The sequence below is a fragment of the Providencia lanzhouensis genome, assembly GCF_050469745.1.
Taxonomy (GTDB): Bacteria; Pseudomonadota; Gammaproteobacteria; order Enterobacterales; family Enterobacteriaceae; genus Providencia; species Providencia lanzhouensis.
The window spans coordinates 3,632,259-3,747,601 of record NZ_CP174123.1; the positions used below are offsets into that span (position 1 = coordinate 3,632,259).

General features: G+C 42.5%; 87 protein-coding genes and 3 pseudogenes (2 of these 90 cut by a window edge). 45 read left to right on the top strand and 45 right to left on the bottom strand.

The features are described from left to right. Positions 1-154 carry the 5' portion of a TetR/AcrR family transcriptional regulator gene (locus tag ACIH2S_RS17035; RefSeq protein WP_036949239.1) on the bottom strand. Its footprint begins 419 nt before the window's first position, so the window shows 154 of its 573 coding nt (coding positions 1-154); it begins with the start codon at positions 152-154; its stop codon lies off the left edge, out of view. Positions 155-470: 316 nt separating this feature from the next. Here ACIH2S_RS17035 and ACIH2S_RS17040 point away from each other — a divergent pair, with 316 nt between their 5' ends. Continuing rightward, positions 471-1,028: an NADPH-dependent FMN reductase gene (locus ACIH2S_RS17040; RefSeq protein WP_036949238.1), complete on the top strand. Its 558-nt coding sequence runs from the start codon at positions 471-473 to the stop codon at positions 1,026-1,028. 70 nt (positions 1,029-1,098) lie between these two features. Here the strand turns inward: ACIH2S_RS17040 and potD are convergent, their stop codons facing one another. From potD to potA, 4 genes are all read right to left on the bottom strand, one after another. Continuing rightward, a complete protein-coding gene (potD, locus tag ACIH2S_RS17045; protein ID WP_036949237.1) occupies positions 1,099-2,148 on the bottom strand; it encodes a spermidine/putrescine ABC transporter substrate-binding protein PotD in 1,050 nt (349 codons plus the stop codon). 119 nt (positions 2,149-2,267) lie between these two features. Further along, a complete protein-coding gene (gene potC, locus ACIH2S_RS17050; RefSeq protein ID WP_036949236.1) occupies positions 2,268-3,071 on the bottom strand; it encodes a spermidine/putrescine ABC transporter permease PotC in 804 nt (267 codons plus the stop codon). Then, positions 3,068-3,931, bottom strand: a complete 864-nt coding sequence (gene potB, locus ACIH2S_RS17055; RefSeq protein ID WP_036949234.1) for a spermidine/putrescine ABC transporter permease PotB — start codon at positions 3,929-3,931, stop codon at positions 3,068-3,070. Before potB ends, potC begins: the two co-directional genes overlap by 4 nt. Continuing rightward, positions 3,918-5,027: a spermidine/putrescine ABC transporter ATP-binding protein PotA gene (gene potA, locus ACIH2S_RS17060; protein ID WP_108479516.1), complete on the bottom strand. Its 1,110-nt coding sequence runs from the start codon at positions 5,025-5,027 to the stop codon at positions 3,918-3,920. The genes potB and potA overlap by 14 nt, the downstream gene beginning before the upstream one ends. Positions 5,028-5,843: 816 nt before the next feature. Here potA and ACIH2S_RS17065 point away from each other — a divergent pair. Then, a complete protein-coding gene (locus ACIH2S_RS17065) occupies positions 5,844-7,490 on the top strand; it encodes a fumarate hydratase (protein ID WP_036949231.1) in 1,647 nt (548 codons plus the stop codon). Between the two features lie 78 nt (positions 7,491-7,568). Here the strand turns inward: ACIH2S_RS17065 and ACIH2S_RS17070 are convergent, their stop codons facing one another. Next, positions 7,569-8,705 (bottom strand): agmatine deiminase family protein, encoded by a 1,137-nt coding sequence (locus tag ACIH2S_RS17070; RefSeq protein WP_036949230.1) that lies wholly within the window; start codon positions 8,703-8,705, stop codon positions 7,569-7,571. Positions 8,706-8,838: 133 nt separating this feature from the next. Between ACIH2S_RS17070 and ACIH2S_RS17075 the strand changes: the two genes are divergently transcribed. Then, positions 8,839-9,708, top strand: coding sequence for a LysR substrate-binding domain-containing protein (locus tag ACIH2S_RS17075; RefSeq protein ID WP_036949228.1), 870 nt, complete (start codon positions 8,839-8,841; stop codon positions 9,706-9,708). A gap of 42 nt (positions 9,709-9,750) precedes the next feature. On the opposite strand, the gene ACIH2S_RS17080 is transcribed toward ACIH2S_RS17075, so the two are convergent. Beyond that, entirely contained in the window at positions 9,751-11,103 is a 1,353-nt protein-coding gene (locus ACIH2S_RS17080) for a polysaccharide deacetylase family protein (RefSeq protein ID WP_108479518.1), read from the bottom strand. Between the two features lie 286 nt (positions 11,104-11,389). Next, positions 11,390-12,088: an L-ribulose-5-phosphate 4-epimerase gene (gene araD, locus ACIH2S_RS17085; protein ID WP_108479519.1), complete on the bottom strand. Its 699-nt coding sequence runs from the start codon at positions 12,086-12,088 to the stop codon at positions 11,390-11,392. Between the two features lie 573 nt (positions 12,089-12,661). Between araD and ACIH2S_RS17090 the strand changes: the two genes are divergently transcribed. The 10 genes and pseudogenes from ACIH2S_RS17090 (at position 12,662) to ACIH2S_RS17135 (ending at position 25,412) form a co-directional block, all read left to right on the top strand. Next, positions 12,662-13,474: a DeoR/GlpR family DNA-binding transcription regulator gene (locus ACIH2S_RS17090; protein ID WP_272535956.1), complete on the top strand. Its 813-nt coding sequence runs from the start codon at positions 12,662-12,664 to the stop codon at positions 13,472-13,474. A 239-nt stretch (positions 13,475-13,713) separates the two neighbouring features. Beyond that, positions 13,714-14,706, top strand: coding sequence for a substrate-binding domain-containing protein (locus ACIH2S_RS17095; protein ID WP_036949290.1), 993 nt, complete (start codon positions 13,714-13,716; stop codon positions 14,704-14,706). Between the two features lie 142 nt (positions 14,707-14,848). Next, positions 14,849-16,353, top strand: a pseudogene (locus tag ACIH2S_RS17100) (sugar ABC transporter ATP-binding protein). Beyond that, the gene (locus tag ACIH2S_RS17105) at positions 16,346-17,335 is read left to right on the top strand and encodes an ABC transporter permease (protein WP_036949223.1); all 990 of its coding nucleotides are present in this window, start codon (positions 16,346-16,348) and stop codon (positions 17,333-17,335) included. Before ACIH2S_RS17100 ends, ACIH2S_RS17105 begins: the two are co-directional and overlap by 8 nt. Positions 17,336-17,348: 13 nt before the next feature. Beyond that, positions 17,349-18,383 (top strand): ABC transporter permease, encoded by a 1,035-nt coding sequence (locus tag ACIH2S_RS17110; protein WP_036949222.1) that lies wholly within the window; start codon positions 17,349-17,351, stop codon positions 18,381-18,383. A gap of 16 nt (positions 18,384-18,399) precedes the next feature. Continuing rightward, positions 18,400-19,269 carry an L-ribulose-5-phosphate 3-epimerase gene (locus tag ACIH2S_RS17115; RefSeq protein WP_108479520.1) on the top strand — a complete coding sequence of 290 codons (870 nt, stop codon included), beginning with the start codon at positions 18,400-18,402 and terminating at the stop codon, positions 19,267-19,269. Between the two features lie 10 nt (positions 19,270-19,279). Next, entirely contained in the window at positions 19,280-20,752 is a 1,473-nt protein-coding gene (locus tag ACIH2S_RS17120; RefSeq protein WP_036949220.1) for an FGGY-family carbohydrate kinase, read from the top strand. A 980-nt stretch (positions 20,753-21,732) separates the two neighbouring features. Then, entirely contained in the window at positions 21,733-23,151 is a 1,419-nt protein-coding gene (locus tag ACIH2S_RS17125; protein ID WP_036949218.1) for an NAD(P)/FAD-dependent oxidoreductase, read from the top strand. Positions 23,152-23,235: 84 nt separating this feature from the next. Beyond that, a complete protein-coding gene (locus ACIH2S_RS17130) occupies positions 23,236-23,739 on the top strand; it encodes a RidA family protein (protein ID WP_036949217.1) in 504 nt (167 codons plus the stop codon). A 206-nt stretch (positions 23,740-23,945) separates the two neighbouring features. Beyond that, positions 23,946-25,412, top strand: coding sequence for a hypothetical protein (locus ACIH2S_RS17135; protein WP_108479521.1), 1,467 nt, complete (start codon positions 23,946-23,948; stop codon positions 25,410-25,412). A 38-nt stretch (positions 25,413-25,450) separates the two neighbouring features. On the opposite strand, the gene ACIH2S_RS17140 is transcribed toward ACIH2S_RS17135, so the two are convergent. The 4 genes from ACIH2S_RS17140 to ACIH2S_RS17155 are packed head-to-tail and all read right to left on the bottom strand — an operon-like array spanning position 25,451 to position 29,139. Beyond that, positions 25,451-26,206, bottom strand: a complete 756-nt coding sequence (locus ACIH2S_RS17140; protein ID WP_108479522.1) for an ABC transporter ATP-binding protein — start codon at positions 26,204-26,206, stop codon at positions 25,451-25,453. Between the two features lies 1 nt (position 26,207). Beyond that, entirely contained in the window at positions 26,208-27,191 is a 984-nt protein-coding gene (locus ACIH2S_RS17145) for an iron chelate uptake ABC transporter family permease subunit (protein WP_108479523.1), read from the bottom strand. Continuing rightward, on the bottom strand, positions 27,178-28,140 hold the full coding sequence (locus ACIH2S_RS17150) for an ABC transporter permease (protein ID WP_036949213.1): 963 nt from the start codon (positions 28,138-28,140) through the stop codon (positions 27,178-27,180). The genes ACIH2S_RS17145 and ACIH2S_RS17150 overlap by 14 nt, the downstream gene beginning before the upstream one ends. Positions 28,141-28,143: 3 nt before the next feature. Further along, on the bottom strand, positions 28,144-29,139 hold the full coding sequence (locus ACIH2S_RS17155; RefSeq protein ID WP_036949212.1) for a siderophore ABC transporter substrate-binding protein: 996 nt from the start codon (positions 29,137-29,139) through the stop codon (positions 28,144-28,146). A 204-nt stretch (positions 29,140-29,343) separates the two neighbouring features. On the opposite strand from ACIH2S_RS17155, the gene ACIH2S_RS17160 reads away from it, so the two are divergent. The 6 genes and pseudogenes from ACIH2S_RS17160 (at position 29,344) to glgP (ending at position 40,506) form a co-directional block, all read left to right on the top strand. Further along, complete coding sequence (locus tag ACIH2S_RS17160) at positions 29,344-31,032, top strand: alpha-glucosidase (RefSeq protein WP_321146335.1); 1,689 nt, start codon at positions 29,344-29,346, stop codon at positions 31,030-31,032. A 380-nt stretch (positions 31,033-31,412) separates the two neighbouring features. After that, positions 31,413-33,317: pseudogene (glgB, locus tag ACIH2S_RS17165) on the top strand (1,4-alpha-glucan branching protein GlgB); the annotation flags it as partial. Next, the gene (glgX, locus tag ACIH2S_RS17170) at positions 33,304-35,250 is read left to right on the top strand and encodes a glycogen debranching protein GlgX (protein WP_108479526.1); all 1,947 of its coding nucleotides are present in this window, start codon (positions 33,304-33,306) and stop codon (positions 35,248-35,250) included. The pseudogene glgB and the gene glgX, both read left to right, overlap by 14 nt. 9 nt (positions 35,251-35,259) lie before the next feature. Beyond that, the gene (glgC, locus tag ACIH2S_RS17175; protein WP_108479527.1) at positions 35,260-36,570 is read left to right on the top strand and encodes a glucose-1-phosphate adenylyltransferase; all 1,311 of its coding nucleotides are present in this window, start codon (positions 35,260-35,262) and stop codon (positions 36,568-36,570) included. Between the two features lie 11 nt (positions 36,571-36,581). After that, positions 36,582-38,069 (top strand): glycogen synthase GlgA, encoded by a 1,488-nt coding sequence (gene glgA, locus ACIH2S_RS17180; protein ID WP_349488092.1) that lies wholly within the window; start codon positions 36,582-36,584, stop codon positions 38,067-38,069. Next, positions 38,062-40,506 (top strand): glycogen/starch/alpha-glucan family phosphorylase, encoded by a 2,445-nt coding sequence (gene glgP, locus ACIH2S_RS17185; protein WP_430247780.1) that lies wholly within the window; start codon positions 38,062-38,064, stop codon positions 40,504-40,506. Before glgA ends, glgP begins: the two co-directional genes overlap by 8 nt. 478 nt (positions 40,507-40,984) lie before the next feature. Here glgP and ACIH2S_RS17190 read toward each other — a convergent pair whose 3' ends face one another. The 5 genes from ACIH2S_RS17190 to ACIH2S_RS17210 form a co-directional block, all read right to left on the bottom strand. Continuing rightward, on the bottom strand, positions 40,985-43,318 hold the full coding sequence (locus tag ACIH2S_RS17190; RefSeq protein WP_430247782.1) for a DEAD/DEAH box helicase family protein: 2,334 nt from the start codon (positions 43,316-43,318) through the stop codon (positions 40,985-40,987). Beyond that, positions 43,285-44,184, bottom strand: a complete 900-nt coding sequence (locus ACIH2S_RS17195) for a HamA C-terminal domain-containing protein (RefSeq protein WP_430247783.1) — start codon at positions 44,182-44,184, stop codon at positions 43,285-43,287. The genes ACIH2S_RS17190 and ACIH2S_RS17195 overlap by 34 nt, the downstream gene beginning before the upstream one ends. Positions 44,185-44,410: 226 nt before the next feature. After that, complete coding sequence (locus tag ACIH2S_RS17200) at positions 44,411-44,980, bottom strand: DUF6630 family protein (protein ID WP_430247785.1); 570 nt, start codon at positions 44,978-44,980, stop codon at positions 44,411-44,413. An 88-nt stretch (positions 44,981-45,068) separates the two neighbouring features. Further along, complete coding sequence (locus ACIH2S_RS17205; protein ID WP_349488088.1) at positions 45,069-45,452, bottom strand: VOC family protein; 384 nt, start codon at positions 45,450-45,452, stop codon at positions 45,069-45,071. A gap of 40 nt (positions 45,453-45,492) precedes the next feature. Continuing rightward, entirely contained in the window at positions 45,493-45,978 is a 486-nt protein-coding gene (locus ACIH2S_RS17210; protein ID WP_036949201.1) for a MarR family winged helix-turn-helix transcriptional regulator, read from the bottom strand. Between the two features lie 58 nt (positions 45,979-46,036). Between ACIH2S_RS17210 and ACIH2S_RS17215 the strand changes: the two genes are divergently transcribed. Then, positions 46,037-46,513 (top strand): carboxymuconolactone decarboxylase family protein, encoded by a 477-nt coding sequence (locus tag ACIH2S_RS17215; protein WP_272535623.1) that lies wholly within the window; start codon positions 46,037-46,039, stop codon positions 46,511-46,513. A 42-nt stretch (positions 46,514-46,555) separates the two neighbouring features. Here the strand turns inward: ACIH2S_RS17215 and ACIH2S_RS17220 are convergent, their stop codons facing one another. The 4 genes from ACIH2S_RS17220 to ACIH2S_RS17235 all read right to left on the bottom strand — a co-directional run bounded on the left by ACIH2S_RS17220 (position 46,556) and on the right by ACIH2S_RS17235 (position 51,908). Next, entirely contained in the window at positions 46,556-48,208 is a 1,653-nt protein-coding gene (locus ACIH2S_RS17220; RefSeq protein WP_154599980.1) for an ABC transporter permease, read from the bottom strand. A gap of 62 nt (positions 48,209-48,270) precedes the next feature. After that, a complete protein-coding gene (locus ACIH2S_RS17225; protein WP_410431431.1) occupies positions 48,271-49,218 on the bottom strand; it encodes an ABC transporter substrate-binding protein in 948 nt (315 codons plus the stop codon). A gap of 47 nt (positions 49,219-49,265) precedes the next feature. Next, entirely contained in the window at positions 49,266-50,018 is a 753-nt protein-coding gene (locus ACIH2S_RS17230) for an ABC transporter ATP-binding protein (RefSeq protein ID WP_036949197.1), read from the bottom strand. A gap of 171 nt (positions 50,019-50,189) precedes the next feature. Next, on the bottom strand, positions 50,190-51,908 hold the full coding sequence (locus tag ACIH2S_RS17235; RefSeq protein WP_036949195.1) for a lysophospholipid acyltransferase family protein: 1,719 nt from the start codon (positions 51,906-51,908) through the stop codon (positions 50,190-50,192). A gap of 305 nt (positions 51,909-52,213) precedes the next feature. Here ACIH2S_RS17235 and fdhF point away from each other — a divergent pair, with 305 nt between their 5' ends. After that, entirely contained in the window at positions 52,214-54,361 is a 2,148-nt protein-coding gene (gene fdhF / locus ACIH2S_RS17240) for a formate dehydrogenase subunit alpha (RefSeq protein WP_080675601.1), read from the top strand. 391 nt (positions 54,362-54,752) lie between these two features. Here fdhF and ACIH2S_RS17245 read toward each other — a convergent pair whose 3' ends face one another. Next, complete coding sequence (locus ACIH2S_RS17245) at positions 54,753-56,348, bottom strand: sigma 54-interacting transcriptional regulator (protein ID WP_108479534.1); 1,596 nt, start codon at positions 56,346-56,348, stop codon at positions 54,753-54,755. A 510-nt stretch (positions 56,349-56,858) separates the two neighbouring features. On the opposite strand from ACIH2S_RS17245, the gene hydN reads away from it, so the two are divergent. The 3 genes from hydN to hybG are packed head-to-tail and all read left to right on the top strand — an operon-like array spanning position 56,859 to position 58,050. Next, on the top strand, positions 56,859-57,407 hold the full coding sequence (gene hydN / locus ACIH2S_RS17250) for an electron transport protein HydN (protein ID WP_036949191.1): 549 nt from the start codon (positions 56,859-56,861) through the stop codon (positions 57,405-57,407). A 10-nt stretch (positions 57,408-57,417) separates the two neighbouring features. Further along, positions 57,418-57,759, top strand: a complete 342-nt coding sequence (gene hypA / locus ACIH2S_RS17255; RefSeq protein ID WP_036949189.1) for a hydrogenase maturation nickel metallochaperone HypA — start codon at positions 57,418-57,420, stop codon at positions 57,757-57,759. Positions 57,760-57,777: 18 nt separating this feature from the next. Then, positions 57,778-58,050 carry a hydrogenase maturation factor HybG gene (gene hybG / locus ACIH2S_RS17260; RefSeq protein WP_036949187.1) on the top strand — a complete coding sequence of 91 codons (273 nt, stop codon included), beginning with the start codon at positions 57,778-57,780 and terminating at the stop codon, positions 58,048-58,050. Between the two features lie 134 nt (positions 58,051-58,184). Here the strand turns inward: hybG and ACIH2S_RS17265 are convergent, their stop codons facing one another. The 13 genes and pseudogenes from ACIH2S_RS17265 to ACIH2S_RS17325 form a co-directional block, all read right to left on the bottom strand. Next, on the bottom strand, positions 58,185-59,978 hold the full coding sequence (locus ACIH2S_RS17265; protein WP_036949186.1) for an NAD-dependent malic enzyme: 1,794 nt from the start codon (positions 59,976-59,978) through the stop codon (positions 58,185-58,187). Positions 59,979-60,019: 41 nt separating this feature from the next. Further along, entirely contained in the window at positions 60,020-61,468 is a 1,449-nt protein-coding gene (gene fumC, locus ACIH2S_RS17270) for a class II fumarate hydratase (RefSeq protein WP_036949184.1), read from the bottom strand. An 881-nt stretch (positions 61,469-62,349) separates the two neighbouring features. Next, complete coding sequence (gene hycI, locus ACIH2S_RS17275) at positions 62,350-62,802, bottom strand: hydrogenase maturation peptidase HycI (protein WP_154634725.1); 453 nt, start codon at positions 62,800-62,802, stop codon at positions 62,350-62,352. Between the two features lie 183 nt (positions 62,803-62,985). Next, a pseudogene (locus ACIH2S_RS17280) lies at positions 62,986-63,342 on the bottom strand (formate hydrogenlyase maturation HycH family protein); the annotation flags it as partial. Further along, positions 63,335-64,117, bottom strand: coding sequence for an NADH-quinone oxidoreductase subunit B family protein (locus ACIH2S_RS17285; RefSeq protein ID WP_108479537.1), 783 nt, complete (start codon positions 64,115-64,117; stop codon positions 63,335-63,337). The gene ACIH2S_RS17285 and the pseudogene ACIH2S_RS17280, both read right to left, overlap by 8 nt. Continuing rightward, on the bottom strand, positions 64,114-64,665 hold the full coding sequence (gene hyfH / locus ACIH2S_RS17290; protein ID WP_036949180.1) for a hydrogenase 4 subunit H: 552 nt from the start codon (positions 64,663-64,665) through the stop codon (positions 64,114-64,116). Before hyfH ends, ACIH2S_RS17285 begins: the two co-directional genes overlap by 4 nt. A 12-nt stretch (positions 64,666-64,677) precedes the next feature. Further along, the gene (locus ACIH2S_RS17295) at positions 64,678-66,411 is read right to left on the bottom strand and encodes an NADH-quinone oxidoreductase subunit C (protein ID WP_036949178.1); all 1,734 of its coding nucleotides are present in this window, start codon (positions 66,409-66,411) and stop codon (positions 64,678-64,680) included. Position 66,412: 1 nt separating this feature from the next. Further along, the gene (locus ACIH2S_RS17300) at positions 66,413-67,993 is read right to left on the bottom strand and encodes a hydrogenase 4 subunit F (protein ID WP_154599974.1); all 1,581 of its coding nucleotides are present in this window, start codon (positions 67,991-67,993) and stop codon (positions 66,413-66,415) included. 4 nt (positions 67,994-67,997) lie between these two features. Continuing rightward, positions 67,998-68,648 carry a hydrogenase 4 membrane subunit gene (gene hyfE, locus ACIH2S_RS17305; protein WP_154599975.1) on the bottom strand — a complete coding sequence of 217 codons (651 nt, stop codon included), beginning with the start codon at positions 68,646-68,648 and terminating at the stop codon, positions 67,998-68,000. Between the two features lie 12 nt (positions 68,649-68,660). After that, the gene (locus tag ACIH2S_RS17310; RefSeq protein ID WP_036949173.1) at positions 68,661-70,103 is read right to left on the bottom strand and encodes a hydrogenase 4 subunit D; all 1,443 of its coding nucleotides are present in this window, start codon (positions 70,101-70,103) and stop codon (positions 68,661-68,663) included. 13 nt (positions 70,104-70,116) lie between these two features. Next, positions 70,117-71,067, bottom strand: a complete 951-nt coding sequence (locus tag ACIH2S_RS17315; protein WP_036949172.1) for a respiratory chain complex I subunit 1 family protein — start codon at positions 71,065-71,067, stop codon at positions 70,117-70,119. An 11-nt stretch (positions 71,068-71,078) separates the two neighbouring features. Continuing rightward, positions 71,079-73,094, bottom strand: a complete 2,016-nt coding sequence (gene hyfB / locus ACIH2S_RS17320) for a hydrogenase 4 subunit B (RefSeq protein ID WP_036949171.1) — start codon at positions 73,092-73,094, stop codon at positions 71,079-71,081. Then, entirely contained in the window at positions 73,094-73,711 is a 618-nt protein-coding gene (locus ACIH2S_RS17325; RefSeq protein ID WP_349488086.1) for a 4Fe-4S dicluster domain-containing protein, read from the bottom strand. The genes hyfB and ACIH2S_RS17325 overlap by 1 nt, the downstream gene beginning before the upstream one ends. 442 nt (positions 73,712-74,153) lie before the next feature. Here ACIH2S_RS17325 and ACIH2S_RS17330 point away from each other — a divergent pair, with 442 nt between their 5' ends. From ACIH2S_RS17330 to ACIH2S_RS17350, 5 genes are all read left to right on the top strand, one after another. Beyond that, positions 74,154-76,868: a hypothetical protein gene (locus ACIH2S_RS17330; protein ID WP_430247788.1), complete on the top strand. Its 2,715-nt coding sequence runs from the start codon at positions 74,154-74,156 to the stop codon at positions 76,866-76,868. Between the two features lie 13 nt (positions 76,869-76,881). After that, positions 76,882-79,347 (top strand): hypothetical protein, encoded by a 2,466-nt coding sequence (locus tag ACIH2S_RS17335; RefSeq protein WP_430247790.1) that lies wholly within the window; start codon positions 76,882-76,884, stop codon positions 79,345-79,347. A 149-nt stretch (positions 79,348-79,496) separates the two neighbouring features. Beyond that, on the top strand, positions 79,497-80,273 hold the full coding sequence (locus tag ACIH2S_RS17340) for an MBL fold metallo-hydrolase (RefSeq protein ID WP_430247791.1): 777 nt from the start codon (positions 79,497-79,499) through the stop codon (positions 80,271-80,273). A 51-nt stretch (positions 80,274-80,324) separates the two neighbouring features. Then, on the top strand, positions 80,325-81,275 hold the full coding sequence (locus ACIH2S_RS17345; protein WP_430247792.1) for a GlxA family transcriptional regulator: 951 nt from the start codon (positions 80,325-80,327) through the stop codon (positions 81,273-81,275). Between the two features lie 722 nt (positions 81,276-81,997). Next, positions 81,998-85,450, top strand: coding sequence for an autotransporter outer membrane beta-barrel domain-containing protein (locus tag ACIH2S_RS17350; RefSeq protein WP_430247793.1), 3,453 nt, complete (start codon positions 81,998-82,000; stop codon positions 85,448-85,450). Between the two features lie 88 nt (positions 85,451-85,538). Here ACIH2S_RS17350 and ACIH2S_RS17355 read toward each other — a convergent pair whose 3' ends face one another. Together ACIH2S_RS17355 and ACIH2S_RS17360 are read right to left on the bottom strand one after the other, a co-directional pair. After that, positions 85,539-86,915 (bottom strand): rhodanese-like domain-containing protein, encoded by a 1,377-nt coding sequence (locus ACIH2S_RS17355; protein WP_154637186.1) that lies wholly within the window; start codon positions 86,913-86,915, stop codon positions 85,539-85,541. 8 nt (positions 86,916-86,923) lie between these two features. After that, positions 86,924-87,916 (bottom strand): YeeE/YedE family protein, encoded by a 993-nt coding sequence (locus tag ACIH2S_RS17360; protein WP_349488083.1) that lies wholly within the window; start codon positions 87,914-87,916, stop codon positions 86,924-86,926. Between the two features lie 597 nt (positions 87,917-88,513). Between ACIH2S_RS17360 and ACIH2S_RS17365 the strand changes: the two genes are divergently transcribed. The 6 genes from ACIH2S_RS17365 to ACIH2S_RS17390 all read left to right on the top strand — a co-directional run bounded on the left by ACIH2S_RS17365 (position 88,514) and on the right by ACIH2S_RS17390 (position 93,842). Beyond that, the gene (locus tag ACIH2S_RS17365; protein WP_430247794.1) at positions 88,514-89,350 is read left to right on the top strand and encodes an HNH endonuclease; all 837 of its coding nucleotides are present in this window, start codon (positions 88,514-88,516) and stop codon (positions 89,348-89,350) included. Continuing rightward, a complete protein-coding gene (locus tag ACIH2S_RS17370; protein WP_108478873.1) occupies positions 89,347-89,748 on the top strand; it encodes a (deoxy)nucleoside triphosphate pyrophosphohydrolase in 402 nt (133 codons plus the stop codon). Before ACIH2S_RS17365 ends, ACIH2S_RS17370 begins: the two co-directional genes overlap by 4 nt. A gap of 98 nt (positions 89,749-89,846) precedes the next feature. Further along, positions 89,847-90,761 carry a PAAR domain-containing protein gene (locus tag ACIH2S_RS17375; RefSeq protein ID WP_320205282.1) on the top strand — a complete coding sequence of 305 codons (915 nt, stop codon included), beginning with the start codon at positions 89,847-89,849 and terminating at the stop codon, positions 90,759-90,761. After that, complete coding sequence (locus tag ACIH2S_RS17380) at positions 90,748-91,197, top strand: hypothetical protein (protein WP_108478872.1); 450 nt, start codon at positions 90,748-90,750, stop codon at positions 91,195-91,197. Before ACIH2S_RS17375 ends, ACIH2S_RS17380 begins: the two co-directional genes overlap by 14 nt. A gap of 900 nt (positions 91,198-92,097) precedes the next feature. Next, complete coding sequence (locus ACIH2S_RS17385; RefSeq protein WP_430247796.1) at positions 92,098-92,454, top strand: cell envelope integrity TolA C-terminal domain-containing protein; 357 nt, start codon at positions 92,098-92,100, stop codon at positions 92,452-92,454. A 500-nt stretch (positions 92,455-92,954) separates the two neighbouring features. Beyond that, a complete protein-coding gene (locus tag ACIH2S_RS17390; RefSeq protein ID WP_181468792.1) occupies positions 92,955-93,842 on the top strand; it encodes a PAAR domain-containing protein in 888 nt (295 codons plus the stop codon). Between the two features lie 60 nt (positions 93,843-93,902). Here the strand turns inward: ACIH2S_RS17390 and ACIH2S_RS17395 are convergent, their stop codons facing one another. From ACIH2S_RS17395 to ACIH2S_RS17430, 8 genes are all read right to left on the bottom strand, one after another. Then, entirely contained in the window at positions 93,903-94,727 is an 825-nt protein-coding gene (locus ACIH2S_RS17395) for a DUF932 domain-containing protein (protein ID WP_430247798.1), read from the bottom strand. Between the two features lie 95 nt (positions 94,728-94,822). After that, positions 94,823-95,257, bottom strand: a complete 435-nt coding sequence (locus ACIH2S_RS17400; RefSeq protein ID WP_272685975.1) for an antirestriction protein — start codon at positions 95,255-95,257, stop codon at positions 94,823-94,825. 240 nt (positions 95,258-95,497) lie between these two features. Further along, positions 95,498-95,914, bottom strand: coding sequence for an antirestriction protein (locus tag ACIH2S_RS17405; RefSeq protein ID WP_071547776.1), 417 nt, complete (start codon positions 95,912-95,914; stop codon positions 95,498-95,500). Positions 95,915-96,003: 89 nt separating this feature from the next. Then, the gene (locus tag ACIH2S_RS17410) at positions 96,004-96,222 is read right to left on the bottom strand and encodes a hypothetical protein (protein WP_109912629.1); all 219 of its coding nucleotides are present in this window, start codon (positions 96,220-96,222) and stop codon (positions 96,004-96,006) included. Positions 96,223-96,279: 57 nt separating this feature from the next. Then, a complete protein-coding gene (locus tag ACIH2S_RS17415; protein WP_071547778.1) occupies positions 96,280-97,329 on the bottom strand; it encodes a hypothetical protein in 1,050 nt (349 codons plus the stop codon). A gap of 9 nt (positions 97,330-97,338) precedes the next feature. Further along, positions 97,339-98,016, bottom strand: a complete 678-nt coding sequence (locus tag ACIH2S_RS17420) for a helix-turn-helix transcriptional regulator (protein WP_272685977.1) — start codon at positions 98,014-98,016, stop codon at positions 97,339-97,341. A gap of 56 nt (positions 98,017-98,072) precedes the next feature. Continuing rightward, entirely contained in the window at positions 98,073-98,801 is a 729-nt protein-coding gene (locus tag ACIH2S_RS17425; RefSeq protein WP_071547780.1) for a DUF3944 domain-containing protein, read from the bottom strand. Positions 98,802-99,070: 269 nt separating this feature from the next. After that, positions 99,071-100,048, bottom strand: a complete 978-nt coding sequence (locus tag ACIH2S_RS17430) for a hypothetical protein (protein ID WP_430247799.1) — start codon at positions 100,046-100,048, stop codon at positions 99,071-99,073. Between the two features lie 824 nt (positions 100,049-100,872). Between ACIH2S_RS17430 and ACIH2S_RS17435 the strand changes: the two genes are divergently transcribed. The 10 genes from ACIH2S_RS17435 to pglZ form a co-directional block, all read left to right on the top strand. After that, a complete protein-coding gene (locus ACIH2S_RS17435) occupies positions 100,873-101,913 on the top strand; it encodes a YagK/YfjJ domain-containing protein (RefSeq protein WP_430247801.1) in 1,041 nt (346 codons plus the stop codon). Positions 101,914-102,026: 113 nt separating this feature from the next. Next, complete coding sequence (locus tag ACIH2S_RS17440) at positions 102,027-102,263, top strand: helix-turn-helix transcriptional regulator (RefSeq protein WP_071547783.1); 237 nt, start codon at positions 102,027-102,029, stop codon at positions 102,261-102,263. Between the two features lie 276 nt (positions 102,264-102,539). Continuing rightward, complete coding sequence (locus ACIH2S_RS17445; protein ID WP_430248589.1) at positions 102,540-102,941, top strand: putative zinc ribbon protein; 402 nt, start codon at positions 102,540-102,542, stop codon at positions 102,939-102,941. 304 nt (positions 102,942-103,245) lie between these two features. Next, positions 103,246-104,133 carry a WYL domain-containing protein gene (locus ACIH2S_RS17450; protein WP_021546939.1) on the top strand — a complete coding sequence of 296 codons (888 nt, stop codon included), beginning with the start codon at positions 103,246-103,248 and terminating at the stop codon, positions 104,131-104,133. A gap of 9 nt (positions 104,134-104,142) precedes the next feature. Next, entirely contained in the window at positions 104,143-104,742 is a 600-nt protein-coding gene (locus tag ACIH2S_RS17455; RefSeq protein ID WP_001021938.1) for a DUF1819 family protein, read from the top strand. Then, on the top strand, positions 104,739-105,323 hold the full coding sequence (locus ACIH2S_RS17460) for a DUF1788 domain-containing protein (protein ID WP_000645940.1): 585 nt from the start codon (positions 104,739-104,741) through the stop codon (positions 105,321-105,323). Before ACIH2S_RS17455 ends, ACIH2S_RS17460 begins: the two co-directional genes overlap by 4 nt. A gap of 18 nt (positions 105,324-105,341) precedes the next feature. Beyond that, on the top strand, positions 105,342-109,019 hold the full coding sequence (brxC, locus tag ACIH2S_RS17465) for a BREX system P-loop protein BrxC (RefSeq protein WP_430247803.1): 3,678 nt from the start codon (positions 105,342-105,344) through the stop codon (positions 109,017-109,019). Between the two features lie 76 nt (positions 109,020-109,095). Then, positions 109,096-110,859 carry a DUF262 domain-containing protein gene (locus ACIH2S_RS17470; RefSeq protein WP_111805007.1) on the top strand — a complete coding sequence of 588 codons (1,764 nt, stop codon included), beginning with the start codon at positions 109,096-109,098 and terminating at the stop codon, positions 110,857-110,859. A 15-nt stretch (positions 110,860-110,874) separates the two neighbouring features. Further along, positions 110,875-114,501: a BREX-1 system adenine-specific DNA-methyltransferase PglX gene (pglX, locus tag ACIH2S_RS17475; protein WP_111805006.1), complete on the top strand. Its 3,627-nt coding sequence runs from the start codon at positions 110,875-110,877 to the stop codon at positions 114,499-114,501. Then, a protein-coding gene (gene pglZ / locus ACIH2S_RS17480; RefSeq protein WP_430247804.1) for a BREX-1 system phosphatase PglZ type A crosses the window boundary here: on the top strand, positions 114,501-115,343 show its 5' end (the start). It continues 1,827 nt past the right edge of the window; only the first 843 of its 2,670 coding nucleotides appear in the window; it begins with the start codon at positions 114,501-114,503; the stop codon falls past the right edge of the window. Before pglX ends, pglZ begins: the two co-directional genes overlap by 1 nt.

Here is a 115,343-nt window from a genome sequence, read left to right on the forward strand (position 1 = left end):
TTAATCCCCCTTTGCTCACGCCCGCTTCTCTGGCGACAGCATTCAGCGAAAGTGCCGAAATACCTTCTCGACCAGCGATTATCCTAGCTGCCTTTAGCAACTCTTCTTGTCGTTTGATTGGATCTTTTTTTCTTGGATGCGCGAGTGTGTTCATGGGGATGAATAATACCGACCAGTCGGTATGTTCTATTTTGACTCGTATCAATGAAGATAATATTGAGAGGAATTAAATACGAATAGTGTAATTGAGGTCACAGTATTCTTTTTTAGCCACCCTAAATCACAAAGTTAATTTGAAAATATAAACAAATAACGCAATGAATTTCCTGCAATTTACAATTGGATAAAATTAAATTTAACTTAATTTATTTTTAATGAATTTTATTATGCTAAATTATTAAAGAAATTCCTATTCCAAAGAAAATATACGAACTCGTTGTATTTTCACAACATAAGAAGAGGTTTTGATTATGTCCAATCAGTATAATATCGGTGTGGTTGTTGGTAGTTTACGTGCTGACTCTTATAATCTAAAAGTCGCTAAAGCCATCACTAAATTATTCCCATCTAATTTCACCTTTAAATTTATCAACATTGCCGATTTACCTCTCTATAACCAAGAAGCCGATCAAAATGTACCCGCAGTAGTCGCTAATTTTAAGAGCCAAATCAAAGCCTCAGACGGTATTATCTTCGCAACACCGGAATATAACCGCTCAATGCCAGGTGTATTAAAGAATGCGATTGACCAAGGTTCACGTCCTTGGGGTGATAACTCATGGGATGGTATTCCTGCGGGAGTATTAGGGGTTTCGATTGGTAATATTAGCACCGCAATTGCCCAACAACATTTACGCAATAGCCTTGCATTTCTTAATATGCCGACGATGAATCAACCTGAGTGTTATTTAAAATGGTATGACGGCATGGTGGATGAGCAAGATACTATTTCCCCAAAAAGTAAGGATTTCTTGCAGCCTTGGGCAGATAACTTTGCCAAATTTGTTATCCATAATAGTGTGCGTTAATCACTGATTTTATATATAAAAAAGGCATCACCAAGGTGATGCCTCTGACCATTTCCAAACAGAATCGATATTAACGCCCTGCTTTCAGCTTTTGGAAATACTCTTCATACAGAATATTAGTATTCCCCACATCGCTTTGCCATTCTCCTTTTTTCAATACCTCTTCCGATGGGTAGAGAGATGGGTCATTGGCGATTTCCGTAGGCAGTAATTTTTTCGCTTCTAAGTTTGGTGTCGGATAACCGATAGACTCCGCCACTTGCGCCGCAATTTCAGGGCGTAATAAGAAATCAATAAGCTTGTGCGCCCCTTCCACGTTCTTCGCATTGGCAGGGATAGCTAAGCTGTCCATCCAGAAAATACCGCCCTCTTTTGGCCATACAACTTCAATCGGTAAGCCCGCTTGTCTTGCCACAAATGCCGAGCCGTTCCACAACATACCGACATCCACCTCACCTTCAATATACGGAGTGGCAGGGTTGTCTGAGTTAAATGCCAGAATATTTGGACGCAATTTTTGCAGTTCGTTATAAGCTTCTTCAATCTGCTTTGGATCTGTAGTATTGCCAGAATAACCCAGCTTTGTGAGCGCCACTTGGAACACTTCGCGGGCATCATCCATCATCAGTAAGCTGTTTTTGTATTCCGGCTTCCAAAAATCTGCCCATGAAGTGACGGACTTAGGATCAACCGCGTCACCATTAATTCCAATCCCTGTTGCACCCCAAATATAAGGCACTGAATAATCGTTATTTGGGTCAAATTCTTTATGAATAAGGTTTGGATCGAGGTTTTTAAAGTTAGGCAGTTTTGTCTTATCAATCTTTTGCAGCATGCCTTCTTTGCTCATTTTGTCGATAAAATAAGTCGATGGCACCACTAAATCGTAAGCCCCTTCTTTATAGGTTTTCAATTTAGTGTACATGCTTTCATTGGATTCATAGGTGGAGTAAATCACCTTGATCCCAGTCTCTTTAGTAAATTGCTCTAATAAACCGGGGGGAACATATTCTGTCCAGTTATAGAAATACAGTACGTTTTTGTTATCGTCAGCGGCAGTTGCCGTGCCAATGCTTGCAGCCATTAAACCTGCGGCTAGCAGATAGGACCATTTTTTCATCACTGATTTTCCCTCAACAAAGTGCTTTTTATCTATCTTCATAGGCTCAATTAAAGCCTACCCTCTCGCCTGATGGCATGGAAAGATGGGGTGCCCAAATGACACCCACCAAGTACAACTTAACGTTTTGATGACTTCGCGACAGCATTTTTACCGTGTTTATCGCGCATAACCCACTGGCTTAAACAAACCAAAACCAGCGACATCAGCAACAAGACCGTTGCCAGTGCATTCACTTCTGGGGAGACCCCTACTTTTACCATTGAGTAGATTTTCAATGGTAAGATTTCATAGCTTGGTCCCGTCACAAAGGAAGAAACCACCACATCATCCATTGATAAGGTAAAGCTCAGCAGCCACCCTGCGACAATCGCAGGCAGCGCTAATGGCAGAATGATTTTCCGTAAAATGGTAAATTCCCCCGCCCCGAGATCCCGCGCCGCTTCCAACATTTTCACATCAAAATCTTTCAATCTCGCGTATACCGTCACCACCACAAAAGGCAGGCAGAAGGTGATATGTGAAAATAACAGCGACCAGAAACCTAATGAGACGCCAAGGATCATAAACAGGACGAGCAATGAAATTGCCATCACAATATCGGGAGACATCATCACCACAAACAGCATTCCGCCGACAAATGGCTTGCCTCTAAAACGATAACGAAAGAGAGCAACGGCGGTTAATGTGCCGATAATGGTCGCAAACGTCGCTGAAAGTACCGCCATGGTCAATGAATGCCCTGCCGCTTCAAGCAGGCTGTCATTATTGCTCAGTAACTCATACCATTTGGTCGAAAAACCTTGCCACTGAATACCAAAACGCGATTCATTGAATGAGTTCACAATCAAGATAATGATTGGAATATAAAGATACGCGTAGATGGTGGTCATAAAGCCACCACGCAAAATACGTCCTATCATTCTTCATACGCCTTTTTATTCAAAAGCTTAGCAGCTCGGTAGTACACATACAGCAGCAGCCCCATCATCACCGTGAGGAAAATACTGGTTGCAGCCCCAAACGGCCAATCGCGAATATTCAAGAACTGACTCTTAATGACGTTACCAATCAGCAGGTTTTTCGCCCCGCCCATTAAATCCGCCACGTAGAACAGCCCCATTGCTGGCAGCAACACTAATAAGCAGCCCGCAATAATTCCCGGCATGGTCAATGGAATAATAATCTTCACAAAAGTTTGGCATTTATTGGCGCCCAAATCCCGCGCCGCTTCTAAGTAGGATTTATCCAGCTTTTCAATACTGGAATAGAGCGGCATCACCATAAATGGCAATAAGATATAGATTAAGCCCAATACCACCGCTTCTGGGGTATACATCAATTTCAGCGGCTTATCGATAATGCCAATCCACAGCAAAAAGTCATTCAAATACCCTTTGGTACTTAAAAACACTTTTAAGCCATAAATACGGATCAATGAGTTGGTCCAAAATGGCACAATTAGCAGAAATAGCATCAACGGTTGGATGCGCTTAGGCAACTTCGCCAAAATAAACGCAAAGGGGTAGCCGATCACAAGGCAGAAGAAGGTGGCGATCAACGCCATATTCAACGAATGCAGCATCACTTGGGCATACATCGGGTCTGACAGACGGATGTAGTTGTCCCAAGTAAACACCAGATCCACCAGATTCGTATCACTGCGCGTGAAGAAACTGGTGCCAATGATCATTAAGTTTGGCAGAAAGACGAAGAGTAACAGCCAAGCGACGACGCCCGTGATAATCACATTCTGCAAGATTTTATGCTTACGAATGATCATCCAGAACTACCTCCCAGCTTTCAACCCAAGTCACAGCAACTTTTTGGTTAAGGGAGTGGTCGACATCAGGGTCATCTTCGTTAAAGAACTCGCTGACCATAATAATTTTGCCATCTTCCATCTCAACCACTGAGTCTAACGTCATACCTTTATAGTTACGTTCTCGCACGTAACCGATCAGCCCTGGGTGATTATCGGCGTCATTGACTTCTTCAACGCGTAAATCTTCAGGGCGCAATAAGACGTTTAAATGCTGACCTTCTGTGACCGGTAAATCGGTGAAAATATCGCATTCATGCCCTTCAACGTTGGCACGAATACGTTGTTCATCAATACGATGCAATACTTTTGCATCAAAAATATTGATTTCACCGATAAATTGAGCAACAAACAGGTTTTTCGGCTCTTCGTAAATTTCACGCGGCGTACCATCTTGCTCAATTTTCCCTTCACGCATCACAATGATACGGTCAGACATGGCCAGTGCTTCTTCTTGGTCATGAGTCACAAAAATAAACGTAATCCCCAGCTTGCGCTGTAAGGCTTTCAGCTCATTTTGCATCTGCTTACGCAGCTTATAATCCAGCGCAGATAAAGACTCATCCAACAACAGAACCTTGGGACGATTGACAACCGCACGCGCAATTGCCACACGTTGTTGTTGACCACCTGAAAGCTGGTTCGGCATACGCTCTGCAAAATCTGCCAATTGCACCATATGCAAGGCTTGCTCCACTCGTTTTTGAATGTCCGCTTTGGGTGTTTTTTGCATGCGCAAACCAAATGCCACATTTTCAAATACGGTCATGTGTGGAAATAATGCATAGCTTTGGAAAACAGTATTCACGAAACGTTGTTCCGCAGGAATATCTGTAATGTCCTGACCATCAAGAATAATTTGACCGTCATCCACATCTTCTAATCCAGCAATCAGACGTAAAACCGTCGTTTTACCGCAACCAGAAGGTCCTAAAATGGTGAGAAACTCCCCATTTCGGATCGTGAGGTCAAGCTCAGAAATAATTTGTTTGCCATCAAAACCTTTATTTAAAGATTTTAATTCGACGAGTGGTGTGAGAGAAGTTGTCTCAGTCATTTATAATACACTCTATCCCTAGGAATAATGCAGATAGAACCGCCACCGTTAAAGACTGTTAAGCCCCCAGGAGAACCCCAGCAAAGCCCAAAACCAGTAGCGCCATTTTTAATAAAACAATAAGGGCTGCATAATAAACACTGTTAATGAAAATTGAAAGCCATTTTCAACACTTTGTTTGCCTTTCACTATGAATTTAAAACAAATAAAAGTGATTTATGATAAAAATAAGTGACATAGCCATATTTTTCATAGCTTTGTGCTTATCTATCATTTTTCATTATAGAACCAGAAATAAAAGAAACATTAAAAGAATATTAAATTCAATATGTTAAATAAAAAACCAAACCAAACTATCGATTAAGATAACTTACCCAAGTAATAATAAAAGCCCATTTTCCTTTTATTTTCACTCTGTATTTTATTTATTATTTCTAGAATGCTAACCAACCATAAATGATCAATTAATCCGCTAACCTATTAGAGTATTTATGGAAAAATTGAATGCATAAAATCTAAATTAACTGCCCCTCGATAACATGAATAACAAATAGTTAAACCCAATACCCATAATTAATTTATGTGATTAGCTTCATACTTTGAATTTGAATATTAGTTTCTTGGCAAAGTTTAACCAAAGTCATATTTTCTTTTACATCCCTTTGAATATAATGGGTAATTATTCTAATTGCATTCAGACTATTATCCCTATAAACGATTATCCCGCCTGACAAAACAAGCGGCATTTAGAACAAAAAGCCTATAAATAATTTATTTCTTATATTTTCCGCTAAAATTAATATGTGAGTGAGCAAAATGGCTAATAAAGAGTTTTTTTACCAAGAACCTTATCCGCTATCTGAGGATAAAACCGAATATTACCAAGTCTCTGATAAATATGTTTCTGTAGAACAATTTGCTGGGAAGCAAATGTTAAAAATTGAGCCAGAGGCTTTAACCCTTCTTGCTGAACATGCAATTTACGAATCCCAGTTCTTTTTAAGACCTGCCCACCAAAAACAAGTCGCCGCGATTTTGCACGATCCAGAAGCCAGTGAAAACGACAAGTATGTCGCCCTGCAATTACTGCGTAACGCCGAGATTTCTGCGAAAGGTGTTCTGCCAAACTGTCAGGATACGGGAACCGTTGCCGTCGTCGGGAAAAAAGGCCAACAAGTTTGGACTGGCTGTGATGACGAAGAATACCTCTCTCGAGGCATTTATAACGTTTTCCAACACGAAAACCTGCGTTTTTCGCAAAATGCCCCGCTGGATATGTTCAACGAAGTCAATACAGGCACCAACTTGCCCGCACAATTTGATATTTTTGCCACCACGGGTGATGAATACCATTTCTTGTTTGTTAACAAAGGTGGCGGCTCTGCAAATAAATCTGCCCTTTATCAAGAAACTAAAGCAACACTGACCCCGGCTAAGTTGAAAAACTTCTTAGTTGAGAAAATGAGAAACTTAGGGACAACTGCTTGCCCACCGTATCATATCGCATTCGTTATCGGCGGCACTTCGGCAGAAACCACGCTGAAAACAGCCAAACTGGCTTCGGCAAAATACTATGATAACCTGCCAACGACGGGTAATGAGTATGGCCGTGCGTTCCGTGATATTGAGCTAGAAAATGAGTTATTAGAAGCGTCACGCCATCTCGGCTTTGGTGCGCAATTTGGCGGTAAATACTTTGCCCACGATGTGCGTGTTATTCGCTTACCTCGCCATGGTGCTTCTTGCCCGATCGGTTTAGCCATTTCTTGCTCTGCTGACCGCAATATCAAAGCAAAAATCACCAAAGACGGCTTGTGGCTGGAGAAAATGGAGCATAACCCAGCACAATATATCCCAGAATCGATGCGCCATCAGGCAGAAGGAACCGTAGTTCATATCGACCTCAACCGCCCAATGAAAGATATTTTGGCCGAGTTGAGTAAACACCCTGTATCGACCCGTGTATCCCTCAGTGGTCCACTGATCATCGCTCGTGATATCGCCCATACCAAACTCAAAGAGCGCTTAGATAATGGTGAAGACTTACCACAATACTTTAAAGATCATATGGTCTATTACGCAGGTCCTGCGAAAAAACCTGAAGATATGGTGTCGGGTTCTTTAGGCCCAACAACGGGTAACCGTATGGACCCATACGTTGACCTATTCCAATCCCATGGCGGTAGTATGTTAATGTTGGCAAAAGGTAACCGTACCCAAGCCGTGACTGACGCCTGTAAAAAACACGGCGGTTTCTACCTTGGTAGCATTGGCGGCTCCGCGGCTATTTTGGCTCAAGAATTCGTGAAGAGCTTAAATTGCCTCGAATACCCAGAGTTAGGTATGGAAGCGGTCTGGAAAATGGAAGTGGAAGGGTTGCCTGCCTTTATTCTGGTGGATGATAAAGGTAATAACTTCTTTGATATTGTGCAGAATGACACCTGCAAGAAATGCGTTAAATAATGACCTAGTACGATAAATCTTCCACATCATTGCCTACTTTACTCACATTAAAGTAGGCAATTTTTTGTTTCGCGCTTTTTATCTTCGGTCATTATGCACGGGTAATTGATGAGTGACACAGTGTATCCCACCCCCTCCCGCTGCAATGACATCAATATTAAGCATGATAATGTCTCGGCCTGGGTATAGCATTTCAAGGAGCTGCTTCGCATCATGATCTGCCTGCTTGTCCCCAAATTCAGGCGCAATAACGGCACCATTGATGACAAAGTAATTAATGTAACCCGCAGCGAAATCAGGGTTATGTCGGCTAAAGCGAGTTTGTCGCAGAGTGCTAGGTGGCGACACCGTATAAATTTTCAGTTTTCGTCCGTCAGCATCCGTCGCATTTTCTAAAATCTCCATGTGCTTGCGCGTGACTTCATAGTCAAAAGAGTCCGAATCATTATCGAGATTTATCAAAATAACCCCAGGCTTCACAAAACGAGCGTAGAAATCGACATGCGCATCCGTAATGTCTTTTCCTTTAATACCTGGCAACCAGATGATTTTACGTAATCCTAATGCTTTTTTTAGCTCTTCCTCTATCTGATCTCGGGTTAAATTAGGGTTTCGATTATCATTTATCCAACTACTTTCCGTCATTATCCCTGTACCATGACCATCAACCTCAATCCCTCCACCCTCTCCAGTTAAGCGACTGATAAGTGGGGTAATCACACCAAAATGCTGCGCTTGGAACTTTGCCAATTGGGCATCGTTATCATGTTGCTGCTTATTGCCCCAACCATTGAAATTAAAATCAACGGCATTGAGTCCCCCTTTTGGATTAACCACAAAATTGGCTCCGATATCACGCATCCATATATCATCGAGCTCTGTCGTGATAAAACGCGTATTTTGGCTACCACACATTTCCTCAGCTAACTGACGCTCATTTTCTCGACAAAAAACCACCACAGGCTGGTACTCAGCAATCGCTTTAGCGATACTCCCTAATGTTATTTGCACATCTGTAGTGAATTCACCCCAAATTGCTTTTTGGGCACCGAAGGCAATGAAAGCACACTGCTGTAATTCCCCTTCATCTGGCATCATTCCCCATTTTTCACTCTGCGAACTCCCTATTGCAACTGGTGATATGCCAAAAGAGGCTGCAACGCCTATGGCACTAATGACTGAGGTTTGTCGGATAAACTGACGACGAGTCGGCATACTGGGTTCCTTAATACTCATTATGATAAGCAATACTATTCAGTGATTTTCAATACACCTATCTTAATACCCTTGATAGCCATAAAACTAACGATATAATTAGCACACAACTGATTAGATGAGCTTATCAAGAATGCTAAAATATTGGCCACCATTAAATGCATTACGCGGGTTTGAAGCGGCCGCCCGGTTGGGAAGTTTCCATCAAGCCGCAGCGCAATTGCATGTCACACAATCTGCAATTAGTCAGCAAATTCGTAGTTTAGAAAGCCAGCTCGAGCAGCCACTATTTATTCGACAAGGACGCAGTGTCACGCTCACGGATGCCGGGCAGGATTTTTACACTAGTGTTCAGGATACATTGAAACAATTAGCGATTGGGGTACGCAGGCTCGATCAGTATCGAAAATCTAACCAACTTATTGTGAACACAACACCTGCATTTGCTCGTCACTGGCTATTACCTCGACTTAGACAATTTCAACAACGACACCCTGACATTGATATCTGGTTATTCACTACCTATGACGTGCCAAATATGGAAATGGAAACTATTGATATCGCGATCCGTGATGACCTAGCCATACAAAATGAATGTACTTTTGAAGTGTTATATCAAGATAGTCTCTACCCAGCTTGCCACCCTAGCCTGCTTGGTGCTAAATCGCCTTTAACGCTACACGGCGAGCGAGAAATGGATTGGAGTAACTGGGTTATTGGCGGTGGTGAATCAGTTGGACAATCACAAAAAGGAGTGAACTTTTCAGATCCGAGTCTGTTATTAGATGCCGTCAGCCAAGGATTGGGGATCGGATTAGTCAGTCAATTACTCGCGACACAAGCTCTAAATTCAGGGCAATTAATACCACTCACAGAGCAGCGCGTAACAGGCGCTAAATGGGCATTGTTAATTCATAAAGACGCTGAACTCAACCCATTAACACAATATTTCCGCCAATGGTTAACAGCCGAAATGGCAACATGTTCAGCGCAAAGCGAATAAAACCTTGGGCCTTTTGCGTGCAGCACCCAAGGTTCTTTCAACTTATTTATCAACGACAACGTTCTTATTCACCACATCCTGCTCGCTATTGCCTACCATCAAAGCAAATTTGCTAATCGGGTCAGTGCTGTAGGCATACAGGCGTTTTAGTGCATAAGGGTTATCACCGAGCTTGACCTTACCTTGGATGGTAGACACCGCAATATGTAAGCCCGCTTCTTTTGCCGCATCAATCGCCGTTTGGTTATAGGCACCGAACGGGTAAGCTAAATAGCGCTGATCTCTTTCGAATTTCGCCAATGCTTTCATTGAACGTTTAAAATCCAGCATGATCGTGTGCTCTTTACGGCTAAAAATAATCGGGTTATTACGGTTATCTAAGCGATGTAAAAAGTGCGTATGGGATTGAATGTTGAAAACATCTTGGCTCTCTTTAATTTCTTGCTTACTCATAAATTGCAGAGAATCCGGATCCCATTTTTGCGGCTGAGTTTTGATACGCGAAGAGATGACAAACAGCGTCGCCTGTTGCTGGTTATCTCTTAAAATAGGCAATGCATAGCGATAAACGGATTTAAGCCCGTCATCAAACGTGAGTACCACAGCACGCCCGGGTAAATTCGCACTCTTATTTAAATAACCTTCCACATCTTCGAGCGATAATGTTTGATACCCCATCTCTTTGAGGTAATTCATTTGCTCACGAAAAGCATCAACCGAGGTTGTCGTCGAAGTATGGCGAAAGTTTTTATTTTCACCGTCCTCGAGAATATGGTGATAAGTAAAAATAGGAATGCCTTTATCAATCGCCACATCATTTAAGCGAACATAACCCAGACGATCCCCGAGGCGAATGGTTAACCATGAGGTTTTGTCCCCATCTTCATCCGTTTTGATCATTCGAGCTAACACTGGATAGCGTAGATTTTCCCATAAAGAGGCGATTTGCCGCGAATCTTCATCAGTTGCACTGAATACCGGCGTTTTTTGGCTTGTAATCAAATAATCATAAACTGGGTTTTTAAGATCGTTTAAACGGTCATCTTCAGGGATATTCCGAGGCTTCTTTTTGGATATCTGAGTGCTTTTAACATAGGCGAAATCATTACCAAACTGTAGGGCATTATAGTCACCATTTGGACTATAGGCGTAAAAGCCATTGTCTGGATTGATCTCTCCAACAATACGCATTTGACCGCCTACAATAGCAAAGATGTTTTCTGGCGCTTTTGTCTGAATCAATTTGGGAGGTACATCCACAAGCTCCCAATTATCAAGATTGATCGCTTTTGAACCACTGATAATTAAATTATTATTTTTTATATCCGCAGCATGTGAAACAGAAAAAAGATTAACGAAAAAGGTCAAAAATAGAAAAAGTACTCGATTAGACATGTCCTTTCCACTCAGTATCACCAATACACCGCGCCAGTTTAAACCGACTTACAATTTAACCCTATACCCTGATAAAAATATTTTTGCATGGCAAAGCCACGATAATACGTCCGTGGCTGTTGTTATAGATAATTTGCTATAGGTAATTTGTTATGGATAATTGTATATGGCATTCAATAGACACTGAGCGAGTTAAAACCTTTCAATTAAATGAAAAATAAATTTATCAACTTATTAACAATAAAATGAATAGTCTTAAAATAACGTACTTAAAAAGAAATAAACTCTACTTTTGTCCGTAATATGCATTTTTCCCATGTTTACGTAAATAATGCTTATCCAGTAATTCTTGCTGCATATCGTCAATTTTAGGTGTCAATTGACGCGTAAATAAATTCATATACGCAATCTCTTCTAACACCACTGCATTGTGTACCGCATTATGAGCATCTTTGCCCCAAGCGAATGGACCGTGGCTATGGACTAATACCGCGGGAATATCCTTTGCAGAAATTCCGAGCTGTTTAAATGTTTCAATAATCACATGCCCAGTTTCTCTCTCATATTCACCCGCTATCTCACTTTCTGTCATTTTACGGGTACAAGGTATTTCACCATAAAAATAATCGGCATGTGTGGTGCCTAATGCACTTAGTGGTAAGCCAGCTTGTGCCCAAATGGTTGCATGGCGCGAATGGGTATGAACGATACCACCAATCTCGGGAAAGGCTTGATATAACGCTAAGTGGGTGTCGGTATCTGAAGAAGGCTTATATTTTCCTTCGACGACTTCACCAGTGGTTAATGAAACGACCACCATGTCATCCGCTTTCATGGTTTCATAATCCACCCCGGAAGGCTTAATCACCATCAAACCGGCTTCACGGTCTACTCCACTTACGTTACCCCACGTAAACGTCACTAGCTTATGTTTGGGTAATTCAAGATTCGCCTCAAATACTTGCTGTTTTAATGTTTCCAGCATGATTACCTCCCTAGGTGTAAAAAGATGGCGTGAATACGATATGAAAATAGCGAGTCATATCAACGACAAGGTTCTCTTTTATTCTCTATTTACTGTCGATGAATAGACGTTGTTCTGATTATTAAGGTAAACAGATTTAGCTGAATAAAAAAGTCCGACGCTTTACAAATCATTAACAAAACAACATAAATCAGTCATACTCGGTCATAATCGGTCTAACTAAAACAAAAATACGCCTAATAAAAATGCCCGAATATGTGAAAGTTGATTAATGCTTCGTCTAGTTTCTGTCTATATACCGCCATATTTAGTGATCTAATTAACGATAAAAATGAAAATATAAATGTTTGTTTCATATAAACGTGATCAATAACTCTATAAATAGCTTTGTTTGTTTCTATCCGTTATTACATGAGTCGAATCACGACAAAAAAAATTCAGCGCTGGCACACTGTTTATCGTGGAAAGAATGTTTATCGCGGAAAGAATGTTTATCGCGGAAAGAATGTTTATCGCGGAAAGAATGTTTGTCACAGAAATAATAAATGCCATGGGCTGAATAGGAGTTTTGAGATGCTACAAGCTGAACGCCACCGATTAATTTGCTCCCATGTTTCTCAACATGGCTCAGCGTTAGTGCGCGATTTAGCCCAACTTTGTCACGTCTCTCAAGAAACTATTCGCCGGGATTTAACGGTACTAGAACGTGAAAAACGTTTAATTCGCAGCTTTGGTGGTGCGGTTGCCACTGAACAAGATGAAAGCCCGGTACTGAATGTGTTGCCCTCTTCGGTCAAACTCAGTCAAATGGTCGATGGTGCAGAATCCTTTCGTAAGAGAACGGAAGAGAACCCAGATGCGAAAATGAAAATCGCCAAAGCAGCGTTGAAGTTTATTCAGCCGGGTGACTGCATCATGATGGATAACAGCAGCACATGTTGGTTTCTGGCTAGGCAAATACCCGATATCGATATTACGGTGGTCACCAACTCCGTCAAAATCATTCAAGCATTAGCATGCCGAGATCGCGTTCGCGTCATTGGCATTGGTGGAGAATATTCAGAACGCCATGATGATTTTCATGGTCCTATTTCTGAAAGTATCATCCGTAGCTTTCAAATTAAAACGTTATTTTTATCATGCCAAGGATTCAATATTGAAACTGGCGTTCGAGATGGCAGTGAAGTTAATGCCAAATTAAAAAATATTATGATTCAGGTTTCTGAGAATTGTGTGTTATTAGCGGATAATAATAAATTAGACCAATATGCTTTTAGCCAAGTTTGTACCTTAAATGATATTAACGTGTTAATTACCAATAAACTTAATGATAAAAACTTCAAACAAGTATTTCCGAAGTTAAACATTATTGAATGTGATAAATAGTATTCAGTGTAATAAAGAGTATTTATATCGATGATAGTCGCAGCGTAACTAAATGAGTAAATTAAGCAATTTGTTTTTATTTTAAATAACCGAATTACACCAGGCAGCAAATAAACCTATTAATTAAATTAACGATTAATAGAAATTAATTATATCTATCCGATTAAACAAAACATTAACCCTATGTTGATGAGCATGGCTGTATATGCACATCATCTCTGAGGAATATAACGATGAATATGAAAAAATTAGTTTTACCTTGCTTAATGGGCGCCGCACTGTTTTCCAACATGGCGATGGCTGAATCACAGAAAGCACAAAAGCCATTTACCATGGGTGTTGTGGTGAAAGTGGGGGGGATTCCTTGGTTTAACGTCATGGAGCAAGGGATCACTGAAGAAGGTAAAAAACTCGGCGTTAATGCATTCCAAGTGGGTCCAACCACCGCTGACCCTGCAGAACAAGTTCGTGCAATTGAAGATTTAATCGCGAAGAAAGTCGATGTTATCGGCGTCGTTCCTAACGATGCAAAAGTCCTTGAGCCGGTATTAAAGCGCGCCCAAGAAGCAGGCATCAAAGTGATTACTCACGAATCCCCAGATCAAAAAAATGCGGATTGGGATTTCGAATTACTGGATACCCAAAGCATGGGCGCTAACCATATGAAAGATATGGCAGCATGTATGGGTGAAGAAGGTAAATACGCCATGTTCGTGGGCAGCCTGACGGTACCTTTAGTCAACGAATGGGCTGATGCGGCAATCGCTTACCAAAAAGCACACTATCCAAAAATGCAAATGGTCGATGACCGCTTTGGTGTAGCAGAATCCGTTGATGATTCTATGCGTACTGCAAACGACCTGCTGTCTAAGCATAAAGATCTGAAAGGTATCATGTCATTTGGTTCTCAAGGACCTATCGGTGCGGGTCGCGCTATCGACAAACGCCGTAAAAACGCTGAAACCTGTGTATTCGGTACATTCACGCCGGGTCAAGGTATCAAACTGTTAGAAAAAGGCGCAATTGACGGCGGCTATATCTCTAACCCGAAAGTGGCTGGTCAAGTTTTCGTTCAAGTCGCTACGGCAATGATGAATGGCGAAGAGATCAAAACTGGCGTCAGCATCGGTGATATGGGTGAGATAAAAGTGAGTGGCAACACCATCCTCAGCGACAACCCAGTTAACCTGAATATTGAAAACACCAAAAAGCTGGTTGAAGTCGGTCTGTAAATTCGCGCTACATAATAAAAATACGACAACAGTATTATTTTGTTCCACATAGTTTAAGTGACAACAGCACCCTATTTAGGTCTGATAGCGGTGTCTGTTGTCACTCTGAATCTGACGACACAGTCAACACCAGGACTCCACTATGACAGCCGAAAAAAACTCCCCACTGATTACGTTACGGGATCTTTCCAAAAGCTTTGGTGGTCATCGTGCATTACGCAATATCGACTTGACGCTAAACAAAGGTGAAGTTCATTGTTTAGGGGCACCAATGGCTGCGGAAAAAGTACGTTAATTAAAACCATTAGCGGCGTTTATGCTCCCGATGAAGGTAGCGAAATTGAAATAGATGGCAAACGATACTCTCGCCTGACCCCAGACAAAGCGCGAGAGCTTGGCGTTCAAGTTATCTACCAAGACTTATCCTTATTTCCTAACTTAACCGTGGCAGAAAACATCGCCTTTGAACTGAATTTAAACGGTTATTTTGGTTGGTTTCAAAAAGGGAAAGTGAGGGAAAAAGCGTTACAAATTCTCAAAGAACTTGAGTTCACCATTGACCCTGATACCCCAGTGCAGTTTCTCCCCATTGCCCAGCGTCAGCAAGTAGCCATTTGCCGCGCACTGGTTGCGGATGCACGCTTAGTGATCATGGATGAGCCAACGGCCTCGTTAACTCGCACCGAAGTTAATCAGCTACTTTCTACCGTGAACTACTTAAAAAACAAAGGTATCACCGTTGTTTTTGTCAGCCATCGGTTAGAGGAAGTAAAAGAAATTTCTGACCGCATTACCGTTATTCGTGATGGGCAAAAAATGGGAACATGGCCAGCAGAAGACCTGACAACGCGCAAAATCACTGAGCTGATGACAGGGCTTGATATTGTTCATGAACGCAAATCACCCAATAACGCAGAAGAAACTCACACGGTCTTAGAACTGAAAAACCTCAGCCGTGCTGGGCAATACCAGAATATTTCCCTGTCATTAAAGCGCGGTGAAGTACTGGGACTTTGCGGATTATTAGGCTCTGGTCGTACCGAGCTTGCCCTTTCTCTGTTTGGGATAACCCGCCCTGACAGCGGCGAAATGATCGTCGAAGACAAGCCAATTATCTTCAAAAATAATGCCCAAGCTATCAAACATGGTATTGGTTACGTGTCTGAAGACCGCCTGACACTGGGGGCAATTTTGCAGCAGTCTATCGCCGACAATATGGTGATTTCGATTTTAGATCGCCTGAAAACCCCTCTTCATCTGATTGATGAGCAAAAATGCCAGCAAATCGTCCAAGAGTGGATCGCGGATTTGGATATTAAAGTGACCGACCCAAACAATGCTCTCTCCACCTTATCAGGGGGAAATCAGCAGAAAGTGGTGCTCGCCAAATGGATCCTGACGCGCCCTAAAGTGCTGATCCTTGATGCCCCTACCGTGGGGGTCGATATCGGTGCTAAAGACAGCATTTACAAGCTGATACATCGACTTTCTGGTGTTGGGATCGCCATTTTATTGATCACCGATGAAGCCTCTGAAGCTTTCTACAACTGCGATCGCATTTTACATATGAAGCAAGGATCTATCGTCAAAGAAATTGTGACGGATTCCATGACTGAGCAACAATTGGAGGAAATCATCAATGGCTAATTGGCAAAAACTTCGTCCGCAGTCTGTTGAAGGCTGGCTAATCTGGGTGATCCTCATCATGGTGGTGTTTTTCACCTTAATGAGCCCACAATTTCTCACTATTCAAAACTTGCTCGACTTAAGCGAAAGCTATGCTGTCACCGGTATTTTTGCACTGGGATTATTTGTGGTACTCGTCACTGGTGGTATTGATATCTCTTTCGCCGCCGTTGCCTCGGTTGTCCAATATGTGATTGCCACTTTCTTACTGCAAGGATTACTCGAAAGCCCAACCCTCAGTATCGCCCTTGCGATTGTCATCGGGATCACCTTTGGGTTGATCAACGCAATTTTGATTTACTCCCTCAATGTGGTGTCGATCATTATCACTATTAGTATGCAATCTTTGCTGTTCGGCATGCTGATGTGGCTAACCAACGGACACAGTATCTACGACTTACCGGATTGGTGGGTTGATCCTGTCACCATCCTGCCTTTTGAAGTGGATGGTGAATATTATCAAATTGGTTTGCCATTGATCGTGATGTTAGGGATCGCGTTTTTAACGTGGATCTTAATGAACAAAACCCACATTGGTCGCCAACTGTATGCGGTAGGCGGCAGCCAAGAATCAGCTTCACGTATTGGTATTCGCGTCTGGGTGATTTATCTGTTTGCTTACGGTTATCTCGGTGCGATGGCCGCTATCGGCGGCATGCTGCAAACCTATCGCATGAGTGAAGTGGTGCCTAGCGCCTTAGTGGGTGGCGAGCTTGATGTTCTCGCAGCCGCGGTATTAGGTGGCGCGAGTTTATCCGGCGGTCGCGGTAGCGTTATCGGTACGCTTATGGGGGTTTTCCTCATCGGTATCTTGAAAAACGGTCTGAACTTGATCGGGGTGTCTAACTACTTCGTCAATATCGTCATCGGTATGGTCATTCTTATCGCTATTTGTATTACTCACTACAAAAAGCGTAAAGAAACGGACGTAGGCTTTGTTTAACAGGAATATCACCATGAAAAAACAAGATTTTTTTAAAATTGATGGCTCTGTTATCGGACTGCTTTCAATCTTTTTGGTCGCTATTGCGGCTTTCAGTATCGCCATGCCAGGGCACTTTTTTACCCAGAATACCTTTTTAAGTATTACCTTTCAGTTGCCAGAGCTGGGTCTTCTGACCTTCGCCATGTTTGTTCCGATGTTGAGTGGCGGGTTAAACCTCGCCATTATCAGCACCGCTAACTTGACTGGCTTGTTTATGGCTTGGGTATTTATCAATTACCTGCCTGTTGATGCAGGAACGGGCACGCAGCTAATGTGGTTGGTCTTTGCATTAATCGGTGCCACCGTTATCGCCGTTATTATTGGCTGCTTAACAGGGCTAATGATTTCCCATATTGGCGCTCATCCTATTTTGGTCACACTTGGTTCCATGACTATTATCAGCGGTATTGGTGTTTACCTTACCAAAGGTGCCGCACTCAGTGGGATGCCGCCAGTGGTTCGCGCCATTGGCTCTGACACCGTTTTCGGTATGCCGATCGCCATGATTATTTTCATTGTGACCGCGATTATTTTGGCTCTGTTTTTAGGTCGCACCCGCCTTGGTAAAAATATCTATATGAGCGGCAGCAACATCAATGCTACGTGGTTTAGCGGCGTGCGTACCGACCGAGTTATGATCGCGATTTACACCATTTCAAGCCTGCTGTGTGTGTTGGCAGGGCTGATCATGATGGCGCGCTTTAACTCAGCCCGCATGGGATACGGGGATTCTTACTTACTGCTGACCATTTTAGCCATCGTATTGGGAGGCACAAACCCATTTGGCGGCGTCGGTAAAGTCAGCCGCGTCTTCTGCGCATTGCTCGTTCTGCAAGTCATTGCAACTGGTCTTAGCCTGTTGGGCGTCAGCCTGCACTTCAATCTCGCGGTTTGGGGCATTACGTTGATCCTCGCTCTCGCCTTCAAATTCTTTAAAGAAAAATGGAGCGCTAAGCGTGCAATGACACGCAATCAACGCCTCAATAAAGCATCCGTACAAAATTAACTTACAGGGAATAAAGATGACTATTTCACGAAAAAATCCGATTGGTATCTATGAAAAAGCCCTTCCAAAGCACAGTAGCTGGAGCGAAAAATTAGCTATCGCAAAAGCGGCAGGATTTGATTTTGTCGAGATGTCGGTTGATGAAACGGACGAGCGTTTAGCCCGTCTAGATTGGAGTTTGGAACAACGCTTAGAGTTAGTAGCTGCCATCCAAAAAACCCAGGTACGCATCCCAACGATGTGTCTATCGGGTCACCGTCGTTTTCCATTTGGTAGCCATGATGCAGATACCCGTCAAAAAGCCCGTGAATTAATGACAAAAGCCATTAAATTGGCTCAAGATCTGGGTATCCGTACCATTCAGTTGGCTGGCTACGATGTGTATTACGAAGAGCAAGATGAAGGCACCATTGCGCGCTTTGAAGAAGGCATGAAATGGGTCGCTGAAATTGCCGCAGCTTCTCAGGTGATGTGCGCCGTCGAAATCATGGATACGCCATTTATGAATTCGATCACGAAATGGCAAGCGCTTGCCGATAAAATTCGCTCACCGTGGTTCCAAGTTTATCCTGATGTCGGTAACTTAACCGCTTGGGGTAGTGATGTGGCTGCCGAGTTAACCAAAGGCATTGAAAATATTGTTGCTCTGCATCTGAAAGATACCTACGCCGTAACAGACAGTTGCAAAGGTCAATTCCGTGATGTGCCATTCGGCGAAGGGTGCGTGGATTTTGTGGCACTGTTCAAACAGCTTAAGCAGCTCAATTATCGTGGCACCTTCTTAATTGAAATGTGGACGGAAAAAGCCGATGAACCGCTGATTGAGATCATCAAAGCGCGCCATTGGATTGAAGAAAAAATGCAGCAAGCGGGCTGGGAAAACTAAGGAGCTAACAATGAGCACATTTTTCATGGGTGTCGACCTTGGAGGCACCGTGATCAAAGCTGGGATCTACAGCCCTGAAGGGCAAGAACTGGTGGTTGCTGAGCACCCTTTTCCCACTGAAAGTCCACAAGCTGGGTTTAGTGAGCGTAATATGGAAACCCTGTGGCAAGTCACCTGCGGCGTTATCCGTGAAGCTATCGCCAAAAGCCAGTTGTCTGCATCACAAATCGCAGGCGTCAGCTTTTCCTCCCACGGCAAAGGGCTATATTTACTGGATAAACACGGAAAACCCGTCAGAAACGGCATTGTTTCTTCGGATTCCCGCGCACAAGCGATTGTCGATCAATGGCACCAAAATGGCACCGCAGAGCAAGCATATCCCCTAAGCTTGCAGCAACTTTGGGCATCACACCCCGTTGCCTTGCTAAATTGGTTAAAACAATATGAGCCAGACAGCTATCGCGATGGTCGTTATGTTTTAATGGTTCACGACTATATTCGTTATCGATTAACTGACCAGCTCACTTGCGAAGAGACCAATATTTCAGGCAGCCAACTCTATAACCCAACAACCTCCAGTTACGATCCTAAACTCTGTGAATTGTTTGGTATTGAAGAGGCTAACGACAAACTCGCCCCCGTGATTAACTCCGCACAGTCAGCGGGCTGTGTCACGACTCATGCCGCAAAAGAGTGTGGCCTTAAAGAAGGAACGCCAGTATTTGGTGGGTTCTTCGATGTGGTGGGAGCCGCGCTATCATCAGGTGTCAGCCAGAAAGATAAGCTCAGTGCCGTCGCTGGAACCTGGACTATCTCCACGCGTGTTTTTGATAAAATCATGCCTGCCGATTACCCTTATGTGTGGGGAAAATACTGTATTCCAGGCACCTATTTTGTTCATGAAGGCAGTCCAACCTCAGCCAGTAACCTCGCTTGGTTCACACGACACTTTTTCGATCAACGCTTGCAAGATTACAAAGTACTCAATGCTTGCGTTGCAGAAGGAGCCACACGGCAAAACGATATTCTATTTTTCCCTTGGTTATATGGTTCTAACTACCACAGTAACTTGCATGGCGGGCTACTTGGGTTAAGCTCCCATCATACTGAAGGGGATATTGCCTACGCCATTTATCAGGGAATTGTGTTTTCTCATTTGCTGCATCAAGACCGTATTGTTGGCATTGATGACTGCACTCAGGCTATTCGCTTTACTGGCGGTCCAACCAATTCGGCGTTATGGATGCAAATGTTCTGTGATGCCAGTAATTTGCCTCTTGAAGTGGTGGATGTTCAGCAGTCAGGCTGCCAAGCCGCCGCACTGTGTGCCGCAGTCGGCTCTGGATATTATTCAGGGTTTGATACCGCGATTGCATCAAGCACACCGAAAATCACCGCGTATCAACCTAACCTTATAGCTCATCAGCAGCTACGGGATAAGTTCGTCCGCTTTAAAGCGGTAGCAGATGCGTTGAGTTGCTAACCATAATTGCCTCCCTTAACGTTCATCAAAAGGGAGGCATAACCTATACCCCTCACCAATTATCCCTCTCATTTTAGATATATTTATCTAATAACCAGACTTTAAATATTTATTTTTTAACATTTTATTAACCCAATTTTTGGGCTTAAAAACCAATCAAATGTTAAATTCTAAAATAAATAAAATTTTTCCCAACTAATTAATATGAGCAAATTATCATCAAAATAAAAAAATACATTCGCTCTTTATATGAAAAATGAAAATGCAAAAAATCAGCATAAATAAAATCATTACACTTAGTAGTGTTAATAATTACATTTATACATGGATAATTAACAACCGAATACTCTCAAGAATGATGTGGGATTTATTTAGATTAAGGATTGGAAGCAAAAAAATTATCAAATAAATAATTAACCTATTATGCCAAGAAAATCACAGTAAAAATAAAAAATCATATTTTTCATATTGATATAAATAAAAATGCGTATAGAACAAAAAAGAATCATCTATAAAACTATCAGTAAATATACGGTGCAACTAAACGTAAATTAATTGTATGCAAATCCATCAGGTGATTATAAAATAGCTAAAAAATTTAACTTAACTTTTATTTTTTACGATAAAAACGAAATCAAACTTAATCTAAATTCAGCATAATCAACTGATATTAATTATTTGGCACTTCCTTAATTTGGGCTCTGAAATATTTAACTTATCTGAAATTTAGATATTTACACCTGTACACTTTTACTGACATTCACAATTAAAATTGTCTATTTCTGCTATTGATAAAATAATCCAAATTGCGACAAACCCCCAACAACACTGACCAGTTCAAATAACCCACTCAAACTTTTCACTCAATTTTATTAACAAATACTTTCGATACTTAACAATTTCAAAATATATGATAAGATCATCATCTCAATTTGAAATTATTTACTATATAAAAAACAAGATTGTTATTGAGGTTATAGATGAAAATCTCGAGAAGAAAACTATTATTAGGGGTTGGTGCTGCTGGTGTTATTGCTGGGGGCGCAGCTGTTGTCCCTATGATCCGCAGAGAAGGTCGTTTTGAATCTACGCCATCACGCGTACCTGCAGTCGCGGGTACCGAAGGTAAATTACCAGCATCTGCTGATGCGGTTGTTATCGGTGCTGGTCTGCAAGGCATCATGACTGCGATTAACCTGAAAGAGCGCGGCTTAAACGTTGTTATCTGTGAAAAAGGCGTTGTTGGCGGCGAGCAATCTGGTCGCGCATACAGCCAGATCATCAGCTATAAAACCTCCCCAGCTATTTTCCCATTACACCACTACGGAAAAATTCAATGGCTCGGCATGAACGAAAAAATCGGTGCTGATACCAGCTACCGTGTTCAAGGTCGTGTTGAAGTTCCTTCAAGCGAAGAAGATCTGGAAGTTGCAAGAGCGTGGATCAAATCTGCGTCTGAAAACCCAGGTTTCGATACCCCGCTGAGAACCCGTATGATCGAAGGTCAAGAACTGGCTAATCGTCTGGTTGGTGCTCAATCTCCATGGAAAATTGGTGGTTTTGAAGAAGATTCTGGTAGCCTTGACCCGGAAACTGTTACCCCAGCAATGGCTAACTACGCAAAATCAATTGGTATTCCAATCTACCTGAATTGCGCAGTTCGTGGCTTAGAAACCGCAGGCGGTAAAATTTCTGATGTTGTCACTGAAAAAGGTGCAATCAAAACCTCTCAAGTCGTTCTGACTGGTGGTATCTGGTCACGTCTGTTCATGGGTAACTTAGGTGTTGATGTCCCTACTCTGAACGTTTACCTGTCTCAACAGCGTATTACTGGCGTTCCAGGCGCACCAAAAGGTAACGTCCACCTGCCAAACGGTATCCACTTCCGTGAACAAGCAGACGGTACTTACGCGGTTGCACCACGTATCTTCACCAGCTCTATCGTGAAAGACAGCTTCCTGTTAGGACCTCGCTTCCTGCACGTATTAGGCGGCGGTGAATTACCATTAGAATTCTCTATCGGTAAAGACCTGTTCAACTCATTCACTATGGCAACTTCTTGGAACTTAGACGAGAAGACTCCATTCGAAGAGTTCCGTACAGCAACTAACACGCCAAACAACGACCACTTAGATGGCGTTCTTGAGCGTCTGAGAAAAGAATTCCCAGTATTTAAAGAATCTAAAGTTGTTGAACGTTGGGGCGGCACCGTTTCTCCAACTGATGACGAGATTCCAATCATTTCTAAAGTTGAACAATACCCAGGCCTGGTTATCAATACCGCGACTGGTTGGGGTATGACTGAAAGCCCGGCGGCGGGTCGATTAACTGCTGAATTGTTAATGGACGAGAAGACATTTATCGATCCAACGCCTTATAAACTGTCTCGTTTTAACTAATTAAAACGAAACACAATTAGATGGAACCTATCGAGCCCCTCACGGTCTTAATAGGTTCCTACTTTCATATATAAAGGAGTTATTATGCGCTACAAAACTTTACTGCTTTCCTTACCTTTAGTTTTAGGTGTAGCAACTGCAAACGCAGCAGACGATGTGAAACGTGTTCCAGTTAAAGGTTTCCCAATCGCTGAATCAGTAGAAATCAGCGCGAACAACAGCCTCATCTTCCTGAGCGGGAAAGTTCCTTCTAAAATCTCTAAAGATGCTCCAGAAGGCGTTTTAGAGTCTTACGGTAACACTGAAGTACAAACAATCAACGTTCTGAAACAAATTCAAGCGACTCTGGGTGAAATGGGTCTGACTATGAATGACGTTGTTAAAATGCAAGTTTTCTTAGTTGGTGGTGATGAAACTAAAGGAACTATGGACTTCGCTGGCTTCATGGCTGGCTACAACAAGTTCTATGAAACTGAAAAAGTGACCAATCTACCAGCTCGTTCTACCTTCCAAGTCGCTAAACTGGCTAACCCAGCTTGGAGAGTGGAAATTGAAGTAACCGCAGTTCGCCCAGCAGCTAAAAAATAGTTTTTAACTGACAACGAACGCTTAAAACGGCCGACTATTTATTTCCGCTTTGGCTTGGAAGTAAACATTAGCGGCCGTTTTTGTTTTCCTTCTCTTTGTCTCCCTTCTCTTTTATTGCCATCCACATTACTATTGTTCTTCTTTGATAAATACTTGCATCGTATTCACCCCATATTTGAATACACTGAAACACCGGTAGGAAGGCCATGATTAAAGAATCTCTGAAAATCCACGGTAAAAAGCAGTTTGAAATCAAACAGCAAGTCTTTTTCCCTCGAAAATCAAAAGAGATCCGCTACCAAGTTGAAACCTTCTTTTTTCTTCCGGCATCGATGCAAGTTAACCCCGATCTCTACACCCCTTCAAATCTTCAGCGCAGCTTAAAAAACTATATCCGGCTGCGAGCCCCTACGGTGCAGCTCTCTTCTATTCCCGCGGAAAGTGGGCTAGTCGATGAGTTGAAAAGCTGGTTGGAACGGTTAGATCCTGAATTACCGCCAACATTAGATGAATATGAAAACCATCTAAAACGCTTTGCTCTCACCTTTAAGCGCAGCGTGCGGTTAACCCTGAAGATGGTTGCCCAGAACTCTCAACGGCAAACTGAAGAGTACATAACGGGGATGTTGGCAGACATTGAGCATGGGCTCAAACGCTATCGAGAACTCAGCGCCTATGCAGCACCAATTGAAAAGGTCATTAAATCCAACGCTTTCGCCTATTGCGATGAGTTTATGTCCCATTACACCTTGTTTTACTTACAAGATTTATTAAAAGACAAACAACTTCCTCTACGCGATGAAATTCGCCATCTGTGGTATCAAGAAATGCGTTACTTGAAAAAGCTAGCACCAGATAGCTTTCCACACGATGAAAACGACGCGGAAATGGTCACCTACCGCCGCAATTTACTGAAAAAATATATTAACCGCTACCTCTACTTAGAGATCCGCCACAAACGAGGTCTCCCGCTACTTTTACACTCTATTTATGGTATTGCAGCCGCAATTTCGATGGTTTTCGCTACATTTATTGCCTTTATGTGGCAAGGTAAATACGGTGCGCTCAGCGCTAATTTATTCTTAGCGATGGTGATTGGTTATATCTTTAAAGATCGCTTAAAAGAAATTGGACGAGAACAGCTATATCGGTTATTTCAACGCTGGATCCCTGATCGTCAATTGCGTATTTATCGGGAAGGGGTAAAAGAGCCCGTTGGGGTTTGTAAGGAGTCATTCCGCTTTCTAAAAGAAAGTACCCTATCCCCTGATATTCATGAAATGCGCCAAAAATCCCACTGGGTGAATTTGGTCAATGTGCAGCGCGTGGAAGATATTCTGTATTACCGCAAGGATGTCACCTTGCACAGCAATTCTGCGGCCTTTATGCAGACTCAATCGTCTATTGTGGATATTACGCGGGTTAATATTTCAGACTTTTTGAAATATCTCGATATTAGCTATGAAGAGTTGATGGTTAATGATGATGAACCCGTAATTATCGGTGAAAAGGTTTACCATATTTATCTATGCCGCCGCGTCATCATGAATAAGAAAGCCTACAATGAATTAGCGCGTTTAGTGGTGAATGCTGATGGCATCAAACGCCTTGAAATCCTTCAGCCACTGGATGAGCTAGATAGCGACGAAGATATTACGATCCCACCGCAATAACACACCGCTCCAATATCATCTATTGGAGCGGATAAAAATCAGTAATACAGCGCGATCCGTTGTCCATCCAGCTCTTTGACTTCTAGCGGCGTATCGAAAATTTCCTCTAAAATCTCGGACTTCATGATCTCTTGTGGCTCGCCATGGTAAGATAAACGCCCATTTCGCAGCGCCACGATATAGTCTGAATACACTGAAGCAAAGTTAATATCATGGATAACCAGAATGATGGTTTTGCCTAGCTCATCCGCCGCACGGCGCAGTAATTTCATCATGATCACCGCGTGCTTCATATCCAAGTTATTCAGTGGCTCATCCAGCAGCACATATTCGGTATCTTGGCATAGCACCATTGCCACATACGCACGCTGACGCTGACCACCAGAAAGTTCATCAAGATAACGATGACGAAATTCGGTTAAGTTCAAAAACGCCAAAGACTCATCGATTTTCTGCTTGTCATCCAGTGTTAAGCGCCCTTTGGTATAAGGATAGCGCCCGAAACCAACCAGCTCTTCCACCGTTAAACGGCTAGCAAATTGGTTTTCTTGGCGAAGTACCGATAAGCAGGTTGCGAGCTGGTCGCTTGGTGTCGTCGAGACATCCAAGTTATTCACTTTGACATAACCGTGATCCGCCGATAGTAAGCGACCAATAATCGACAACAGCGTTGATTTCCCTGCACCATTTGGACCGATGATTGAAGTGACACCGCTATTTTTAATATTGGTTGTAACGTTATCTAAGACCTTAGTATCTTGATAACTTTTCGATACCTGATGAATTTCAATCATACTAAAACCTTCTTAACACCATATAAATAAAGAATATTCCACCGACAAACTCGAGTACCACAGATAAGGTACCCGCTTTATTCAATCCATATTCAAGAACCAGCTGCCCGCCCACTAATGCAATCACACCGAGTAGGAAAGAAACTGGCAATAAATAGCGATGCTGGCTGCTTCCTGCGATGTAGTAAGCCAAGTTAGCTACCATCAAGCCGAGGAACGTGAGCGGTCCCACCAGCGCCGTGGAAATAGCCACTAAGACAGAAATCAATAATAAGATTACGGTGACTTGCTGACGGTAGTTAATCCCTAAGTTCACCGCATTGGCTTGTCCCAGTGCTAGCACGTCGAAGCAGTAGCGCATGCGCCAAAGCAGAATGCCCACAATCACGGTGATCACCAACGTGAACAGAATCAGCTCCGGCGTCCCTTTAGTGAAAGTCGCAAACATCCGGCTTTGCAAAATGGAAAACTCATTCGGATCCATCAAGCGTTGCAGCAAGGTCGCCACACTGCGAAACAGTGTTCCGAGGATAATTCCCACCATCAACACTAAATTGATATTCATTTTGACGGAGATAAACAGCCAGCGGTACAGCAGTACGGAGAAAATCACCAGCAGGGAGGATTCCAGCAAAAACTTACCAATATTCAACAACCATGATGCGGGAAAACTATCGGTATAAAACACAAAGATAGTTTGCAGCAGGATGAACAATGCCTCTAACCCCATAATGGATGGCGTCAGAATTTTGTTATTGGCGATAGTTTGAAACAGAACCGTCGATACCCCAGAGCCAAACGCCACAATGATCATCGTCAGCACGATATAACCACGATGGGGAAGAATGTACGCGAGATTACTGCCCAAATTAATGGTCATGTACAAAATGATCGACAGCACTGACAGCGCAGCCAACAGGCCGATGCGCTGGATTGGCGTAAACGTTTTTTTCACTGGCAAACTTAATGAATTAACTTTTTCCATAACGCTGATGCTTTAACAAGAGATAAAGGAAAATAACCGCGCCTACGACACCTAAAATCACACTCGCAGGAATTTCAAACGGATAACGAATTAAGCGACCAATAATGTCACACAGCAGCACTAAGCCACCGCCCGCTAAACAGATCCACGGGATAGTTTTACGAATATTGTCCCCCATCATCAAGCTAATCAGATTCGGGACAATCAATCCTAAGAACGGCAGTGCGCCGACAACGACCACCACCACACCGCTGATTAAGGCGATGATAGATAACCCTATGGTCATCACTTTCTGGTAATTCAAGCCGACGTTAACGGAAAACTCACGCCCCATCCCTGCCACTGTAAAGCTATCAGCAATTAAACAGGCTGCCAGTGTTAAGCCGCCCACCAGCCAAAGTAGCTCATAGCGACCTTGTAAAATGCTAGAGAAATCGCCGCTCATCCAAGCACCGAGTGATTGAAGCAGGTCGAAATAGTAGGCGGTAAAAATGGTAAGCGCACTGATTACGGCCCCTAGCATGATACCGACTAACGGCACTATCAGAGCGGACTTCAAAATGATCCGGCGTAAAATCAGCATAAATAGCGCTGTACCTAGCAGTGCAAATCCGCTCGCCACCACCATTTTGGTCATGATAGAAGCCGTTGGATACAGGATCATCACGAACAGTAAGCCAAGGCTGGCAGATTGCGTGGTACCCGCAAGGGAAGGTTCGATAAAACGGTTTTGGGTGAGTAGCTGCATAATCAGCCCCGCGACGCTCATGGCGCTTCCTGCAAGGATCAGGGCGGCGGTGCGAGGGATACGGCTCACGAAAAAGATATCTTGCATCTCGGGGTCGGTGAAAAGCGAAACGGGTGACACGTCACCCGCTCCAATAAACAAGCTTAATACCGCTAATACCAATAACGCGAGAATACCAAAAGAGAGATAAAGCGTTTTCATTGATTAATTCGTTTTTTTCTTCTCTAAAGCTTTGTTTACATCATCCATTAATTGGGAATAAGTTTGGATACCACCAGCGATATAAACCGCTGAAGAATCTAAATAAGCCACTTGGCCTTTTTCCCATGCAGAGGTTTTTCTGACCAAAGCATTGTCTAACACGTCTGCCGCAGGTTGTGCATCTTTCGCACCAATCGCGCCATCACGGTCGATAACAAATAACCAGTCTGGATTCAGTTTTAATAACAGCTCTGAGTTTACGATATTACCGTGACGACCAGTATCTTCCGTGAAGACATAAGCAGGTTCGAAACCTAATACATCAAAGATAAAGCCAAAACGAGAACCTGGACCGTAAGCAGAAATTTTACCGCCGCTCACTAAGATCACCATCGCTTTGCCCGCATCAGGGGTTTTGCCTTTAATATCATTAATTTTGTTTTTGAAGTCAGAAACGAGTTTATTCGCTTGTTCTTCTTTACCAAATAAAGAACCTAACAGCGCCGTACGCTCCATCAGGCTATCAATGAAACGTTTGTTATCAATGTCTAGAGAAATCGTTGGTGCGATACCGCTTAATTTGTCATAAGCATCGCGAGCACGGCTACCACCTAAAATCACATCCGGTTTTGCACTGCTAATAGTTTCATAAGCCGGCTCAAATAAGCTCCCGCCATTAACATATTCTGAGGTGCTATATTTCTCTAAAAACTGCGGAAAATGGGCGTTAGTTTGTGGAACACCAATCACCGGAATACCCAGCGCATCGATGATGTCTAAGGTTTCCATGTTCATCACAAACGCACGTTGTGGATGGCTAGGAATTTCAGTTTTGCCTTGAGCATGTTCAACGACAATCGTTTGTTTTTCAGCTGCTTTTTCTGTTGCTGGCTGCTCGGTCGTTGGCGCTGCTGTTTGTGTTTGCTTAGCGTCATCACAACCCGCTAACGCAACAACGGATAATAAGGCAAACCCTGAAACTAATGATTTTGCGAACATCTAAATTCCTCCACCTTTCAATGTGATTATCGTTAGTCACGTCATTCATGACCCGAAGATGGCGGTTATCTTACATGAAACATAGCGCTAATGATATTAGTTTGCATTTGCATTTCGCAAAATAATGATACATCGCACAAAAACACACATTGCCTATATTTAAAGCAACTTACTGATATCTGATTTTGATTAAGGAGAAAATAGATGGCTCAAGCCTGGTGGAAATCTGCGGTGGTATACCAAATCTACCCCAAAAGCTTCTATGACCATAATGGCGACGGTATTGGCGATCTCTCTGGTATTACCGCCAAGCTAGACTACATTCAATCTTTGGGTGTAAACGTGATTTGGCTATGTCCAATTTTTGAATCGCCGATGAAAGATAATGGCTATGACATCGCCAACTATGACAGGGTCGATCCAGTTTTTGGTAGCAACGACGATCTTGATATATTGATCAGCCAAGCTTCACAGCGTGGTATTAAAATCTTACTGGACTTAGTGCTTAACCACAGCTCAAACCAGCACCCTTGGTTCGAAGCTGCCCTTGCTGATCCCAATAGCCCTTATGCTGACTATTACCAATTTATTGAATGGGATAAACCCACTCCACCGAACAATTTACGTACCTACTTTGATTGCCCGGTGTGGACTCAGGTTCCAGATAGCACTCGCTGGTACTTCAACTCTTTCGGACCCGAGCAACCGGATCTTAATTGGGAAAACCCACAATTACGCCAAGAAATTATCCAAATGATCAATCGTTGGATAGCCAAAGGCGTTGCAGGATTCCGCATTGATGCTATCGGCAATATTAAAAAATCCCCTGAAGCCCTCTCGCCTTACCAATTCCCTCCCGATCGGGAAGATGGCACCGCGTCTTTAGTTCCTTGGGTGGTTAACCAACCAGGCATCCATGAATTTTTAAAGGAGCTCGCCAGCCAAACCTTCCATCCTGCGAACTCAATGACGGTGGCTGAAATCGATGTTCCACCGCAAGATCTTGCTGACTATATCGGGGAAGATGGGACATTTTCCATGGTGTTTGATTTCAGTATTGCGGATCTCGACATTACCAAACAGCCCCCGTTCGCCATTGATCCAATCACAGGCGAACGTTTGAAGCCTGTTTTTCTAAAAAGCCAACTCACGACCCAGCAAGTGGGTTGGAGTGCACCTTATTTAGAAAATCATGACCAACCGCGCTCACTGAACAAATTCTTACCGAAAGGCGCCATCTCCCCTGTCGCCGAAAAAATGTTGGCAATGTTTTTATTGACTCAGCGCGGTACGCCGTTTATTTATCAAGGGCAAGAAATTGGCATGACGAACTGCCCAATGACGCTCGACGAACATCACGATTTGCATCTTTTTAAACTCTACCAATGGGGTCAAAATCACGGGTACTCTCACACCACCATGATGAACTATTTTACCCAGCGTAGCCGCGACAATGCGCGAACGCCATTTCAATGGAATAGCCAACGCCATGGCGGATTTACAACAGGAACGCCATGGTTGAAAGTTAATCCTAACTACCGAGAAGTTAATGCCGCCACCCAACAGCAGCAACCCGATTCACTTTTCGCGTTTTACCAACAATTGATTACCCTGCGCCGCCATTCTCCAATTAGCGATATCTTGGTTAAAGGCGAATTCTCAGAAATTAGCGCCCCTGAACCTGTTATTGCTTATCGGCGAACATTAGGTTCACGCGCCATCGATATTTACTGTAATTTCAGTGATAAACCGCAAACTATTAACCAACATTATCGCCAAATACATTTAAGCAATATCGCAAATACCCATGACGACAATATCCATAACGACAAGCAGCAAATTGCCCTACATCCTTATCAATCAATAATTTTTGAAGTAGAGAAAAGTGAATAACTCAATTAATCACTCTAAATAAGCGTAATTAAAGATAAATAATCACCCGATATTTCGATATCAATAATAATCGGGTGATATTGATTACATTACGCATTTAATTACGTTAAGTATTATTAATTGATAACTTAATAATACTATTCAAAAACAAACTAACACATTGTTAAATAACGAATTTAATAGATTTTAAAGCTAGATATGTGAAGCCTATCAAATACAAATTAAATAATTTAAGTAAAGTTTAAATTGCTCATTTCACTTTTCTTGAGGTTATTTATTTGCCAAATAAAAATCGCGAAGTTATTTCTCAAATAACTTCAGGGCGTCGTTCTGCTGAAATATCCTCCGCAGAAACCCAAGCAATTAAAAAGCGCACTGATGGCTTTGGCACTCTCATTCGAGACATAGATGGTTGGCTACTGGCAGAAGGCACCCATCTACGTCCCTACGAATGTCTTGGTGCCCACCCCGTCAACTTCGACGGTGTTGATGGGGTGACTTTTTCTTTATGGGCACCCAATGCCCAACAGGTTTCTGTCGTCGGTGAATTTAATCAATGGGATGGGCGCATTCACCCAATGACATTACGCCATGAAGTGGGCATTTGGGAGCGGTTTATTCCTGAGGCAAAAATCGGGCAAGCGTATAAATATGAATTACAAGATAGCCGAGGTTATATGCGGGTCAAAGCTGACCCTTACGCACTCAAAAGCGTGCTATTTCCTCATGTGGAATCAGTGATAACGGCCTTGCCAGACAACCAAACTCCGCCCCCCTCTGCCAACGCAAATTCGCCACTTTCTGCGCCAATCTCAATCTACGAAGTGCATTTAGGCTCTTGGCGCCGTCATCCACACAATAATGGCTGGCTCAGCTACCGACAACTGGCTGAACAGCTTATTCCTTATGTGGCAGAAATGGGGTTTACCCATCTGGAATTGCTCCCTATCAGCGAACACCCGTTTGATGGTTCTTGGGGCTACCAACCTATTGGGCTCTATTCCCCAACCTACCGTTTTGGTGGCGTTGAGGATTTTCTCTACTTGATTCAAACCGCCCACCAGTATCACCTCAAAGTGATCCTCGATTGGGTACCCGCCCATTTTCCTAATGATGAATATGGGTTAATCCAATTTGATGGTACCGCACTGTATGAATATGCGGATCCGCGCGAAGGCATCCATCAAAACTGGCATACCTTGATTTATAACTACAGCCGCTATGAAGTGGCAAACTTTTTGGCAGGTAATGCCCTATATTGGCTAGAACGCTTTGGTATCGATGGGTTACGTGTCGATGCGGTCAGCTCAATGATTTACCGCGATTACAGCCGCGAAGAAGGGGAATGGGTACCCAACAAATGGGGAGGCAAAGAGAACCTAGAAGCCCTCGATTTTCTGCGTTATACCAACCAAATTGTTCAACAGAATTGTCCCCATGCGTTAATGATAGCCGAAGAATCAACCGCCTTTCCCAATGTCACAGGCTCTGTTGAAAATCACGGTTTAGGTTTTGATTTCAAATGGGATTTAGGCTGGATGCACGACACTCTGCGCTATATGTCCCTTGACCCGATTTACCGCCAATATCATCACCAACAAATGACCTTCGGCATGTTTTACGCCCACAGCGAGCACTTCGTTTTACCCCTTTCTCATGATGAGGTGGTGCATGGCAAAGGGTCACTTCTGAGTAAAATGTCCGGCGATACATGGCAAAAATTCGCCAATTTACGGGCTTACTATGGATTCATGTGGGGACATCCCGGTAAAAAATTATTGTTTATGGGGGGAGAATTCGCCCAAGGGCGAGAATGGGATCACGACACAGGGCTAGATTGGCATTTACTGAATCCTGAATATGATGGCTGGCACACGGGTGTACAGCGCCTTGTACGCGATTTAAATCATTGTTATCAGCAGCAGCCCCCGCTGTACCAACTCGATTATTCCCCACAAGGTTTTGAATGGTTGGTGGTTGATGATCACCAAAACTCAGTATTCGCCTTTGTGCGTCGAGATACCCATAACCATGAAATTCTAGTGGTATCCAACTTCACCCCTGTTCCCCGCGAAAACTACCGCATTGGCGTTCACCAATCAGGTTGCTATCAAGAAATCATCAATACCGATTCTCACTATTATCGCGGCAGTAATGTGGGTAATCAGAGCGCAATATCCACCCAGCAAATAGCGGCTCACGGTAAAAATCACTCCCTAAATATTACGCTTCCCCCTTTGGCTACCCTGTATTTGAAACGGGAGCGACCGAATGACACATTTTAATTTTCGGCAAGGTCATGCTCACCCACTTGGTAGCCACATGGACGAACACGGCGTCAATTTTGCTATTTACAGCGAGCGTGCCGAACACATTGACCTGTGCGTGCTGGACTCACTCGGTGCTGAAATTCGTTACCCGCTTTATCGGGGAGATAACCATATTTGGCATGGTTATTTAATGGGCGCAAAAGCGGGTCTACATTATGGTTATCGAGCTAGAGGGAAATGGGAACCAAAAGCAGGATTATATTTTGATGAAACTCACTTACTGATTGACCCTTACAGCCGCGAACTCACTGGTAAACAGCATCCTTATTCGGTCGTCAGCCATGAACCTTATGACTGGCAAGGAGATACCCCTCTTCATACTCCATGGTCAAAAACCGTGATTTATGAAGCTCATGTTCGCGGACTTACCAAGCAACACCCTGAAATTCCACCCGCTTTACGGGGAAGCTATGCTGCTATCGCACACCCTTGCATAACCCAGCATTTAACGCGACTTGGCGTGACGGCACTGGAGTTGCTCCCTGTGCAATTTCATCTGGATGAGCCGCGATTGCAGGCTAAAAATCTCACTAATTATTGGGGCTATAACACGCTGGCACCGTTTGCGATTGAGCCTCAATATTGGTCTGGGCAAGCAGGCTCTACGCCGTTGAGTGAGTTTCGCGATATGGTCAAAGCCCTGCATCGTGCCGGCATTGAAGTTATCCTCGATATTGTGTTTAACCACACTGCCGAATTAGACCGTTCAGGACCTTGCTTATCGTTTAGGGGGTTAGATAACCCCACCTATTACTGGTTAAACGACAATGGCGAATATGCGGATTGGACGGGCTGCGGCAATACGCTGAGGTTGTCTCATTCGGCAGTAAGCCAATGGGTGCTCGACTGCCTGTATTTTTGGGCGATTGAATGCCATGTTGATGGCTTTCGCTTTGATTTAGCCACGATATTGGGAAGAACGCCGGCGTTTAATTCTCAGGCTCCGCTGCTTAAAGCTATCACCCAAGACCCCATTCTTGAACAACTGAAGCTAATTGCTGAACCTTGGGATCTCGCCAACAACAGTTACCAATTAGGGCAATTTCCACCGCCTTTTGCCGAATGGAATGACCAATTTCGTAATGATTGCCGCCGTGCTGTTTTATATCGTGATATTCCTATCGGAACTTTGGCAAACCGCCTAGCTGGCTCACGGGATGACTTTTCACAAACCCGCTTTTCACCGAGTCATCCCTCTTGTTTTGTTTCAATTAACCACATCACCGCACACGATGGCTTTACGCTGAGAGATTTGGTCAGTTTTAATCACAAACATAACCATGCCAACGGTGAAAATAACCAAGATGGTAGTGACAGCAACAACAGCCATAATTATGGTTTCGAAGGGTTAAACGCCCCTGAAAAAATAATATCGGAACGCCAACAGAGTCAGCGCCATTTACTTAGCTTGCTGTTCCTGTCATTAGGCACGCCGATGCTGCGCGCGGGGGATGAGCTAGGGCATAGCCAACAAGGAAATAATAACGCTTATTGCCAAGATAACCCGATAAGCTGGCTTAACTGGCGGGAAGCGGATAGTGCTCTTATGGAATTTACGGCACAACTTACCGCTTTGCGCCAGCAAATCCCGGCTCTGACTTCGGGGCAATGGTGGCATTCACTGCCCCCCCATAAAACCGTTGAGTGGCTAAATGCCCAAGGCTCTCCCATAACCCTTGAACAATGGCAGCAATCATGCTCCATGCAAGTATTACTTTCTGGTCAATGGCTATTACTGATTAATTTCACTGAGCAAGTCCATTCGCTCACGCTTCCCGAGGGGGATTGGCACCCTGTCCCACCTTTTAATTGCCACCTAATTGGTTCTATTCCTCCAAAAACCTTCGTGGTCATGCAGCGCCACGATTTTTCGCCAAGTGCTCATTAAGGAATTGATATGTTAGAAAAAATGCCTTTTTACACCTACCCAAATCCCATTTCGAGGCAGCTATTATCCAAAGAACTTCCGAGCAATACAGTTGCGCTTATTTTGGCGGGTGGTAAAGGTTCTCGTCTCAAAGCCCTGACTCAGAAGCAGCCAAAACCTTCACTCCACTTTGGCGGGAAATTTCGAATTATCGATTTCACTTTATCTAACTGTATTAATTCAGGTATTTATCGCGTCGGTATACTGACCCAATACTATTCTCATCATTTAATCCAACATATTCAGCACAGTTGGTCATTTCTAAACGGGAAAACCAATGAATTCATTGAAATTTTCCCTGCTCAACAGAAACAGGATGCCGAAGATTGGTACCAAGGTACTGCCGATGCCATCTTTCAAAATCTCGATGTTATTAGCCAATATCAAGCCAAATACATCATTGTGTTAGCAGGGGATCATATCTACAAAATGGATTATTCCCGCATGTTGCTAGACCATGTAGAAAAAGGGAGCCAATGTACGGTGGCCTGTATTGAAGTACCCTGTAGCCAAGCATCTGAATTTGGCATTATGGACATTAACGATGACGAACAAATCATTAATTTTATTGAAAAACCTCAATTTCCCCCATCGATGCCCGGGAAACCTTATTCTGCATTAGCCAGCATGGGCGTGTACGTTTTTAATGCCCAATACCTCTATCAATTACTCGCGGAAGAGCAGCAGCAACAGAATACACAACATGATTTTGGCAAGAATTTAATCCCTAAAGCAGTACAGCAAGGTAAGGCTTGGGCGCATCCGTTTAGCCGTTCCTGCGTCTATTCTGATTTTAATATGGGCACATCCCCCTACTGGCGGGATGTGGGCACCATTGATGCTTACTGGAACGCCAATATTGATTTAGTTTCAGCGAAGCCCGCACTGGATATGTATGATCCTCATTGGTCGATTCGGACGGGTCACTCCCCATTGGCACCAGCTCGGTTTATTCAAGGTGAATCGCTGCAATCTCCTCAAATTACCAACACATTAATTAATGCTGGTTCTATCGTTGAAGACGCCAAAATTGCTAACTCCGTGATTTTCCAAAATGTCCGCGTGAATGCCCACAGCCAACTCGATGCCTGCGTGATCCTCCCCGATGTCTCTATTGGATACGCCTGCCGCTTACAACGCTGCATTATCGATAGCGGCTGTGTATTACCCAACAAACTGGTGATTGGTGAAAACCCGCAATGGGATGCACAACATTTCTATCGCTCTGAAGGTGGCATCGTCCTTGTCACTCAAAAAATGCTCGATAATCTTGCGGCTTAAAGGAGATTCAGATGCGCATACTTCATGCTGGCTCAGAACTATTTCCCCTTCTAAAAACAGGCGGCTTAGCGGATGTGCTCGGCGCATTACCCCAAGCTCAAATCGCTGAAGGGGCGGATGTCCGTATCGTATTACCCGGTTTTCCCGCGCTACTGGATGCGATTCACCACACCTTAGTTGGCAACCATATCAATACATTTGCAGGCCCCATCACTCTACGTTTTGGTTATTATGATGGTGTCGGTCTCTATTTAATTGATGCCCCACATCTCTATCAGCGCACAGGCAGCCCTTATCACGACAATCATCAACACGAATACAGAGACAACTATCTGCGCTTTGCCTTACTAGGCTGGATAAGCAGCGAACTAGCCTGTGGTTTTGATGTCGATTGGCGGCCTGACATTGTTCATGCCCACGACTGGCATGCAGGACTCTGCGCCGCCTATCTTGCCGCCAAAAATTACCCTGTTCCTTGCGTGTTTACCGTCCATAATCTGGCTTACCAAGGACTGTTTTCAGCAACCCATTTTCCTGAATTACAATTACCTAATGGCTTTTATTCCCCCGAAGGCTTAGAGTTTTATGGGCAAATTTCCTACCTAAAAGCGGGGCTGTTCTACGCCAATAAAATCACTTTTGTCAGCCCCACTTATGCCAAAGAAGTCACTATTCCCGAATACGGTTATGGACTCGCCAGTTTATTGAAACAGCGCCAATCTCAAGAGGATATTTTAGGGATCTTAAACGGCGTGGATTACCAAGTCTGGGATCCGCAACTTGACCCGTTGATCTCCCACAACTACGGGCGACAAAACATGCTCGGCAAAGCCATCTGTAAAATGACTCACCAGCGAGAAAACAAACTTAATGTCACCGATAAAGTGCCATTGTTCGGCGTTGTCAGCCGCCTCAGTACACAAAAGGGATTAGACCTCTTGCTAGAAGTGATCCCCGATTTGCTACACCAAGGTGGGCAGCTGTCAGTTTTAGGCACTGGCGACGCTGACTTACAACACGCCTTTGAGCAATTGGCTCACCAATTCCCAAAACAGGTTTCTGTCGTTATTGGCTATGACGAACTCCACGCCCATAAACTGATTGCTGCCGCTGACGTCATTGTGGTGCCAAGCCGCTACGAACCTTGTGGTTTGACCCAACTTTATGGTCTGAAATATGGCGCTCTTCCACTGGTTCGCCACACGGGCGGGCTAGCCGATACTGTCACCGATTGCTCCCTCGAAAATTTAGCAGATCGCACGGCAACGGGTTTTGTATTTCATGACTATCACGGCTATCGCTCCCACCATGGAAAAACTACCGAACTCAATGATGCTGTGCGTCGCGCTTTCGCGCTTTGGAATGAACCGACTCGCTGGAAACGCGTACGCCGACAAGGTATGCAGATGAATTTTAGCTGGCAAGCTTCCGCCAAAAAATACCTTGCGCTTTACCGGAACTTAATTGAGCCAACGACGGAAGGTGCTGACCATGAATGATCCATTTACCATCCAAAATCGCGAACAGCGAATCAACACTCTAATCGACTCCATCCAAACCAAATTGAAGTTTATGATTGGCAAAGACCCCATTATTGCCACTCAACATGATTGGCTAAATGCCATCTCCTACGCTATCCGCGACTTAACCGTTGACCGTTGGTTGCGTGCCATTCGCCGTTCTCTGTCTCAATCGGATCGCGCTGTCGCTTACTTATCCATGGAATTTCTGATTGGGCGCACCCTTTCCAATACTTTATTAAATTTGGGCATGTATGAGGATGTGTCTGATGCTTTGAAAAAGATGGGCTTTGAACTGAGTGCGATTTTAGAAGAAGAGGATGATCCTGGTTTAGGCAATGGAGGTCTAGGGCGCCTTGCTGCCTGCTTTTTAGATTCTCTCGCCACCTTAAAAATCCCTTCCGTTGGGTTTGGTATCCGCTACGAATATGGCATGTTTCAGCAAAATATTATTGATGGCCAACAAGTTGAGTCCACCGACCGCTGGCTACAATATGGCAATGCATGGGAATTTCCACGCTATAACCTTAGCTATAAAGTCCGCTTTGCGGGTCGCCTTCAGCAAGAAGGCAAAATCGTTCGCTGGGTGGAAACTGAAGAAGTGCTTGCTCGCGCCTATGACCAAATCATCATGGGCTATGGATGTGATTCCACCAACACTTTGCGCTTGTGGTCTGCCCATGCCACGAATGAGATGAACATCAACAAATTCAATCAAGGGGAATACTCAGCAGCCGTTGAAGAGAAAAATTTCTCTGAGAATGTCTCCCGCGTACTCTACCCTAATGATTCTACGGAATCGGGGAAAATTTTACGTCTTGGGCAAGAGTATTTTCTTGTATCAGCAACCTTGCAGAATATCCTCGATGTCCATTACCGAATCCACGGCACGTTAAGTAACCTTGCCGATAAAGTGGCAATCCATTTGAATGATACCCACCCCGTTTTAGCGATTCCTGAACTGATGCGCTTGCTTATCGATGAGCACGAATATGAGTGGGAAGCCGCATGGCAAATGAGTGAAAAAACCTTTTCTTACACCAATCACACTCTGATGGGAGAAGCATTAGAACGTTGGTCTGTCGACCTTCTTGGGCGATTACTCCCCCGCCACCTACAAATTATCTTTGAAATAAATGACCACTTTCTCACTAAGATCAAACAGCGTTACCCCAACAACCCAGAACTTTTAACTCGCTTATCTCTGATTGATGAATCCCATGGGCGCTATGTTCGCATGGCATGGCTTGCCGTCGTGGGCAGCTACCGAGTCAATGGCGTGTCCAAGCTGCATTCGGAGCTTATGACTCAAGAAATTTTCTCTGATTTTTCCAAAGTATTTCCTGAGCGTTTTAGCAATATCACCAATGGCATTACCCCACGCCGCTGGCTGGCGTTGTGCAATAAACCCCTTGCGAGCTTGATTGATGAAACCATCGGTGAAGGTTGGCGGGAAGATCTCACAGAGCTTTCTCGCCTACAGCAGTACACAGATTTTCCTCTATTTATCGAGCGGTTAAAAACCTGTAAGTTAGAGAACAAAGTTGCCCTCGCCGACTATATCGCTAAAAACGTCAATATCATCGTCGATCCTCACGCCATGTTCGATGTACAAATCAAACGCATTCATGAATATAAACGCCAATTACTCAATATCTTGCAAGTCATTGGGCGCTACCAGCGAATCTTGCAACTTCCCGAAAAGAATTGGGTTCCGCGCGTGGTGATTTTCTCGGGAAAAGCCGCCTCATCCTACGTTAACGCCAAAATGATCATCCGGCTTATCAATGATGTCGCTAACGTGATTAACCACGACGCCCGAATCAAAAATCGTTTAAAAGTGATTTTTATCCCGAATTACAGCGTCAGCTTAGCGGAGTTAATTATTCCCGCCACCGACTTATCCGAACAGATATCCCTTGCAGGAACCGAAGCGTCAGGAACAGGTAATATGAAATTTGCCCTCAATGGTGCATTGACTATCGGTACATTAGACGGCGCCAATATTGAAATTCGCGAACATGTTGGCGAAGAAAATATGTTTATCTTTGGGCATACCGCCGAGCAAGTTGACGCGATTCGTACACAAGGCTATGACCCAAGAAAGATTTACCAAGAACATGAAGACCTACACAATGTCCTCAATTCCCTTGTTTCGGGTATTTTCAGTCCCGATGACCCTAACCGCTATTACCCGCTTTATGATTCTCTGATTAATTTTGGAGACCATTATCAATTACTTGCCGATTACCACTCTTACGTTCAATCCCAAGATGCCGTCGATAAGCTATACCAATACCCAACGTTATGGGCGCAAAAAACACTCAATAATATCGCTAACATGGGCTATTTCTCTTCCGATAGAACTATTAATGAATATGTAGAAAAGATATGGCGAATGAAACCAAGCCCATAAGAAAAGCACTGACGCGTGCAAAATGCGCGGGGATGATGAAACAATCCCCCTTAGCAAGAAGGCTAAAAGTGTTAAATCTACCCACGTTCACGATAAAAAATGCTGAAACCTTAAAACTTGAGAGTACCTATACAGATAATAGAATGAATCGGTTTAGCTAACTTATAAAAATGTTCCAGTTAAAAGGGCATAGTAACCTTTATCTGTAATGGTTCATTCACAATTCGCCAACTTTAAATGGTAATATGAGATACAAAAAGGGAATAAAAATTATACCCCCCAATTTAAAAAATAATTCCTAACTACTTTAGCTAACTAACGACATTGAAAATATAAACAAGAAAATTATATATAATTTCATTCAAAAAAATATTAATCATCATAAATACTTACCTCTTAAAAATAAAAAACCATATCTCACCAATCACCATAAAATTTTATTCTTTAATGGTTTGAATTTAAAAAATGATATTGGTAATTATTTTAAATTCTTATTCAAAATAGAATCTACTAATTTAAATTTTTCATATTCATATTTATCAAAATTCCCAACAAAACCTTCAACTTCACCATCATCATAATATTCAATCACTTTATTTGGTACACCATAGTCACTTGCCAGCCTCCCCTTTTCTGAAACAGCATTGTATTCTAACTTGACAAGTAATTTATCAATCCCAGTTATTTCGCTAAAAACCCCTTTATTTTTAGTAACGCAAAAGTATTTATACATAACATTGAACACCCCTAAATATTTAACCAATTGATATTTTAATGTATTAAAAACAAATTTAGATGTTTCTCTTATTGCATTATCAATCGTATATTTTTCATTACTGACATTTCTTTTTAAGTTATATTCCACACTACCTATAAAGCCATCCTTTAAATAAAAAGATAGTAAATAAATCAATAAAGAATAGCTCTTACCTATATTTGCGCCTTTTTTTATCATGGCTTCATTTTCAATTAAAAAAATCAAATCCTTATTTGAGATAATTGGCTTTATTATTTTAAATATAACTTTCAACCCATCAAAATCAACTGATAGATTATAGTTTAATAATGATATTAATTTATTTATTTTTTTAATCTCATCATTTGAAATATCACATATCCCATCAAAAACCTTTAGTTTATCACTGTAGGATATCACCTTATACATTCCAATTATATCATCTGGAATACCTCTTTTTTCTAGTTCAAGTAAAATCGCATCTCTATTTAACTTATCTGAATCATTTAAGAAAGATTCATCTGTAATAAAATAGTCTATTTCATTTTTATTTGAATTTTGATCGAAATTTTTATGTTTAATTTCATCATCATCACCATTAATTATTTCATTGAATTTCTTATCTAGCACTAAAACACGTCCGCTATAATGGTGTAAAAATCGTCCCGCTCTTCCTGCTACATTTTTAGCATCAAATTTTTTTAATATTTTATTTCCTTTGGTGGAATTTAATACTAAAAGATTTTTTGCCGATGTATTAACACCTTCCGTAATAGTTGTTGTAGAAATTAATATATCTATATCACCATTATTGAATAAGTCAATTATTTCCTTCTGTATATATTTAGGAACTAATCCATGATGAATTCCTATTTTTTCTCTCAAAGATTCAATTACTACCCAGTTCTTATACTTATAACTTTTTACAAGATGCGATATAAATAAACTTAGTCTAGTTGATAATTTATAGTTACTACTTTTACTAATAATACTTTTTGCATAACGTTCAGCCGAACCTGGCCCTCTCGAATATAGTATTACATTCTCATTTACACTTCTTATATCAGATACTATTTTTGTAATTCGTTCTTCAATTCTTTTACCACTATAGCCTTTTAAATCAATGGTTAAGCCTTCATCAATGAATATTTTTCTATTTCCAATTAATGTATTCGATTTATTCACCATCTCATAATTATTAAAATCAACTATTATAAATTCATTATGCGTCAAAAAATTATTAAAAGATTGATTTGCATTAGTATCATCTTTTTTAGGAAACTGAATGTAAGGTCCTACAAGAAGAATATCTTTACATTTGACTAAAATATCCTGCAATGCAACTCTATATGCGGTATCTCTCTCATTTTCTATATTTAAAGAATCAATCATGAATTCGTTATCTATCTTATATATTTCATCTACAAAAACGAAATCAAATTTTAAATCTTTATTTTTATCAATAAAAGAGAGATAACGTTCAGGTGTGAATATAAATATATTCTTATCTTTAATATTAGTTATATCGCTCAGAGTATGTATTGAAAAATTATCATTAAAATATTTATACTCCGATAGTAGCATTAACTTTTCATAATTTTCAGATAACAAAGCTATTGTTGGAAATATTAAAACCACATTTTTATAATCAAAATTCTTTATTATCTCATAAATTAAAAATGTCTTGCCAAAAGATGTTGTTGCAGATAAAAAAAATCTATTTAGGTGATTTTTTTTGAATTTATCTAAAACCTGCTTCTGGTATTTATGTACCTTAATATTTTTATCTATATGCAATGTACTTTCATAAATAGATGCTGACAGTGTATTTAAATCAAAATCAGTAATATTGTCTTCATGACCAAATTTTTTTATTAATAAATCATAATAATGAGGAACACCACAAATATTTGAGAGATATCTAAGAAACTTCATATCAGAGCTAGATAAGTTTAAATCTTTTATTTTATCGAAATAATTACAAACCTTACTAATAAAATATGGCTCATCAATCTTTCCTCCTTGATATTCATTAAGTGTTTTTATAATAATAGCGGCTTCTGTGACTCTATCCATGTAATAACATCCTCTTTAATTTTCTTAACATTATCCACAGGTAAAAATATAAAAAAAACATCAAAATCAATAGATAGACTATATCCTTTAGGTGGATATTTAGCATTTATATAATCTATTGCTTTCTTTACTTTACTATCAAAGTCTGTTGAGTTATCAGGATATATAAGAAATATAGGGTAAATTAATTTGATATTAAATTTCTTAAGTTCATCTATAATTTTAATTGAAGGTTCTTTCTCCCAAGAGCTAATAACTTCCTTAAGTTTACATTCTTTCTTACTAAAACTTTCTTGAAAGTTCACCATTGCTAATATGTTTTCTTCTAAATAACCATCAGAAAAAGCCTTATCTAACCCTTCAACTGCTGATTTAATACAGCTCTCTAATGTTGTTCTAAACTTAACCTCTCCAAACCATAACTCTACCTTATTATCACTTTCGACTAAATGATAAGAGTCATAACCTTTAGTTTCAGAATTTTCTAACGGATTATAAAAATACCCTCTTGAAATAATAGGATTAGATTTATAGAAAAAACATAGCATAACATAAAGTAATACCTCGCCATAAAAACCATATTTTATTTTTGTTTCTGATTTTTGAGATTCTTTATATTTTATTTTTGTTCTTAAAGCAATTTCAAGCTGCTTTCTAAAATCTTTTCCTTCTAAATCAAAATGATTGAATGAATATTCAACAATTGAGTTATAGATTATTTCAGAAAGATCTGAATCATCATTACATTCAAATACATCATCGTTCAATGTACTCATCGTAACCTTAGATAAACTAGGTTCCATATTAGGCAATTTGTAACGCCATAATACTGTTTTTCCAAATAAACCTTTCAGTGATTCTCTCACTCAACACCTCTAGATCATGATACTTATTAGATATACCTAATATTAAAGCGTATCTATTCATGTTCAGAAGTGTTGCAGTAAATTTAGCTTAGTACAAGTCAATAAAATTATTATCAGTGATAATTTAGATACCTAGATCACAAATATAAATAAAAACATTATCTATATTCATAAAATAAAAAGTGAGATTACTTTTTCAATAAATTAGAAATAAAAAAGCCACTAATTAAAATAATTCACTCTGTAATTCTTCAATCTCTTCGTCATTCAGCTCAACCATGACGTCAAAATGTTCCATGATGTCCATAAATGGTTCGAAAATACCGGAAGGAATTAAGATCTCATGGTAAGCATCATTACCGGAAGTCAGGCCCAATAAATAGTAGCCAAGCGCTTGTAGCTGCTGATTAGCACGAACAAAAATTTGGTCTGGTCTTAAATCGTTTTTAGGGTCTTTAACGGCAAAATCTAGCTGAATATCCAATCCTTCGAACTCAACCGCATTTTCCAAAAAGCCTACAGCAGACTCACTGTCTTTCCAGTCTATCCAAAAGCTGTTTCCCATATTCGACCTGACAATAAGATCTGCCATTAAATAGCCAATTTCACCCTCTTCGATACGTTCGACGAACCCCTCTTCGTCTTCACTGATCGACTCTTTTAACTCTTCCTCAAATGAAGAGATATCCGTTTCCATATTCTCGATTGAATCTGGATTTAACAGCTTCGCCAGCTTGTTAACCACCTGCATAATATCATTGAAATGGTCGAGCGCTTCTGGGTTCATGCCCTGCATCGTTGTTCCTTATTTTTAGCGTAATTATCTGTATTCTCACTAAAATAGGTGATTCGGTATATCGACTAATTCCGATATTTACAATGAATTAACCCTGCACTGGCGTGCAAATTTCGATCAAAAAGCCATTTAGATCATGAATATAACCGATGGTTTGTCCCCAAGGCATCTCCTGCGCATCTTGTACCAACTTAGCACCTGCTTTAACCGCTTGAGCCAAAGCGTTTTCCACATTATCAGTCTCAAAAGCAAGTTCAAAAACAGGAGAATGCGGATTGGGAGCAACCGCGCCTTTACCTAGTTGGTTCATTAGTGCCAATGAAGAAAATGAAATCGTTGTGCTGCCAGTATCCAGCTCGCCATAATCACCACTTTCATGGAGAAAGGATTGTTTAAAACCAAAAGCTTGTTGGTAAAAATCGAGGGTTTTCTCTACATTCTCGACATACAAAATAGCATATTTGAATTTCATTATTTTCTCTCACGTCATAGGAAGTATTAGATAGGGAGTATTAGGCTTTGTCGATATCAAATTGCTTGGCAATATCCACCAGCCATTTTCGGATCACTTTTTCATCAGACTCGCTCACTCCACTTAATAATCTATTTTCAGTGGATTTAACAGCACCTTTGCATTGAAGTAATAATGCTTTCCCTAATTGGGTTATTTCAATAATTTGGATCCGCCCATGCTCAGGGTGCGGCAACTTAGAGATCATTCCCGCCTTTTCGAGGTTTTTCACAATCACACTCATGGTCTGCGGCGTTAATAATGATAGCCTCGCTAAATCAGCCCCTGAGGCTTTAGGATATTCTGCAATCATTAGCAACACAGAAAATTGAGGAAGCGTTACACCCACATCCTGCAAAACTTGTTCCATGCGAATACGATGAGCCGCGTGAGCCTGCCGCAGTAAATAGCCAATATGACCTGATTCCCCACGTTTGCCTTCCCCTATTTCAGGGATCATCGATGTATTAACTTTTGACTTGCGCATAATGTAAGAATTCGAATATTATTATCAGAGTTCTTATATTATCTGTTTGGAGCACAGAATGAAACCTGAAATTATTGGAAGAAGTGATTGGAATCAGTTTGAAAAAATCGCCCCTGAAGTCGTTGCTGCGATGGGAGAACTGGGAAAAGCCGTTAGCAATTCAGGGCTTGAAAAACCGCTCACTGAGTTACTGAAAATACGCGTTTCCCAAATCAACGACTGTGCGTTTTGCTTGCAGTATCACTTAAACTTAGCCCGTAAATTAGGGATTGAAGCCGCTAAATTGGATCTTTTACCAACTTGGCGTGATGCCGGTATTTATACTCCCCGCGAACAAGCGGCGCTTTCTTGGGCAGAATCACTAACGCTAATGGCTGCTCAGCATGTTTCTGATGATGTTTATCAAGCACTACAGAATGAATTTACTGAATCCGAAATTGCGTTTCTAACCTCAGCGATTGGGGCGATTAACGCTTGGAACCGCATCGCGGGCGCTCTGCAATTTGCGCCACCAATTCCTAAATCGAGTTTGTAAAATCGTGCATCCCAAGGTGAATATCGCCCTTGGGATGGTTGATTAACGGCTATACCGCTGCTGAATAAATTGCGCGCACAGCATCAAGGTTAAGCTTATCAATACTGCCAGACAGGCCATCGCCATACCGCTGCCGATGGAACCTTGCTCAAACTGGCGCCAAACAAAAATCGACACGGTTTGCATACCCGCAGGCGCCAGTAACAACGAGGAAACCAGCTCTCGTGATGCCACCGCAAACACCAACATCATCGCCGCCACTAAACTCGGTAAAACCAACGGAAATAAAATCAGTCTCAGTGACGTCATTAACCCTGCGCCATGAACCCGTGCCGCATCAGATAAGCTACCGCCAATTTGCGTGAATGCCGCACTGCAATAACGCACGGGATAAGGCAGTAATAAGCAACTATAAGCGAGCAATAAAATTCCCCAAGTATGATAAGGCGTGATGGGCCAAAACGGTTGATTCCACGCCAAAATAAGCCCCACTGCGACCACAATGCCGGGAATGGCAATTGGCAGCAATGAAAGCCCATCCAGTAAGGCTGCTCCACGGATCCGCTGCGCGACGACCAGCCATGCACATAAAAAACCCAATATCCCCGTCAATATCGCTGTTGCCGTTGCGAGAGAAACGCTCGTCAATAAGGCATCGAGGGCTTCCGTATGGCTATTTAATAGCCCAGAAAAATGCCGGAGCGTTAGGTTATCCAGCGTCAATCCGCCAGAAACCGTATTGGAAAATGCCGTGCCAAACATAGCCAGTAACGGCATGCCAACCGCGCAAAGCGCCACGAAAGAAAACAAACACACCACGGGAATACGCCAAATACCCAATGAGCGTGTCACCAATGCCGCGGCTTTGCCCGTATTCGTCGCCACATTGCGCCCAGATACTAACGAACGCTGTAAGGTGTAAGCCAGTAGCGCCAAACTGGCTAATACCAATGACAGCGATGCCGCTCCCGGTAAATCTATCGGCCAATCGGCAAGACGCTGCTCGATATCCGTTGTCAGAACCCGAATACCATTCGGCGAGCCAATCGCTGCGGGGATCCCATACTCTTCAATCGCTAAAGTGAAGACCAGCAATAAACCAGCGGCAATCGAGGGCAAAGAAAGAGGCAATGTCACTCGCATAAATGCCTGCCATGCGGATGCCCCATGAACTTGCGCCACATCCGCCAGCCGGTTGCCATTCGCAGCCATGCTGCGAGAGACCGCAAAGTAAAGAACGGGAAATAAATTCAATGACATAATCACCACCATTCCCCCAAGGGAAAATAGCGCGCTGCCGGGGCTAATACCAAATAATTGCTGAGAATAACCATTCGGTTGCAAGGTTAACATCCATGAAAGCCCTGCAATATACGGTGGAATTAAAAATGGGATCAAAAATAGTAAGTCCCAAATACGGGCAAAAGGCAGGTTAAATAACCCACGTAAAGCCCCTAATGGAATAGCTATCACGGCACTCACCAGCGCCACACCTAAACCCAGTAAAAGCGTATTTTGCAGTAAATTTGCCAGTTCCGGTTCATTAAATAGATGGATAATCGGTTGGAAAATTTGGCTGAAATCCCCTTGTCCAAAATGCGGAAATAGCGCTTGTAACACAATAAAACTCAAGGGAATAATCACTAAAATCGCCAAGGCGATTAAGATCGAGAATGGCAATAAACGACGAGTCATCATCAGAAAATCAGCTCCTGCTGGGTCGCTAATGCCACCCAGCGGCGAGGAAGAGAAAACCGTTAGCGGAAAATCCCACTAAAGCGAGATAACACGCTGCTGCGCTCTGCACTATCAGTGGTCGGTTCTGGCAACAGTGTTAACGTCGAAAAATCAGGGCGCTTACCGGCAACATCCATTCTGGCTGGCATCAACCAGGCATCTGCCACGATTTTCTGACCTTCAGGGGAGAGCACGTAATCAATAAAAGCCTTGGCTTCATTTTGCTGTTTACTGCTATTTAAAATCATCATTGGACGTGGTGCGATGGCCGTTCCGCTGCTTGGGAAAATCACCTCGATGGATTCACCTTCCGCGATGCTACCATAAGCCACATAGTCGACTGCACCAAATACAGCCGCTTTTGCCCCTTGCAACACAGGCGTTAACGCTTGCGCATTCGGACCAGAAATCACCATGCCGTTGGCTTTCAATTCAGAGAATAGTGTCCATGCGGCTTCTGGTTTCGCATTCTGTAATCCCAACAATAAGTCTAACGATGCCCCTGACAATGCCGGGTCTGGCATGGTGACTTTATCCTTAAAGACGGGCTGCGCTAAATCTGCCCAGTCCGTTGGTTTCGGCGTGCCACTTTTACTGTTCCAAACGATCCCCAATGCGGAGATCCCTTGCGCCACATAGTATGGCGTTTTAAATTGCGCAGGCACTTTTTCGGCATTCGGGCTTTCATACGCCAGTAACCAACCTTTTTGTTGAAGGTCTACCGCGGTATCCCATGAAGCAGAGATCAAGACATCCGCACGCGGGTTGGCTTGTTCCGCCTCTAAGCGCGCCATCACTTTACCTGTCGTAGCCTGAAAAACATCCACTTTCACGCCCGTTTGCTTTTCATACCCTGCCGCTAACTGTTTTGCCATCGCCCCTGGACCTGCGGTATAGACGGTCAATGCCTGGGAAGAAACGGAAAATAGTGCACAGGATAATCCTAAACTCATTGCGATACCTTTCATGGAAAAATGGTTTGATAACATTAGCTTTTGCATAACAGAGTCTCTCTTCATAAGGTGGTCAAACTGTCTATTTTGCCGTTTTGGATATGGGCAATTTGATGCGCCAATGCATGGGCTTCAGCCGGATCGTGCGTGACATAAACGGCGGTAATTTCTAGTGAACGAAGTAACTGCGCCATCTCATCACACAGAGCACGGCGCAAGGCAACATCGAGGTTAGAAAGGGGTTCATCAAACAGTAAAATTTCAGGTTCCGCGATAATGGCGCGGGCTAATGCCACCCGTTGCTGCTGTCCGCCTGAAAGGTCGGCAGGTTTACGCTTAGCAAACCCTGCTAATCCAACCCGCTCTAAGGCTTGGTTCACCCTATCCTCTATCGCTTGACTCGCCACTTTGCGCATACGTAAAGGAAATGCCACGTTCTGAAATACGGTCATGTGCGGCCAAAGTGCATAATCTTGAAACACCATACCGAGATTGCGCTGTTCCGGCGGGACAAGTCTCTGGGAACTTGCGACCAGCTTTTTATTCAAGAAAATCTCACCTGAGCTTGGTTGCAATAACCCCGCTAACAGCTTCAATAAGGTACTTTTACCGCAACCAGAGGGACCTAATAGCGCTAAGATAGAGCCTTTTGCAACAGTCAGATCAATCCCATCCAACACCGTTTGATGAGCAAAAATTTGAGAGAGTTTGTGAATAGAAATCATCGGATGCTGCGAAGCAAATTGCGCATTCGCTGCGTTAGCTTTTTGAAAAGCATCCTGACTCCCATTCAATGAAGAGAGTGCGTTTAACATACATTGTTATCCTCTTTGGGACTTAATCGTTATCGAGGATGCTACGAAAGGAATGGGTCAGTGAGATGACAAATTTATGATGGAATAATGACAGGGTGAATAATACTGGCGGAATTATTAATAGTATAAATAAAACAGGAAAGGATGAATCTTTTCACCCTTCCCGTCATTTTATTCAGTCGTCGATTGCGCTTGATGGACTGCAATATAACGCTGATAACGCTGCGGTTTTAAGCGGCTTAAATCCACCAAAACTAAACCGTCGATGCAGTCGTTGAACGCAGGGTCGGTACCAAAATCAATAAACTGCACCCCACCTGGCTCACACAGCTCGGTGTACTGTTTATACAGCGTCGGAATAGAGCAGCCAATATTGCTCAGTAAGCTTTTTAGCTTCACCAAATCTTCTTGGTAATTATTACCATCAAACTGAGCTAAAACCTGTGGTAGTGATGCCGGGTAAGGCTTACGAGATTGCGCCATTGCCAACTCAGAGGAAAAATAGAGGCGATAAAATGCAATCAGTAAATCACGCGCAGCAACGGGCATGCTTCCAGAGATAGACACTGGACCAAATAGATAACGATATTGCGGATACTTCGCTAAATACGCGCCAATACCTAACCAAAGATAATCTAAGCCGCGTTTGCCCCAATAGGCAGGCTGAATAAAACTGCGCCCTAACTCAATCCCTTGAGCCAAAATAGGCATCATGTCTTGGTTATAGTGGAACAGGCTATTACTGTAGATCCCCTCTAACCCTTTTTTCTCTAGCTGCTGCTCCGTCGGCACAAATCGGTATGCGCCCACCACTTCTAAATCCTCTTCATCCCATAAAATAAGATGGTAATAATCGTCATCGAAACTATCGAGATCACGGCGTCGACCGGAGCCTTCCCCCACCGCACGAAATGCGATTTCCCGCAATCGTCCTAGCTCACGTAAAATTGGCGTTCGCTCTTCTTGCTGACGCTGATAAAGGTAAATAATTTTACCATCGGGAGTCACGCCTAGTTGCTCGCAAGCCGCTAAAGCCTTTTTCAGTTCAATACGATCTTCGGGTAACGCGATTGGGGCTTCACAGGTAAACAGCCCCGCTTTTCCTTTACCTAGCAGATACACATGACGACGAAACCGCTCTGCCAGCTCATTATCATTCGTTCGCCCGTCATACCATTGAGAAAACGGGATGCGCCCACCGATACGTAATTTGATGCGATTATTGCGCTGCTTGAACATTTCGTTCACCAGCATCAAAGCCGATAGTGGCTTATACACCAAGGATGTTGTGTAGAACAGCAGGCTGTTACGAGCTTGCACATGCACAGGAACAATCGGTGCGCGAGATTTGGCGGCTAAACGTAAAAAACCCGTGCGCCAATGGCAATCACTAATGCCTTTCGTGCTCCAGCGAGAAACTTCCCCCGCAGGGAAAACAACCAAAGCTCCTTGGTTATCAAGATGAGATTGCATACCGACGACTTGCTGGCGGTTGGTGCGGTTGCCAACATTATCGACAGGAATAAATAAACTTTGAAGTGGCTCAAGGTAACTGAGCATTTGATTCGCAACGATTTTGACATCCGGTCGAACCGTTGCGACTGCGCGTAAAATGGCGAGCCCATCAAGAGAGCCAATCGGATGATTTGCAACAAATAAAACCGGACCTTGGCTTGGGATGTTTTCTAAATCCCCGTCGCCTAATTCGCAACGGACATTCAAATCATTCATAAATTGCTCGACAAGATCGAGCCCTTTTAGATGTGGGTAATCTTCAGCAAGCTGCTGGAAATCTCTTTCATGTAGTAAACGCTTTAATAATTTCCGTTTCCAAGCGGGCAGTGTTTGCTGCGGAAAAGCACTTTCCAGTAAAGCATCAACACTAAACATAATGAAGTCCTCTCACATGCGCGTTATTGGCAAATTTAAGTCATAATAATGACGAATAAATAACCACTTTGTGACAAGATTATGAAATAAATTATGCAAGAACTATACGTCATTGTCCGAGAAACCCTCGACACTTTTGACGATTTCCTCTCCATTTAGCTTTTGTTTACTTTTCACCTAAAAATATTTTCTTTTTATTCAGTTAATTACAAATTCAATCTCCGCTAAAAAAACTGGCACAAACCCTGCATTAGCTCTCTTGAAAGAGCGGGAAACCGCTACACAAAAATAGAGGAGCAATGTTGATGGAAAAAGTCATCACCGTCTGCCCGTATTGCGCCTCAGGCTGTAAAATCAACCTGAAGGTGGAGAACGGGAAGATCATTGGCGCAGAAGGCGCAAATGGTCACACAAATGAAGGGGAACTTTGCCTGAAAGGTTACTATGGCTGGGACTTCATTCATGACACGAAAATTTTAACGCCGCGTTTAAAAAACCCGATGATCCGCCGTCAGCGTGGTGGCAAATTAGAGGTCGTTTCTTGGGAGGAAGCCATTGAATTTGCAAGCTCCCGTTTATTAGCCATCAAAGAAAAATATGGTCCAAAAGCCATCATGACGACAGGTTCTTCCCGCGGTCCGGGTAACGAAGCTAACTTCGTGATGCAAAAATTTGTTCGTGCAGCGGTCGGTAGTAACAATATCGACTGCTGTGCTCGTGTCTGACACGGCCCTTCGGTTGCAGGTCTGCAGCGTTCGGTCGGTAATGGCGCAATGAGTAACTCAATTGTTGAAATTGAGGATACCAAATGTATTTTTGTCTTCGGTTATAACGCCGCGGACTCACACCCTATTGTCGCTCGCCGGATTTTAAAAGCGAAAGAAAAAGGGGCACAAATTATTGTCTGCGACCCGCGTTATATTGAAACCGCGCGTATTGCAGATATTCACTTGCCACTGAAAAACGGTTCAAATATCGCATTATTGAATGCGTTAGCCTACGTTATCATCGAGGAAAATCTGTATGACCATGCCTTTATCGAGGCACATACTGACAAATTCGACGAATATCGTGCATTAGTGGCGCCGTACACCCCTGAGTCGGTTGAAGAGATCACTGGCATCAAAGCTGAAGATATTCGCAGAACCGCACGGATGTACGCTAAAGCTGAAAATGCCACCATTTTATGGGGCATGGGTGTCACTCAGTTCTATCAAGGGGTGGAAACCGTTCAGTCTCTCACCAGCTTGGCATTACTCACTGGCAACCTAGGTAAGCCGCATGTGGGTGTGGGTCCTGTACGTGGTCAAAATAACGTACAAGGTGCCTGCGATATGGGGGCTTTACCGAACACGCTACCGGGCTATCAGTATGTTTCGGATAAAGCGGCTCTCGATAAATTTGCCAAATTCTGGGGCATTGACGCAATGCCGGATGAAAATGGTATTCCGCTGAGTGAAGTCCCTCACTTTATCGATGAAGGCATTCTGAAAGCACACTATGTAATGGGTGAAGATCCACTACAAACTGAGCCGGATTTAGCGACGATTCGCCGCACGTTCGACAAACTTGAGCTGTTAATCGTGCAAGATATCTTTATGACCAAAACCGCGTCGATTGCCGACGTGATTTTCCCAGCGACTTCTTGGGGAGAACATGAAGGTGTCTATACGGCAGCTGACCGTGGTTTCCAACGCTTCTATAAAGCAGTTGAACCTGTGGGTGATGTGAAAACTGACTGGGAAATCATCAGTTTAATGTCAACTGCAATGGGTTACCCAATGCACTACAACAACACCAAAGAAATTTGGGATGAGCTACGTGAGCTTTGCCCGATTTATTTTGGTGCGACTTACGAGAAAATGGCGGGCTTGGCATACATTCAATGGCCATGCCGTACATTAGAAAGTGAAGGCACCGAGTACCTGTATGAAGGTGGTAATTTCGATACACCAAATGGTCGAGGTCAATTCTTTACTTGCGAATGGCGCCCACCAATCGACCAAGTCAGTACTGAGTACCCAATGGTTCTTGCCACCGTGCGTGAAGTGGGTCACTACTCTTGCCGCTCTATGACCGGTAACTGTAAAGCCCTCGCATCTCTTGCTGACGAACCCGGTTTTGTTCAGATCAATACGGCCGATGCGAAAGCCTTAGGCATTAAAGATCAGGAACTGGTTTGGGTCTGTTCACGACAAGGTAAAGTCATCACCCGCGCAAATATCAGCGACCGCCCAAATAAAGGTGCTGTATATATGACGTATCAGTGGTGGATTGGTGCTTGTAATGAACTGGTCGCTGAGAACTTAAGCCCGATAACCAAAACACCGGAATACAAATATTGTGCGGTGCGTGTTGAGCCAATCGCGGATCAACATAAAGCCGAGCATTATGTGGTTCAGGAGTATACGGGTATCAAGCGTCGCTTACGTGAGGCGGCCGAAGGTTTATAGTTTATTTTGACCCTTTGCACTGTAGGAATGCCTATATAAAGCAAACCTACAGTGCAAATTTATATTAAAAACGACATAGATTAAAATCCACATAAAGATAATAAACATCGCCCTTCAACAAACGATTAAAATAAAATATTAATCATCATTAAAAACTATTTAATAAAAAAATAACCTTCCAACAAAATAATCAACATCCTTTATTTTCACTGATTATTTTCTCTTTCCCTTTTCCCTTTTCTTTTTTTTCTGTTTTTTAACACTTATCAATCTCTAAATAATTCGCGTTGTGGCTAGGCGGCAAACGAAGATATCTCGGGGAGCATACATAAGTATGTGACCCGAGTATCACAGTGCGGCCAACAACGCCACAGCGCGAATTATGACGAGATTACTGGAATAAGTCTTGAACACTAATTCCCAGTCTCTGCATTCTTGAAAGCAACGTCGTACGCTTCAAGCCTAAGCGGGCTGCCGCCCCTCTCGCCCCTGCAACCACCCCATTGGTGGCTTTCAGCGCTTCAATAATGCGGTTTCGCTCTTCATCGTCGCTCTCTGGTGCATCCGTCTGCATTTTTCGCTCTAATGAACTGGGCTTATTCAAAGCTTCTTTAATACGAGATGGCTTTGGGATATTTAGCTCATGCAATTGAATATTCAGCGTATTCCCACGGGTTAAAATCACGGCACGTTCAATCACATTTTCCAGTTCTCGTACATTGCCTGGCCATGGGTACAAGGATAGCTGCGCCAATGCATCGCGAGGAATACAATCAATTTTACGGTTCATACGCTGCGCCATTTTCTTGGTGAAATAGGTCGCGAGCAGCGGAATATCTTCAGGTCGGTCACGTAATGGCGGGATAACAATCGGGAACACATTCAAACGATAATAGAGGTCTTCACGAAACTCTCGGCCTTCCGTCATCGCCTTTAAATTGCGATTGGTCGCTGCCACAAGGCGCACATCCACAGGGATAACTTTATTGCCACCAATGCGCTCAATCTCACGCTCTTGCAAAACACGTAATAATTTTGGTTGTAAATCCAATGGCATATCGCCAATTTCATCTAAAAACAGCGTGCTTTTGTCCGCCATTTCAAAGCGACCAATATGGGTGCTCGTCGCACCTGTAAATGCGCCTTTATCATGTCCAAACAGGTCGCTTTCTAATAAACCTGTCGGAATTGCCGCACAATTCATTTTAATCAGTGAACGTTGATGGCGATTGCTAAGCTGATGAACGGCTCTGGCAATTAACTCTTTACCAGTACCCGTTTCACCCAAGATGAGCACAGTGCTATCGCTACGCGCTACTAAATCCACTTGTTCCAGCACTTCACGCATCGCCTGACTTTGAAAGACAATTTCGCTGAAACTATTGGTGTTTTGGATTTGCTCATTGAGCCATAAATTTTCATTTTTCAGGCTATCTTTGAGGCGCGTGATCTCGCCATACGCTGCGGCATTGTCTACGGCTATTGCAAAGCGTGCCGCCACTTGTTTCAACAAAGTGCAGCTATCTTCGGTGAAAATCCGGTCATCTTCATGGGATAATACCAAAACACCCAATGGCTTATGATTGAATGCCAACGGTAACAGCAAAGTTTCCGTCATCCCTTCCGCACACAAATTTTGATACAGAGGATCTTGAGTTTGACTATCAAGCGTTAAGCGCAGCGGTTTGTTGCTCTCCAAGACTTGAGCGAGATCTGCATGCAGTTCATTTAGATGATACTGGCTTTTTTTAACGGGTTTTGAGCGTTGATAATGGCTTGAATAACAAAGATAAACCGCTGAACTGACATTATCACAAAGAGCAACGCTAATTTGGCTAATACCAAAAAATCGGTAAATTTCTCGCGAAACTTCAGCCACTAACCCATCCATTTCAAGATGAGAAAGCACTGAGTTAGTGATGTCCACAAGGATCCTGAATTGGTCACGTTCATGACGAATTTGTTCGGTGGTTTCGGATATGCTCACAAAATCTCCAATCTCGTCCTAATCCGCTGCATTGCTAAGTCATTTATTTATTTTGCTGACTAACAATAATGAGAATTAGTTAGAGTTTTAAATTTTCATTTATAAACGACTTATTTATCAATAATAAAAATAAAAAAGTTTAATACTGTGATTAATGCGATTGCTGTTTTTGATTTAATACTAATATTGTAGTCATTATTTGAAAAAATAATATCAGAGTCTGATTTAAGTTTGATCCATTCACCTATTTTAGATATTGGCTGATTTAACCCAATATCCGCTTAATATCGATTTCATGCCTCTCGTCAATAATGTCGAAAACCGTGTCGAATATGAAATTTCTATTTTTTCGTGATTACCCGATAATATCTAACCGAATGATTTTATTAAATTAATTTATTTAACGAATTTGGCACGATCCATGCTTATCTCTAGGTATTGTCAGGATAAGACGAGGCAACCGAAATAAACCGGATCCCATGCCCGTTTACGATCATTCAGGAGAATATGATGAACCGTTTCATCATTGCAGACCCAAAGAAGTGCATTGGCTGTCACACCTGTGAAGTGGCTTGTGTGGTCTCCCACCAAGAGCAAGAAACAGGGATTGCCACCGTTGTAAAAGATGAGTTTTTTCCACGTATTCATGTACTCAAAGGCTATACCGTCAGCACAGCAGTGGTGTGTCGCCAGTGTGAAGACGCCCCGTGTGCCAATGTTTGCCCTAATGGCGCCATCAGCCGTAAAGATGATTTCGTGTATGTAGACCAATCTAAATGCATTGGTTGCAAAACCTGTGTTATCGCTTGCCCTTACGGCACCATGGAAGTGATTAGCCGCCCAGTTGTACAGCACACCACCGCACTCAATACCATTCCACAGTATCGTGCTGAGGCGCATAAATGCGACTTATGCCATACCCGTGAAGGTGGACCAGCTTGCGTAGAAGTCTGTCCTACAGAAGCCTTAATGGTCGTCGACAGAAATAAAATGGATGAAATTATCAAGGAACGCCGTCGTCGCGCAGCCTTTGAAAATCCAGCGGATATTTTGTCTTAAGGAATGACAAATGCATGAAGTTGCCTTATGCCAAAGCGCATTTGAGATTATTGAACAGCACGCTAAACGCAACCATGCTCGGCGGGTGACGGGTGTGTGGTTAGAACTCAGCGCCGTCTCTTGCGTAGAGGAATCCGCCGTGCATTTTTGTTTCGATATTATCTGCCGTAATACCCTCGCCCAAGGTGCCGAATTACATATCGTGATTTCCCCTGCACAAGCACAATGTCGAGATTGTCAGTATCAGGTACAAATAACCAAATTTGGTGAAGGATGCCCCCATTGCGGCAGCCAAAATTTAATTGTCGACAGTGCTAGCGCCATGCAAGTGAAGCAGATTGAAGTTGAATAACCCGTTTAGGAGCCAGTTATGTGTTTAGGTATTCCCGGTCAAGTGGTTGCCGTTGGTCAAACCCCCATGGATAGCGCCCAAGTGGATGTTTGTGGTGTCCAGCGTGAAGTGAATATTGCCCTCGTATGCGAAGGGGATACCGAGAGCATGGTCGGTAAATGGGTATTAGTTCACGTCGGTTTCGCCATGAGTATTCTTGATGAAAAAGAGGCTAGAGATACCTTAGAAGCGTTAATGGCAATGGAAGAAGTTGAGGAAGATGTAGGATATTTTTTGCGAGGAAACGCGTGATAATACGTGTTTATTCCCCCCACTGCTTTTTGTATTTCGCCCCTTTCTACGCATCAAAAAAACCTGACACACTTTTGTGTCAGGTTTCATTAATTACCGTTTTACTCAATCAAACTATCAATCACACTCTGTAATTAGATAGCCTCAACTGGCACATAAACCGGCCACCAAGATTGTGTTCTCACCATTTCAACTTCAGAATCACTGGCATTAACCCCTGCTACACCTTGGCTCTTCGCCATACGTAAAACAGCAAGAGCAACGATACTTGAAGTGATACGTAAATCTTCATTCGATGGTAATAACGATGCACCTTCTGAGCCTAATGTTGCTTGGCTTGCCACAGCTTGAACTGCGGCAAAAATCATTTCATCGGTAATTTTCGTGGCTTTAGACACGATAGCACCGAAGCCTAGCCCCGGATAAAGCGCAGCGTTATTTGCCTGACCGATTTTGTAGCAAACACCGTTATAAATCACATCATCAAATGGCGCCCCCGTTGCCACAAACACTTTACCTTCAGTCCATTCAATTAAATGCTGTGGTGTTGCTTCATGCAGTAATGTTGGGTTTGATAATGGGAAAATAATTGGGCGTTCAACGTGGCTTGCCATGCTGCGAACGATATCTTGAGTGAAAGCACCCGGAGTGGTTGATGTACCAATTAAAATTGTTGGTTTTACATTCTCGACAACCGTTGCTAAGTCAATAATACCTTTAGCTTTATTCTGTTTCGCAAGGATATCCGCCATATCCGGCCAGCGGGTTTGTGCTTCAACAGAAACATCAACAATCTTTCTTGGATAATTGGCAACATCTTGGCTGTTTTTCGCATAATCTTTTTGGAAATACAGTAAGCTGTCGACCATGTCAGTTGTCAGTAGTCCCGGCAAGTCAATTAACCAAATGCGAGAAATGGCTTCTTCACGAGATAGGCCACTACGGATCATTTGGTCACGAATTTGGTCTGCAATACCACAACCCGCAGTTCCTGCACCAAAGATAACCACTTTTTGCTCCGTCCAAGGCGTTTTACTTAATTTCACCGCATTCAATAAGCCCGACAATACAATGGCACCCGTGCCTTGCACATCATCGTTAAATGTCGCGAAATTCGCTCTGTATTTATCCAAAATGCGACGCGCATTTGTTGAACCAAAATCTTCCCAGTGCATCACTGCATTTGGAAATAGCTTTCTTGCCGCTTTGACATAAGCATCAACAAAATCGTCATAGACTTTGCCTTGAATACGCTCATGACGATTACCCACATACGATGGATCATTTAACAGTTTTTCATTGTTAGTCCCGACATCGAGAACAACAGGAATAACACTGTGAGGATCTACGCCCGCAGCGGCAGTATAAACAGCCAGCTTACCGACTGAAATATCGATACCATTAGAACCCCAGTCTCCGATACCTAAGATTTCTTCTGCGTCAGTGGTCACGATCAATCGAATATCACCACCTTCAGCACCGAATGCACGCAGCTTTTCTTCGATTAATTCAGGTTCATTAATACTGAGGAAGATCCCGCGAGGACGAGTAATAATCTCGCTATAGTTTTCAATAGCATCGCCGACAACTGGGTCATAAACAACTGGCAGCATTTCCAGCATATGACGTTGTAATAATGCATAGAACAATGTCACGTTATTATCGTGCAAACGCCACATGTAAATATGTTTATCTAAATCAGAATGGCATCCACGGTAAGCGTGATAAGCACGGTTTAATTGTGTTTCCATATCCTCAGTTACAACAGGAGGAAGAATACCATTTAAGTCCAGCGCTTTTCGTTCTTCTTCAGTAAAAGCCGTTCCTTTATTTAATGATGGATCGCGTAATACTTCATATCCTCTTGCAGTGGTTTTAATTTTACGAATGTTATTTTCCACAACAACTTTAGCTTGTCGATTATACATAATTAATACCTTTTAATTTAAATATTATAATTCAGAGAAAACTACGCGCCAGATAGACCATTTCCTGTCATATCAATCGGATTAACATATTTATTAAAATCTTCTTCACTTATTTTTCCAGAAGCGATTGCAGATTCTTTCAATGTGATATTTTTCGCTATTGCATTTTCAGCAATATGCGCTGCATTTTGATAACCAATAATTGGGGATAATGCCGTCACTAACATGACACTATTGTCCACATACTCGGTTATTTTCGTATTATTTAATTCAGTGCCTTCTACTGAATATTCCATAAATTTACGACAACCATCAGAAATAATACGAATGGAATGCAGGAGGTTATTAATAATTACCGGTCTCATCGCATTTAATTCAAAATTACCTTGGCTACCTGATATCGCAATCGCAGCATCATTCCCCATAACTTGAATACCAATCATGACCATCGCTTCACATTGGGTTGGGTTGACCTTGCCGGGCATGATAGATGAACCAGGTTCATTAGATGGCAATATTAATTCGCTGAAACCACAACGAGGACCCGACGCTAGCCAGCGCATATCATTCGCAATTTTGATCAGTGCCACTGCCAGTCCGCGAATAGCCGCATGTGTGCGAACTAATGCATCAAGAGAGCCTTGAGCCGTAAATTTGTTGGGTGCTGTAATAAACGGTTTTTGAGTTAATTCCGCTATCTTATCTGCGACATCTTTTGAAAAGCCTTTTGGCGCGTTTAATCCTGTACCAACAGCCGTGCCGCCAACAGCAAGTTTATAAAGATCTTGCTGACTACGTTTAATGTCATCTAGCGCATCGCGTAATTGACCCGCCCAACCGTGCCACTCTTGTCCCACGGTTAAAGGCACTGCATCTTCGAGGTGGGTACGACCGATCTTAACGACAGTCATCCACGAATCAGCTTTCTTTTCAATAAGTTGAATTAAATCTTCAATGCTCGGAATTAATTGTTCATCAAGCGCAAAAATAGCGGCGATGTGCATTGCAGTAGGGAATGTATCATTGGAAGACTGACCCATGTTGACATCATCATTGGGTCCAACGGGCAATTGTGTTCCTAATGAGCCACCGAGTAATTGAATAGCTCGGTTAGAAATGACCTCATTCACATTCATATTAGATTGTGTGCCAGAGCCTGTCTGCCATACATAAAGCGGATAATGCTCATCCAATTGACCATGAATAGTTTCATCAGCAGCGATAACGATCGCTTCTTTTTTCCATTCAGCTAATCGACCTGCTTCGCAGTTAACCAATGCACAAGCTTTTTTTACATAGCCATACGCGTGGTAAACCGATTTTGGCATTAAATCATCGCCAATATTAAAGTGCTGTAATGAACGTTGAGTCTGTGCCCCCCAATAACGATTTGCAGGAACATTTACTTTTCCCATGCTATCGAATTCTTCACGGGTGCCTGTTTCATTAATACCAATAGGGATGCTCTTATTTAGAATATAATCTGTCATTACAATAACTCCATTTTAAATATAAAACATATGAGCAATTCCTATACTAAGTTAAAAGAATTAATTAAACATCAAATACCAAACATACGTTTAAATAAGATATTAAAGGTATCAAGATAACAAAAATGTAGTTTAAAATATAAAAAATAAATTACCTGCCAATTTTTTATAAAAAATAATTATCGCAAACAGACTGTCTATTTCATCCAAAAATCATATAAAGACTAAAGTTTCAAAATAGCATTAAAAACAATATAATGTATTATCAATCTTATCTTTTAATGATAATTAAAATAAATTGAATAATTTAATTATATTAAGAATATCGTTAAATCACTGACATAAAAATAAATAACTCATTTATTGAGTTAAATATTTAAATTAAATAAACTTGAATTAAAAAATAAACCAACAGAACAAAAATAACTACTGAAATATAAATTAAATAATATAATTTAATATAAATTAAATTATAGAAAAGAGCTAAAAAAATGTTATTCATTTAAAATACAAGGTGATATACCCAAAGAGTTTCTCTGTAGCTTAATACGTATTAATTCAAAAAGAAATCATCTTTAATTATGCTTATGCAAAAATAAAGGTCATCACAACTCAACAATACTGAAGAGAAGCACTTTACAATAGTGATAATACCCGCCTTAGTTAGTCATTGAATCGAGATTCACGCACAAAACGAGTGACGAGTTTAATATTCATATCGATTCCATATTAAACACTGGATTTACGCAATTTTGGAGTAATGGACAAGCTTGCAGGATGAAAAGTTGTGGTTTTCAGTAAAAACCGCACTGCATCCCTGTAGCGCGGTCTATTTATTCCCTTAACATTCTATCCTTTAATTAAAGGCTTCCAGTTTATCGTTACTCACCCTCAAATAACCGGAATCCCCCTACCCCTTCCCATGTTGGTAAGGCTTGATAAACTTGCTCGACGGCGGCAACCACTTTGTCATTCATCGGCATATAAAAACCTACTAAATCGGGCTGAATGCCTAAGAAAATGATTTCTCCGACATCCTCTTTTAACTGGTCGATAAGAAAATTCAGCGGCAGGTTATGAGTGCTCATAATAAACATTTCAGCGATATCATCGGGGTCGATAACCCGGATTTCACCAGGTGCTAAACCAATATCCGCAGCATCCACAATTAATAAACGCTGAGGTTTTAACGCTCGCACTTGGTGAGAAACACTTTCAGGACTACTGCCACCGTTAATTGCCACCCAGCCATCAATCGGGGCTTGCTGCATGAGGTCGAATAGCATTGGGCCTGCGCCATCATCCCCCATCATGCTATTGCCCACCGCCAGCATCAGGTTTTGCACGGGTGATGGGTTTTCTGAAAGAGGCTGATTTTCCGCTGAAGATTCGGTTGCCATTGAAAAAGAAGGCTGAGTTTGTCTGGCGACATCGCTCATCGGCTGCCTTTTCGCTATCTGCCTTTTCACTATCAAATAAATGGCTGGCTCACGCTCAATTTCACCGAGCAATCGAATCAGTGTGGCGCTCCATGCCTGATAGGGCGAGTTACTGTCTTTAGCGAAACTATCTAATGCTAACGCCAGCATATTAGTGTGGGTAGAATCGATATTAATCTCGCCGAAGGTGATCAAGCCCTGTAATTTGCGACGCGCCTCCCCTTCAGGAAGCGCATTCACCCATGCTTGGAAGCCATCTAACGGGCACTCTAACTCGGTTTTAAGGCAGTCAATCATCCCAACATGGTGACCAATCGCCAGTGAGTAATACATGACTTGCTGCGCATCTTCTGGCACGTCATCGTCACTGTCGACAAACTTCTGGCGCAGTGACCAGAAAATCACTTTCCCCGTTTCAGTCGCTGACTCACTCATTGATGCCCCCTTGTTGCAACACGGTCACGAGTCGGTTCACAATCTCACGCAGGCGTGGGTCTTGCTCCTCGTCCATCCATGTTTGCATCGTAGCTTTCACTTGGCTTGGTGTCGCCCCATCTAGCAGGGTCAGGAAGCGATCACTGATTTCTCGACCTTGGTAATACCCTGCTTGGCGGCGCGCTTCACGCTCGATCATCACGCGAGTGGCTAGAGGAATTGATGGCAGTAAAAGCTCCACTTTTTCCCCGTTGGCTTCACGGTGATCTTGCCCAACCAATTTTTGATTCAATAACCCTAATGCCACTGCGAAACCGTAAATTGTGGCAGCTGGCGTTGGCGGGCAACCTGGGATCCACACATCAATCGGCACGATGTGTTCGCTGCCGCCCCAGACACAATACAGATCGTGGAAGATCCCCCCACCACAACCACAAGCCCCATAAGAGATACAGATTTTTGGATCCGGTGCAGATTCATACGCGCGCAGTGCAGGCATGCGCATCGCACGGGTAACTGCCCCTGTGAACAGTAAAATATCTGCATGGCGCGGAGACGCCACCACTTTGATCCCGAAACGTTCCGCATCGAAAACGGGGGTGATTGCCGAGAAAATTTCGATTTCACATCCGTTGCAACCGCCACAGTCCACGCGATACACATAGGCTGAACGCTTAATATCTTTCAGCAGCGTGCTTTTCAGTTTTGCCACCTGCTCATCGAGAACGATAGGCTGGCTAACGTGATGGTTTACGGGGATATTTGGCAGACTCATGATTTATCTCCCTGAATATGCAAACGGAAGTTCTGACGATCATTATTCAATAAGTTGTTTTTTTGCTTACAGGATGGACAGGTTTCATACATTGGGCGCAGGGCTTCAATGCCGCCTTCCTCAATCCCCGATGCCACCATCAGCGCCATGGCATACTCCACGGATTTTTTCGGGGCGAATGCTTCGCCACACTGGCGACAATGTTGCAGGCGGAACGTCCCTTTCATGTACAAATCCGCTTTGTTCATTACCGCGGTTTCAAACTCTTCCGTTAAGTGAATGGCGCGAGTCGGACAAACTTCTTCACAGCGCGCACAATAAATACAGCGACCTAAAAACAGCTGCCAGCGGCGTTCACCACTTTCTAAGTCGGTTTCCATGGTTAATGCATTGGCTGGGCAAGCGGAAATACACGCGCCACACGCAATACACTGCTGCGGGTCGTATTCCGGTTTGCCTCTAAATCCGTGAGCCACTTCCAGCGGTTTGAACGGGTATTTCACCGTTGCGGTACCCGCATTACGAAGGGTTTTGAAAAGTTTAAACATGGTGTCCCTCCGTTATTTCATAATCGAATGTTTGCGCTCGATACTGTGCTGTTCGAGCTCTTTGTATGCCACGGTTTTCGCTTTTCGTTTTTTCACATCCACCAGCGTCACGCGGTCAGTACAGGAGTAGCAAGGGTCGAGGCTACCGATAATCAATGGCGCATCAGAAACGGTATTGCCTTGCAGCATATAGCGCAGCACTGGCCAGTTCGCGTAAGTAGCCGCACGGCAACGCCAGCGATACAGTTTTTGGTTATCGCCGAGCATGCTCCAGTGAACATCTTCACCTCGCGGCGCTTCGGTATAGCCCAGTGCAAATTTATGAGGCTGATAGGTAAAGCCTTCGGTCAGAATTGGACCTTCCGGCATATTGTCGAGGGCATATTCAATCATCGACAGAGAGTCCAATGTCTCTTTAATGCGTACCATCACGCGGGAATAGACATCGCAACCATCTAAGGTGAATAAGGTTTTTGGTAAATTGCCATAGTCGGCAAATGGGTGGTCAAAACGTACATCGCGTTTAAAACCGCTGGCACGGATCATCGGTCCTACTGGGCTGTAATCACGGGCAACTTGTGGGTCAAGACGACCGACACCAACGGTACGCTGCTCCATATTTGGTGTGCTCAGCAACATATCCACCAGCTGAGTCACATCTTGGCGCATCTCTTTGACCAACTGAATGGTTTTCACGCGCTGCTCTTTTAAGAAGTCACGACGAACCCCACCAATTAAGTTGGTACCGTAAGTTTTACGGGCGCCTGTCAGTAATTCCGCCATGGTCATGGATTTTTCACGGACACGGAAAAATTGCATGAAACCAGTATCAAAACCGGTGAAGTGGCTCGCTAAACCTATATTCAGCAAGTGGCTGTGTAAACGTTCCACTTCCAGTAACACACTACGAATAGTATGAGCACGCTGAGGGACATAAATACCTAATGCGTTCTCAACTGAGGTGGTGTAAGCCACGCTGTGGGTGAAGCCGCAAATACCGCATACGCGATCAGATAAGAAAGTGACTTCGTTGTAGCCCATACGGGTTTCAGCCAGTTTTTCCATTCCGCGATGCACGTAGAACATACGGTAATCCGCATCCACAATACGTTCGCCATCCACAAACAGACGGAAGTGCCCCGGTTCATCGGAAGTGATATGCAGCGGGCCAATTGGTACGATGCGGCTTTGAGTTTTGCTGTCGTTGATAAACTCGTAGGTTTCAGTGTCAGTGGTTGGCGCAGGGCGCTGACGATAATCCATGGTGTCTTTGCGCAGCGGATACAGGTCTTCCGGCCAATCATCCGGTAGCACTAAACGACGCTCATCCGGCAAGCCCACTGGGCGTAAGCCGTACATATCACGAATTTCACGTTCTCCCCACACCGCCGCAGGCACGCGCGGCGTTACGGATGGAAATTCTTGAGTGATTGGGCTGACATAGGCTTTTACCGTCACCCAACATTTTTCCCCCTCTTCCATCGACAGCGCGTAATAAACCGCAAACTGCCCATTTAGAGGGCGCTCATCGTTCCCCCATAACACCGGCAACCAACCGCCGCAGCCGTAATAGAGGAATTCCACCACTTCTGGCAGCATCTCAGTTTTGACGGTAATGGTGACTTGGTTGGCAGTTTGCCACTCCTCTTCCAGCATGGCATGAGGAAATTTCTCGCGCACTTTTGCCAGATAGCCCGCGCCTTTGCGAACGCCCTGAAGGGTATCTGTATAATTCTGATAGCTCACGTTATTTCTCCTGCGATGAAGGTTCGGAGGTGCTTGCACCCCACGGCCATTGGTAATTTAAGGTGGTAATTTGGTGGTCGACTGTCGCGCTGTCTTTGAGCACGATCGTCGCGGCATTTTCCAGTAAGCGACTGACAGGCTGAGGAATATACGTCCCCATCACCAGCATCAGTACAATCAAAATCGCCATCGGTAATGTGGTTAAAATGCCCAGCTCACCACGCGCTACGCACTCTGGTTGTTCGCCAAATAGGGTTTTGGAGATCATGCGGATCAACCCACCCAGCACCACCGTAATTAAGATCAGCACCAGCAAGGTTAGCCAGAAATGGTTAGCGACTAGCCCCGCCACCACAATCATAAATTCACTTAAAAAGACGTTGAATGGCGGCATACCGCCCAGTGCTAATGCGCCACCCGCAAACACCACCGCGGTAAATGGCATAGTGCGCAGTAACCCTTTCACCACCGTAATATCGCGAGTGCCATATTTCAGTAAAACGTTACCGGAGCCGCAGAACAGCAAGGTTTTACCCAAACTGTGGTTTAAGGTATGCAGCAACGCAGCCAGTACACCCAAAGGTCCACCAATACCTAATGCCACCGCGATCAATCCCATGTTTTCCACACTGGAGTACGCCAGCAAACGTTTCATATCTTTTTGTACCAAGATAAAGAACGCCGCCACCGCCACGGACATTAATCCAAATACCAGCAGTAAGGTTTGCGTAAATTCGCCACCAATTGATGAGGTCACAATGATGTAGTAACGGATGATAATCAGCAGTGCGCAATTCAGCAGCACCGCAGACAGCAGCGCCGACGTTGGGCTTGGTGCTTCACTGTGCGCATCCGGCAACCATGCGTGCATTGGGAACAGACCCGTTTTGGTACCAAAACCGATTAACACAAATACAAAGGCAAGGTGCATCAGGGTTGGATCGAGAAGGTCGGTATATTTCAGGACTTCCGTCCAGAAGATAGCCATTTCAGGATCCGGCATGACGTTCACCGCATTGGCATACACTAAAATGGTACCGAACAGACCGAACGCCACACCCACGCTACAGATAATGATGTATTTCCACGCGGCTTCCAGCGAAGAGCGTTGACCGTAAATGCCCACTAAAAACGCGGAGCTTAAAGTGGTCGCTTCGACCGCTGCCCACATTAAAATCAGGTTATTACTGGTGATCACCAACAGCATTGTGAACAGGAACAAGTGGAAGAAACCGTAATAGTTACATAAGGTTCCAACACTGATTTCCCCTTCATGCACTTCATGGTTCATATAACCGATAGAGTACAAGCCAGTCAGGAAACCGACGATCCCCAAGATAGCGAGGAATAACCCTGCGAGGCTATCAAGGTGGATCCAGTGACCTGCCATCAGCAAGTCACCGACTTTATCTATCGTGCCAACCATCCAGAGCGATAACACCAGTAATACCGTGATCCCAATAGCATGGATCAAGGTGACGGGGATTTTTGCCCCGTTACCCATTAAGCGGCAGGCGAACGCCAGCAGTGAAATCACCAGCGGAGTTGCCATCAATAAGGTTAATAACATTGTTTGACTCATCTCATCACCCCTTCAGCGCGGTCAGTTGATCCACGTTCAGTGTGTTGAGCGTGCGATAAATTTTACGAGCCAATACCGCCATAATGATCACCGCAAATATGGCGTCTGTGGCGATACCAATTTCCACCAGCTCAGGGGCTTTATACGCCAGTAACGCGAGGGTTAGGTGGGAGCCATTTTCCATGAGGCAGTAACCAAAGGCTTGCTTGAGAATATTGCGTTGAGTCACGATACACAGCAGCCCCAACATAAAGTGCCCAAGAGAAACCGCTAATGCAGGTTTTAAATCCGCCGCCAACGGCAATTTAATTGGCTCGACCACAAACCAGCACAGCACCACAATCACCGCTGCTGCTAACATCAACCAAGCTGGGCTAATCACCCCGCCGTTCGCGGTTGGGTCAGACAATTTTCGGAAGGCGTAGCCCATAATCAGCGGAACCAAAACCACTTTGGTGGCAAACGCGGTACCTGCCCACATTGCCAATTCAGGTGCATTTAAGGTGTAGGAAAGCGTGCCGAAAATCGCCACTAACACCAGCGACTGCAACGCATAAAACCAACAAGAGATCACCGGCTTTTTCGCGCCGATCACCAGCAGAGACGTGATCATCATCAGCCCTGCTAAATTATTTACAATCATTGAACCAGTCATACTTTCTCTCCCTTAACCGAGCCAGATGACGGCAATAACACTAGAACAGAAGGACATCACGATCAGTAAGCCGATAACCCACTGCATTGCCCAAGGAACTGCGCTGCCGTTTGCCACTTCTTCGCTAGGTTCACCCGGAACCACTTTGCCGAACCAGTACAGTAACCATGCAAAGCTCGCGACAGATTCAATCAGTACCAACACCATAATTGGCGTTAATACCCAGAACTGTTCCGACAGCGCGAAGCCCGCTGCAAAGATAGGGAATTTACTGAAGAAGCCATTCAGTGGAGGAACACCTGCGATGGCGAGTGCCGCCACACAGAAGCCCACACCGAGTAATGGATAGCGTTTTGCTAAACCACGTAAGCGCGGCAGCATACGTGTACCACAGCTATAACTCAGCGCACCTGCCACTAAGAAGAACAGGCTTTTCGCAAAAGCGTGGTTGAAGATATACGCGATACCGCCATCGAAGGCTTCTTTGGAACCGAAAACGGATAAGGATAAAGCGAGGAAAATATACGCCAGCTGCGTGATGGTTGACCACGCCAGCAGACGTTTCATGTCTTTCTGCGGCAGGTACATCATAAAGCCATACACCAACGTAATGACCGCCATCACGACACCCACCCAACCAATGATTTCTGGCACATGGGTAGAAGACATCAAGCCACGGGCAAAGATATATACACCCACTTTCACCATGGAGGCGGCGTGTAAGTAAGCACTAACTGGGGTTGGTGCTTCCATCGCATCGGGTAGCCAGGCTTGCAGTGGTAACTGGGCTGATTTACCCCATGCTGCAAACAGAATACCGCCAAACACGATCAGGCTTTGGGATTCACTCAAACGGTCAATGGCGCTCAGAGCAAAGGTACCCGTGCTGATAAACAGGGTTGCCGCCGCCATGTATAAGCCGAGTGAGCCAACATGGGTGATCAGCAAAGCTTTCATCGCTGAACGCTGGGATTTTTCAGTTTGGTAGTAACCAATTAGCGCCCAAGAACATCCACCGGTAATTTCGAAGAACACTAACTGCCCTAAGATAGTGGAAGAGAGCACAACCCCTGCCATCGCACCGATAAAGATCAGTAAGAAAGCGTAATAGCGACGAGTGGGTCCATGAGCGTGCTCACGGTTTCCTTCAGTGAGATACCCCGTTGAGTAGAGGCAAATCAAGAAGCCGAGGAACACGACCGCAAACGCAATCAGCGTGCTCACGCCATCCACAGTAAAACCGAACAGCGCGACATCACCCGTCTGAATTAACTCCAGTGTGGTGGCGACCTTACCGCCGTCTAAATAGAGCCAACCCAGTGCTGCTGTTCCCAAAGAGGCTAGCAACGCCACTAAGGTACTTAGCCACGGTGCTAGACGGGTGGGTAGCACACTGACCAGCAACGCCCCGATGAACGGGATTATCAAGGTTGCTAGTGCAATATTTTCTAACATGCTTCGTCGCTCCTTATAGACCGGTGAGGTAGAAGACGAATCCGAGTGCCGCAACACCGAATCCTAACCAAGTCACATGGTGCGTTAATAAGAAACGACCACGAGCCAGACTGTTTTCGACCAGCGACGCCAGCACGAAAATCACCAGTAATTTCACTAGCAGTAATCCCATCGCTAACAATACGCTGCCAACGGTAAAGGTACTGGCATTGCCGAATGGGAAGAAAATCGACAGGAACAGAACCGCAACGACCACTTGTTTCAGACCAATGCCCAGTTTCACCATCGCGAATCCTGAACCGGAGTATTCGGTTAATGGACCTTCTTGCAGCTCTTGCTCCGCTTCTGCCACGTCGAATGGGATTTTGCCCATCTCAATAAATGTCGCGAATCCGCAAGCGAGTAGCGCTAATAACGTAGCAGTTGGAGACACCCAGCCTTCACTCATCGTGGCGCTGATGGTGCCAATATTGGTGGAACCAGCAATCAGCGCAACAACCAGCAAACCGAGGAATAACGTCGGTTCCACCAGTACGCCAAGTGTCAGCTCACGGCTCGCACCGATACCCGCAAATGGGCTACCGGTATCGAGACCGGAGAGTGAGAAGAAAAAGCGGAATAACGCGAAGATATACAGCACGATAATGATGTCAGCTGCGCCACTAAACAGTGACGTGTTCGTGACCACTGGCAATGCCATCGCTAGCAGCAACATGCTGCTCAGCAGCACATACGGCATGATGCGAAAGATAATGCCTGAATCACGCGGCGCCACAGATTGGCGAGTCATCAATTTGATGATGTCGCGATAATCTTGCCAAATTCCGGGACCTTGGCGAGAGTGCATTTTGGCGCGAATTTGACGAGAGATCCCCGTGAACAGCGGCGTCAGCAGCAGTAAAACCACGGCTTGAACGACGGCGAAGATCCCTGTCATCAATGTGGGTGTTTCTTGAATCGACATGGTTTCTCTCCTTACGCCGCAATCACAACAAGCAGCACGATCAAGGCCGCGACCACATACAGGCAATAGAGCCTGAAGTCCCCGCCTTGTAGGCATTGCATGCGTTTTGCTATTCGGTTAATCACACGAACCAGCGGGTAGATAATTTTTTCATCCCAGAACGGTTCTACCTTCCCTGCCCCCTCTTTCGTCACTTCTAAGGTTTGCGCTAAACGCGCTGAAGGGTCGAGCTGAGTACGCAGGCGATACAGCGGCGCAAACATAGAACGCAGCGGCTGGGTAAAGCCCCCCGCTGATACCGACATCTCTTTTTCCCACGCATAACCACACGCCCATGCGTCCCCTTTACGGCGCGCGTCGAGCTGTTTGCCTTTAAATACCATGTAGATAATCAGTGGAATGATTGGCAGCGCTAGCAACAGGATCAAGGTCATGGCTGGTGAAATCATCGCTTGAGATGCGCTGTTTGGTACCAGCATCGCCCCTTGCGCCACAGTGATATCGGTGGCGTGTGTCAGGGACATTGCCACGTTGGCTAAGACCGGAGCGATATAGGTCGCGCCTACACCTAAAATCACACAGATAGCGGCTAAAATCAGCATCGCGGCGGTCATTGTCCATGGCACTTCGCGAGCATGAGTGGCTTGCTCACTGCGAGCACCACCGCAAAAACTGACGCCGTACACTTTCACAAAACACATTGCCGCCAACGCCCCGGTGATGGCTAACATCACAATGGCGATTGGACCGCTGATGCGCATAATAAAAGTGCCTTCGTGACTCATGGAGAATAGCGATTGGTAGGTGTACCACTCACTGACAAAGCCGTTGAGTGGTGGCAGCGCGGAAATCGCCATACAGCCGATTAAAAACGCGGTTGCGGTCAGTGGCATTAATTTGGCTAAGCCACCCATTTTTTCCATATCGCGGGTATGCACACGGTAGATCACGGCGCCCGCACCAAGGAACAGTAATCCTTTGAAGACGGCGTGGTTAAGCAAGTGGTAAATCGCACCGAGCAAACCAATGGTCGCAAGCACTGGCATATTGTTTGCCATGCCGACCATCGCCACACCAACCCCCATCAAGATAATCCCGATATTTTCGACGGTGTGCCATGCGAGTAAGCGTTTGATGTCGTGCTCAGCCAGTGCGTACATAACCCCAAGAACCGAGGAGACTGCACCGAATGCTAGTACCACAATACCCCACCAGCCTTGAGTGGCACCGAGTAAGTCGATACCTACTTTGATAATCCCGAAGATACCGATTTTTACCATTACACCAGACATTAATGCTGACGCATGAGACGGTGCTGCGGGATGAGCTTGCGGTAACCAACTGTGAAGTGGGAGCATCCCTGCTTTGGCGCCAAAGCCAAAAAATCCCAATAAAAAAACGATGGATGCCATCGCTGGTGAAAGTGAAAGCTGGCGGAAGGAATCGAAATCTAAGCTGCCACTTTCACGCCACATTAAGAAGAAGGCGATCATAATTAAAATCGAACCGGCGTGGGCAATAAAGAAGTACAGCAGACCCGCGCGGATGGATTTGTCATCTTGGTCGGCAATCACTAAGAACCAGGAAGCCAGTGACATCATTTCAAACAGGATGATGAAGTAAAAGGCGTTGTCCATCACCACCAAGGCCACCATCGAAGCGATAAACAGGTTCAGGAAGAACCCCATGCTCCACGCGCCGCGACCGCAATATTCCTGAACATAGTTTAAGGAGTATAAGGCGCTGACGGTCACCAGCAGCGAAATCACCATCACCATAAAGGCGGCGAGGCTATCGAGCCTCACGACAAAATTGGCGAACGGGAATGGACCTTGGGACAGGTAAGTAAGCACTTCCCCGCTCATTAGCACCGGAATTGAGCTGCATAAGCCCAGCACGCCGCCGATCATGGCAGCAATTCCCGCGACATAAATGGCGAGCTTTTCTTGGCGTTTAAAGAGCAACGAAACAAAGCCACCTACCGCGTAGAAAATCACCGACCATAAAAGTAACTGAAGAGGTGTCATTATGGGTTCTCCCGATCAGCAACAAAAATGTCGAACTCTGGCGGCATGGCATCGACAGATGCGCTGCGGCGTTTGGCACTTTCGTTTTCGAGTTGGTGTTCTTCCACCAGATGGAGGGCATCGGTTGGGCAGACTTTGACACAAGCTGGCCCTTCGTCACTGAAATCACACAGGTCACATTTCACGGCGACATTGCGGATCCCTGCGTTCCACGCAAGGAAAGGGTTCATGGTTGGGAGGCTATCTGGCACATCTAATAGCATCTCTTTTGGGACATATTGTTCAAAGAAATCAGGTGTATCTACTGGTTTGCTGCCTGACGGTATGATTGCCCCAAATGGGCACACCAAACCACACAGTTTGCAGCCAATGCACAGGCTTTCATTTAGCACAATCATGTCATTTTCGTGGGTGATGGCATTGACCGGACACACACGCGCACACGGGGCATCGTCACATTGACGACAGAGCATCGGTGCGGTTAGCTCGCCAACTTTGACCACCTTTAGTCGCGGATGTGTTTGTAATCCTTGGGCTTTATGCGTTTCTGAGCACGCCGCCATGCAAGTGTTACATCCGATACACAGTTGTGGGTCTGCAATTACAAAGCGATTCATTCGCTTTCCCCTCCAATAAAATCAGTCGGATCTTAAGTTTGTTGCAGACACCTAAGCATTTTTTGTGCCAGAAATAATAGTGTTGTTTATCAGTTAGTTATGGTTTTCGGGGTGAGAGTTCGACAGTAATGACGAAGGGGGGTGATTGAAAGAATAATTTGCAACACTAAGTGATAATTCATAATTGAAATATTGACACTTAAAACTAACATCTATTCTTGCTTAATTCTGTAATAAATCAGAATATAAATCCAAATAAAATTATTAACATTCAGTTCTTAAAGTTAATCACTGAAAAATCGAAAATAACAGATTTAAATAATTATTGTGAGATAAGTCTAACAATATAATATTACTCAGATTTTTATTATACTATTCATATTTATTTTAATAAGTGTTAGCGTAAAATAAAGAAAACTAATATTTATTAATGGAATAAAAAATGAGCAGTAATAATAGTGAAATTATTTTAGATCTTTCTTCAGCATTAAATGATCAACACATTGATAGCTCTCAAAATTTACAAATTGATAGTTTGGAACAAGTCAAAAAAATACTTAATTCATTTCAATCGTTAGCCAATGAATATAAAAATAGAGATCCAAATAAAAATTTATTTGACCTAATGAGAGGTAATAATACAATTTTTATTCACGGAGAAAGAGGAGGTGGGAAAACAACCTTTCTTCGTTCAATATTAGATGAATATAAATTCAAAAATACTAATAAAAAATTCATACCGCTTCCCTTGATTGATCCAACATTATTCGAAACTAATCAACATGTTCTAATCGATATTGTTGCTAAACTATCTCTGTTAATTAATGACTCTCTAACCTGCTGCAAAGATGAAGATAAGCACCTGAAGTTTAGAATAAGTCTTGAAGAAATGGCTGAAGGACTAAAGCTACTATCATCTAATAGTCAAGTACATCAATATGACGCAGCTTGGTTTTTGAATAAAGCCCTCAGTAAATCTTCTAGTGGGCAATCCCTCGAACGACACTTTCATCAATTTATTGACACTATTTCATCAATTCTTAGTTGTGATTTATTTATCATTGCTATCGATGATGTAGATACAAAAACTAATAAAGCAAATGAAATTCTAGAGGTGATACGTTGTTACTTAACTCATCCAAAGCTAGTTATCTTACTTTCAGGTGATTTAAAGCTATATAGTCATATAATTCGAAATAATAAAATTGTAGAAGTTTCAGCCGATAAAAATTCAATTGATGATCTCACATTAGTGAGCCACTTAGAACAACAGTACTTATTGAAAGTTTTACCCATTGAACAACGAATAAACTTAAAAAAACTAGATGAAATAATTAGAAAAAATGAAGTTTTAATAAAATATAGAAGTAATATTAACAATGAAATAGTTCATAGTAGAATAAAAGAATTACTTGAGAAAATATTGTCAAATTCGTTGTACATTAATAGCTCTGATTTAAGTTCTCACATTGATTTTTTAATTAATCAACCAGTTAGAACAACAGTTCAATTAATTAAAACAATGATTGACGAAACTAAATCCGAAAACGATAACTATCATAATTACCCACAGAAATTTAAGAAAATACTTTACCATAGTTTCATAGGCTCTTTAGTTAAAGAAAAAATACAATTAGATAACATCGCACAATCCATGTCGCATATTAATTCTATTTGCTTTGAACTGGTAAATTTACTTTATCGCCATGGTGATTTGGAAACTGGCTATTATTCAAGACCTGATAGTAATTACGAACTATCTAGTTACAACGCAGCTAAATTATACATATCATCAACAATTTCAAGTATGTTTGAAACTAAAGATAATGGTAATTCAAATATAAGTAATGCTATAAAATTCATGCTAGCTGGAGGAGCAGTTTCTAGTATCTATCTTACTTACGTTGCAGGAAACTTAAAAGAAAAAAATGATTTCCATGACTACCTAGATTATATTGGACTTAACAGAAATGAAAAAATCACTAGTTTAGCTGCGCATTTCAGCCCAATAATATTAGACCAATATGATGTATTACGAAGCAAAGCTATTATAGCTGGTGTAATTAGAGTTCCTAAAAGAAAACTACCATCTTTTAATGAAAATGAGTTTTTATATTTAATTGAAAGCCTCAATATAATTGACTCCACAAGCGATAAATCAGAGAAAAAATATTATTCATTAGAATCTTTATCTAACACACATAATGATACTACTTGGGATTTTGTAGATTATCTAGCTGCGAAAACAATTCTCATTTCATCCCACTCTGCTGCAACAACGACTGAAAGCCGTGACTATATTTCTGTACATGGATTATTAGCATCCCTATCTGAAATACTTAATGATAATGAACATATTAATGTTGAAAATTTGACGCTGATTCAAACATATAGTTACCCTGAATTTCTTTCAGGGAAAACAACTGGTAGTAAGGAATTTATTGATGATATAGACTTAGATAGTAATAACACCAGTGATTTAGATGATGCCAAATTTTCTTCCAGTAATCATGCTGAAAAACTAGAAAATTTAATAGATGCTTGGAAGGAAATAACAGTTGATTTCAAACCCTCTTCTATTCTCATAGGGAAAATATGGGTAAGACTTAATTATACACTTAGGCAAATATCAGAAAAAACATCAGAAAGACGAATGTATCAAACAGAAAGGAATGATGTGTTATATAGTGATATTCTGATAAGTGAGTTATTCTCAAGATTTATTATTGGACTAATAAACTCTACTCTAATTGAGGAGTATCGACATAGCAAAGCAATTAAAAAGAGTAATAATAACATTCTATCCAAAGCAAGAAATACTAATAAGTCATCAATACATCTAATTAATAACATTAATGAAATATTAAATGAGAATATTAGTTTCATCGATGATTTACCATTAACATTTAAACTTATCACATGCCCACTACTATGGCCGTTTATAGATGTACCATCAGAAAGAAATAGTTTTGTATTCCTGTCAGATATTTTAGAAAGCGTTTTCAAGCAAGAAATAGAAAATACAAAACATAATGAGAACTTAGCCAAACCTATAGCTATTTTAAAAAGCGAATTTACATCCATAACTAATAAACTTAACCCCTTAAAGTTACAGATATCTAAACTCCCTATCATGGGCTGCTTTAGAAAAAAATAAGATAGGGGAAAATATGTTCATTAATACTCATTTACTTTCAGAGCCAGAACTTTACAAAATGCTTTGTAGCATACTACCTGATCTTATGCGTGGTAGGTCATTGCTCAAAGAGCATACTCAACATATAAAGCAAATTGCTTATGCCAGTTGGCATAAAAGTAACTCGCTGCATATCGACCAAGTGTTTCATCAGCATTGGGAAAACCTTTGGAGCAGAAAAGAGGAAGAGAAATCTCTTAGCCGAGCATTGCTTAACCAAGTTGCGCGTTATCACTTCGTCACAGATCCTCGATACTTGGCGATACGGCTTGATCGTTTTTCTGAATGGCAAAATTGGCTCGCGAACCAATCTGGCTTACCCGTCATCGCTGCAAAAATGGAAGGATTTAATTTATTTAATAAAGAGGAAATTGATATCCCCGCGGCTCGTCACCTTAAACTCAAAGGCCTATTTGGTTTTCGAACACTTATTTCCCCTACCCATCCTTTGGTTGAAGATTATATTGAGCAACATGGCTTAAATGAAAGCCATATGCATTTGAACGGAACCACTCCCTTGGAATCTATGTGGCATTTTTCGTTATGCCACCCAAACGTCATTCTTCAAGACTTAGAGTCTGAATATAAAAAACCTAGAGTTCAATTACTTTACGCTGTTAACAATGTTTTAAATCACCCTAAAGATTATGAACGGTTACTCAAAATTGCTCGAAGGCTACGTCAGTTGCTACTGGTATGGGTGAAATCACACAGTAATATTGATTCATATAAAGATTCTGTTTATCACATACTCAAAAATGAGAATACTAATTTTAATGAAGGTGCCGTTTCTTTTTCATTAGACAGTGATTTTTTTCATCAAGATAATCATTGGGCTCACATCACAGAAATTGACTTTCATATTTCTGTTTTGGCCAAGTTAAAAGAAAAACCTTCTGATGCTTTTGATATTTGCTATTTACTCTATCTTTTATGCTTAAATAATTTTCAACACATATTAGTCCAACGCAATGACCAGTATGGATTTGATCAATTTCAAAAATTTGCCGATGCCGGAATACGTGAAACATACGAAAAAGATTACGAGGCCAGATTCCATCAGTTACATGGTGCCAAATCAAATGGGCGCCCAGATTTAGCAACACTGGAAGGGCGGTTTGCACCTAAAAACAAATCAGAAAAAAATGAACACCTCATCAGTGCTATACTTCGGGGATTTTTATCTTATGCCCAAGGTAAAAGTCCAATCAATAATAATTGCGACTTAAACCGACTTGCTGAAGAAGTGCTTCAATATAAAAGGCCAAACTTCAAACTGGTGGCTCATTTCATCAAATTACCATGGAAAAGAAACGAAGGACCACACCACTATAATGTTAGAAAAGTGGTCATGGAAAATGCATTTTTACTGTTCGAATTATTAAATAATAATCCTAAACTAAGAAATATTATTACTGGAATTGACGCTGCAGCCAATGAGCTAGAAGCACCTCCGGAAGTATTTGCAGAATTATATCGCTATTGTCGACGTAACGATATTCGCCATTTTACCTACCATGTAGGGGAAGATTTCGAACATCTGTTAAATGGTATTCGTGCTGTTTATGAGGCCATAACATTTTTGGATCTCAAAAATGGAGATCGCTTAGGACACGCAACGGCTATCGGTATTTCCCCTAAATTCTGGATAAACCAGATGCCCGATAGCTTATTCCTAACACAAGGTAGTTGGCTAGAAAACTTACTTTTCCTTCGTCATATTTCTTTAAATGACCCATCAGTGAGTTTTTCACTTTCCCATTTAGAATCGCAAATCAATCAGTTATCGTACTTAATATTCAATGAAAATATTGAACTAGATAATTTACAGCTGTTTTTTAATTACAGAGGCCTTTCACCAACAATAGTCCAAGATAAATTACAAGATCCCAACAAGCTCCATTTGGGGTCTAAAAATGAAGAATACAATTTACTCAAAGGTATTGATGACAGAGTATTATCTATTTTAGAAAAGCGCTGGTTCAATAGAAAAATTATTGAACAGTATGAGAAAAAAAAAGAATTCGACCTCGATGCGGTTACCTATGAAATGTTACTTAAGGCGCAACAATTTGTGCAAGGTATTGTGGCTAAGAAACAAATCATCATTGAGACCCTACCGACCAGTAATGTGCGTATTAGCCTTTATAGTTCGATGAAAGAACACCATGTTTTCCGCTGGATACAAGTTCCAGAACGCATTATTGAAGGGGATAGGAAAATGCTGGTTTCTTTGGGTTCTGACGACCCTGGTATTTTTGTGACTGATATGAGAAATGAGTTTTACCATATTTTTTCCACTTTAACTGAGGTATACGGATATACCGAAAGAGATGCACTAAATGAAACTGCAAAAATAAACGAAAATGGCCGAATTTATCAATTTAAAGGGCCTCATGAGGCCTATTCCCCCTCATTGTCACCGCGGGCAGAAAAGTAAGAATCTTTTTTTAGATCATTTAAATACTTAACTAACCTGACCCAATCTCATCGCTAATTGTCCTAATGGTTGCGGTGATTTTGCCCAAAAACATCATAATCGCCTTATTGAGCCACGCGCTTATCAACTCACTTAATAAGGCGGTTTTTATGAAAATTACCCAAATTCGCAATGCTACACAAATCATCGACTATGCGGGCAAAAGATTTCTTATCGACCCCATGTTAGGGGAAAAGGGAAGCTATCCCGGATTTGAAGGGACAGCCAACGCGCACATTCGTATTCCTATGGTTGACCTACCTTGCAACATTAATAGCCTATTGGATGTCGATGCGATTATTGTTACGCACACCCATTTAGACCATTGGGATGAGGCCGCTGTAAAAGCTATTCCGAAAGATAAACTCATCTTTGTTCAGAATGAGCACGATAAACAGCTATTATCTTCCCAAGGATTCACTAATCTCTGCATTTTGTCTGAGTCCACTGAGTTTGCAGGGATCCATTTAATTAAAACCCAATGCCAACATGGTTCTGACCTTGCTTATGAAAACCCCGTTTTAAGTGAACGATTGGGAGATGCTTCCGGTGTGATATTTAAACATCCTTCGGAACAAGTGCTGTATTTAATGGGGGATTCCATTTGGTTTTCCGCTATTGAACATAACTTAGCGGCTCATGCGCCCGATGTGGTGATCATGAACACTGGTTGGGCGCATATCTTGGGATACGGCTCGATTATTTTTGGGCAAGAAGATATGCTGAAAGTACGGCAGATAAGACCAAATGCAAAGATTATTGGTACCCATATGGAAGCCATTAATCACTGCTTAGTCACTCGGCAACAGTTGCTCGATTATGCCGCTGTAAACGGTTTGGCTGACGCGGTTTTTGCCCCGAAAGACGGTGAAACTGTCTCTATATAGAATTACTACTACCGTTGTTTCCCATAACTTACTGCCATAAAGGAACGTTCAATGAAAACAACCACCGTTGCAATTGTGGTCACAGAAGGGTTTAGCACCTTCCATTTGTCGGTTCCTTTGATTTTCTTTGGCAATATGATGACAGACATCCCCCTGTTTTCACGAAAAATATGTGCTGAAACAACGGGGTTAGTCTGGTCAAAAGAGGGAACTGCGGTCAATGCAGAATACAGCTTCGAAGCCCTCAAAACCGCAGATATTGTGGTGATCCCATTTTGGGAGAAGATCCATGAGCGCCCTAGTGAGCCCTTACTTACTGCAATTAATGAGGCAAAACAAAATGGCGCCTTATTGGTAGGTTTATGCCTGGGCGCTTTTGTGCTCGCCTATGCTGGTGTACTCGATGGTCATAAAGCCGCCACCCATTGGAAATTTGAACAAGAATTTCAGCAGTTATTTCCAAAGGCCAAATTAGATGTCAATGTGCTGTATACCGAAGATGATGGCGTAATAACGTCCGCAGGAACCGCCGCCGCCCTAGACTGTTGTTTGCATATTGTCCGACAACGTTTTGGTGCCAAGATAGCCAATGAAATGGCGCGCAGAATGGTAACACCACCCCATCGAGATGGTGGTCAAACACAATATATTGAACAGCTTATTCCCCGTAACACCAGTGACCAACGCATTAATCAGCTTCTCGATTACCTGCTAAATCACCTACAACTCCCCCACTCTATTGATGAGCTCGCCAGTAAAATGTCCATGAGCCGTCGTACCCTCACTCGTCATTTTCAAAAAGCGACAGGCATTAGCATCGGCGAATGGTTAACCGTTGCACGCTTGAATCGCAGCCAAGAACTTCTGGAAAGCTCAGCCTTCTCTATTGAACGCGTGGCTGAATTAGCGGGTTTTCAATCCTCCGTGACATTTAGACAAGTATTTAAAGATAAATTTGGAGTTAGCCCGATGCAATGGCGAAAAGTATTTGGGAACGATTAGATATTTTTTAAGCCATAAAAGAATTTATTTTTCATATAAAAAATATAGCCAAGAAATTATTTTTCATATCAATTCATTAATATTTAAATCTATCAAAAAACCCATTAAAAAAATAAAAAATATATCCCTCATTATTTTTAAAAAATAAAACTGGTAATACCAGAACAGATGAAAACAAATTACTTAATTAAAAAATCACGTAGATAAAACAAATCTTAATTAAGAATTATCTTAATGCAAATCAATGACAAAGAATCATTCTCACTCTTAACATTAGGATTAAAAACCGTTTTAATTCCACTTTCAAAATTAAAAACCATTTATTTTATTAATTTAGATAAAAGGATCACGAGTGTTAATCCTTGAATAAAACACTTGGAAAATAATAACTAGCTTGATTATAGTTCTCGAAATTATAGTTCTAATACAAAATAAGTATTCTTTATACCTATTATAGTTATTCGAATTATAAATTAGACATACAGTTCCAAACGATAACATTGTCATTAACTTTCTCACTTAATCAGTCCAATTTAGACAACTTTATTAAAGGCTAAAAAATTCACCAATAAATTCAATGCTCATTAATTTAATTATAAGAGCTTAAAAATAATTTAAATATTCCCGTAACTGCATCAGTAGCCTAACAGCTCGCTGGGCATCATTACATTGCTAATAACTTGATTTAATTTATAAAAATTAAACGTCAAGGATGGTTTCACATGAAAAATAAAAAACGCTACTACCCCGTAAATTATCTTCTTTTACTTATCATGGCTTCAACAGGTCATGCTGCCACCATTACAAATGGTGAAGTCAAAGAGTTAGATGATAAAAATGAAATTTTAGATCTTGATAATTTATATATAAGAAATGGGAAAGTTCTTATTAAATCTGGAACACTAGAAACCAATAACACAGTGATCACTGATTATTTCGGGGAGTCAGGAAGTGTGACGGTTTCTGGTAGCGATTCTATCTGGAATAACAAAAATACCTTGAATCTTGGTGTTATCAGCGTTCATAACCGATACACAAAAACCCCCTCAAAGTCAGGTATTGATATTATTAATGGTGCTCAAGTTTATACCGATAAATTTTCTATGGGTAATTATCGGGGCACCAATCTAGACGAAGAAGCGCAATATACCTTAAATGTCGATGGCAAAGGTTCCATCTTAAAGGTTAATCAAGACTTAACAGCCTCCTCATTTGATAGTAATCGATTCCCAATTGGCGTTGTTACAATCAATATTGATAATGACGGTGTTATTGAAGCTGAAAATGTCGTCATGCATGATATGAGAGCAAATTATGACGAAGCATCCCTAAAAACCGTTTTAAATATCAAAAATAACGGATTATTAAACGTTAAAGAAGACGTTTACTTTGCCAAAAACTTTGGAAATGCCGATCCTGATACACCCAGTGAACTGAATATTTTGTCTGGCGGTAAAATTAAAGCGAAAAACTTTCATGCCGGTGTACATAAAATGTGGAGTGCTAATTCCCCTGTCTCCTTATTAATTTCAGGTCAAGGCTCCTCCATTGATGTGGCTGAAGATTTTACCACCGGAGGAAATTTACGCAGCTTATTAACTGTCGAAGATGGCGCTGAAATAAACGCTAAAAATATCACTTTGGGTACAGGAGAGTCCGCAACGGTTGACCCTTACGACATCAACACGCCGCATCCAACCGTAATCGTGACTGGTGAGCAATCAAAAATCACCGCTCAAAACCACCTCATCTTAGGGGATAACGTCAACCATGAAATCACCATTGCAGACGGTGGCTTGGTCTCTGCCGAAGAGATAACCCTCGGCAAAACAAAGCTTCTCCCAAATATTTTAGGAAAAAGTACTCTGAACCTGCTGGCTGGCGGGAATGTCACCACCCACAAAATCAACTTAAACAAAGACAGTAATTACTTTAATGCCGTTATTTATCATGGTGATGGTGGTTTAGCAGGTGAATTAAATACCGAGAGTATCGAAGGCTTCACAGGCAAAAATAACTACCGGTTTAATGACGATATACGTCCTATGCAGGCGGGGTTAGTATTCAATTATCAAAATGATAATGATTTTGCCCCGAATCTGATTAATACCATCAATGTGGTAAAAAACAATACCAACACTATTACGTTTGCAGGAGATAACAACCTGCATAGTGGCATTGTGGTTATCAACAATGGCGCGTTAAAAGCAGGTAATCAAAACGCCTTTGGAAGCCGTGTCGATGTTAAAAACTTCAGCCAGTTTGACCTCAATGGATTTGGCCAAACAATTTCATCACTGGATAACCGAGGAGTCGTTAAGCTTTCAAGGGACAACCAAACACAAACGCATTTGAATATTCTTAATGGTTATAAAGCTGATAATGGTTCTCTCTATTTCAATACTGAACTGGGTGGCGATGATTCAAAAACAGATAAATTAATCATTAATGGCGATAGCTCCGGCAATACCACGGTTTATGTGAATAATATCCATGGGAAAGGTGCACAAACGGAAAAAGGCATTGAGCTGATTACCGTAGCTGGTCGCTCCCTTGGGGAGTTTAAGCAAAGCGGGCGTATTGTTGCGGGCGCTTATGATTACACGCTACTGCGAGGTGGCTATGTTCCAGGTACGAATTATAAAAACTGGTATTTGACCAGTTTGTATGTGGAGCCGCCGGTAGACCCTGTTGACCCTGTCGACCCTGTTGACCCTGTTGACCCTGTTGACCCTGTCGACCCTGTCGACCCTGTTGACCCTGTCGACCCTGTTGACCCTGTTGACCCTGTTGACCCTGTTGACCCTGTTGACCCCGTTGACCCTGTTGACCCTGTTGACCCCGTTGACCCCGTTGACCCCGTTGACCCCGTTGACCCTGTTGACCCTGTTGACCCCGTTGACCCCGTTGACCCTGTCGACCCCGTTGACCCTGTTGACCCTGTCGACCCTGTTGACCCCGTTGACCCCGTTGACCCCGTTGACCCCGTTGACCCCGTTGACCCCGTTGACCCTGTCGACCCTGTTGACCCTGTTGACCCCGTTGACCCCGTTGACCCCGTTGACCCCGTTGACCCCGTTGACCCTGTCGACCCTGTTGACCCTGTTGACCCCGTTGACCCCGTTGACCCCGTTGACCCCGTTGACCCCGTTGACCCCGTTGACCCCGTTAAACCTATCGACCCTGTTAAACCGCCACCTCGACCAGAAGTGGGGACTTACATCAGTAATATGCAAGCTGCCAATACTCTGTTTGATCTGCGACTTCATGACCGCTTGGGGGAGACTCAGTATACAGATGCGTTAACGGGCGAAACCAAAGTGACCTCGATGTGGCTACGCAATGTAGGTGGCTTTAACCGTTCCCAAGTGGCGCAAGGATCGCTAAATACACGGGATAACCGTTACGTTATCCAATTGGGTGGTGATGTTGCCGATTGGTCAACCGATGGGCTTAATCGTTACCATGTGGGTGTGATGGCGGGATACGCTCACCAGAACAGCAAAACCAAAAATCACCGTAATGGCTATGATTCCAAAGGTAATACAAGTGGTTACAGCGTAGGGCTTTACGGTACTTGGTATGCGAATGAAGCCGATAAATCTGGGTTGTATGTCGATACTTGGGCGCAGTATAACTGGTTTGATCATGAGGTTAATGGTCATCAGCTTGCCACCGAAAAATATAAATCCCGAGGCATGACGGCTTCTGTAGAGTCCGGTTATACCTTCAAAATGGGGGAATACACCACCAATGAGATGGTCAACACTTTCTATCTGCAACCTAAAGCGCAAGTGACGTGGCAAGGTGTGAAAGCGAATGACCATACCGAAGTTAATGGCACCCTCGTCAGTAGCAGCGGAGAAAATAATATCCGTACGCGCCTGGGATTACGGGCTTACCTACATGGCCACAATGCCATTGATGAAGGTAAAGGTCGCAACTTTGAGCCTTTTGTCGAAACCAACTGGATTTATAACAGCAAACAGTATGGCGTGAAGATGAATGGCGAGCAGTTTAATGTTGCCGGCACCCGTAATATTGGGGAAGTGAAAATCGGTATTGAAGGCCAGATTAACTCGAACTTGAACCTGTGGGGGAACGTTTCTCAGCAACTCGGCGATTCCGGTTATAGTGATACTCAAGCGGTGTTTGGTATTAAATATATATACTAGTTTAATTTCGTATTTGTAGCATATAAAAAGGCGGCTTGTATCTGTGTGAATGCAAGCCGCTTTCATTTGTGTGTAACCAGAGACCTGATTAGCTTTTACAAGATTGTCCCGGTTTTTTCACGATTTCGCCAAAGTCATTCAATGCGCTTGGCTTGGTGATTTTACTCTGCGCATTATTGAGCACAGGTAATTCAGGATCCATTTGCCACGCATTCCAGCCACCATCATAGATCTGGCTATTCTCCCATCCCGCCATTTGAGTCATAAACCATGAAACACTGGCTCTCCACCCTGTGCCACAATAAAAAGCAACGTGGTCTGATGGCTCAATGCCTTGCGTTTTCCAAAGGGCAAATATCTCTTCTGGGTTACGTAACGTGCCGTCAGGATCATAATAGTCAGACATATCGTTCGCGTTTTTACCGCCGAATCCCCAGATAGCCCCAGCAGGCTCGCCTTTACGTGGAATATAATCATACCCCGTAATTTTCCCAGTATATTCATCCCAAGTACGGTTACTGATTAGCTTTAATCCCGCTTGTTGTGCTTGTATCGCTTCCGCAGGCATAGAAATGTTGACCTGAGGATTTGCTGGAATAGATGTCCCAAAATCTGTAATCGGTACAGGTATATTCATCACGGTTTCTGTTGGTAATTCCGCATCAACCCAGACATTTAAACCGCCATTAAGAAAGCGAACATCTTCCACACCCGCCCATTTTAATGCCCATAATACGCGTAATGCGGCCATCTGGTTTTCAGAATAAACCACCACTGGCGTATCCTTATGAATGCCATTTTTCAATAAGTTATGTTCAATCACATTCGGTTCGGATAGGTTCCATACTGGCCCATTTTCAATCCAGTCAGTATTAAAATGGTAGGCACCTTTAATATGAGTAGAATATGATTTTGACTGCTCCGCATCCCCCCAAGAGACCTCAAAAATGACAGGCTTTTGGTCACTGGTATAGCTTTCTGGTTTTTCGCCCTTCAGCGCCGCATTGACCCAGCTTGGCGAAACACTCATCCAATAATTGGGATATTTATCCATCGGATAATCTGCATTGGCATATTTAATGAACTCTTTAAATGCGAGTACCTTATAACCTTTAGCTGCAAATTCTGCGGTGACGCGTTCTAAATCATCGAGATTGCTATCATAGAAAACCAGTGTTTTTTCTTTGGTAATTCCTTTTTCTTCCACGAAGTGAGTAAACTTATCTTCATCAATAAAGTCCAGCCAGCCCGTCGTAAATTGCATAGCGCCTTGTATATGACCACCACGCGCAGCGTCTTTATCTTTAAAACCAAAAAATAGGCTATCTGGTCGGGTATCGATAATAAGATAATCTGGATTATTTAGATTCTTCGATAACTCATCAATACTAATATCTTTTACTACGGTCTGATCACAGCCCGACAACCAAACCGATAATAATAAAATGGCTAATTTTGCCTTCATTTTTTTTCCTATATTCTGCACTGTGTCGGTCTGATGAAATAACTTGTGAGCCAAACACCGGCCATCACCATAAATGTTGAGATCCACCCCTGCCAAGAGAAATAGGCGGTTGCCACCAGTGAGTTAGTGACGGTGCATCCTCCCGCTAGTGTTGCCCCTATTCCCATCACAACTCCACCCATTAGGCGTTTTACAACCGTTTTCCCGTCAGGGGGCAATGTTAATGCAAACTCACCTCGGAGCTTGGCGCTGATCATGGAGCCTGCCAAAATACCAATCACAAATAAGGTTCCCCAATTAAGGTAACGCTGCTGACCAGTGACAAGATATTGAACCACATTCGCAGAAGGCACTGAGATCCCAAAACCAAAATTACGTCCACTTTCCGCACTCAAATACCAAGCAATAATCCCGAGGATCCCAATAAATACCGCTGTTAAGTTAAGGGGCAATTGCTTATATTTTCCTAATGGCGGAGGTGAATAGCGCGGGTGGCGATGCTGATAAATCAGTAAGCCAATCGTGACGATAATTAATATCGCAACCAGATACCACGGAGAGATGTTCAATGTTTTATCGATGGTATCAATCTGTGCTGGGTGGGTTAATAACGGGTCAATCCAATGCTTTAAACTTCCTTTCCAAGCGGATGCCATCGTGACAATAAACGCAAATAATGCGAGCCATGTTCCTGTTAACCCTTCACCAGAGCGGAACCAAGCCCCGCTGCCGCAGCAACCTGCTAATACCATGCCTACACCAAATAAAAAGCCACCGATAATTGTGGCAGTTACAGGTAATGTGCCTTCTGGAATCGTTATCAATCCCATTGATTGTAAAGCAAAAAAGCCAATCGCTTGAATAGAGATAGCAATCAATAGTGCCGTAAGAAAACGCGTATTTTTCTGATAAACAATATTTCTGAAGCCAGAAACAAAGCAAAATTGTCCTGACTGGAGTAGCGCACCAAAAAGTAGACCAATAAATAAGCCACTAATCATGAACTAGCCCCTGTGGTAACGTAATAAGCTGCATAGGTATTTCTCAATAGTTATTTTAAGTCAGAAGAATCAATAACGAGCTTGGGAGAGTCGTTTTAGCCCGATATTTTAATACTTCACAGATTTTCCTATGATAGCGCTTAATGAATATGGTTGAAGCTTATTAACTTGTTTTGCATCAATTTTAGAAGGGAAAAGTACAGATCGGTTATATTTCAACCCACACGCTTTCAATCAAGGGACTATGTGCTAGGACCTCTATTTATAAATAGAGTATTCGCCTTAATTTAAACCGGATAATGCAGTTACAATAAATTTTAAAGAAAAAAAGCTTTTCATATTCCCAATCGAAGAGGTTGAATCACGATTTTTCATAAAAATTAAATAAAACGTAAATCTCGGGAATCAATATAACTATTATCAGATATCAAAAACCACGCATACATATACCCAAAGGCGTTAAGATATTCTGCAAAATTAAACATACACATTATTCCAATGCTCAACTATCACCTGTAAAGTATAAAAGTTAATTGAGCGAGTAATTATTCAAGATTTGTTAATTCTGAATATGCTAAGAAGGGAGTAAAAAATATTGTGTATAAATATAATGATCTAAAAATAGGCGCAAAACTTAACAACGCAGAGCTCTGTGAAATATTTGGATGTAGCCCCCAAGGTGGTATGCGTCGTGCCCACAAAACAAATACTTTAATTATTATCTCAAATCACATCAAATCTATCTACGATGACCGATGGTCCAACAATGTGCTTCATTATACCGGCATGGGTACTAAAGGTGATCAAAGCCTAAGCTTCCAACAAAATAAAACCTTGGCTGAATCAGGAAATAACGGAGTTTCCATTCACCTATTTGAGGTATTTAAAGACCAAGAGTACACCTATATGGGTGAGGTTATTCTTGACGGCGCTCCGTATCAAGAAACACAACCTGATGAGCAAGGAAAGCTTAGAAAAGTGTATATCTTCCCATTGACATTAATTTCAGGCGAACGGCAAATTCAGCAAAAAGATCGAGATAACATAGATAATATTAGAACTCGTAAAGCAAAAAAATTACCTATCGAGGAACTGCAAAAATTAGCAGCTGGAAGTGGAAAAGTAGCGACTTGTTATCAGCAACAATCGACAAATTATGAGAGAAATATTTGGATCGCTGAGTTGGCTAAAAGATTAGCGAAAGGACAATGTCAACTTTGTCTTCAACCCGCTCCGTTTAAAAATACTAAAGGCGAGCCTTATCTGGAAACACATCATATCGTTTGGCTTTCCAAAGGTGGTGATGATACATGTGAAAATACCGTAGCCCTATGCCCTAACTGCCACAAGAAAATGCATATCGTTAATAATGACGAAGATATTGAGACTCTAAAAAACCGAAATAAAGAATTATTAGAAGCGAACAACCAATGATCAGGAAGCATATTGAAGTCGTCGCTGCTGTGCTGAAAAATAAAGATAAGTTTCTAGCCGTGCAAAGGGGCTTCTCGAAGCTAGATTATATTAGCCATAAATGGGAGTTCCCTGGCGGCAAAGTAGAAGTAGGTGAAACACTTGTTGAAGCAATTACCAGAGAACTAAATGAAGAGTTAAAAATTACAATTACCGACCCAAAGTTTTTATTAACTATCGAACATAGCTACTCTGACTTTGATATTACAATGCATTGCTTTGTCATTGAATTACCAAATAGAACGATAAATCTTACAGAACACATTGATTTTATTTGGCTTTCTAAAGAAGAATTAAGAAAAGTAGATTGGGCATCCGCCGATATTCCTGCGGTAGAAAAAATCCTAACAACATTTTGAGTGTATTTATTCCGAATAATAAAAAATAGCTTGTTAATTGCCTATTGATAATCAACAATCTCATTTCACTTAAGTTAACCAAAGGAATGGTGATAAACATGGCTATAGGCTATTTTTTACGAGTTGGCGATAAAACAACATGTGGCGGTCAAATTTTAACCGGTGACAATACCTTTATATTTCATGGAAGATCCGCTGCACGTCAGGGCGATCTAGTCACCTGTGGAAAGCACTCAGGAACATACAGCATACTTGGTGGCGTTAGCAATGTATGGGGTAATGGTAGAATGATGGCTGGAACACTAGATAGCTTTAGCTCCTGCCCATGCAAAGCAAGGCTAATAAACTCCATCACTGATTGCTACAGTAAAGATGATGAGCCAGCCCAAGCAAGATCTTTCGTTGAAATTGAACAAAAGCAGTTAATAACAACACCTAAGCCATCATCAACTGTTAATAATGTTTTTAATAATACTCACAATGTACCAGTAATCACCTCAAATTCACCTATCAACGAAGCATTTATAAAAGATCCAATTAATATCTATGTGATGATAGCTATAGACTGGGAAGGACATGTCGGGCTTATTATTGGTGATGGAGAAGACGCCATACTTTATGATCCAGGAGGCTCATATACAGGCTGCTATAATCGACGCTGTGAAGATGGCGCACCAACTCATAGGGGATCGAATGACCAATTTCCTTATCCAATGTGGGAGTGGAATGATTATTTATTCTATCACCTTGCAAGTGGGCCAAATGTCTCTATAGTTCAATTTACTATACCGAAAAAACAAGCCGACCATTTAATACAAATCATAGATGAGATGGGAGGTGTTTTTCCTGGTTTCTGTGCTGCAAAAATATCTGAAGCTTTGAGGGCAAGTGGAGGGATATTCAGTAAGCTACCAACTGTTGCATACATGAGATGGCCAAGTACTTTCAAAAGTGAATTGATGGATCTATATTTTCCAAGCCGAGAATGGTGGAAGCTAAATGGCGCTTATTAAAAAGAGAAATATCGCATCCTACATTGCTTACTGTCTAGGCATTATCTTTTTCTATCTTGAATCCGTTAAAGGTATTTTTTTTAAAATATTCCCTAAACCAGGACGATTTTGGCAATATGATGATCATTTAAGCTTACTCACGGATATGCTATGTATTACCTTAATTGTCTTGCTCATTATGCTTTGTATAAGAAAATTTCCGAATAAGCATTTTATATTTATTATTCTGCCCTATTTTCTATCAATCATCTCTTGGTATTACATCAACATTCTACCTGATCCTGATTTGGGAAAGAAACTAGGAACAACAACGGGTGTTTGGGGAGCGCTATTTATTACTCAATATATAATGCATGGTGTTTGGTTAATCCCATTGATTGCATACCCTGCGGATTTTTCTTTCCGTAAACTCATAAAACAATGTAATGAAAACTAAATTTAACTTAATTAATGGCTCTAATAACTATATAGCGTTTTGCTTAGGCATTCTTGTTTTCTACCTAACAATGGTAAAACAAGTTTTTTTTACGTTTTTTCGACAAGTTGATAATTTTGCCTTAATCCATCAGAACTTAGAAATGTTAATGTTTGTATTTATTGGCTTAGTAATTTTCATGTCCATTCTTTTGTTCTTCCATAAAACAATTAATAAACATATTACATTTTTACTGCTGCCATATTTACTATCTGTCATGACATGGCTCTATACAAATTACATTCCCAGTGTTAAATTTTATAGAAAACTCAGTAGTTACGGTGAGTTTGAAGCTATTTTTATAGTATCCTACATAATCTATGGTGTGTGGCTAATACCACTAACAGCTTACACTTTTAGTTTTTTGTTTCGTAAATTAATAAAAAAACGTGAGCTTTGATAATATAATATGCCTACTAAAATATCCTATATCTCATTATCTTTAGGTATTTTATTTTATTACCTTGAAATGGTTCATGAGTTTTTTTTCAGGTTGTATCCGAAAGCAATGAATACAGTGCCTATATTTCAACATCAAATCTTATTGAGTATCATTTTTGCTATTTACCTTTTATCTATAGCCCCCTTATTCTTTTTATGCATCAAAAATAAGATAAATAATGGCTATCGTTTTTTATTTTACATCGTTTTGCCTTACATACTTTCTGTAATTGCTTGGTATATTACTAATCCAAGTCAGTACTCCAGCAATGGTTCAACCACTGGGATACTTGGTCACATGTTCATGACATCTTATGTAATACATGGTGTATTTTTAATTCCTATAGTTGCATATGCAGCTGATTTTTTACTTCGTAAGATGTTGAAGTAAATTATTTTTATTAAATATAGAGCGATTAAATGATCATTAATTTAAAAAATCACATTCTTTTTTTTGTCATTCTTTTTCCTGCTTATTTAAACTCAGCCCCAGCTAATAAGCATCCAATGGATATTTATGCTTCAAATTTAAAAAAATCCATTCAAAGTCGGTTTTATGATGTAGACCTTTATAAGGGAAAAGAGTGCGAAATTAAGATTACCCTCAACGACGATGGAAAATTAATTTCAGCTATCCCTAATGAGAAAAATAATAACAATGATAAAAAGCTTTGCATTAGAGGTATGGAACTAATTGAAAACACTCAATTTCTGCCTACCCCAGAAGATAACTTAACATCAGATAAAAATGTGTTTTTTATTATTCTTCGCCCATAGGAATTATTCTATTGAGTAGGATATTGGTAGCTCGACCTTAACTACTATCGAATATCCGCACATCTATCATCATTAACAATAATTACTTGATTCTTAAATTTGATAGATGAAAAAACAAAGGAAAAAACCAACAATTCACGAATTCCAGACATAAAAAAAGACGCTCTAAGCGTCTGATTTTTGGTGCGAAGGCCGGACTCGTGCTTTACAGATAATGCATTGTTTTTATTCAGTATAAATTTACAGATAATTTTTTGTATACTTAAATGTATACTCAGTAGTTTGGGGTTTGAAAACTAAATTAATTAGCATCACTCCCTCTCTTATATAAGCTTCTGCCATAATACCATTTTATCCTTCTTGTTGGACATTATTAAAATACTAACACCCTATCTCTTATCTATTGTAATCCTTAGTAATTGTTAAAAATAACTTGTCAATGCCTTAACACTGCTCAACAATAACATTTAACTTAAGTGCAATTACGTTTAAGGACAGACATGGCTATAGGCTATTTTTTACGTGTTGGTGATAAAACAACTTGCGGTAGTCAGATTCTGACGGGTGATAATACTTTTATATTTCATGGAAGATCGGCTGCACGTCAGGGCGATCTAGTTACCTGTGGAAAGCATTCTGGGACATACAACATACTTGGTGGCGTTAGCAATGTATGGGGTAATGGCAGAATGATGGCGGGAACACTAGATAGCTTTAGCTCCTGTCCATGCAAAGCAAGACTGATAAACTCGATCACTGATTGCTACAGCAAAGAAGATGAACCGATGTCTCGCGCATATAACCCTGTAGCTACCCAGGCTCCTATTCAGCAAACAATTAGCCAACCAAGTAATCATTATGCTCCTCCTATTATTGCCAATAACAGCAACAAAATTAAAATTGATGCGCAACACCTAATTGATTGTGCTGATGAGCTTTGTGAAAAACACCTCTATTATCCAGACATAAAGAATGCATTCCAAAGTCAAGTAGAAGCTTTTGCTTATCTTATTGTTGATCAAGTTGAATCTGGCCAAAAAAGTTATGAACAAGGTTCTGCCGAGTTAAAGCAGGAAGAGAAAAGCTTACTGGAACAATCACTAAACTGGTTAACTAATGGTCTTTCAATTTTTGGTGGTGCAGGCATGGTGTGGGCTGGTGGTGCATTATGTGGAACAGGGCTTGGCTGTATTATCGGAGCTCCTTTAATTGCACATGGCGCTAATGGTATTTACGAGGGTATAGAAGGTTTAGTAGAAGGACGAGACGATATCGATGGCCCACTAAGAGATACATTATTCAATTGGAGTATACTCGTTTCAGCTGTGATCATTTTATTATTTTATTTAAAAATGATATGGGCATTAGAGTCTTTAGGACGGCGTTAATATAGGGTAGAGCCTTAGTCTCTACCCACATTATACCCACCCTAAGCACTCAATGGAGCTTCATTTGTTAATATACTCATACATCTTTTCAGTCATCACCCACAGCGCCTTATTCAATTTAATATCCCCATCAATACCGTTCACTGAACGCGTGCGAGCGCGTTTACCTTTCGCATTTCTGCCTGATAATCCCCCTTTAATTAAATTTTCTTGCAAACGTTGGTACACCGTCCAAAGATCGTCCTTCTTATCTTCTACACGGCGTGGCTGTAATACTTGCGCTTCGGTCACAGGTTGATGCGCTTCACCATAACGATATGTGAGAGCAGATTGAGCAAAGATGTGTTGGGCTGGTGGCGGTAATATCAAGCTTTGCATTTCTTCGCGTTTATCTGCGATGGCATCGAAGGTGCCTAATACTTCATAAGCCCCTTCAATGACTTTATTTACCACATCGCCCTTGTGCGGTACTCTGACCTCACCAAACGTGTCACCGCAAACGAGGCCATTCTGACAAACGAATCGGAACATCCCCGGTAACATCTGATAACTCGATGAGCCATCATGGCTATTGAGTAAGATGATTTCAGGCACTAGGCTGCCCGTAATTTGGTCATGACGTCTGAGGCGTAACAGATGCTTAGTATGATCACGACGGCTGTCATCTCGTACACGAGTTTGACAGGCAAAGAACGGCTGAAAACCTTCTTTCTGTAAACTTTCTAATAACGTAATCGTAGGGATATAGGCATATCGTTCACTGCGGGATCCGTGTTTGTTTTCACCAAAAACACTGGGTACTGTGCGAAATAACTCTTCGGTAGTTAGCGGGCGGTCACGACGAATAGAGCAAGCATTGCCAAAACGGGAAGCTAAACGAGACATAGGGGTTCTCCTCAATAATTAAACTGATAAATAATTCGATAAATGGATTAAATGAAGATTGCTGGTGGGAGAAAGATAAAACCGTGACTGATAAATCAGTCTATAAGGCGAAAGATTTGTGCTTGCTCGGGATGTTGCATTGCATAGTCACGAAGTTGGTAAAAATACTCTACCAGCACAGAACTCTCGGTTTTAAACGACCAGATGCTATACACCATTAGACAAACTGCGATACCGGCTGCTTCAGGGCTTAACTCAGCTTCATTTCCGTTATGCGGGTTAAACATTTGCAGGGAGGTTTCGAGCATATCAGGCCAGATAAATGCGCCGCCATTAGACAGCATACTGAACTCCCAGAAAGCACCTTGATAGACCTCACACATCTTATCCATCAGATTAAAGATATCGCCTTCAATACGTTGCCAGTCTGGCACAGTACCAAAGTAAAAACGCCAGAAGGTACTACGACCACGGGAATTGACGAGGTTGGTTTTGATAACCGTTGATTCTTGCTCTTGTAAGGTAAACATAGTAGAACTCCAATTTAGTCGATATTGATAGACAGTAATAAACAAAAAAGCCCTACACCTTGCGGTGCAGAGCTTTCTCGAAATGATAGGTATATTGAGTATCATTTTTAGTGACGCATTCTGATGATTGATTCACTAAAATAATATAGATATAAAAATAAATGTAAGTTAATTAATGGGTTAGTCTGATGATGCTTTTATAATGAATCAGATAATACGAAGGCGTAAATAAGGACGTGGTTAATCGATTAGATGGAAAATGGCGGAACGTTCTGGGTGTTGCGCCGCATAATCACGCAATTGATAAAAGCGATCGACGAGGATGTCACTTTCCGTTTGAAATGACCATAAACTGTACATCATCAAACACACAGCAATGCCTGCCGCTTCACAGCTAACGTTCGCCTCATTGCCGTTATGCTGATTGAATAGCGTAAGCTCCTCTTGATTCAAATCGGGATAAATAAAAGCGCCGCCATTAGATAAAGTGCAATATTCCCAATACCCGCCGTGGTAGTCCTCACAAAACTGGCCCATGGTAGTAAAAATCACCACTTCAAAGGTTGAAAAGCCTTTAACGTTGCCAAAATGAGTTTGCCAAAAATGCGTGCGCTGGCGGTTGGAAGCGGGTGTTGAGATGATGGGTTTAAGTGTCATAAAAAAGCCCTTTTGTGGATGTTACGAAATAAAAAAGGCAGACCGATTGGTCTGCCGTTATGTTGAATCTACATTGAAATAGTTGAGTTTTAGTGGTCACTAAATAGCCCGTTGAGTAGTCGTTCAATGGCTCCCCCCAATAAGGTTGTGCAAGCAAGCGTCGCCCCAAGTCGAGCCGCTTGAATTTCCGTGTCGGAATACTTGCCTTCAAGCGCAAGTTGTTCATTGACCGTCTTCTGGGCGTAGTAGGTGATAGACACCAGTGTCACAACACTCACAGAGGTGGCGATAAGTTTAAAAATGGACATAGATTACCTTTTAGTCAGGCGTTCATTGAATATGAACGCCGAATAGTGTGTGAAAACTCAGTATTGATATCGGGCGATATCCGGTTTTTGAAAGGATTGTGTTTGGTAGTAAAATAACGCTTTTGCTATTCCGTTGATAATTTGAGGGGTTTCAAGTTTACCTTGATACGCCCATGCGACGGCATCTGTTCTTGCTAAACGGCTCAATGTTTTTTCCATCATAGGGGTAAAATCCTCCTGCCCTTGTTTATCCTCTAGGTTATACAGAACATGCGTTAGAACAGGCTTTTCAGGGTTAACGAGGCTCCAAATAAAAACTTGGGTGATTGACCAGTCGTGTGCATTTTGTTGTGCACGTTTTAGGTCTGTGATGTATTGCTCCGTGATTTGAATGGCTTCATTTTGCTGGTGTCTAAATTGTGTTAACGCATTGGCATTGTGTTGCTGAAGCTCAGAGACCTTTTTCCGGAGCATTGCCTCGACATTTTCCGTTTGGTTTAACCACGGTAATAAATACAGGCCAACATCAGGGGCGTGGTCATTCAATGTCTCCGTTAACGTATTCCACGCTTTAAGCTGGCGCTCGGCTTCCTCTGACGGAGTATAACCGGCATTAAATGCAATCGGTGTCGTCATTGCATAGGGCTGGTCAACATTGCCTTTGAGCAATGACCAGTCATGTTGGGACAGTGTTGTGATGAGCTGTAAAACCTGTGTAAGTCTCTGCTCCTCAAGGGTTGAATCTGTTTTCGGTGTTTCCGCATTGGCAAAGCGCGGTATGAATTTAGTCATACCGTCTATTGCCGTTTGATACCAGTTATTTAAATCGTGGTTAATGGCGTTTTGTAATGCCCCTTTAGCTAACTGACACTTATAGACCACCAAGGGCCTTTCTTGTTCATCCGTTAAGGTTTCCCATGTTGGCGAAACACAATCTTTACGATGGTTGAGTACCCCACCGAGTGTGACACTGCGGTCGTAATCATAAATCAATCCTTGAACACGCAAAATGTCTTGGGAAACAGTCTTAGCAGTCGTTGAGGTTGCATCATCACATCCCAGCAAGAGTGCGCTGCTGATGCAGACGGTATAAAAAATAGTTTTCATCTTAATACCTTATAATTTAACGAGTGATTGAATATATTGGTAATGGGGCAAGGCTTGAATAAACGCCTCTTCACATAACCGTTGGTTGAGGTCTTCACGATAACGAAAGCCCCGCGCCGTCATGACCACATCTTGCAGTGCCATCACATCAAAGACATGAATGTGCTCCGCGATATCGGCGGCGAGATACCAATGACCGTGGTAATAAATCAACTTATACGGGGCAACGTTCGTGATGTTTTTTCCTTGGTGGGCAAATTGCAGTAAACGCCGTTTCACAATAGCTTGTGTGAGGACATAAAATCCCCCAAACAGCGAAGGCCGCTGCTTAGGTGGTGTATGGTAGACAATGAACGGTGAATCAATCGTCGGGTCGAGCAGAACCGTCAGCAGCTTCCTGTCTAAAGCCGGAAACAGTGAGGTGACATGCGTAATGGCGGCAAAGCGCAATATGTCCTTATCGGTACGAAAGGGACGCTGTGATGCTGCCAATCGATAGCCACCTTGGTGATATTCCAAGTCCAGATATTGAAGGCGCTCATTAAAGTCACGCCGTAGGGTACGAGTCGAGACATTGAGCTCTTCTGACAGCTCGGATAAATAAACGGTTTCTCCTCGAAATAATTGACTGATAATAAACGCCAACCGAGACGCAAGCCGGTCATGGCGAGACACAGATGTCGACATGATGTTGTCCTTATTAAAATAGCTCCGGCAAGCGGATAAAATGGGAGTGGTGGGCCTTATTGCGATAAGGCTTTTTGTCGTAAGTACGCCACAATGATGCAGGCGGGGACGGTGACGCGATAAGCGGGTCCCGCTAAGTCAGCGACAAGCCATGCCGAGCTCACGGCAAGACCAATCGGCCCAGCAATCAAGGAAAGTGCTCGGTGTGCGGCAAAGAGTGTACCAATGGTGGCAACCCCGCCGAGCGCATTAATCACACCAATGGCTGAGAGTGTTGCCACTTCCAGAGCAGCAATGCCTGAGGTACGGATAGCCGCTTGAACCGCAATCAAAATCAATTGTGGCGTGGGGTTGGTGAGGTTAAGTTGCATATCACGAGAGAAGGTTTGTAGCTCTTCTGTGGTCAGCTCATTTAAGCTTTTTTCTAATACTTTCAATAATAAATTTAATTCCAAGGTTTCGGTATTACCCTCCTTTGGATAATTGACATCAAGGTGGTCACAGACATCTTGTAAAATTTCACGGTACAACACGCCTTTATTACCTCGAACGAGACTCATCAAGCTGTTAGCCCCAAAGGCTTGCAGCTCAGCCGCAATCGACATCCAATATTGTTGGTGTTCAGGGTGGTAGAGTTGATATTCAGGTGAGCTGGTCAAGGTTTCAGTCCAGCGTTTTTGCCCGTCTTTGCTGTCGTGAGTTAGGACGGATACAAGTAAGCCCAGTTCTTCGTTACTGCATTCACGTAAAAACGCTAAATCGGTATCTAATCGGTAAGTTGCCATCAGTGTGATTCCCTAGCTTGAAAAAGAGAACACCACGATAACAACCTCACCGGACAGGTTATGTCCGGCTATTTGACTTTTTTTCGGGGGAAAAATGAAGGGAAATGACAGGACGTGTCACAAAAGAGTTATATCATTTTGATATGTATGCTATTTTCATATGTCATAACAGTACTGTATATTTGAAATTTTCTTGAGTTAACACCAACTTAAAAGACTGGGATAAACCAACCATGAGGAAATTCTAAATAACTAGTCTATTATGCTCATCATTTGCGACCGTGATATTCTTTCTCAATCAGCTCCGTAACCATATCAACAATGGACTTATTGTAGGCTTGGGCCAACTCATCCAAGTGATTTTTTACATCAATATCCAACTCACAATTTAATATTTTTATATTGTTTCGTCCTTTACGATATGCACGTTGTCTCCACGCTTTTTTCATATCCAATAACAACATTTTTCTCTCACTATGGTGTCTAAAATGCCAAGAGCGCAGTACGGCATAAATAACTAAGGGTAATTCCCCTTCACCACTTGGATTAAATAATTCAAGAGTATTAATCCCCCCGTAACTACGCTCAGCTCTTTCTTTATCATTATATTTTTTTAAGTATTCCCATGTCCAAATAGCCGCATCTCTTCCTCCATCGCTTAACCAAGTCATCTCTTTGACATTTTGAGACTCCTCATTCCATTGCGCCTTAATTTCGTCCATCAGCATTTTTTTTGTATTGCGCTGAAAAACCGCGCAATTAAAAAAATAGGTAATCGCTTTGAATCTATCTATATGTGATAATTGAACAGGTTCAATGCGAAGTAATTCAAACCAATTTCTTGGGAGATCATCATTATATTTGGATAAATAAAATCCTGATGCCGCTCTATCAATATCGAAAGCATATCGACGATAAAATCCCGAATTATCACCACTATTAAATAACACTCCCCAAATAAAAGCGCATGCATTTTCGTCATTAAAAAACCAAGAGAAATCAGACTCCGGTAATACATTCCTCTCCGTTACATCCATTGCTGAGAAAAGATATTCCTCATCTCGATAATCTCTTCTTTCGAGAAGATAATTTAACGTATCTTTAATTATTGTGAAGTTATTTACATCTAAACCGGGTGTATTCAGATGCTCAAGATATCTATTTCCGAGCAAAACTCTAATAAAGAAAAGTGCCTTTATTCCATTTTTATTTTTTATTAAGTTGTTGATGTATGATTGAATGACCATCTAAAATCCACCTTCTACGTCGTAGTGTATGTGCGTTTATTATGAATCTATTTTTATTTTTTTTATGTGACGTTGTAGGCATATCAGTACAAAAAAGATGAAAAAGGGAAGGTTATTTGTTGTAGGGATGTAGTGAAAAAAGGCGGTGATTTATCATTGAATGGATAAAAAGGAGCCTGTTATCGCGAGAAGTAACGTGAATTTTCGCTTGAAAAAAGGACTAACTTTTCAATTCTACTGACTAAGCCATTGTAGTGTTATTTTATGTATAGGGTATGCTTTTGTATTTAATTGACCTAAAAGTAACCATATCAAAACTAGGATTGTTTATTATTATATTATAACTATATTAACTATGATAATACTCAATTTATCACCTTATAATTATACACTACGTTTTTCATTATAGTAGCAAACACAATGCTTACGATTAATTGTCTACTAAGTATACACCGCTTACTCTTATTGTACAGTCTTTAAACCAATTACTCCGCTGGAATAATAACGTATTCAAATAGTGATTACTGAACCCTATTTTTACATTAAGCGGTAAATAGATGCTCGTATTTAATAAATAACACAAATCATATCAACAACGGGTAATTAGAGTTCTACTGACAGTAATCACCTTTACATACGGCTTCCTCATTATCTGAAAATACTGATTAAGGAGCACCGTAAAATACTAATCTTGTTAAGCGACTGACTCGTTATCATTATCGGCCCTTACTTTTCATTAGCGATTAGGACTGATACCCATTAAAAATTAAAAATAACTCTCTTGCCTGATGATACGAACCTTTATTCGATCACAGGCAAATAAAATGACAAATCGAGCACTACACTTAAATCAAGTTGTTCTCTCAACCACGTTTGAACATGACTGTTTAACGCTCACTCGAGACCACTCACTGCGTGAGCTGGTGTCTCTACTCATGGGTAATATTAAACACCTTTCAAAACATCTAACTCATAAATTAGATTTATATAAAGGCATTCCTTTGTCGCCTGAAAACCCACGCTTAAAACTCACCTCGGCATCCCCCAAAGGTGAGCTCTTTTTAGAAACGCTCAAGTTCACCCGTTACATTCAATCAATGAAAATATCGCAAATACAGTGCTTGCATCCCACTCTTGTGCTCTTGGTCTCTCTTGTTAACAAATACCGTCTGAGTGAGATACTGATAGACAAAGATAAATACTGGCTGGCTGATACCCCTGAACACGTTCAGTGGCTTAACGAGGCCTTTCATGAGTTCCAAAGCACGTTAAAGAGCCCTGACTACAAAAAGCAAGTCCGAATCTTCGAGCAAGGCGCTCAGAAGAACTACCGACGAGCTCAGCAATACATTGACTCGTTGTATCAACGTTACTCCAAACTGCTAGTTGTGCGTGTAGACCTGTCTTACAAAAGTGGTATTTGCCATAGAGTTAAAGCTCATCACCTTCGTCAGCATCGCCAAGCCCTGTACAAAGCCATTAATAGCGACCCACTCTTTTCACACTGTGTCGGGTATATCTTTAAATTGGAATTCGGTATGGAAAAAGGCTTCCACTACCACGCTTTGTTTTTCTTTAACGGTCAAAAAGTGAGGCAGGACATCACGCTGGGTAAACTCATTGGTGAACTCTGGCAAGAACGTATTACAGAGTGGGCGGGTTTGTACTTTAACTGCAATTACCAAAAAGAAAAGTATCGTGAACTGGGTATTGGACTATTACCCCGAGGTAATGCTTATCTGAAGAAAGGATTGTTGAATGCGGTAAGGTATTTATGTAAAGCCGATGCATGGGTCCGTCTGGCTGTGCCTGAACTTAAACGCACCTTTTGGCGAGGCGAAATCAAACCGAGAAAACGCCAGTAGTTAGCAACCAAATTATTTTTTACACATCCGGTTAATGATGTGGAGTGATATCCACATCCCATTTTTCGATATCGCTCCTGCTTTTTATCCACATTAAAAACAGGAGTTTTACCATGAGCACGCAAACTGAAAATATTGCATTACTTGATGACCAATTTATCGACATGAAATTTATCACCGCACTAACGGGGTTAACGGATAAGTGGTTCTACAAATTAATCCAAGAGGGTGAGTTCCCCAAACCCATCAAGTTTGGTCGCATGTCGCGCTGGTTAAAAAGTGAAGTCGTACAGTGGTTACAAGCACGCATTGATGAATCGAGAGGAGCCAACACAACTCTTGAATCCTAAGGCGCTAGAGCTAGTCGCCGTGTATTTTCCATAGCATACCCACCCAATTACCCACCAACTCAATTTCAACCACACCTGGTGCGATTGAATGCGCTCTAGGCAAAGCGACGCCCTAAACATACGAACCTGGCTCGATACGCATGCAGGCACAGCTCAGTGGTCTTCTAAGTTTCAAGGTGGGTTGCCGAGTGTGGATCCTGAATGTTGGGTACTCAGAACGTTTAGTTTAAATTTTACAGAAGGAGCACACCCATGCTTAAATTACATGAAGTCAAAATGTCGCTAGCCTTAACGCAGAACAATCGTTTCGCGGGAGCCACCCAAGAATCGAGTTATTCACGAGAAAACTATTACTGTGCTCACTGCGGTGAGCCCGTCACACTGCACAAGACGCCAACGGAGTCATGGTTTACCCATTCTGATCCTCAGAGCGCAGAGCACTGTCCGCGGGTCATCAGTAAGATCAAGAGCTTAGAAGACAAGGCACGACTGAGCACACAGGTTCGATCAGTGTCCCCTATTTTAAAGGTCACGAATTGGTTTTGCGTGCAGTGTCGTGAGTATTTTACAAACAATCAAAAATGTTGCCCGAAGTGCCATGAGGGGATTTGGTGTATTCCTGCCCAGAATGTAACAGAGGAACATCAGCCTAAAACAGAAAAATCGTTTCCATTATGACCTTTTAATGCTCATGGTGTTAGGTTAATCAATCACGCTTTCGCTAAATGTGATCAGCCCAGGCAGAAGTTGCTAGACGTGTTCGAGAGAATGAATTACGTCAGTTGGCATTCTAGCGTAAGCTTCTAGCAAGGCCAGAAAAGAAACATTCGAACAATATCAAGCCAATTTTTATAGCCAACAAGACGACTTGTTGATACTATGAAACCTAATGAAAAACAGTAGGTTGCTTGATGGCATTCAATCGATGGCTTCCTAGTTTTAGATGATTAGGGCTTGTCCCAAATGGATTGAGAGGTTGACAGTGCAAGACAACACTGGACTTGAAGAGCTTAGCCAAGCACAGAGAGAACGACTCGCTCATATTGATTTCACTTTGTTATTTAAAGGTGAAGCTGGGCGGAGTTATTTAACCGAGCGCTTTAGCGTAGCGCCGTCTGTGGCAACACAAGATTTTGCGCGGTACAAAGCGTTGGCTCCTAACAACGTTATGTATGACGAAAAGCGCAGAGTGCACTTGAAGACGAGCACATTCCAGCCGTTGTTTGATTATGACATTGTTCGAACGCTTGCGACGATAAGCCAAGGGTTCGGTGATGGCTTTCTTGGCAAGGTTAGGCCACCTATGGCTTGTGAAGCACCATTTCATCTCAATAAGCCGAAATTGGAAGTGGTAGCGGCGATTAGTGAAGCCATACATAAACGCGCGGTGATTAATATTGAGTACACCTCATTGTCGAGTGGTCATGGGAGCAGGCAAATAGTTCCTCATACCTTGATTGACAATGGCTTGAGATGGCATGTCCGAGCATTCGATAGAAAGCATAGAGAATTTAGGGATTTTGTGTTAACCAGAATAAGTGAAGTTGAGTTGTTAGAGGATAAGGTTAACGACGAAGTTGAGACTCTTCAGTGGGATAAGCAATGGAACCGAATCGTTGAACTAGAGCTGATACCTCATCCAAAACTAGCACATCCAGAAGCTGTATTGATAGACTACGCAATGGAAAACAATAGGTTGCGTGTAGAGATAAGAGCTGCGTTCGCTGGATATTTACTGCGTTTATGGAATATCGATTGTTCAAAGAATAGCAAGAGCAATGGGCGAGAGTTCCATTTAGCACTTAAAAATCCAGAAGCACTATACGGCGTTGACAATGCTGCACTCGCTCCTGGATATAGCGAATCGTGAGATGAATTTATGAATATAAAAGAATATTTAGGCGATCTTATCGGAAGCAGTTTATTGATAACTGAATCTAGAATAATCGCAGAATCGCTACTGAAAAAACTTCCAGAAGATGAGTGGAAGTCGCTGATCGTTGAGCAAAATGTTCTTCAGAAAAAATCCGGTCAGACGGCTATTCGTTATGCCAGAACAATCCGTTGGCGTATTGAAGGTCTGGGTGATGAGTTTATGACTGATCTTTTAGCCGCGAGTGAACGTGCCTATATCCAAATGCTGATGATGTCATTACTCATTCATTCTCCGGTTGTCGCTGATTTTATGCGACATACCTTAGCCGAGGCTCGTCGCACCTATAAACCCGCTTTAACCGCTGATGCATGGTCTGAGTTTTATGACACGAGAGTGCGGGCATATGCCGAACTTGGCGGTTTTTCTGACTCAACTATCAAAAAAATGGGTAACAACGCAATTAAGGCATTGGTTGATAGTGGCTACCTGAGTGATAGCAGGACAAAGAAAATACAACCTGTTTACCTAATGCCAGAAGTTAAAGACTGGTTAGTTCGTCTGGGCCGGGAAGATTTGATTGAGGTCATGGAGTGCACAATATGAAGGCTCTCCAGACCAGGCTTGATCTTATACAGGAACGAATTGAAAGCCCTAAGTTTTTGAAAAACGATGGCTTGGGCAATGAAATTGGATTTTGGGTATTTGACTATCCAGCCAAGTATGAACTGCTTGTACGAGAGCACCTTAAGCACGTTGACGAAAAACTCAACAAGCGTGGTTACCGCTTTGTCCATCTCAATATTTTTGAAGTCTTGATAGATATGCTTGAGGAGCGAGGCCTTTTCGACCGAGCTTGCCAGCGTGAATTGCAAGTCGGTGTTGATGGTCTTCGAAAAACACTAGCCGGGCCTCTGAGCCAAGAGAAAGTGGCAAGGTATATCGCGGACAAATATAAGCCATCAGAACTTGAGTTTGTGTTGCTGTCAGGCTTAGGCAGTGCGTGGCCTCTTGTCCGAGGACATGAGTTACTTAGTGCTCTGCAAGACGTGATGGGTAGCACGCCATTAGTGCTTTTCTATCCGGGTGAATATAGCGGAAGGGATTTGCATCCTTTTGGCATGATCGAATCTAAAAACTACTATCGCGCCTTCAAGCTTGTGCCTGAAGACGGTAAAAAAAATTAAGAGCAGGGAGCCTCCCGAATGAAAATTGAACAGATTTTTTCCAAGAAGTTGACGCGTGACATTAATGGCGTTGTTAAAGCGGAACAAAAAGACAATGACAGTGTGTATGTCGAGCTTGATGAGTATGTTGTTACCCGAGAGCTAGATCGTCACTTTCGTGCATTTTTTGAGGCTTATGTACCCTCTGTTGAGAAAAGCCACGGTGATATGTCAGGTAAAATTGGCGTATGGATTTCTGGCTTCTTTGGCTCGGGTAAATCGCACTTCCTGAAAATTTTATCTTATTTGCTTGAGAATAAATCTGTTGAAAAAGATGGCCAAGGCCGACAAGCGTTTGAGTTTTTCAAAGACAAAATCAACGACGCCATGCTGTTGGCGGACATCCAAAAAGCGGTTACCAAAGACACTGATGTTATTCTTTTTAACATCGATTCGCGAGCCAATACGGACGACCGAGAAAATGCCATTCTTAAGGTTTTCCTCAAAGTCTTTAATGAGCGTGTAGGATACTGCGCTGACTTTCCTCATATTGCGCACTTAGAACGCGAGCTTGATAAACGTAATCAATACGCATCTTTCAAGGACAAGTTTGCTGAGTTGACTCAATCAACTTGGGAAAAGGAGCGTGACGCCTATGACTTCTATCGAGACGAACTTTCAGAAGCACTCGCTCATGCCAGTGAGCAATCATTAGAGTCTGCCAAAGCGTGGGTTGAGCAGGTTGAAAACAATTTCCCGCTAGATATCCGAAACTTCTGTAAGTGGGTTAATGAATACTTAGATCGCACTGGGGATCGTAATCTTCTTTTCTTAGTCGATGAAGTCGGTCAGTTTATCGGTAAGAACACACAAATGATGTTGAAGCTTCAGACCATTACTGAAGATCTTGGCACATATTGTGGTGGCAGAGCTTGGGTCGTTGTTACATCTCAGGCAGACATTGATGCTGCCATTGGTGGTATGGATAAGCGCGATGGCGAGGACTTCTCTAAAATTCAAGGGCGTTTTAGTACCCGCTTACAGCTGTCGAGCTCGAATACCTCGGAAGTTATTCAAAAGCGATTGTTGTCCAAAACGGAAGAAGCTCGTACATACCTCATCGATGTCTTTGCTGAAAAGGGCGACATTCTTCGTAACCAGCTGACATTTGATAAAACGACAACCGCGTCTCTAAAGGGCTACACCGACGCTCCGTCTTTCGTGGACAACTATCCGTTTGTGCCTTACCACTACACGCTGGTTCAAAAAGTGTTTGAGTCAATTCGAACAAAAGGCGCGACGGGTAAGCACTTAGCCATGGGTGAGCGTTCATTACTTGATGCTTTCCAATCAGCTGCAAAACAGATGAAGGACTCTGGCCTTGATGTGTTAATCCCGTTTTACAGTTTCTACGCACCGATTGAAAGCTTTTTGGAGCCAGCGGTTAAGCGAACGATTGACCAAGCCTGTGAGTTGGATTCCTTAACAGAATTCGATGGCAAGATCCTAAAAACGCTTTTCTTGATCCGTTATGTGGACGTTGTCAAAAGCACACTAGACAACCTTGTGACGCTGTCAATTGATCGAATCGATGCCGATAAAATTGCGCTGCGTAAACAAATTGAAGAGAGCTTGAATCGTCTTGAGCGCCAATTGCTGATTGCGCGTAATGGTGATGAGTTTATCTTCCTGACCAACGAAGAAAAAGAGATCGAAAACGAGATCCGCCACACTGACATTGAAATGTCAGAGGTCTCGAGCAAGCTTTCAGCCATCGTATTTGACGGTATTTTGAAAGGTAATCGTGCCTATCGATACCCGATTAATAAGCAAGACTTTGCGGTGAGCCGTTTTTGCAATGGTCATCCAAAAGATGGCACCACGCTGGAAGACCTAGTCATTAAAGTCATTTCACCTTTGGATTCGCACTTTGAAAATTACTCCCACGATCAAGCGTGCATCAATCATACGCTTGAGGCTGATGGGTGCGTGCTCGTCAAGCTGGGCGAACATAAGCGTCTTTGGGATGAGCTGACAACCTTTATAAAAACTGACCGATTCTTAAAACAAAATTCAGGACAGCGACCAGAGCAAGAACACCTTCTCCGCGAAAAGCAGATGGAAAATATGGAGCGTGAAAAACGCTTAAGAACGGATTTTGAAGCTTTGTTTGCCGAGGCTGACGTTTACGCTATCGGCACAAAACTGCCGAAGAAATCAGCAACGCCAAGTGCCATCGTCGAAGAAGCATACAAATACGTTATCGAAAATACCTTCGCTAAATTGAACATGCTCAAGGCAACGCCTGGTGAAGTTTTGCGTGAGCTACAGGCCGTTCTTGTTGCTGATGATATTGCTCAGATTGGACTGGATCTTCAAGCGGATGAATGTAACCCAGAAGCTACGCGTGAGGTTGAGCAGTACGTAACGCTAAAAGTCGAGCGTAATGAGCCTGTTTACTTACGTGACATCGTTGCCCACTTCGGCAAGCGCCCGTATGGCTGGCCAGACAATGAAATCTTATTGCTCACTGCAAGGCTGGGCTTGGCTGGAAAGTTATCTTTTAGTACCCAAGGTACAGATCTGGCGTTGAAAAAAGCTTACGAGCCGTTTACCAGCGTGCGTAAACGCGGTGAGATCCGTGTACATAAAATCAGGCAACATGACGAGCGCCAAATCAAAAAGGCTGCTGGTCTTGTTAAAGAGATCTTTTCTAAAACCTTTACCGGCTCTGGTGAAAAGGAGCTCTACGAATTAGTGCGCGATGAATTACTGGCTTGGAATGAAAAGCTTAAATCATTCAGAACCAAGTCACAGACAGGCCATTTCCCAGGTAAATCTCAAATTGACGATGGTCTTGCATTGGTCGCGGGTATTCTTGAGCAAACTTCAAGCTTCGCTCTTATCACCCGATTCTTAGAAGACGCTGATGCCCTTGAAGAGTTTGCTGAGGACTTTGAGGATCTTGATGACTTCTACAATAGCCAATTTCAAACTTGGCAAGCCCTTGCTGGCGCATTGAACGAGAAGTTTAAGGCCAATAGACCTGCGTTAGAAAAAGACAGTGAAGCATTAAAAGCGCTCACTGAATTAGAACGCATTTACAATATGCCCTCACCGTATGAGCAGCTGCGCCACATTAATCCGCTTATCGAGCAGGTGGCAAAAGTTAACTCAACATTGGTTGAAGAAAAACGCACTCATGCCTTAGAGCGTGTTGATCTGCGCATCGGACGTGTAAAAGAAGCGCTAGCTGAAGCTCATGCACCGTCTGAACTACAGAACCAAACACTGCGCCCGTTACAAATGTGCAGACAGCGTATTGAAGCGACCTCTTCAATACCACAAATTATCAGTGAGCAAACTGAAGCGGAAGGTTACGAGGACGAAGCCTATGAGTTGCTGAATGGCTTTATCGAAGATCAACGCAAAAAAGCTGAAGCTGAGCAAAGACGTCGTGAACTCGAACAGCAGAAATGCGAAGAGGAAGCAGCGAAAGCCGGTAAAGCAGCTCCAGCACCTGAGCCAGCCTCTGAACCAGTGCAGCCACAGCCGGTTGCAAAACGTACCGTAACGATTAACTCAACCGATGCCATGGCTAAGTCAGTAACAACCGGATTCATTGAAAGTGAAGCCGAAGTTGATGCCTATCTTGCCGCTTTAAGAGAGCAGCTGATTGCTGCGGTCAAAGCTGGCGACCGAGTAAGAATTAAGTAAGAGGCAACGGATAGCTATGTATCAAGCGGGTGGAACAATAACCATGGCCCAATAACTAATTATGGAGAAAAGCGCTATGTATCAAGCGGGTGGAACAATAAGATCATTACTCGACAAGGTTGCTGAGCAGGAATACCTGTTACCGGCCATCCAGCGAGAGTTTGTATGGCGACCAGAACAGATCTGTCGTCTATTTGATAGCCTGTTGCAAGGTTACCCGTTTGGGACCTTTCTATTCTGGAAGATAAAACCAGAGAACCGGCATAGCTATCAGTTTTATCAGTTCATGCAGCATTACCATGAGCGAGATAACTACCATTGTGAAAATGTCACTCAGTTACCAGAGCGTGAGTTCATTGCCGTCCTAGATGGACAGCAGCGGATTACCGCTTTGAACATCGGCCTACGCGGCTCATTTGCGTGGAAGCTGACAGGTAAATGGTGGAGCAATGATGACGCCTTCCCAGTGCGCAGACTTCACTTAAATTTGTTAAGCCAGCCCGACTTAGAAACTGGGTCGATGTATGACTTTGAGTTCCTAACCGACGATAAAGCCTCCCTGGATGCATCTGAACAATACTGGTTCCGTGTAGGCCGGATTATGGAAGAGGAAGAAGATGCACTTATCGATGAAGTTGCTGATGATGCTAGGTTGAGCTCGGAGCAACGCAAAGAGGCTCGCTCAACTCTTCGTCACTTGTATCGAACTATCCATGACAAAGATAAGATTTCGTTTTACGAAGAAAGTGATCAGAGCCTTGAACGTGTTCTGAATATCTTTATCCGCATGAATAGCGGCGGCACTACTTTGTCCTACTCAGACTTACTACTTTCAATAGCCGTAGCGCAGTGGAGCTCGTTAGATGCCCGTGAAGAAATTCATGCCTTAGTGGATGAGATGAACCGTGTTGGTGATGGATTCAACGTATCAAAAGATCTCGTTTTAAAAGCAGGCTTAATGCTCTCTGACATCGGTAGCGTGGGCTTTAAGGTTGAGAACTTTAACAAGGAAAATATGGCGATTCTCGAAAAGAACTGGACGCCAATTCGTGATGCGTTATTGCTCTCAATGCAGTTGCTGGCAAGTTTTGGTTTTAATGGACAAAACCTCAGAGCAACAAGTGCCATCCTCCCGTTGGCCTATTACCTGCACCACCGAAAGTTAACGGCAAGCTACCTTTCTAGGGTTGAATATGCGGTCGATAGAGAATGCATCAGAAACTGGCTCATTAGGTCGTTGTTGAAAGCGTCAGGCATTTGGGGAAGTGGTTTAGATACCCTGCTGACGATGCTTCGCTCAGACATTAAACAATCGGGTGATACAGGTTTCCCGCTAGCGAAAATTGAAGCGACCATGCAACAGCGTGGTAAATCGTTGCGCTTTGACCCAGAGGAAATTAGTGAACTAGTGCAGTTGGATTATGGTAATCCGCGTACCTTTGCCTTGTTGACTTTGTTGTTCCCAGGATTCGATTTTTCACGACACTTTCATGTGGATCACATTTACCCCAAAGGTTTGTTTACGCGTAACAAGCTTGCAAAAGTTGGTGTCCCAACTGAACAGCTAGATGAACTCATCGAGGCATCTAACAAGCTGCCAAATCTTCAACTGTTGGAAGGAACAATCAACAATCAGAAGCGACAAAAAATGCCCCATGAATGGTATGCGCAGCAGTGGCCTGATGTGAATGCAAGACAAGCACATCTGCAATCGCAAGCCATAACATCATTACCTGAACAACTAAACCAGTTTATGGACTTTTACCGCGAGCGTCAGGAAATACTGCTTGCCCGCATTAGAACCGCATTACAACCCGCAAGCAGCGTAGAGACAGAATAAGAAGCGCAAGATCATATGAATACGAACAACATTAAAAAATACGCACCAAAAGCGCGCCGCGAATTTATGGATGCGGTAGCGAAACGATTAAATACCTTTGGTATCACCGCGAATAAAAAGGGCGAGCTACAAATTACAGAAGCGAATCTACAAGGTTCTGTGCTTCAAATCGCTGGTAACAGTTTTGACGGTAAACTGGCTGAGCCCAGAAAACGCATAGTGGCCAGAAGCCAGAAACTTGGATATGCACAACTTATTGAACAAGTAGCTTATACCTGGTTCAACCGTCTGTGTGCTATTCGCTATATGGAAATCCATGACTATCTAGGCCACGGTTTCCGTGTTTTGTCGCACCCAGACAACCCTAGAGGCTTTGAAATTATCGACCATGCGCAAGATGCTGCGGATGAACTCGGGTTAGATAGAGCTCGCATTATCGAACTCAAGCTTGCGGGCAACAAAGACGAAGAGCTTTATCGTGAACTGTTGTTAGGTCAGTGCCATAAGCTTCATGAAGCGATGCCTTTCTTATTTGACGCATTGGACGATGAAACAGAACTTCTGCTACCAGACAACCTAATGCGTACCGACTCCATTCTGCGTGGATTGGTAGACGGCATCCCTGAAGAGGACTGGCAACAAGTCGAAGTGATTGGCTGGCTATACCAATTCTACATTTCTGAAAAGAAAGATCAGGTCATCGGAAAAGTGGTCAAAAGTGAAGACATCCCTGCCGCTACTCAGCTATTTACACCTAACTGGATTGTGAAGTACCTGGTACAAAACTCAGTCGGTCGTCAATGGCTGCAAACCTACCCAGACTCTGCCATTAAAAGCCAGATGGAATACTACATTGAGCCTGCGCAGCAATCTGACGAAGTTAACCAACAGCTAAAGGCTATTACGCCAGAATCTATTGAACCTGAAACCATCAAAGTACTTGACCCAGCTTGTGGCTCGGGCCACATATTGATTGAAGCTTATAACGTGCTAAAAGCCATCTACGAAGAACGTGGTTTCCGCTCTCGTGACATTCCAAAGATGATCCTGGAGAACAACCTCTTCGGCTTGGACATAGATGATCGTGCAGCGCAGTTGTCTGGCTTTGCGCTGATGATGATGGCTAGAGATGACGATAAGCGTATTTTTACCCGTAACGTGCGACTCAATGTACTGTCATTGCAGGAAAGTAACCATATTGACCTGCCGACTTTATGGAAAGCACTCAATCTATCGGGAAGTTGGCAAAGCGGCACATCACAAGGCTTGTTCTCAGATGATGAGCAAGATTTAAGCTCGTTCAATGCAGACAACCGCTACCAACTGCTGAAGCGAACGTTGGCTAGATTTACTCAGGCCAAAACCTTTGGTTCTTTGATTGATGTACCAAGCGATGAGTATGAGCAGCTAAGAGAGCTCCTGAGCACGCTAGTAGAGCTACAAGAGTCAGGCGACTCAATGCAAAAGCCAGCAGCGAAGCAATTGATTGAAATCGTTCATCAGGCATTGGTTTTATCGATTCGTTACGATGCTGTTATCGCGAACCCTCCTTATATGGGTAGCAAAGGCATGAATGCAGACCTTAAAGATTTTGCTAAGGAAAACTATCCAAATAGTAAATCGGATTTGTTTGCTATTTTCATGGAACGTGGTTTCTCGTTACTCTCTCAAGATGGTTTTAATGCACAAGTAAATATGCAGTCTTGGATGTTTCTTTCGAGTTATGAAAAGTTAAGAAATTCACTTCTAGAGAATCAGACTTTACTGACGATGGCACACTTAGGCGCTAGAGCATTCGGTCAAATAAGTGGAGAAATTGTTCAAACAACTGCATGGGTATTTAAGAATGGTTATGTAAGGGGATATCAGCCAGTATTTTTTAGACTAACGGATGGCAACGAGCAAGAAAAGAAATTAGCCCTTATTGAACAGCAGACTCGCCTTGATGAGGTGCAACAGGAAGATTTTCTAATTATACCAGGACGCCCATTGACATATTGGCTTTCTTCAAAGGTTTTTGAACTTTTTAAAAACAATAAAAGTTTTGGTGATATATATGATGCAAGGCAAGGACTGGCGACGGGTGATAATAATAAGTTCCTAAGGTACTGGTGGGAGGTTGATTTCTCTAAAATATTTTTTGATGCAAAAAGTATCGAAGAATCAATGGCCTCTGGCTGCAAGTGGTTTCCTTATAATAAAGGTGGATCATTTAAAAGATGGTATGGCAATCATGAGTACATTGTAAATTGGGAGAGTGACGGTTGTGAAATTCGTAATTTCTTTGGTGAGAACGGTAAATTGCTTTCTCGACCACAGAATACGAAATATTATTTTAAACCTAGTATAAGCTGGTCTGATATTAATACGTCATATAATTCGTTTAGATACTACCCTCATGGTTTTATTCATGATGCTACAGGGCATTCAGCATTTAATTGGAATGAAAATGAGAAGCGTATAGCTTTAGCATTTTGTAACAATAAATTGGCTTCTGAACTGATCTCGGCTTTGAATCCAACAATACATTTTCATATTGGTTATTTTAATGCTCTTCCTTATGTGCAAAATTTGATTGACGCTGATTTGTCCCATGTAGATGAACTGATCACACTGATGAAGCTTGACTATGACTCAAGGGAAACGAGTCGGGAGTTTTCTTTGTGCCTTGCTTCCCACGATTCAGAAAAGATTTCGGATTGGTTTCGGAATAAACTAGCGCTTAATGAACTCCATATAAATTCAGTCCAGTCTTTAGAAAAGAAGAATAATGAAATAACACTAGAAGCATGTGGTTTGTTAGATGTTTACGGTACAGATCTAGATGAAAAAGAAATTTCAATCGAGAAAATAACTGTTTGCGATATAGCAGTTAACATTGTATCTCTTTCAGTTGGTTGTATGCTTGGCAGATTTTTGCTCAAAAAGGGAAATGATGCCCTTCAAGACAAAGTCAAATTCAATTTAGAGTTTTACAACAGTAAAGAAGAAGAAATTTTTTACCAAATCGATGAAGACGGTATCATCCCTCTAACCGACAAAGAGTGGTTCAAAGATGACGCAACCAATCGTTTCCGTGAGTTTGTCCAAGTTGTTTGGGGTGAAGAACACTTACAAGAAAATCTCGATTTTGTTGCCGAGTCACTGTGCTTAAATGCGATAAAGCCCAAGAAATCAGAATCAGCGCTTGAGACGATCCGCCGTTATTTATCGACTCAGTTCTATAAAGACCACCTGAAGACTTACAAAAAACGCCCTATTTATTGGCTGTTTAGTTCTGGTAAGCAGAAGGCTTTCGAGTGTTTGGTTTACTTACATAGGTACAACGAGGGCACGCTTTCTCGTATGCGTACCGAGTATGTCACCCCGCTAATAGGCAAATACGATGCTTATGTAGAACAGCTTGAGAAGCAGATTGAAACGGCAGACTCGACCAGTGAAGCGAACCGCTTCAAGAAAGAGTTGGATGCTTTAATCAAGAAACAGGTTGAGCTACGAGAGTTTGATGACAAGCTAAAACACTACGCTGATATGCGTATTTCACTGGATCTGGATGATGGTGTGAAAGTGAATTACGGCAAGTTTGGTGATCTGTTGGCTGATGTTAAGGCCATTACCGGTTCGACCCCGGAGGTTAACTAATGCAGATTAGCGAACTGGCACAAGGTGTCGCTGCCAAGCTCGAACAAAGCCGCATTGTGTTTTGGTACGACCCAGAGCAAAGCTTTACTGAAGAGCTTGAGCATTTAGCTAATTCTTTATCGCTTACAAAAGAATCAGGTGATAAAGCGGCAGATATACCTGCTAGGGTACTGCCAAATGATTTGACCATCCTCAATATGGGCAATGAGTCTGTATTGGCAGTGAAAAAACGCATTGAAGTAGATGAGCGTGAAGCTAAATTCCTTATCTATTTTCCAAGCGCTGAGCCAGAGCCTGATCGTGATTGGTTGCTAGACGTGCGTTTGTATAGCGAGCAGTTTTTTGCTGATCACAGCTCAATGCTGCTTAATGAACTGGGTATCCCGAAAATGGCGCTTCGCACGCACATTCGTAAGCGCCAAAGCTTTTTTGCCAATAAACAGCGCATAGCCGGTTTAAAGAAGTGGGTGACGGAGAACGAAGACGAACTGTCGTTAGACAGGAAGATGATGGCAGTGGTTGTAAAAGCTGATTCTGCGTCTTTGTCGGACATTCTGCTTGGGTTACTACGCGAATATGCGGCTTATATCGAAGATGAAAGCCTTGGCCAACCTTTATGGAGCCAGATAAGTAAGTTTGATCTTGAGACCTCACTCTGGGCCTATCTGAGTGAGGGTTTTGGCTATACAGTCGAAGAGCCAACCTTCTCAGACTTCGTGTTGAAATTATTCTGTACTGAATTCTGGAGCCAAATTGAAGGCGTTGAACGCGATTGGTTGCTTAACAATGTTCTAAAAAGCGCATCAGGCCGAGCGACAGCCTTGGCGTTTATGGTGAGCTGG

What these genes read in the sequence shown, in the direction of transcription:
- ACIH2S_RS17040 (WP_036949238.1), top strand. Translation starts at nt 471, where the DNA reads ATGTCCAATCAGTATAATATCGGTGTGGTTGTTGGTAGTTTACGTGCT.
- potD (WP_036949237.1), bottom strand. Translation starts at nt 2,148, where the DNA reads ATGAAAAAATGGTCCTATCTGCTAGCCGCAGGTTTAATGGCTGCAAGC.
- potC (WP_036949236.1), bottom strand. Translation starts at nt 3,071, where the DNA reads ATGATAGGACGTATTTTGCGTGGTGGCTTTATGACCACCATCTACGCG.
- potB (WP_036949234.1), bottom strand. Translation starts at nt 3,931, where the DNA reads ATGATCATTCGTAAGCATAAAATCTTGCAGAATGTGATTATCACGGGC.
- potA (WP_108479516.1), bottom strand. Translation starts at nt 5,027, where the DNA reads ATGACTGAGACAACTTCTCTCACACCACTCGTCGAATTAAAATCTTTA.
- ACIH2S_RS17065 (WP_036949231.1), top strand. Translation starts at nt 5,844, where the DNA reads ATGGCTAATAAAGAGTTTTTTTACCAAGAACCTTATCCGCTATCTGAG.
- ACIH2S_RS17070 (WP_036949230.1), bottom strand. Translation starts at nt 8,705, where the DNA reads ATGCCGACTCGTCGTCAGTTTATCCGACAAACCTCAGTCATTAGTGCC.
- ACIH2S_RS17075 (WP_036949228.1), top strand. Translation starts at nt 8,839, where the DNA reads ATGCTAAAATATTGGCCACCATTAAATGCATTACGCGGGTTTGAAGCG.
- ACIH2S_RS17080 (WP_108479518.1), bottom strand. Translation starts at nt 11,103, where the DNA reads ATGTCTAATCGAGTACTTTTTCTATTTTTGACCTTTTTCGTTAATCTT.
- araD (WP_108479519.1), bottom strand. Translation starts at nt 12,088, where the DNA reads ATGCTGGAAACATTAAAACAGCAAGTATTTGAGGCGAATCTTGAATTA.
- ACIH2S_RS17090 (WP_272535956.1), top strand. Translation starts at nt 12,662, where the DNA reads ATGCTACAAGCTGAACGCCACCGATTAATTTGCTCCCATGTTTCTCAA.
- ACIH2S_RS17095 (WP_036949290.1), top strand. Translation starts at nt 13,714, where the DNA reads ATGAAAAAATTAGTTTTACCTTGCTTAATGGGCGCCGCACTGTTTTCC.
- ACIH2S_RS17105 (WP_036949223.1), top strand. Translation starts at nt 16,346, where the DNA reads ATGGCTAATTGGCAAAAACTTCGTCCGCAGTCTGTTGAAGGCTGGCTA.
- ACIH2S_RS17110 (WP_036949222.1), top strand. Translation starts at nt 17,349, where the DNA reads ATGAAAAAACAAGATTTTTTTAAAATTGATGGCTCTGTTATCGGACTG.
- ACIH2S_RS17115 (WP_108479520.1), top strand. Translation starts at nt 18,400, where the DNA reads ATGACTATTTCACGAAAAAATCCGATTGGTATCTATGAAAAAGCCCTT.
- ACIH2S_RS17120 (WP_036949220.1), top strand. Translation starts at nt 19,280, where the DNA reads ATGAGCACATTTTTCATGGGTGTCGACCTTGGAGGCACCGTGATCAAA.
- ACIH2S_RS17125 (WP_036949218.1), top strand. Translation starts at nt 21,733, where the DNA reads ATGAAAATCTCGAGAAGAAAACTATTATTAGGGGTTGGTGCTGCTGGT.
- ACIH2S_RS17130 (WP_036949217.1), top strand. Translation starts at nt 23,236, where the DNA reads ATGCGCTACAAAACTTTACTGCTTTCCTTACCTTTAGTTTTAGGTGTA.
- ACIH2S_RS17135 (WP_108479521.1), top strand. Translation starts at nt 23,946, where the DNA reads ATGATTAAAGAATCTCTGAAAATCCACGGTAAAAAGCAGTTTGAAATC.
- ACIH2S_RS17140 (WP_108479522.1), bottom strand. Translation starts at nt 26,206, where the DNA reads ATGATTGAAATTCATCAGGTATCGAAAAGTTATCAAGATACTAAGGTC.
- ACIH2S_RS17145 (WP_108479523.1), bottom strand. Translation starts at nt 27,191, where the DNA reads ATGGAAAAAGTTAATTCATTAAGTTTGCCAGTGAAAAAAACGTTTACG.
- ACIH2S_RS17150 (WP_036949213.1), bottom strand. Translation starts at nt 28,140, where the DNA reads ATGAAAACGCTTTATCTCTCTTTTGGTATTCTCGCGTTATTGGTATTA.
- ACIH2S_RS17155 (WP_036949212.1), bottom strand. Translation starts at nt 29,139, where the DNA reads ATGTTCGCAAAATCATTAGTTTCAGGGTTTGCCTTATTATCCGTTGTT.
- ACIH2S_RS17160 (WP_321146335.1), top strand. Translation starts at nt 29,344, where the DNA reads ATGGCTCAAGCCTGGTGGAAATCTGCGGTGGTATACCAAATCTACCCC.
- glgX (WP_108479526.1), top strand. Translation starts at nt 33,304, where the DNA reads ATGACACATTTTAATTTTCGGCAAGGTCATGCTCACCCACTTGGTAGC.
- glgC (WP_108479527.1), top strand. Translation starts at nt 35,260, where the DNA reads ATGTTAGAAAAAATGCCTTTTTACACCTACCCAAATCCCATTTCGAGG.
- glgA (WP_349488092.1), top strand. Translation starts at nt 36,582, where the DNA reads ATGCGCATACTTCATGCTGGCTCAGAACTATTTCCCCTTCTAAAAACA.
- glgP (WP_430247780.1), top strand. Translation starts at nt 38,062, where the DNA reads ATGAATGATCCATTTACCATCCAAAATCGCGAACAGCGAATCAACACT.
- ACIH2S_RS17190 (WP_430247782.1), bottom strand. Translation starts at nt 43,318, where the DNA reads ATGGATAGAGTCACAGAAGCCGCTATTATTATAAAAACACTTAATGAA.
- ACIH2S_RS17200 (WP_430247785.1), bottom strand. Translation starts at nt 44,980, where the DNA reads ATGCAGGGCATGAACCCAGAAGCGCTCGACCATTTCAATGATATTATG.
- ACIH2S_RS17205 (WP_349488088.1), bottom strand. Translation starts at nt 45,452, where the DNA reads ATGAAATTCAAATATGCTATTTTGTATGTCGAGAATGTAGAGAAAACC.
- ACIH2S_RS17210 (WP_036949201.1), bottom strand. Translation starts at nt 45,978, where the DNA reads ATGCGCAAGTCAAAAGTTAATACATCGATGATCCCTGAAATAGGGGAA.
- ACIH2S_RS17215 (WP_272535623.1), top strand. Translation starts at nt 46,037, where the DNA reads ATGAAACCTGAAATTATTGGAAGAAGTGATTGGAATCAGTTTGAAAAA.
- ACIH2S_RS17220 (WP_154599980.1), bottom strand. Translation starts at nt 48,208, where the DNA reads ATGACTCGTCGTTTATTGCCATTCTCGATCTTAATCGCCTTGGCGATT.
- ACIH2S_RS17225 (WP_410431431.1), bottom strand. Translation starts at nt 49,218, where the DNA reads ATGAAAGGTATCGCAATGAGTTTAGGATTATCCTGTGCACTATTTTCC.
- ACIH2S_RS17230 (WP_036949197.1), bottom strand. Translation starts at nt 50,018, where the DNA reads ATGTTAAACGCACTCTCTTCATTGAATGGGAGTCAGGATGCTTTTCAA.
- ACIH2S_RS17235 (WP_036949195.1), bottom strand. Translation starts at nt 51,908, where the DNA reads ATGTTTAGTGTTGATGCTTTACTGGAAAGTGCTTTTCCGCAGCAAACA.
- hydN (WP_036949191.1), top strand. Translation starts at nt 56,859, where the DNA reads ATGAACCGTTTCATCATTGCAGACCCAAAGAAGTGCATTGGCTGTCAC.
- hypA (WP_036949189.1), top strand. Translation starts at nt 57,418, where the DNA reads ATGCATGAAGTTGCCTTATGCCAAAGCGCATTTGAGATTATTGAACAG.
- hybG (WP_036949187.1), top strand. Translation starts at nt 57,778, where the DNA reads ATGTGTTTAGGTATTCCCGGTCAAGTGGTTGCCGTTGGTCAAACCCCC.
- ACIH2S_RS17265 (WP_036949186.1), bottom strand. Translation starts at nt 59,978, where the DNA reads ATGTATAATCGACAAGCTAAAGTTGTTGTGGAAAATAACATTCGTAAA.
- fumC (WP_036949184.1), bottom strand. Translation starts at nt 61,468, where the DNA reads ATGACAGATTATATTCTAAATAAGAGCATCCCTATTGGTATTAATGAA.
- hycI (WP_154634725.1), bottom strand. Translation starts at nt 62,802, where the DNA reads ATGCTGGCGGTGGGCAATAGCATGATGGGGGATGATGGCGCAGGCCCA.
- ACIH2S_RS17285 (WP_108479537.1), bottom strand. Translation starts at nt 64,117, where the DNA reads ATGAGTCTGCCAAATATCCCCGTAAACCATCACGTTAGCCAGCCTATC.
- hyfH (WP_036949180.1), bottom strand. Translation starts at nt 64,665, where the DNA reads ATGTTTAAACTTTTCAAAACCCTTCGTAATGCGGGTACCGCAACGGTG.
- ACIH2S_RS17300 (WP_154599974.1), bottom strand. Translation starts at nt 67,993, where the DNA reads ATGAGTCAAACAATGTTATTAACCTTATTGATGGCAACTCCGCTGGTG.
- hyfE (WP_154599975.1), bottom strand. Translation starts at nt 68,648, where the DNA reads ATGACTGGTTCAATGATTGTAAATAATTTAGCAGGGCTGATGATGATC.
- ACIH2S_RS17310 (WP_036949173.1), bottom strand. Translation starts at nt 70,103, where the DNA reads ATGTTAGAAAATATTGCACTAGCAACCTTGATAATCCCGTTCATCGGG.
- ACIH2S_RS17315 (WP_036949172.1), bottom strand. Translation starts at nt 71,067, where the DNA reads ATGTCGATTCAAGAAACACCCACATTGATGACAGGGATCTTCGCCGTC.
- hyfB (WP_036949171.1), bottom strand. Translation starts at nt 73,094, where the DNA reads ATGACACCTCTTCAGTTACTTTTATGGTCGGTGATTTTCTACGCGGTA.
- ACIH2S_RS17325 (WP_349488086.1), bottom strand. Translation starts at nt 73,711, where the DNA reads ATGAATCGCTTTGTAATTGCAGACCCACAACTGTGTATCGGATGTAAC.
- ACIH2S_RS17330 (WP_430247788.1), top strand. Translation starts at nt 74,154, where the DNA reads ATGAGCAGTAATAATAGTGAAATTATTTTAGATCTTTCTTCAGCATTA.
- ACIH2S_RS17335 (WP_430247790.1), top strand. Translation starts at nt 76,882, where the DNA reads ATGTTCATTAATACTCATTTACTTTCAGAGCCAGAACTTTACAAAATG.
- ACIH2S_RS17340 (WP_430247791.1), top strand. Translation starts at nt 79,497, where the DNA reads ATGAAAATTACCCAAATTCGCAATGCTACACAAATCATCGACTATGCG.
- ACIH2S_RS17345 (WP_430247792.1), top strand. Translation starts at nt 80,325, where the DNA reads ATGAAAACAACCACCGTTGCAATTGTGGTCACAGAAGGGTTTAGCACC.
- ACIH2S_RS17350 (WP_430247793.1), top strand. Translation starts at nt 81,998, where the DNA reads ATGAAAAATAAAAAACGCTACTACCCCGTAAATTATCTTCTTTTACTT.
- ACIH2S_RS17355 (WP_154637186.1), bottom strand. Translation starts at nt 86,915, where the DNA reads ATGAAGGCAAAATTAGCCATTTTATTATTATCGGTTTGGTTGTCGGGC.
- ACIH2S_RS17360 (WP_349488083.1), bottom strand. Translation starts at nt 87,916, where the DNA reads ATGATTAGTGGCTTATTTATTGGTCTACTTTTTGGTGCGCTACTCCAG.
- ACIH2S_RS17370 (WP_108478873.1), top strand. Translation starts at nt 89,347, where the DNA reads ATGATCAGGAAGCATATTGAAGTCGTCGCTGCTGTGCTGAAAAATAAA.
- ACIH2S_RS17375 (WP_320205282.1), top strand. Translation starts at nt 89,847, where the DNA reads ATGGCTATAGGCTATTTTTTACGAGTTGGCGATAAAACAACATGTGGC.
- ACIH2S_RS17380 (WP_108478872.1), top strand. Translation starts at nt 90,748, where the DNA reads ATGGCGCTTATTAAAAAGAGAAATATCGCATCCTACATTGCTTACTGT.
- ACIH2S_RS17385 (WP_430247796.1), top strand. Translation starts at nt 92,098, where the DNA reads ATGATCATTAATTTAAAAAATCACATTCTTTTTTTTGTCATTCTTTTT.
- ACIH2S_RS17390 (WP_181468792.1), top strand. Translation starts at nt 92,955, where the DNA reads ATGGCTATAGGCTATTTTTTACGTGTTGGTGATAAAACAACTTGCGGT.
- ACIH2S_RS17395 (WP_430247798.1), bottom strand. Translation starts at nt 94,727, where the DNA reads ATGTCTCGTTTAGCTTCCCGTTTTGGCAATGCTTGCTCTATTCGTCGT.
- ACIH2S_RS17400 (WP_272685975.1), bottom strand. Translation starts at nt 95,257, where the DNA reads ATGTTTACCTTACAAGAGCAAGAATCAACGGTTATCAAAACCAACCTC.
- ACIH2S_RS17405 (WP_071547776.1), bottom strand. Translation starts at nt 95,914, where the DNA reads ATGACACTTAAACCCATCATCTCAACACCCGCTTCCAACCGCCAGCGC.
- ACIH2S_RS17410 (WP_109912629.1), bottom strand. Translation starts at nt 96,222, where the DNA reads ATGTCCATTTTTAAACTTATCGCCACCTCTGTGAGTGTTGTGACACTG.
- ACIH2S_RS17415 (WP_071547778.1), bottom strand. Translation starts at nt 97,329, where the DNA reads ATGAAAACTATTTTTTATACCGTCTGCATCAGCAGCGCACTCTTGCTG.
- ACIH2S_RS17420 (WP_272685977.1), bottom strand. Translation starts at nt 98,016, where the DNA reads ATGTCGACATCTGTGTCTCGCCATGACCGGCTTGCGTCTCGGTTGGCG.
- ACIH2S_RS17425 (WP_071547780.1), bottom strand. Translation starts at nt 98,801, where the DNA reads ATGGCAACTTACCGATTAGATACCGATTTAGCGTTTTTACGTGAATGC.
- ACIH2S_RS17430 (WP_430247799.1), bottom strand. Translation starts at nt 100,048, where the DNA reads ATGGTCATTCAATCATACATCAACAACTTAATAAAAAATAAAAATGGA.
- ACIH2S_RS17435 (WP_430247801.1), top strand. Translation starts at nt 100,873, where the DNA reads ATGACAAATCGAGCACTACACTTAAATCAAGTTGTTCTCTCAACCACG.
- ACIH2S_RS17440 (WP_071547783.1), top strand. Translation starts at nt 102,027, where the DNA reads ATGAGCACGCAAACTGAAAATATTGCATTACTTGATGACCAATTTATC.
- ACIH2S_RS17445 (WP_430248589.1), top strand. Translation starts at nt 102,540, where the DNA reads ATGTCGCTAGCCTTAACGCAGAACAATCGTTTCGCGGGAGCCACCCAA.
- ACIH2S_RS17455 (WP_001021938.1), top strand. Translation starts at nt 104,143, where the DNA reads ATGAATATAAAAGAATATTTAGGCGATCTTATCGGAAGCAGTTTATTG.
- ACIH2S_RS17460 (WP_000645940.1), top strand. Translation starts at nt 104,739, where the DNA reads ATGAAGGCTCTCCAGACCAGGCTTGATCTTATACAGGAACGAATTGAA.
- brxC (WP_430247803.1), top strand. Translation starts at nt 105,342, where the DNA reads ATGAAAATTGAACAGATTTTTTCCAAGAAGTTGACGCGTGACATTAAT.
- ACIH2S_RS17470 (WP_111805007.1), top strand. Translation starts at nt 109,096, where the DNA reads ATGTATCAAGCGGGTGGAACAATAAGATCATTACTCGACAAGGTTGCT.
- pglX (WP_111805006.1), top strand. Translation starts at nt 110,875, where the DNA reads ATGAATACGAACAACATTAAAAAATACGCACCAAAAGCGCGCCGCGAA.